Here is a 115,343-nt window from a genome sequence, read left to right on the forward strand (position 1 = left end):
CCATTACGGGTCTTGTTGTAGCGCTGTTCGCTCTGCTGGTTGCGTACAACATCTTTGCGAAGAAGAAATCTGCGGGCAATGGCGCGCAGGAGAATAACGGAGCCAAATTATGAATGTGCAAGAAGTGACTCACCTGGCGCGCGATATCCGCGTTGCCACGCTTAAATCGCTGACCAATCTGGGTTTCGGCCACTACGGCGGCAGCATGTCGGTCGTCGAAACGCTGGCGGTGCTGTACGGCGCGGTGATGAAAATCGACCCCGCCGACCCGGACTGGCTGGAGCGCGACTACTTTGTGCTGTCAAAAGGCCATGCCGGCCCGGCGCTCTACAGCACCTTAGCCATCAAGGGCTATTTCCCGATGGAAGAGCTCAGCACGCTTAACCATAACGGAACCCGTCTGCCGAGCCACCCGGATCGCCTGAAAACCCGGGGAGTGGATGCGACGACCGGTTCGCTGGGACAGGGGATTTCCATCGCCGGCGGCATGGCGCTCTCCCATAAGCTGGCCGGGCGTCCGAATCGGGTATTCTGCATTGTCGGCGACGGCGAGCTCAATGAGGGGCAGTGCTGGGAGGCGTTTCAGTTTATCGCCCACCATCGCCTGAATAACCTGACGGTGTTTGTTGACTGGAACAAGCTGCAGCTCGACGGCGCGCTCGACGAAATTATCCGCGCCTTCAACCTTGAGGAGAAGTTCCGCGCCTTTGGTTTTGACGCCATCACCGTGAAGGGAGACGACATCGTTGGACTACTGGCGGCGGTGCAGCCCGTTCCGGCCGCCGATGCGCGCCCGCGGGTGGTGATCCTCGACAGCATTAAGGGACAGGGCGTGCCGTATCTCGAGCAGCTCAGCAACTCCCATCACCTGCGCCTGACGGATGAGATGACGGCGGCGCTGAACGAGACGATTCGTCAACTGGAGGCCGCACATGATTAACGTCGCACCCGCAGGACAAAAAGACGCAGTGGAAATGCGTAAAGTGTACGCCGGATTTGTCGCCCGGCAGATTGAGGCCGGAAGCGATATTATCGCCCTCGAGGCCGATCTGATGAGTTCGATGGCAATGGACGGCGTGGCGCGGGATTATCCGCAGCACGTGATCAACTGCGGCATTATGGAGGCCAACGTCATCGGCACCGCCGCCGGCCTGTCGCTGACCGGACGTCGGCCGTTTGTTCACACCTTTACCGCTTTTGCCAGCCGCCGCTGCTTCGATCAGCTGTTTATGTCTCTGGATTATCAGCGTAACAACGTCAAGGTCATTGCTTCCGAGGCCGGCGTTACCGCCTGCCATAACGGCGGCACCCATATGTCGTTTGAAGATATGGGGATCGTTCGTGGCCTGGCGCACTCGGTAGTGCTGGAGGTCACTGATGCGGTGATGTTCGACGATATCCTGCGTCAACTGATGACGCTCAACGGTTTCTACTGGGTGCGCACCATCCGCAAGCAGGCGCCGAGCGTCTACGCGCCGGGCTCGACGTTTACCATCGGCAAGGGCAACGTGCTGCGCGAAGGCGAAGATATCACCCTGATTGCCAACGGTATCATGGTGGCGGAGGCGCTGGAGGCGGCGCGACAGGCTCGAGCAGGAAGGCGTCAGCGCGGCGGTAATTGATATGTTTACCCTCAAGCCTATCGACCGCATGCTGGTGAAAAATTATGCCGAGAAAACCGGGCGCATCGTGACCTGCGAAAACCACAGCATTCACAACGGCCTGGGATCGGCCGTGGCCGAGGTGCTGGTAGAAACCTGCCCGGTGCCGATGCGTCGCGTGGGGGTGAAGGAGCGCTACGGTCAGGTCGGAACCCAGGATTTCCTGCAGAAGGAGTATGGCCTGACGGCGCATGATATTGTTTCCAGCGCGCGAGAATTACTTTAAGCGCAGGCTCCCACAGTCAAACTGTGGGAGCTTTTTCTACTGTTTTTGCCACTACCCTGCCGCCAACAAGACCTTCCGCAACTCTTGAACCTCTGGGCCGATACACTCAGCCTGTTAAACCGATACACTCACTTCTGTTGCCATACACAGTATTAAACCATTTTTTAATGTATTGATAACTATATATATTTAAAGTTTGGCACGATAACTGCTTTATCCTGGAGGAAGGCTTTCTCATGATGTAAAAGTGGGAAAGGAGGAACTAACATAATTCGCCCATCGATCAAGAGGAATCGTTAGCCATGGAATGTTCCGTTATTGTTGTGACGCATGGCAACCTGGCGTGTGAACTGATTAATACTACCAATATGCTTATTGGTAGCCAGAAACATGTTTTGACCGTTGATTTTATGCCTGGAGAAAATCTTGAAAGTTTAATAAAAAAGCTTGCAGTAATTATTTCTGATATTTCATCGGATATTCCGCTGCTGCTCCTGGTGGATATCTATTCCGGAACGCCTTTTAATGCTTCAAGCTATTTTGTTAAACACCGACCGGATACCCGGCTAATCGCTGGAGTCAATATCCCGATGTTGGTTAATATTTTACTGGAGCGTCAGGATGTCTCTTCGCTAGAGGAACTGGTGACATTATCGGTAAACGTTGGCAAAAGTGCGATAAAGCCCCTGTAAAAAAGGAAATCACAATGTCTATGATATCGCTTTTACGAATTGATGACCGATTGATCCACGGCCAGGTAATGACAGGATGGGTTAAACATCTTAATGCCACGAAGATCATTATTGTTGATGATGAACTGGTCAATGATGAGTTTATGATTTCGGTACTGGAAATGGCGGTTCCTAATAACATGACGCTCAATATTTATGACGCTGAAACCGCTGCTGCGAAGCTTGGCGAAGTAAGTGCCGATAACAACAGCGACAATATTATTATCCTGGTGAAAAGCCCACTGACGGTGCTGAAGATGCTTAATGTTGGGGCTAAATTTCAGAATTTGACGGTGGGCGGTATGGGGGTAAATGAAAACCGTTCCCGCCTCTATCGTAATCTTGCCGCGTCCGATGCTGAACGCCGGGCCTTCAAAGAAATAGACCAAATGGGTATTCCGGTCCAAATTCAGGTGCTTCCTGGAGATACGCCGGCAAATTTGATGACCTATTTATGAAAAGTTGACAGCGGTGCACCGTTCATTCTGGCGTACCGTTACATAACCATGAAGAAGACGACTGATAGTGTGTTATGTCGCGTTATGTGGCAGGGGGATTATTACCCTAAGCATTGCAGTATGCAGACAGATAGCGTTATTCCTGCAAACTATATACTGGTGTTAAACCCGGCAAAATATAATAAGAGGACAAAGTACTATGTTACTTTCAGCTATTCTTGTTGCCCTGATCGCTACAATGAGTAACTGGTGGGTTAGCCACCTTATTACTCGAACCTGGCTCTACCCGATTATTTCCGGTTTTCTGGTGGCGTTAGCTCTCGGTGAACCGGTAGAAGGGATGAAAGCTGCCGCTTATATCAATCTTGCTTATCTTGGCTGGATGACGGTAGGCGGCACGATGCCCGGGAATTTACCGGTGGCTTCGGTATTCGGTACGGCGATGACCATCCTCAGCGGTGCGGAACCGTCGACAGCGGTAGTATTCGCGGTGCCGTTCTCGTTGCTGGGTATTTTGACTTTCCAGGCATCGATGAGTATTAACGCGCTGTGGGTGCATAAAGCTGAGGCGATGCTGGAGCGTGGCAATATTACCGGCATGCGTCTGATGAACTATGTGCCTTCATTCTTCGTTATCTTTATTCTTGTGGGATTGCCGGCATTTGCGATGGTCTATTTCGGCGCCGATTTTATGCGTGCAATGCTGGCAAAAATTCCGCAGGAACTGGTTAGCGCGTTCCAGGTAATTGGCGGTATTATGCCAGCGTTGGGTATTGCCATGCTGGTTTCGTTCCTGGGGAAAAAACATCTGATGCCGTTTTTCTTCCTCGGTTTTTTCCTTGTCGCATTTCTTAAGCTCGGAATTATGGCGATTGCGGTGTTTGCTATTATCGCCGCCGTTATTCTGAACGTTAATACGAAATTCTCCGTCGAGAAATAACGGGAAATAATAATCATGACCATAAATAATGAAACCGAAAAAACTGTTATGGGTGAAACGCTGACCCGTACCGAACTGTTAAAAACCTGGGCGTTAAATTACTCGTCAGAAACCTGTTATAACTACGAACGTTTACAGGCTTTAGGACAGGCCAGTGCGATGGTTCCGGTAGTACGCAAACTCTATCCGGGAGATAAAGCCCGTCAGGTGAAAGAACTGAAGAAGTATTTTAACTTCTTTAATACTGAACCGTCATTCTGTGGCCATGTGATTACTGGCGTATCGGTGGCGATGGAAGAACAGAGAGCAAAAGGTATGGATCTACCGCCGGAAGCGATAACCTCGCTACGTTCCGGATTGATGGGGCCGGTAGCCGGGATCGGCGACACTCTCCAGGCCATTGTTTACTCTATTCTTGCAGCTATCGCCTGTAATCTGGCGATTCAGGGAAATTTTGCCGGCCCCATACTCTTTGAACTGGGGTATAAGTTCATCATGATCTTCTGCAGTCTGAATATGTTCTTTTTGGGCTACCGCAGAGGTCGCACGGTGATCCTGGATATTTTGAAAAAAGGCCTGATGGATAAACTGACAGATGCTTTTGGGCTTATTGGGCTAATGGTGGTCGGAGGCATGGCGGCTTCGCGCGTTGATATTGTGACCCCATTAGTGATACATATTAAAGGCGCTAATATTGGCATTCAGGATATTTTAAATACATTATTGCCATCGTTAATTCCGCTGATAATTACACTCGGCATACTAAAAATGATTCGCCGAAAAATGAAACCCAATACGGTTATTGCGGTTATATTTATCGTCGGCATTATTACCTCCTGGCTTGGTATTCTGGCGGTTCCTGCACAATAACTTAAATTACATCCGGCTTGGCTCAGATTACAGGTCTTTGGCCTGTAATCTGGATGCACGCCTGAATTACAGAGGATAATTAAATGAAAGTATTATCATTGACGGAATTAGGTAAGTTTTCACTTGAGGAAAGACCCATTCCTGTACCTGCTGCCGGAGAGGTGTTAGTAAAAGTTCGCGCCGCAGGTATTTGTGGTTCCGATATTCCGCGCGCGTTTGTTAATGGCCCGTATCATTATCCCATTGTGCTTGGCCACGAATTTTCCGGCCAGATTGAAAAAGTTGCGGAGGACGTGGATTCGGGGCTAATTGGTCGCAAAGTGGCAATATTCCCGCTGATTCCCTGTAACAAATGTGCCTTTTGCCAGGAGCGTCACTTTGCGAAATGCATTCAGTACAGCTACTTCGGTTCTCGACAGGATGGTGGATTTAGTGAATATCTGACCGTCCCATTATTTAACCTTGTGTTCCTGAATGACGATGCGGATTTACGTGAAGCGGCGATGCTGGAACCTGCCGTTGTTGGACTGCACGTGATGCGTCGCGCTCGCCTGGATATGAACGATAACGTAGTGATTTATGGTGCCGGGCCGATTGGTATCATGATCGCTCGCTGGGCGGCGATTTATGGCGCGCGTAAAGTCATGCTGGTCGATGTTGACAGTAAGAAAATCGATTTCTGTCGTTCTCTGGGCTTTGAACTACTGTGCGACGCCAGTCAGGACGATCCGGTTGACTGGGTCATGCATCAGACCGAGGGCAACGGTGCAGATGTCTGTATTGAAGGCAGCGGTTCCTCCGGCGGACTCTCCAACTCTCTTCTTTCCTGCCGCGTGTTTGGCAAGGTACTGATGCTCGGGAACCCTCATGGGGATATGCATATTCCCCGCGGCGTCTACGACAAATTTATGCGTAAAGAAGCCGCCCTTCTTGGGGTCTTTAACTCCGTTTATAAGCAGCAGCCACATGACGAATGGCAGGATGCTGCAGCGGCCATCGGCAGCGGAAAACTCAAAGTTAGCGATTTAATCACCCATGAAGTGGGTATTGATGGACTCGCCGATCTCTTCGACCTGGTTCATGCGAATGACACCTTATTCTGTAAAGCAATGATGGTGATTTAAATGACGAATGCAAGTTATTCAGCAGCGGCGCAGGCGGTTACCAGTGAAATTGCATCGGTATTAAAGAGCATCGATGAGGCGCAGATTGCCGACTATATTGCGGCACTACGCCAGGCCAATAAGGTCTTTTTCGTTGGGGTTGGTCGTGTTGCGCTGGCGCTGGAAACCACGGTCAAACGCCTGAACCATATCGGCATTACCGCCTGTGAGGTCGGCGCTATTAATGAACCGCCTATTGCTCCTGGCGATGTGCTGGTTGTGGGCTCCGGATCGGGCGAGTCTATCTTTCCGAAACATATTGCCCAATGTGCGAAACGCTATGGCGCGACGGTGGTACACCTGACTTCCAGCCCGGCAAGCACCATTGCCCGTATGTCAGACGTGGTGGTGGATTTCCACTGCGGTTCTAAGTCCGGCAGCGGCACGCAAATGTCTATTCAACCGATGACTACCTTGTTTGAACAATCGCTGATGATTTTTGGCGATCTTATCTGTCTGCGCATTATGGATATGCAGGGTATGACCTTTGAACAGGTCCGCCTGAACCATGCGAACCTGGAATGATTTGCTAATGCGGGCAACCGCCATGTCCCGCAGGAGGATGACATGAAAGTTGTTGCACTACGCGCTGTGGGCGATCTGGCGCTGGAGGAGCGAGAATTACCGGTACCGAAAAGCGGAGAGGTCAGGGTCAAAGTGATGGCCTCCGGGGTCTGTGGATCGGATATTCCCAGAATATGGCGCACGGGAACGCCGTCATTTCCTCGGGTGATCGGCCACGAATTTTCCGGACGGATTGACGCCGTAGGGAGCGGGGGAGATGAAGCGCTCATCGGGCGACGGGTGGCGGTGTTTCCCATCAAACCCTGTCACGACTGCGTGTTCTGCCGGCATCATTACTACGCCCGATGTCTGAACTACAGCTCGTACGGCTCCCGCTGCGATGGCGGTTTTAGCGAATATCTTACGGTGCCGCTATTTAACCTGGTATTTTTTGCTGACGATGTTAGCTATCCGCAGGCGGCGATGCTGGAGCCCGCCACCATCGCGCTACACGTGGTGCGCCGGGCGGCGCTCGACCTCAACGACACGGTGGCCATTATTGGCGCGGGGCCGATCGGGCTGCTAACCGCCCGCTGGGCGCAGCTCCACGGAGCCGGAAAAATTGTGCTGCTGGATATCGATCCCGACAAAATCGCCTTCTGCAAGCAGCTCGGCTTTGAGTATGCGCTGCGTTGCGATGAGGCGGGCGCGCTGGATAGTCTTCGGCAGCTAACCGACGGAGGTGCCCACGTCGTCATTGAAGGCAGCGGTAGCGCTCCTGGGCTTTGCTTCGCGCTGGATGCCTGCCGTACCTTTGGCAGCGTGATGCTACTGGGCAATTGCCATGAGGAAATGGTTATTCCACGCCTTGCCTATGACCTGGCGATGCGTAAGGAGCTAACGCTGGCCGGCGTGTACAACTCAGTCTACAAGGGATATCCCCACGATGAATGGGCGGATGCGGCGCGGGCTATCAGCTCCGGCGCTCTATTGGTTAGCGATCTGATTTCCCATCAGGTCGGTATCGGACAGGCAATCGATCTCTTAAACGCCATTCATCAGCGTCAGCAATTTACCTGCAAATGCATGGTGACGGCAGAGGAGTAAGTTATGAAATTACCGGCTATTGCACCTTCACTTATGTGCATGGATCTGCTTGATTTTCGCAATCAGATTCTGTTTCTCAACGACAAGATTGCCTGGTTTCACGTGGACATTATGGATGGGCACTTTGTTCCGAATTTAACGCTTTCTCCTTGGTTTGTGTCAAACCTGAGTCCGCTGGCTAAAGCGCCGATCGACTGTCATCTGATGGTGACCGACCCGGAAAACTATGTTGAGGCCCTCGCGAAAGCCGGGGCGACAATGGTCAGCTTTCACGCAGAGGCGGTGAATGGCAAAGCCTTCCGTTTGATTGATGCTATTCGTCATACGGGAATGCAGTGCGGGCTGGTGCTCAACCCGGAAACTCAGCTGGAGGATGTGACGCTTTACCTGGCTCGTATTGATAAGGTTACCATTATGACCGTCGATCCTGGATTCGCCGGCCAGGCGTTTATTCCCGAAATGCTGGGAAAAATCAGAGCCTTTGCCGCCTGGCGTGAACAACATGGTCTGAACTACCTGATTGAGGTTGACGGCTCCTGTAACAAGAATACCTACGCCAGCCTGATGGCCGCAGGGGCCGATATTCTGATCGTGGGTTCAAGCGGGCTATTTAACCATGCGCCGGAAATTGCGGCGGCGTGGCAAATGATGCAATCCGAGCTGCAGGAAGCTTTAGCTCCTGTTTAAAGGGATGGGCGCGATGCTGACATCGCGCCGCTTTCTCTATTTCTCCTCCAGCATATCCATAATGTAGAGCAGTTCGTCGTCGCTTAGTTTTACCCCTGTTTTATTTTCCAGCGTATCGTTCGCCGTCTGATAAATCGTCATCACCGGGCTGGAAAGATACTCCTCCCGGTTCTGTTTGTTGTAGGTAATGGTTTCGTTACGTACTGAACGTTCGAGGGCCAGGCAAATATGTACGCAGATGTTAAGTAGTCCGCTGCCCTGGTCCTCCAGCCGCCGATGCTCCTTAATCATCTGAATAAATGACATTACAATGGGCACCGCCTTTTTGGGGTTGAGAAACACCAGGAAATCCTGCAGGTACTGTTCGCTCAATTTGGTTAGGGTGACGGGATTGTCGGCCCTGTTTTGGCTAACGTAGCTGCCGCCGATCGCCGTCTGAAACTTAAGCTCTCCCTGGCGGGAGAAAAACTCCGCCAGCGGAATATGTGGCAGATTAAACTCTGGATCGACTATCCCAACCGAGAGCAGTACCCGGTACTCGCTCAACAAACTCTGCCGTCGGCTGAACATTTCGTCGGCGGAAAGATTAATAATGTGAATATCGCTGCGGTTGATTTCATCCAGTACTGAACGCAACAGCGACTGCAGTTTTTTAGCTATCCCCTCGCCGGAAGAGCAGATGGCCAGAACCGCCAGTGGCTTATCAGGCACCGGCTGTTCCCGATGCTGATTCGCACCGTAGCCTTTGAAATGGAGCAGACTGAAATAGATATCGTCCAGTTCGGCATTGAGAATGGACGTGCGGCGCAGCGCCTCGATCACCAGCGGGGTGGAAACCATATCCAGGGTACGCATCGCGATCCGGCACTCCTGGGCGATAATATCCCCGGCATGCAGCAGCGATCCCATATCGACCAGCAGTAAAAATCCCCGGGCGTTAGGCGTTGCCAGAATCGTCTCTTTTATCTGCGCGATGGCCTGATTGGGACGAATATCCAGAGGCATATTAACCGCCGAAATGTTCTCTTCGGCGATCAGCGTACGGGCAATGTCTACCATATTACTGGCAATGAGATCCCCATGAGTGGCGACAATCACGTGAATCAATTTCTCTTTTTCACGGATTACCAGCGAGCTGAGTAAAATGGTCAGATAGGCTACTTCGTCTTCATTAATGTCGATACCGAATTCGTCTTGCAGCCGCTTTTTAATGGTTAAGGCGGAATCATATTCCGGGAGTTTGTTAACCCGGTAGCGGCGTGTCCAGCTATTTCCGGGGGAATGAGTGTGGTTCCGGGTGAGATTCGCCAGATGATACCCCAGTGAGAACAGAAAATTATCGCCGAACTCTTTTCCCATCTGTAGCTCAATTTCTGTTTTAAGAGACTGACAAAAAAGTAGCGTTTTCTTATCTAACCCGTGATCGAACCACTGGCGCGTGCGGGGAAGCTTAACGTCAATGTAGTTATTAATTTCCAAAGTGATAAAGCGGTTGATGTCGCTATCGGTAAAGTTCTGCTCGAGCATAAAATTAATTTTATTATCAATAAAATCATACATTCTCAGCGGGCTGTCGTTTTTGTTGATGCTGAGTGCCGGATGCGCGGGAATGGCGTCAGGTAAAATAGTCATAATATCGCCCAGACTATATTGTAGGCGGGCCAGATAATCATTATTACGCTTAAGATTGAAGATCCCCGTTTTAATATCCAGCGCAAGCTGCTCAAAGCGGATATCCAGCCTCTGTTGCTGCTGATTTTTTTCCATAAAAAAATGGGCGCAGACCGACTGAATCGTCGACTTAAGTTTACCCACATTGCCAGAAAAGGAGCTGCCAAGTATCGATTTGGCGCTGTCAGCATCAATGGTAATCGTGCAGCCAATGCGCGCCGCCTCGATTTTAAGTAAAAATTTAAGTAGCTCAATCTGCTCCTCGGGAAGCCGGCTGGCGAGCCCGGGCAAATTGATAGTGATGGGGATTCTTCGCAGGAAGGTGGAGAGCAGTGAGGAGCTGGGATCTTCGGTCGTGGCGCAGATGAGCAGGATCTCGGCGCGGTGATCGCGCTTTGTTTCACCCAGCTGGCCCCATGTTCCGGTATCGATAAAGTAGAAGATCATCTCTTGACCTTCCGGCGGCAGACGGTGTACTTCGTCGAGGAAAAGCATACCGCCGTCGGCTTCACTTAACAGACCGGGCTTGTCTTTATCGGCGCCGGTGAATGTTCCTTTGGAATGACCAAAAATATGAGAAACCAGCAGCTGTGGATTACTGGCGTAATCGGCACAGTTAAACACAATAAAAGGTGCATGTTCTTTCAGAAGCTGTCGGGCGATAGCGTAATTATACATCAGCCGGGCAAACAAACTTTTACCAGTACCGGTCTCACCGGTTAACAACGTATGTAGGCCACGCGGCGGGTAAATAATGGCAGCCTTCGCCTGACTAATTTGTTTTTGCAAACTGTCATGATAGCCAATCAGATAAGTGAAAGGATCGTCGATGTCCGGAGAACTTACTTTTTGGCTGGTTATTCCGTTGTTGACAAAATAATAAACCGGACGCGCGTTACTTTTAGCGATAATTCCCTCTTTAACCAGCAGGTTTAAATCACTACTGACGTTAGGGCGTGAAATTTTCAGCGTGTTGGATATTTGTTGAGTCGTTGCGCCGCCCGGTGTTTTTTTACATAAATCAGTCAGATAAGTAAGAATTCTTTTTTTACGGGTCATTTTGTCTTTTGATTATAATTTACAGGGTAGGGTAATTATATAAAGTCTGGCGGTTATTACTGTGAGCCAGCAACAAAAGATACAGAACCTGTATTTGGCGCTAAGTTGCTTACGAAGAGAGAGGAATTTATATGCAAACCCCCTCGTATCGAGGGGGGTTGGCTGGCGGCAATTACTGCTGTTGCTGAGACGACTGAATCGCGGTCAGCGCGATGGTGTAGACGATATCGTCAACCAGCGCGCCGCGGGACAGGTCGTTCACCGGCTTACGCATACCCTGCAGCATCGGCCCGATGGAGATCAGGTCGGCAGAACGCTGTACGGCTTTGTAAGTGGTGTTACCGGTGTTCAGATCCGGGAAGATGAACACGGTCGCGCGGCCGGCAACCGGAGAGTTCGGCGCCTTGGATTTTGCCACGTCAGCCATCACGGCGGCGTCGTACTGCAGCGGGCCGTCGATCATCAGGTCAGGACGTTTTTCCTGAGCCAGACGGGTTGCTTCACGCACTTTTTCGACGTCGCTACCGGCGCCGGAGGTGCCGGTGGAGTAGGAGAGCATCGCCACGCGCGGTTCAATGCCAAAGGCAATCGCGGAATCTGCGGACTGGATAGCGATCTCTGCCAGCTGTTCTGCGGTCGGATCCGGGTTGATCGCGCAGTCGCCGTACACGTAAACCTGTTCAGGCAGCAGCATGAAGAACACGGAAGAGACCAGCGAGCTGCCCGGAGCGGTTTTGATCAGCTGCAGCGGCGGACGGATGGTGTTGGCGGTGGTGTGTACCGCGCCGGACACCAGGCCGTCGACTTCGTCCTGTTCCAGCATCAGGGTGCCGAGAACCACGTTATCTTCCAGCTGCTCGCGGGCAACCGCTTCGGTCATCCCCTTGCTCTTACGCAGTTCGACCAGGCGAGCCACGTAGCTTTCGCGCACCACTTCCGGATCGACGATTTCGATACCAGAACCCAGCTCTACGCCCTGAGCGGCGGCAACGCGGTTGATCTCATCCGGGTTACCCAGCAGCACGCAGGTCGCGATACCGCGTTCTGCGCAGATTGCCGCGGCTTTAACGGTACGCGGCTCGTCGCCTTCCGGCAGAACGACGCGTTTGCCCGCTTTGCGCGCCAGCTCGGTGAGCTGGTAACGGAAGGCCGGCGGAGAGAGACGACGGCTGCGTTCGGAGGTCGCGGTCAGGGACTCGATCCAGTCGGCATTGATGTAGCTTGCCACGTACTCCTGAACCTTCTCGATACGCTCGTGATCGTCAACCGGCACTTCCAGGTTGAAGCTCTGCAGGCTCAGAGAGGTCTGCCAGGTGTTGGTGTTGACCATGAATACCGGCAGGCCGGTGGCGAACGCGCGTTCGCACAGCTTGCTCACACGGGCGTCCATTTCGTAGGCGCCGGTCAGCAGCAGGGCGCCGATTTCTACGCCGTTCATCGCCGCCAGGCAGGCGGCAACCAGCACGTCAGGACGGTCGGCGGAGGTCACCAGCAGGGAACCCGCGCGGAAGTGTTCCAGCATGTGCGGAATGCTGCGCGCGCAGAAGGTCACCGATTTCACGCGACGGGTGTTGATGTCACCTTCGTTGACGATGGTGGCATTCAGGTGGTGCGCCATGTCGATTGCGCGGGTGGCAATCAGATCGAAGCTCCACGGCACCGCGCCGAGAATCGGCAGTGCGCTGCCGGTCACCAGCTGAGCCGGGTCGATTTTGACTACTTTCGCTTTGGAAGAGTCATCGAAAATTTCAGACAGGTCGGGACGAGTACGTCCCTGCTCGTCAACCGGCGCGTTCAGCTTGTTGACGATAACACCGGTAATGTTGGTGTTCTTCGCGCCGCCGAAGCTGTTGCGGGTCAGTTCGATACGCTCGTTCAGCTGCTCCTGGGTGTCGGTACCCTGAGACATCACGAAGACGATTTCAGCGTTCAGCGTTTTGGCGATTTCGAAGTTCAGCGACTGGGCAAACTGATGTTTACGCGTCGGAACCAGGCCTTCTACCAGCACGACCTCGGCATCCTGAGTCGCGGCGTGGTAGTTAGCGATGATCTCTTCCATCAGCACGTCTTTCTGGTTGCTGGACAGCAGCGACTCAACGTGGCTCATCTTCAGCGGCTCTGCGGCCGGAAGGTTGGAATTAGCGCGAACGATAGTGGTGGTCTGGTCAGGCGCATCGCCGCCAGCGCGCGGCTGCGCGATAGGTTTAAAGACGCTCAGGCGAACGCCTTTACGTTCCATAGCACGGATAACACCGAGGCTGACGCTGGTCAGGCCTACGCTGGTTCCGGTAGGGATTAGCATGATTATACGGGACACGATATATCCTCTTTCGTTACCGCCGGTATCAGGCGGGATACAAAACTGCACCCCCAGCTTCCCCTCATACTTCAAGCTGCACGTGCGTTGGCTTTGCTGCTTGGCTCATCCATGAGCCTCGCCCTTAGGGGCCGCCGCGACGATGGATTTGCCGCTTACCCCGGTCACGTACTCTTTGCCGCTCCCGGGGATTCGCCGCGTCGCCGCCTTCCTGCAACTTGAATGATTCAGGCTTATCGCTGGCGATGTGAAATCAGGCGGTCAGACGGTTGGCGTCCTGCGCGATAACCAGACTCTTCGTTGGTCGGGATGACCAGAGCCGGGCGGGTGCCTTCTTTGTTGATGAAGCCGGACTTGCCGAAACGGGCCGCCAGGTTACGTTCATGATCAACATCGAAGCCCAGTACGCCCAGTTTGCCCAGAGACAGCTCACGAACCATCGCCGCGTTTTCACCGATACCGCCGGTGAAGATAACCGCGTCCAGACGACCGTCCATCAGCGCGGTGTAGGAACCGATGTACTTCGCCAGGCGGTGGCAGTAAACGTCCATCGCGCGCTTAGCGTCCGCTTTATCCGCGTAGTTGTCTTCAACATAGCGGCAGTCGCTGGTGACTTCGGTCAGACCGAGCAGGCCGGACTCTTTGGTCAGCATTTTGTTGATCGCATCAACGCTCATGCCCAGGGAGTCGTGCAGATGGAAGATGATTGCCGGGTCGATATCGCCGGAGCGGGTGCCCATGACCAGGCCTTCCAGCGGGGTCAGACCCATGGAGGTGTCAACGCACTGGCCGTTACGGATAGCGGAAACGGAACCACCGTTGCCCAGGTGGCAGGTGATGATGTTCAGCTCTTCAACCGGTTTGTTCAGAACTTTTGCCGCTTTCTGAGTTACGTAGAAGTGGCTGGTGCCGTGGGCGCCGTAGCGACGGACGCCATGCTCTTTATACAGGCTGTACGGCAGGGCGTAGAGGTAAGACTCTTCCGGCATGGTCTGATGGAACGCGGTGTCGAACACGGCAACGTTCTTCTCTTTCAGGTGCGGGAAGGATTTCAGCGCTTCGGCAATACCGATCAGATGCGCCGGGTTGTGCAGCGGAGCGAAAGAGGCGGAATCTTTGATGCCCTGAATGACGGAGTCGTCAATCACCACGGAGCTGGTGTATTTTTCACCACCGTGAACGATACGATGGCCAATTGCGGTCAGCTGAGCAGACAGTTCTGGTTTTTGTGCCAGAATAGTGTTAACGATAAAGTTAAGCGCTTCACTGTGAGCGGCGCCGGCGCCTAAATCTGCTTCTTGTTTGCTGCCATCCATTTTCCATTTGATACGCGCTTCAGGAAGGTGGAAACATTCGGCTAAACCGGACAGATATTCGTCACCGTTGAGAGCATCAAGGATTGCAAATTTCAGTGAGGAACTACCGCAGTTCAGAACCAGTACTAGCTTACTCGACATGGAAGTACCTTTTATGATACGTGGCTAAAAAAACGTCATAGAGTCACAAAGCGTAGCGCAGGATGACATCGACATTTATGATTAACATCATGCCTTGTTCTGTTTCCGGGCACGATGAGATAAGTACATTTGATTTTATGCCATTTTGGATAATTTTCAGACAATGGCAGAATATGCGATAATTTGACTAACCTGGTAAAAGGGTCTATCGCCCTTTCAGGTGGGCACAGGATACCTGATTGCCGCACCCATTGCCAAAATGTTTTGAACGTTGTCATGCACAGTTGGTGTTTTGCACGAATTTTTTAAGATTTATATGTAAAGTTGAGGTAAAGCCATGTCGACACCCGAGAATAGCCCCGTTAGCTTTTTCAGCTTGTTTCGCCGCGGGCAGCACTACACAAAGACCTGGCCTTTAGATAAACGCCTCGCCCCGGTTTTTGTTGAAAACCGCATTATTCGCGCCACCCGCTACGCGATTCGTATCATGCCGCCGGTCGCGGTCTTTACCCTGTGCTGGCAAATTGCCCTCGGCGGCCAGCTGGGTCCGGCGGTCGCCACGGCGCTGTTTGCTCTGAGTCTGCCAATGCAGGGTTTGTGGTGGTTGGGGAAACGTTCGGTAACGCCGCTGCCGCCGTCGGTTTTGAGCTGGTTTTATGAAGTGCGCGGCAAGCTGCAGGAGGCGGGACAGGCGCTGGCGCCGGTTGACGGTAAGCCGGATTATCAGGCTTTAGCTGACACGCTTAAGCGCGCCTTCAAACAACTGGATAAAACTTTCCTGGATGATTTGTAATTCCCTAAGGAAAACGCATATAAAAGAAGGCGCATAATTAATGCGCCTTCTTTTTTCACGCCGTAAAGTGCCACAGGAGTCAAAAAATGGAAATGACCAATGCGCAGCGCCTGATTTTATCAAATCAGTACAAGATGATGACGATGCTCGACCCGGACAACGCTGAGCGCTATCGCCGTCTGCAGACCATCATCGAGCGTGGATACGGGCTGCAGATGCGCGAACTGGACCGCGAGTTTGGTGAGCTGACCGAAGAAACCTGCCGTACCGTTATCGATGTCATGGAAATGTATCATGCGATGCACGTCTCCTGGACTAACCTCAAGGACGGCAGCGAAATCGACGAGCGTCGGGTGACCTTCCTGGGGTTCGACGTGGCCACCGAAGCGCGCTTCCTCGGCTACGTGCGCTTTATCGTCAACGTCGAGGGGCGCTACAGCCACTTTGACGCCGGCACCCACGGCTTCAATTCGCAGACGCCGATGTGGGAAAAATATCAGCGTATGCTGGCCGCCTGGCACTCATGCCCGCGCCAGTACCATTTGAGCAGCAACGAAATTAATCAAATTATCAACGCCTGATGGAGGTGTCCGTGCAGTGTAAAGGTTTCCTGTTCGATCTTGACGGGACGTTAGTTGATTCCTTGCCGGTGGTGGAACGCTCCTGGTGCACGTGGGCGGAGCGTTTCGGCATCGCGCATGATGAAGTGCTGAACTTTATCCACGGCAAGCAGGCGATAACCTCGTTACGCCATTTTTTACCCGGACGCAGCGAAGAGGCGATCCAGGCGGAGTTCACTTACCTGGAAACGGTGGAAGCAACGGATACCGACGGTATCACGGCGCTGCCGGGGGCGGTTGCGCTGCTGGCCACGCTCGATGAAGCCGGGATCCCGTGGGCCATCGTCACGTCGGGATCGCAGCCCGTTGCTCACGCCCGCCATCGCGCTGCGGGGCTGCCCGATGCTAAAATTTTCGTTACGGCGGAGCGGGTTAAGCACGGCAAACCGGCGCCGGATGCCTACCTGCTCGGAGCGGAACTGCTGGGGCTGGCGCCGCAGGATTGCGTGGTGGTGGAAGACGCGCCGGCGGGATTGCTGTCCGGGCTAAGCGCCGGATGCCGTACGATTGCCGTTAACATACCCGCCGACGCGCCGCGTCTCGATGAAGCAGACTTTGTGCTGACCAGCCTCGAAGAGCTGATGATTGTCCGGCAGCCAGACGGCAACGTTAGCGTCACGCTTAAAGCATAATCTCATGATTTAGCCCCGCGCTGTCGGGGCTTTTTTGTGCCACAATTTCGACTCCATCTTCGGACAAGGATAAGTTGTGAGCGGTGAACTGATTTGGGTGTTGTCTCTTCTTGCCGTTGCGGTCGTGCTTTTTGCCACCGGGAAAGTGCGCATGGATGCTATCGCGCTGCTGGTGATCGTGGCCTTCGTCCTCAGCGATACGCTGACCCTCAGCGAAGCGTTTTCCGGGTTTAGCGATCCGAACGTTATTCTTATCGCCGCGCTGTTTATCATCGGCGACGGCCTCGTGCGCACCGGCGTCGCAAGCAAAGTCGGCAGCTGGCTGGTGAAGGTGGCAGGCAGCAGCGAAACCAAAATGCTGATCTACCTGATGCTAACCGTCGCCGGGCTGGGCGCCTTTATGAGTTCCACCGGGGTGGTGGCGATCTTTATCCCGGTCGTGCTGAGCGTTTCTGCCCGTATGAATACCTCTCCCTCGCGCCTGATGATGCCGCTGAGCTTTGCCGGACTGATCAGCGGGATGATGACCCTGGTGGCAACCCCGCCCAACCTGGTGGTCAACAGCGAGCTGATACGCGAAGGGCTTCAGGGCCTTAGCTTCTTTAGCGTCACGCCAATTGGCCTGGTGGTTTTAGTGCTGGGCGTTTTCTACATGCTGGCGGTGCGCTTTATGCTAAAAGGCGATGAGAGCGAGCTGGCGCGCGATGGGCGCAAGAAGAGCACCTTTCGCGACTTGATCAAAGAGTACCATTTAACCGGCAGGGCGCGTCGCCTGGCGATCCGCCCCGGTTCGCCGATGATTGGCCAGCGGCTGGACGACCTTAAGCTACGCGAGCGCTACTGCGCTAACGTTATCGGCGTCGAGCGCTGGCGCCGTTTTCGGCGGGTGATTGTGAACGTTAACGGGGTATCCGAGTTCCGCGCCCGCGACGTCCTGCTGATTGACATGTCGGCATCGGACGTTGATTTGCGCCAGTTCTGCGGGGAGCAAATGCTTGAGCCGATGGTGCTGCGCGGGGAGTATTTCTCCGACCAGGCGCTGGATGTCGGCATGGCGGAGGTGACGCTGATCCCCGACTCGGAGCTTATCGGTAAAACGGTGCGTGAAATCGGCTTCCGCACCCGCTTTGGGCTCAATATCGTCGGCCTTAAGCGGGACGGTAAAGCCCTCGATGGCGCGGTGGTCGATGAGTCCCTACAGCTGGGCGATATCATGCTGGTGGTCGGCAACTGGCGGCAGATTGCCCTGCTGGCGAAGCGCGGGCGCGATTTTGTCGTGTTAAATATGCCGATCGAGGTGAACGATGCGTCACCGGCCCACAGCCAGGCGCCGCACGCTATTTTCTGCCTGGTGCTGATGGTGGCTCTGATGCTCACCGATGAAATTCCCAATCCCATCGCCGCCATTATCTCCTGCCTTTTGATGGGGAAGTTTCGCTGTATTAACGCCGAGAGCGCTTACAAAGCGATTCACTGGCCGAGCATCATTCTGATCGTCGGGATGATGCCTTTTGCGCTGGCGCTGCAGAAAACCGGCGGCGTAGATTTAGTGGTCCAGGGATTGATGGACGTTGCCGGCAGCAAAGGACCCTATTTAATGCTGGGATGCCTGTTTGTGATGTGCGCGGCCATTGGCCTGTTTATTTCAAATACCGCAACGGCGGTGCTGATGGCGCCGATTGCGCTAGCGGCGGCAAACTCAATGGGCGTGTCGCCTTATCCCTTCGCTATGGTGGTGGCGATGGCGGCTTCGGCGGCGTTTATGACCCCGGTATCTTCACCGGTTAACACCCTGGTGCTGGGGCCCGGTAAATACTCGTTCAGCGATTTTGTGAAGATCGGCGTGCCTTTTACCGTGCTGGTGATGGTGGTTTGCGTGCTGCTGATCCCGGTTCTGTTCCCGTTCTGAGCCCCGGTTGCCCATGGCCCGGCCGTTGGCCGGGCTGGCGTCGATTTACAGCGGGGAATCCTGGCTGATTTCATCCAGCGAAAGATGAAAGCTTGGGACAAACACCCGCATAAAATAGTCCATTTCATCGCTGCGGCGGGATTCCAGCGTTTTCTCAAGCCGGCCTTTGGCCAGTAAAAATTCGTTATTACCGGCCGACAGCTCCTCGAGGCATTTCAGATAGGCGCAGAGCGCATCGGCCTGCTTGACGATTGATTTTTCTTCTTCGCTGTAGCTGTGTTCATCAATCAGCGGCGCAAAAATATCGCGCAGCTCGTCGGGAACCATATCAATCAGCTTCTGCTGGGCGATTTTCTCGATGGCCTTATACTCCTGGGCGATCTGCGAGTTGAAATATTTTACCGGTGTCGGCAGATCGCCGGTTAATACCTCCGACGCATCATGATACATCGCCAGCAGCGCGATCCGCTCGGCGTTAACCTTGCCCGCAAACTTGCGATTCTTAATTGCCGCCAGCGCATGGGCGACCATGGCGACCTGCAGACTATGCTCGGATACGTTTTCGGTGCGCACGTTGCGCATTAGCGGCCAACGGTTAATCAGCTTCAGGCGGGAGAGGTGGGCAAAGAAATGACTCTGACTCATAAGGACCCTTAATCAGTGACGACATCGGGTTCCATTGTGCGCAGGGATTGCCGCCGGATGCAAATACCGGCGGCGGGTGCGACTTATCAGAGCTGGTGATAGCCGGAGAGGAAGCGGCCAAACCGCGAAATGGCCATTTCCAGATCGTCTTCGCGCGGCAGGGTGACGATACGCACGTGATCCGGCCACGGCCAGTTAAAGGCGGTACCCTGGACCAGCAGCACTTTCTCCTGCAGCAGGAAGTCGAGAACCATCTTCTGATCGTCGTGAATGTTAAAACGCTTAGCGTCTATTTTCGGGAACATATATAGCGCGCCTTTCGGCTTCATGCAGGAGACGCCGGGGATCTCGTTAATCAGCTCCCAGGCGCGGTTTCGCTGCTCATACAGGCGCCCGCCGGGAACAATAAACTCGCTGATGCTTTGATAGCCGCCAAGCGCGGTCTGAATGGCATGCTGCGCCGGAACGTTGGCGCACAGGCGCATAGAGGCCAGCATTTCCAGGCCTTCGATATAGCTCTTAGCGTGCTTTTTCGGTCCGTTTAACACCATCCAGCCCTGGCGGAAGCCGGCGACGCGGTAGGTTTTTGACAGGCCGTTAAAGGTAATCGTCAGCAGATCGGGTGCCAGCGCGGCGATCGAATGGTGCTGGGCTTCGTCGTACAGGATCTTGTCATAGATTTCATCAGCAAAGATGATCAGATTATGCTGACGAGCAATTTCGACGATCTCCAGCAGCAGCTCTTTTGAATAGACCGCGCCGGTTGGGTTGTTGGGGTTGATAATCACGATCCCGCGGGTGCGCGGGGTGATTTTGGCGCGAATATCGTCGAGATCCGGGAACCAGTCAGCGGACTCATCGCAGAGATAGTGCACTGCTTTACCGCTGGAGAGCGATACCGCCGCCGTCCACAGGGGATAATCCGGCGCCGGGACCAGCATTTCGTCGCCGCTGTTCAGCAGCGCCTGCATGGCCTGGACAATCAGTTCCGATACGCCGTTGCCGATGTAAATATCTTCAACCGTCACGTCGCGCATGCCGCGGGCCTGATAGTGTTGCATGATAGCCTTGCGCGCCGAGTAGAGGCCTTTGGAGTCACAGTATCCCTGCGCGGTCGGTAGATTACGAATGACGTCAACGAGGATTTCATCCGGGGCATCAAAGCCAAACGGTGCCGGGTTGCCGATGTTCAGCTTCAGGACTTTGTTGCCTTCTTCTTCAAGGCGCTTCGCTTCTTTCAGAACCGGGCCGCGGATGTCGTAACAGACGTTGTCTAACTTGCTGGATTTTTCGATAGGGGACATGAATCTTTGCCTTTTAGCTGTTATCGCCACTCCCTGCCGTGGAAGTCAGCTCGGAACAATGTACTCTTCATCCCCGCTGTTTTGAAGGGTTAACAGGAGAAGATTTTGCTAATACTCTTTTTTTAGGGTAATCGATTTATCTGTTGATTGGCTTTGGTATTTATAGAATATGCCTTTAAGTCATGCTTTATTAGTCATATGTTGTGGTTTTATCGTCATATCATGAGTGTTTATCTGGTTTGCGGCTGTCGGCAGGCCCCGCGCTGATACTTTTTTGCTCGCAAAAAAGCGCTATGCTTTTAACTGAAAGTGGGGAGACTGTAGCGGTAATGTTAAATATACTTAATAAAAACATCTAAGAGATTAATGACTCTTATTTTTTAACAATGAATAATCCTGGTTTTGTTAATTTAATTAAAGTCCTGAAAAAAAATTTAAAATTATCTTTAATAATACTGATTTGCCCTTATAAATAAGTCTGTTTTCGGTTAGGATGTCGTTGTTAATATCAAATAAACCTCTTATGTAATGAGGTTTTTATTATTAATATATTGTTATTGCAGGGTTTTTTTTGTCGTTTGGCAAGCGCTGATAGCGGCTGGCTGCGTATTGATGCGCAGGGGCTGCGCCACTGGCGACTTTTTTGAATCAGGTCACATAAAGCGGGTCGCCGTAAATTAGAAAAAGCGTAGGCGTACGAACAAAATATGACTCAGAAGTTCCGCGCAATTGACGCGGACGAGCACTTTCAAATGCAATAACGTTCTTCCAGCTGTCGTCCATTTCCTTTCTGCGGATGACACAAGGCTCAAGGAATAGCCGGAAACCTGGAGCACAGCATCAATAAGGCAGGTCAGCGATAGCTACCTGTGAGTGAAGCAACATGATAAATGCAAATCGCCCAATACTAAATCTCGACCTCGATCTGCTGAGAACGTTTGTTGCCGTCGCCGATCTGAGTACTTTTGCTGCCGCGGCTGCGGCGGTACGCCGTACCCAGTCTGCGGTGAGCCAACAGATGCAGCGGCTGGAGCAGCTGGTCGGAAAAGAGCTCTTTGCCCGCCACGGGCGGAATAAGCTGTTAACTGAGCAGGGCATTCAGTCTGCTCGGCTATGCGCGGAAAATTCTGCGCTTTAATGATGAAGCCTGCATGTCGTTAATGTTTAGCAGCCTGCAGGGTACTCTGACTATCGGCGCAACCGACGAAACGGCGGATACCATTTTGCCGTTTTTGCTTAATCGGATCGGCAGCCTCTACCCGAGTCTGACTCTGGAAATTAAGATTCTGCATCATGCCGAGGCGCTGGAAAGGCTGGCAAACGGCACAATAGATCTCGCATTAACCACCCATCAGTCGGACAGCGTTGAAGCGCTGACCCTGCGCACTTCACCAACCCTGTGGTACTGCGCGGCGGACTACGTGCTGCCCCATGAGTCGTCGGTGCCGCTGATCCTGCTTGAGGGGGCGGGACCCTTGCAGGATGATATTACTTCGGCGCTCAATAGCGCGCAGACGCCGTGGCATTTGGCTCACTCGGCATCCTCGCTCGCGGGCGTTAAAGCGGCGGTGAAAGCCGGGCTTGGCGTTACGGCGCGGCCGGTAGAGATGATGAGTTCTGAACTGCGGGTGGTTGGCAAGAGCGACGGCCTGCCGGAATTACCGGATACTTGCTACGTTTTGAGCTGCGATCCGCAGAGCGTAAGCGAGCTGGCGCAGGCCATTTTTCAGTCGCTGAGCCAGGATTATAGCCCCTCATCGGGCCCCCTTTTTACCCCAGAAGGGGGAGGGCATAAGCTCTTCTCGTGAGAGGGATTAAAGCCACATTGGTCACAAAAAGCTGGTAACAAAATGTAAATGTAAAAAGAAGCCGCTGAGGTTGGAATTGGACCTTGCGGTTCTTTTTTTCTTATTTTCCAGCGATTTTTAATGTATTGTTGTTTTATTGTTATTTATATCAGTTGCTTAGCGACGTTTCCACAGACGCTTCTCTACTTTTCCCTGCACTTTCAATAGTTCATGCTAATGTTAAAAAACCGGCAGGTTTGTTGCTGTTTTTTCGGTTTAATTAACAAAAGCGTGTCACAGATCAAGAAAATACCCCTCCTTAGGGGGAGGAATCGAGGCTAAATCCTGTCAAAATAGGCGGGTAATTACGATTTACAATGGAAACGGACACGATTCAACAACACTAAATCCAATTAGTATGCAAGGTTATTTCGCATAAAAGGGCATTTAATGTTAATGAAAAAAACCTAATGTAAATTAATGTTGTTAAAACTTTTGTTGAAGTTGACAAAAGGTTAAAGAAAGGGGTAAAAAGCCAGCGCATATGGCCTTCTACGATAAGTAGGGACGCTTTTTTGCAAGGTTGTTTTTTTTATTCCTCCCCGTGAAACGCTGTGGCGTTCATCTGCCAGTAAGAGCAGAGGGTTTAGCGCTACACTTTTTTGGTTAAGCAATGCGTATGTCAACATCCACTGAAGTCATCGCTCATCATTGGGCATTCGCTATATTTCTCATCATTGCCATCGGCCTGTGCTGCCTGATGCTTGTCGGGGGCTGGTACCTCGGCGGTCGCGCGCGCGCGCGTAGCAAAAACACGCCGTTTGAATCGGGGATCGACTCCGTTGGTTCGGCTCGCTTACGTCTTTCTGCGAAGTTTTATCTGGTTGCCATGTTCTTCGTTATCTTCGACGTGGAAGCCCTGTATCTCTACGCATGGTCGACCTCTATCCGTGAAAGCGGTTGGGTCGGCTTTGTGGAAGCCGCAATTTTCATTTTAGTGCTACTGGCTGGTCTGGTTTATCTCGTCCGTATTGGCGCACTGGACTGGACGCCTGCGCGTTCCCGTCGCACGCTGGTTAACTCAGAAACAGACAGTCCCACTAACCGTCATATGCAGTAAAAGCGAGGCAATAAGATGGATTATACGCTCACCCGCATAGATCCCAACGGTGAGAACGACCGTTACCCCCTGCAAAAACAGGAGATCGTAACTGACCCCCTGGAGCAAGAAGTTAACAAAAGCGTGTATATGGGGAAACTCGAACACGCGCTGCATGACATGGTGAACTGGGGCCGCAAGAACTCAATCTGGCCTTACAACTTCGGCCTGTCATGCTGCTATGTAGAAATGGTGACGTCATTCACTGCGGTGCATGACGTTGCGCGTTTTGGCGCCGAGGTACTGCGCGCCTCTCCTCGTCAGGCTGACCTGATGGTGGTCGCCGGCACCTGCTTCACCAAGATGGCCCCGGTTATTCAGCGCCTTTACGATCAGATGCTGGAGCCGAAATGGGTTATTTCTATGGGAGCATGTGCCAACTCCGGCGGTATGTACGATATTTACTCTGTCGTGCAGGGCGTAGATAAATTTATTCCGGTTGATGTTTACATCCCGGGCTGTCCGCCGCGTCCGGAAGCTTATATGCAGGCGCTGATGCTGCTGCAGGAATCTATTGGTAAAGAGCGCCGTCCTCTCTCGTGGGTGGTTGGCGATCAGGGCGTTTATCGCGCCAACATGCAGTCGGAACGTGAGCGTAAACGCGGCGAACGCATTGCAGTGACCAATCTGCGGACTCCGGACGAGATTTAATTTGCGCCTGCGGGCGGCGGCACAACACTTCGCAAATCAATCTACAACAGCGCGAAGCCTCGCCCGGCAGTCACCACGGACCTTTTGCAATGGTGAACAATATGACCGATTTAAACGCGCATGACGCCGCACCAGCCTGGCAAACCCGCGATCACCTTGATGACCCGGTGATCGGCGAACTGCGCAATCGCTTTGGCCCGGATGCCTTTACCGTTCAGCCAACCCGTACCGGCGTTCCGGTAGTTTGGGTTAAGCGCGAACAGCTGCTGGAGGTGGGTGATTTCCTGAAGAAATTACCGAAACCTTACGTGATGCTGTTCGACCTGCACGGCATGGACGAACGTCTGCGCACCCACCGTGACGGGCTACCCGCCGCGGATTTTTCCGTTTTCTATCACCTGATTTCCATTGAACGCAATCGCGACATCATGCTCAAGGTAGCATTGTCTGAAAACGATCTGCGCGTGCCGACATTCACCAAACTGTTCCCGAATGCCAACTGGTATGAGCGCGAAACGTGGGAAATGTTTGGCATTGATATTGAAGGCCACCCGCACCTGACGCGCATCATGATGCCGCCGACCTGGGAAGGCCACCCGCTGCGTAAAGACTACCCGGCGCGCGCCACCGAATTCGACCCGTTTGAGCTGACCAAAGCCAAGCAGGATCTGGAAATGGAGGCGCTAACCTTCAAGCCGGAAGCGTGGGGCATGAAGCGCGGGACCGAAAATGAGGACTTTATGTTCCTTAACCTCGGCCCGAACCATCCCTCCGCCCACGGCGCTTTCCGTATCGTTCTGCAGCTTGATGGCGAAGAGATCGTCGACTGCGTACCGGATATCGGCTACCACCACCGCGGCGCGGAAAAGATGGGCGAGCGCCAGTCGTGGCACAGCTATATTCCTTACACCGACCGTATTGAATATCTTGGCGGCTGCGTCAATGAGATGCCGTACGTGCTGGCGGTCGAAAAGCTGGCGGGGATCACCGTGCCGGATCGCGTCAACGTAATTCGCGTGATGCTCTCCGAGCTGTTCCGTATCAACAGCCACCTGCTGTACATCTCCACCTTTATTCAGGACGTCGGCGCCATGACGCCGGTATTCTTTGCTTTCACCGACCGACAGAAAATCTACGATCTGGTCGAAGCCATCACCGGTTTCCGTATGCACCCGGCGTGGTTCCGCATCGGCGGCGTAGCGCACGACCTGCCGCGCGGCTGGGATCGCCTGCTGCGCGAATTCCTCGAGTGGATGCCTAAGCGTCTGGACTCTTACGAGAAAGCCGCGCTGCGCAACACCATTCTGATAGGCCGTTCGAAAGGCGTTGCCGCCTATAACGCCAAAGAAGCGCTGGCGTGGGGTACCACCGGCGCCGGCCTGCGCGCCACCGGGATCGACTTCGACGTGCGTAAAGCGCGTCCGTACTCTGGCTATGAAAACTTTGACTTCGAAGTGCCGGTTGGCGGCGGCGTATCCGACTGCTACACCCGCGTAATGCTGAAAGTCGAAGAGCTGCGCCAGAGCCTGCGCATTCTTCAGCAGTGTCTCGATAATATGCCGGAAGGGCCGTTCAAGGCGGATCACCCGCTGACCACGCCGCCGCCGAAAGAGCGCACGCTGCAGCATATCGAAACCCTGATCACGCACTTCCTGCAGGTTTCCTGGGGCCCGGTGATGCCGGCCAATGAATCCTTCCAGATGATTGAAGCGACGAAGGGTATTAACAGTTACTACCTGACCAGCGATGGCAGCACCATGAGCTATCGCACCCGTATCCGTACGCCGAGCTATGCGCACCTGCAGCAGATCCCGGCGGCGATTCGCGGCAGCCTGGTATCCGATCTGATCGTATATCTGGGTAGTATCGATTTTGTTATGTCAGACGTGGACCGCTAATTATGCACGAGAATCAACAACCACAAACCGAGGCTTTTGAGCTGAGTGCGGCAGAGCGTGAGGCCATTGAGCACGAGAAGCACCACTACGAAGACCCGCGTGCGGCGTCCATTGAAGCGCTGAAGATCGTTCAGAAACAGCGCGGCTGGGTGCCGGATGGCGCGATCTATGCGATCGCCGACGTGCTGGGCATCCCGGCAAGCGACGTGGAAGGCGTAGCCACCTTCTATAGCCAGATCTTCCGCCAGCCGGTTGGCCGCCACGTGATCCGCTATTGCGACAGCGTGGTTTGCCATATTACCGGCTTCCAGGGCATTCAGTCGGCGATCGAGAAGAAGCTCGACATCAAACCGGGTCAAACCACCTTTGATGGCCGCTTTACTCTGCTGCCGACCTGCTGTCTGGGCAACTGCGACAAGGGACCGACGATGATGATTGATGAGGATACTCATAGTTATCTGACGCCGGAGGCGATTCCTGACCTGTTGGAGCGGTATAAATGAAGACAGTGATCCGCATTCCCGAAACGCATCCTTTAACCTGGCGTCTGCGCGATGACAAACAGCCGGTATGGCTGGATGAGTATCAGAGCAAAAACGGCTACGAGGGCGCCCGTAAAGCGCTGCTGGGCCTGGCGCCGGATGAGATCGTCAACCAGGTGAAAGACGCCGGCCTGAAAGGGCGCGGCGGCGCGGGCTTTTCCACCGGTCTGAAGTGGAGCCTGATGCCGAAAGACGAATCCATGAACATCCGTTACCTGCTGTGTAACGCTGATGAGATGGAGCCGGGCACCTATAAAGACCGCCTGCTGATGGAGCAGCTGCCGCACCTGCTGGTGGAAGGCATGCTGATCTCCGCGTTTGCGCTGAAAGCGTATCGCGGCTACATCTTCCTGCGCGGCGAATATATTGAAGCGGCGGTCCATTTACGTCGCGCCATTGCCGAAGCGACCGAAGCCGGCCTGCTGGGCAAAAACATTCTCGGCACCGGCTTTGATTTCGAACTGTTCGTGCACACCGGGGCAGGGCGCTACATCTGCGGCGAAGAGACCGCGCTGATTAACTCCCTCGAAGGCCGTCGCGCCAACCCGCGCTCCAAGCCGCCGTTCCCGGCGAGCTCCGGCGTCTGGGGCAAGCCGACCTGCGTCAACAACGTTGAGACCCTGTGTAACGTCCCGGCGATTCTGGCCAACGGCGTTGAGTGGTATCAGAACATTTCTACCAGCAAAGATGCCGGTACCAAGCTGATGGGCTTCTCTGGCCGGGTGAAAAATCCGGGCGTCTGGGAGCTGCCGTTTGGCACCACCGCGCGCGAAATCCTTGAAGATTATGCCGGCGGCATGCGCGACGGCCTGAAGTTCAAGGCCTGGCAGCCGGGCGGCGCGGGAACCGACTTCCTGACCGAAGCGCATCTCGACCTGCCGATGGAGTTCGAAAGTATTGGCAAGGCGGGCAGCCGTCTGGGGACGTCGCTGGCGATGGCCGTTGACCACGAGATCAATATGGTATCGCTGGTGCGCAACCTCGAAGAGTTCTTCGCCCGTGAGTCCTGCGGCTGGTGTACGCCGTGCCGCGATGGTCTGCCGTGGAGCGTGAAAATTCTGCGCGCTCTGGAGCGCGGCGAAGGCCAGCCGGGTGATATCGAGACACTTGAGCAACTGTGTCGATTCCTTGGGCCGGGCAAAACCTTCTGTGCGCATGCGCCGGGCGCGGTCGAACCGCTGCAAAGCGCCATTAAATATTTCCGCGACGAATTCGAAGCAGGCATTAAGCAGCAGTTCAGTAATACCCATGCTATCAACGGGATTCAGCCGAACCTGCTTAAGACGCGCTGGTGATTCCCACCGACTCATTCAGCTGCTTCAAGGCGGCAGCCGGGTGAGGAAGTGGTAACGATTTTTTTAATTTGGAAGCATGCTAATGGCTACGATTCATGTAGACGGCAAAGAATACGAGGTCAACGGAGCGGACAACCTGCTAGAGGCTTGTCTCTCTCTCGGTCTTGATATTCCATACTTTTGCTGGCATCCGGCGCTCGGCAGCGTCGGCGCTTGCCGCCAGTGTGCGGTGAAGCAATATCAAAACGCGGAAGACACGCGTGGTCGCCTGGTGATGTCCTGTATGACACCGGCATCGGATGGCACTTTTATTTCCATTGACGACGGCGAAGCGAAGCAGTTCCGCGAAAGCGTGGTTGAGTGGCTGATGACCAACCACCCGCACGACTGTCCGGTCTGCGAAGAGGGCGGTAACTGCCACCTGCAGGATATGACCGTAATGACCGGTCATAGCTTCCGTCGCTATCGCTTTACCAAGCGCACTCACCGCAATCAGGATCTGGGGCCGTTCATCTCGCACGAAATGAACCGCTGCATCGCCTGCTATCGCTGCGTACGCTACTACAAAGACTACGCTGACGGCACCGATCTGGGCGTTTACGGCGCGCACGACAACGTCTACTTCGGCCGCCCGGAAGACGGCGTGCTGGAGAGCGAATTCTCCGGCAACCTGGTTGAGGTCTGCCCAACCGGCGTATTCACCGATAAGACGCACTCCGAGCGCTATAACCGTAAATGGGACATGCAGTTTGCGCCCAGCATCTGCCAGCAGTGTTCCATCGGCTGTAACATCAGCCCGGGTGAACGCTACGGCGAACTGCGTCGTATCGAAAACCGCTACAACGGCACCGTAAACCGCTACTTCCTCTGCGACCGCGGTCGTTTCGGCTATGGCTACGTGAACCTGAAAGATCGTCCGCGTCAGCCGGTTCAGCGCCGCGGCGACGATCTGATCGCCCTTAACGCCGAGCAGGCGATGCAGGGCGCGGCGGATATTCTGCGCCAGTCGAAAAAAGCGATCGGTATCGGTTCCCCGCGCGCCAGCCTCGAAAGCAACTTTGCGCTGCGCGAACTGGTCGGCGCCGGGAACTTCTATACCGGCATCGCCAAAGCCGAGCAGGAACGTCTGCAGATGATGCTGAAGGTGCTGCGCGACGGCGGTATTCATACCCCGGCGCTGCGCGAAATCGAATCTTACGATGCGGTGCTGGTGCTGGGCGAAGATATTACCCAAACCGGCGCCCGCATTGCGCTGGCCGTACGTCAGGCGGTGAAAGGAAAAGCGCGTGAAATGGCCGCGGCGCAGAAAGTCGCCGACTGGCAGATTGCCGCGATCCTCAACATCGGCCAGCGTGCGAAGCATCCGCTGTTTGTCACCAATATCGATGACACCCGTCTGGACGACGTCGCCGCGTGGACCTATCGCGCGCCGGTTGAAGATCAGGCGCGTCTGGGCTTCGCCATTGCGCACGCGCTGGATGAAAGCGCACCGGCGGTGGAAGGCCTGAGCAAAGATCTGCAGGGCAAAATCGATGTGATCGTCCAGGCGCTGGCCGGGGCGAAGAAACCGCTGATTGTCTCCGGGACTAACGCCGGCAGCATTGAAATCATCCAGGCAGCGGCTAACGTGGCGAAAGCGCTGAAAGGCCGCGGTATTGACGTCGGCGTCACTATGGTGGCCCGGGCAGTGAACAGCGTTGGCCTTGGCATGATCGGCGGCGGCTCTCTGGAAGAGGCGCTGAGCGAGCTGGAAACCGGCGCCGCCGATGCGGTTATCGTGCTGGAAAACGATCTGCATCGTCATGCTTCCGCCGCGCGCGTAGACGCTGCGCTGGCTAAAGCGCCGCTGGTAATGGTCGTTGACCATCAGCGCACGGCGATCATGGACAAAGCGCACCTGGTGCTCTCGGCGGCAAGCTTCGCTGAAAGCGATGGTACGGTGGTCAACAACGAAGGCCGCGCCCAGCGTTTCTTCCAGGTCTATGACCCGTCCTACTACGATGCGAATACCGTGATGCTGGAGAGCTGGCGCTGGCTGCATTCGCTGCACAGCACCGTCGAAAACCGTCAGGTTGACTGGACGCAGCTGGACCACGTGATTGACGCGGTGGTGGCTAAGCTGCCGCAGCTGGCCGGCATCAAAGACGCCGCGCCGGATGCGACCTTCCGCATTCGCGGTCAGAAGCTGGCCCGTGAACCGCATCGTTATAGCGGCCGTACGGCGATGCGCGCCAATATCAGCGTGCATGAACCGCGCCAGCCGCAGGATAAAGACACCATGTTTGCCTTCTCGATGGAAGGGAACAACCAGCCGTCCGCGCCGCGCTCGCAGATTCCGTTTGCGTGGGCTCCGGGCTGGAACTCCCCGCAGGCGTGGAACAAATTCCAGGATGAAGTGGGCGGTAAACTGCGCCATGGCGATCCCGGCGTGCGCCTGATTGAGGCTTCCGCCGACGGTCTGGATTACTTCACCGCGGTGCCGGCAGGCTTCCAGGCGGAAGAGGGGAAATGGCGGATTGCGCCGTACTACCATCTGTTCGGCAGCGACGAGCTGTCGCAGCGCTCGCCGGTGTTCCAGAGCCGCATGCCGCAGCCGTATCTCAAGCTTAACCCGGAAGATGCCGCGAAGCTTGGCGTCAACGCGGGGGCGATGGTCTCCTTCAGCGTTGAAGGCCATATGCTAAGCCTGCCGCTGATTATCTCCGCGGGCCTGACGGCAGGGCAGGTCGGTCTCCCGATGGGCATGCCTGGCATCGCGCCGGTTCTGACCGGAGCGCGTATTGATACTCTGCAGGAGGCAAAAGCATGAGTTGGTTAACTCCGGATCTCATCGACATTCTGTTAAGCATCCTGAAGGCGGTAGTTATTCTGCTGGTGGTTGTCACCTGCGGCGCGTTCATGAGCTTCGGCGAACGTCGCCTGCTGGGGCTGTTCCAGAACCGCTATGGACCTAACCGCGTGGGCTGGGGCGGTTCGCTGCAGCTCGTTGCCGACATGATCAAAATGTTCTTTAAAGAGGACTGGGTTCCGCGTTTTACCGATCGCGTGATCTTTACTCTGGCGCCGGTTATCGCCTTTACCTCGCTGCTGTTGGCCTTCGCTATCGTGCCGGTCAGCCCGTCGTGGGTGGTGGCCGACCTGAACATCGGCATCCTGTTCTTCCTGATGATGGCAGGCCTGGCGGTCTACGCGGTGCTGTTTGCCGGCTGGTCGAGTAACAACAAATACTCTCTACTGGGTGCGATGCGCGCCTCCGCGCAGACCCTGAGCTACGAAGTGTTCCTCGGCCTCTCCCTGATGGGTGTGGTGGCGCAGGCGGGATCGTTCAATATGGGCGATATCGTTAACAACCAGGCGCATTTGTGGAACGTTATCCCGCAGTTCTTTGGTTTTGTTACCTTTGCGATTGCGGGCGTGGCCGTGTGTCACCGTCACCCCTTCGACCAACCGGAAGCCGAGCAGGAGCTGGCCGATGGCTACCACATCGAATATTCCGGCATGAAGTTCGGCCTGTTCTTCGTCGGTGAATATATCGGGATTGTCACCGTATCGGCGCTGATTGTGACGCTGTTCTTCGGCGGCTGGAATGGCCCATGGTTACCTCCGTTCATCTGGTTCGCGCTGAAAACCGCGTTCTTCATGATGATGTTCATTTTGATCCGCGCATCATTACCGCGTCCACGTTATGACCAGGTAATGTCCTTTGGCTGGAAGGTATGCCTGCCATTAACGCTGATCAACTTGTTGGTAACGGCGGCTGTCATTCTCTGGCAGGCGCAATAAGGGGTGAATTGACCATGACCTTAAAAGAATTATTGGTGGGGTTCGGCACCCAGGTCCGCAGTATCTGGATGATCGGGATGCACGCCTTCGCCAAACGTGAAACCCAGATGTACCCGGAAGAGCCGGTATATCTGCCGCCGCGCTATCGTGGCCGTATCGTGCTGACGCGCGACCCGGACGGCGAAGAGCGCTGCGTTGCCTGTAACCTGTGTGCGGTAGCGTGTCCGGTAGGCTGTATCTCTTTGCAGAAAGCAGAGACCAAAGACGGCCGCTGGTACCCGGAGTTTTTCCGCATCAACTTCTCGCGCTGCATTTTCTGCGGTCTGTGTGAAGAAGCGTGCCCAACCACGGCGATTCAGTTGACCCCGGACTTCGAACTGGGCGAATACAAGCGTCAGGATCTGGTGTACGAAAAAGAGGATCTGCTGATTTCCGGTCCGGGCAAATACCCGGAATATAACTTCTACCGGATGGCGGGTATGGCAATCGACGGCAAAGATAAGGGCGAAGCAGAGAACGAAGCTAAGCCTATCGACGTCAAGAGCCTGTTACCGTAAGGAGAGGGCAATGGAATTCGCTTTTTATATCTGTGGCCTTATCGCCATCCTCGCAACCCTGCGGGTGATCACCCACACCAATCCGGTGCACGCGCTGCTGTACCTGATTATTTCGCTGTTAGCGATTGCTGGCGTGTTCTTCTCGCTGGGCGCCTACTTCGCCGGGGCGCTGGAAATCATCGTTTACGCCGGGGCCATCATGGTGCTGTTCGTCTTCGTGGTGATGATGCTCAACCTGGGCGGTAGCGAAATTGAGCAGGAGCGTAAGTGGCTGCAGCCGGGGATTTGGATCGGCCCGGCCATCCTATCCGCAGTGCTGCTGGTGGTGATCGTTTATGCCATCCTCGGTCTTAACGATCAGGGAATTGAAGGCAACGCGATAAGCGCGAAAGAGGTCGGTATTGCGCTGTTTGGCCCGTACGTACTGGCGGTGGAGCTGGCTTCTATGCTGCTGCTGGCCGGTCTGGTTGTTGCCTTCCACATCGGTCGCGAAGAGCGCGCCGGTGAAGTGCTGAGCAACCGCCAGAACGATAGCGACAAAAGAAAAACGGAGGAGCACGCATGATCCCCTTAACACATGGACTGATCCTCGCCGCGATCCTGTTTGTTCTCGGTCTGACGGGTCTGGTGATTCGCCGCAATCTGCTGTTTATGCTGATTAGCCTGGAGATCATGATCAACGCCGCGGCGTTGGCCTTCGTGGTTGCCGGAAGCTACTGGGGTCAGGCCGATGGTCAGATAATGTATATTCTCGCCATCAGCCTTGCGGCTGCGGAAGCGAGTATCGGTCTGGCGCTGCTGCTGCAGCTCCATCGTCGCCGCCAGAACCTGAACATCGATTCAGTAAGTGAGTTGCGTGGATGAACATGCTTTCCTTAACCATTCTTTTGCCATTGATTGGCTTTGTGCTGCTGGCCTTTTCCCGCGGGCGCTGGTCGGAGAATCTCTCCGCCACCGTGGGAATGGGGTCGGTAGGTCTGGCCGCGCTGGTCACGGCCTTCGTCGGGATGGACTTCTTTGCTAACGGCAGGCAGGCGATCAGCGTTCCGCTGTGGACGTGGATGTCGGTGGGCGATTTCAACATCGGTTTTAACCTGGTGCTGGACGGTCTCTCCCTGACCATGCTTTCCGTGGTCACCGGCGTTGGCTTCCTGATCCACATGTTCGCTTCCTGGTACATGCGTGGGGAAGAGGGCTACTCCCGCTTCTTTGCCTACACCAACCTGTTTATCGCCAGCATGGTGGTTCTGGTACTCGCCGATAACCTGCTGCTGATGTACCTCGGCTGGGAAGGCGTGGGCCTGTGTTCCTATCTGCTGATCGGTTTCTACTATACCGATCCGAAGAACGGCGCTGCGGCGATGAAAGCGTTCGTGGTGACCCGCATCGGCGACGTGTTCCTCGCCTTCGCGCTGTTTATTCTCTATAACGAGCTGGGTACCCTGAACTTCCGCGAAATGGTGGAGCTGGCGCCAGCGCACTTCGCGGCCGGCAACAACATGCTGACGTGGGCGACGCTGATGCTGCTGGGCGGCGCGGTAGGTAAATCTGCCCAGCTGCCGCTGCAGACCTGGCTTGCGGACGCGATGGCCGGCCCGACGCCGGTCTCCGCGCTGATCCACGCCGCGACGATGGTTACCGCGGGCGTCTACCTGATCGCCCGTACCCACGGCCTGTTCCTGATGACGCCGGAAATTCTGCATCTGGTGGGGATCGTTGGCGCGGTGACGCTGGTGCTGGCAGGTTTCGCCGCGCTGGTGCAGACCGATATCAAACGCGTGCTGGCCTACTCGACGATGAGTCAGATTGGCTACATGTTCCTGGCGCTGGGCGTTCAGGCATGGGACGCGGCGATTTTCCATCTGATGACCCACGCGTTCTTTAAAGCGCTGCTGTTCCTGTCGTCTGGTTCGGTGATCCTCGCCTGCCATCACGAGCAGAACATCTTCAAAATGGGCGGTCTGCGTAAATCGATTCCTCTGGTGTACGTCTGCTTCCTGGTGGGGGGCGCGGCGCTGTCCGCACTGCCGCTCATCACCGCGGGCTTCTTCAGTAAGGATGAGATTCTGGCAGGCGCGATGGCTAACGGTCATATCAACCTGATGGTTGCCGGCCTGGTCGGCGCGTTTATGACCTCGCTGTATACCTTCCGCATGATCTTCATCGTGTTCCACGGTAAAGAGCAGATTCATGCTCACGCGGGCAAGGGGATTACCCATCACCTGCCGCTGATTGTTCTGCTGGTTCTGTCGACCTTTGTTGGCGCGCTGATTGTGCCGCCGCTGCAGGGCGTACTGCCGCAGACCACCGAGCTTGAGCACGGCCGCGTGATGACGCTGGAAATCACCTCCGGGATCGTGGCTATCGCCGGCATCCTGATCGCCGCATGGCTGTGGCTGGGCAAACGCACGCTGGTGACCTCTATCGCCAACAGCGCGCCTGGCCGCCTGCTCGGCACCTGGTGGTACAACGCCTGGGGCTTCGACTGGCTATACGACAAAGTGTTCGTGAAGCCGTTCCTCGGCGTGGCGTGGCTGCTGAAAAGCGATCCGTTGAACTCAATGATGAACATTCCGGCGATCCTCTCCCGCTTTGCAGGTAAAGGCCTGCTGCTAAGCGAGAACGGTTATTTACGCTGGTACGTCGCGTCAATGAGCATCGGTGCGGTTGTCGTGCTGGCGCTGCTGATGGTATTGCGTTGAGTTTGTTGGCCGGGTGAGCGATTGCCGGATGGCGCTGCGCTTATCCGGCCGACAAACACTAAAAGAATTTTAGAATTCGTTGAAAATCTGTTCCTGAGGTACAGGCGTCATCGGCGAAGTCAGACCGGAGACCGCCAGCGCAGAGCAACCGCAGCGTACTAAAGTACGTGAGGATTGCGAGCGCTGCCGGAATTCGGGCTGGCGAGCGAGATAGCCTGAGCAGGAGTAAATATAAGGGACATACTCAGCTATGTTATTACCCTGGTTAATACTAATCCCCTTTATCGGCGGGTTTCTGTGCTGGCAGACCGAACGCTTTGGCGTGAAGATGCCGCGCTGGATTGCGCTGATTACCATGGGACTGACGCTGGTTCTCTCGCTGCAGCTGTGGCTGCAGGGCGGCTATTCTCTGACACAGTCTGCGGGTATTCCCCAGTGGCAGTCTGAATTCGTCATGCCGTGGATCCCTCGCTTCGGTATTAGCATTCATCTGGCAATCGACGGTCTGTCGCTGCTGATGGTGGTGCTGACCGGCCTGCTCGGCGTACTGGCGGTACTCTGCTCATGGCGTGAGATCGAAAAGTATCAGGGCTTCTTCCACCTCAACCTGATGTGGATCCTGGGCGGCGTTATCGGCGTGTTCCTCGCCATCGACATGTTCCTGTTCTTCTTCTTCTGGGAAATGATGCTGGTGCCGATGTACTTCCTGATCGCGCTGTGGGGCCATAAGGCTTCCGACGGCAAAACGCGTATCACGGCGGCTACCAAATTCTTCATCTATACCCAGGCGAGCGGGCTGGTGATGCTGATTGCCATCCTCGCGCTGGCGTTCGTTCACTTCAACGCTACCGGCGTGTGGACCTTCAACTATGAAGATCTGCTGAAAACGCCGATGTCCCACGGCGTGGAATATGCGCTGATGCTGGGCTTCTTCATCGCCTTCGCGGTGAAAATGCCGGTTGTACCGCTGCACGGCTGGCTGCCGGACGCGCACTCCCAGGCGCCGACCGCCGGTTCCGTTGACCTCGCGGGGATCCTGCTGAAAACCGCGGCCTACGGCCTGCTGCGTTTCTCGCTGCCGCTGTTCCCGAACGCCTCCGCCGAATTTGCGCCCATCGCTATGTGGCTGGGCATCATCGGTATTTTCTACGGCGCGTGGATGGCCTTCTGCCAGTACGATATCAAACGCCTGATTGCCTACACCTCCGTTTCCCATATGGGCTTCGTGCTGATTGCCATCTATACCGGCAGCCAGCTGGCCTATCAGGGGGCGGTGATTCAGATGATTGCGCACGGTCTCTCCGCTGCCGGTCTGTTTATCCTTTGCGGCCAGCTGTATGAGCGCCTGCACACTCGCGACATGCGTCAGATGGGCGGCCTGTGGAGCAAAATTAAGTGGCTGCCGGCGCTGTCGATGTTCTTCGCCGTGGCGACCCTCGGGATGCCGGGTACCGGTAACTTTGTCGGCGAATTCATGATCCTGTTCGGCAGCTATAAAGTGGTGCCGGTAATTACCGTGATCTCCACCTTTGGTCTGGTGTTCGCTTCCGTCTACTCGCTGGCGATGCTGCATCGCGCCTACTTCGGTAAAGCGAAGAGCGAGATTGCGGCGAAAGAGCTGCCGGGAATGTCGCTGCGTGAGCTGTCGATTATCCTGCTGCTGGTGGTTCTGCTGGTGCTGCTGGGCTTCTTCCCGCAGCCGATTCTGGACACCTCACATGCTGCGATGAGCAACATTCAGCAGTGGTTTGTTAATTCTGTTTCTACTACAAGGCCGTAATTCGCCATGACAATAACTCCACAACAACTGATCGCACTGCTACCGCTGCTGATCGTCGGCTTGACGGTGGTGGTTGTGATGCTCTCCATTGCGTGGCGACGCAATCATTTCCTTAATGCCACGCTGTCGGTTCTCGGGCTTAACGCCGCGCTGATATCGCTTTGGTTTGTTGGTCAAAACGGCGCGATGGACGTCACGCCGCTGATCCGCGTTGACGGCTACTCCATGCTCTATACCGGGCTGGTGCTGCTGGCGAGCCTGGCGACCTGTACTTTTGCCTATCCGTGGCTTGAGGGTTACAAGGACAATAAAGAAGAGTTCTACCTGCTGGTGCTTATCGCCGCGCTGGGTGGCATTCTGCTGGCGGGCGCTAACCATCTGGCGGCGCTGTTCCTCGGTATCGAACTGATTTCGCTGCCGCTGTTCGGCCTCGTTGGCTACGCTTTCCGTCAGAAGCGCTCTCTGGAAGCCAGTATTAAATACACAATCCTCTCGGCCGCAGCCTCCTCTTTCCTGCTGTTCGGTATGGCGCTGGTGTACGCGAACTCCGGCAATCTCTCCTTCCTGGCCCTCGGTAAGAGCCTGGCGGATAACACCCTGCACGAGCCGCTGCTGCTGGCGGGTCTGGGCCTGATGATTGTCGGCCTGGGCTTCAAGCTGTCGCTGGTGCCGTTCCATCTGTGGACGCCGGACGTTTATCAGGGCGCGCCGGCGCCGGTATCAACCTTCCTGGCCACCGCCAGCAAGATTGCTATCTTCGGCGTGGTGATGCGTCTGTTCCTCTATATGCCGGTAGGCAATAGCGAAGCGGTGCGCATCGTGCTGGGTCTGATAGCCTTTGCGTCCATTATCTTCGGTAACCTGATGGCGCTGAGCCAGACCAACATCAAGCGCCTGCTCGGCTACTCCTCGATCTCGCATCTGGGCTATCTGCTGGTGGCGCTGATCGCTCTGCAGAGCGGCGAAATGTCGATGGAAGCGGTTGGCGTCTATCTGGCCGGCTACCTGTTCAGCAGCCTCGGCGCCTTCGGCGTGGTGAGCCTGATGTCCAGTCCGTATCGCGGCCCGGATGCCGACTCGCTGTACTCCTATCGCGGCCTGTTCTGGCACCGTCCGATTCTGTCGGCGGTGATGACGGTGATGATGCTGTCGCTGGCGGGTATCCCGATGACGCTGGGCTTTATCGGTAAGTTCTACGTACTGGCGGTCGGCGTGCACGCGCACCTGTGGTGGCTGGTTGCCGCCGTGGTGCTGGGTTCGGCTATCGGCCTTTACTACTACCTGCGCGTCGCGGTGAGCCTCTATCTGAGCGCGCCGGAGAAACTGAACCGCGATGCGCCGTCTAACTGGCAGTACAGCGCCGGCGGTATCGTGGTGCTGATCTCGGCCCTGCTGGTGCTGCTGCTCGGCGTCTGGCCGCAGCCGCTGATTAGCATCGTACAGCTGGCAACGCCGCTGATGTAAAGCGGCTACGGCTGCAAAAAAACCGCCGGTTTACGATCGGCGGTTTTTTTATGCGCGTCGGTTAGCCGGTTGCGGCGCCCGTTTAGCCGATGGGATGGATCATAAAATCCTCCGCCAGCAGGGTCTGCGGGAAGATCTCCCGGCACTCCGCCAGCAGGCGCTGACAGCCCTGCGGATCGTAGCGCGAGTTGAAGTGGGTGGCGATAAAGGTGCCGACGCCAGCATCGCGCGCCAGCGCTGCCGCCTGCTGGCTGGAGGAGTGCCCGCGGGCGTTCGCCTTCCCGGCCATCGCCTGCTCCAGGGTGGTCTCATGGACCATGACGTCGACGCCGCGCGCCAGCTCCAGCGCCGCCGCGCAGGGCGCGGTATCGCCGAAGATGGCCAGCTTTTTGCCCGGCGTCGTCGGGCCAAGATAGCGGCGGCCATCGACGATCCGCCCGTCGGCAAGCTCGACGCTTAGCCCCTGTTTTAGCCGCTGAAACAGCGGCCCGGAGGGGACGCCGTCGGCGATAAGGCGGGCCGCGTCGAGGGCGCCGGGCCTGTCGTGCTCCTCAATGCGATAGCCGTAGCACTCCACCGGATGGTTTAGCGGCCAGGCCGTGACCCGATATCCGGCTTCGTCAAAGATAAGCCCGGGGCCAACTTCGACAATATCCAGCGGATAATCGGTCCACGAGCCGCTGAGGCGCAGCGCCACCTCGACAAACTCCCGCAGGCCTTTTGGCCCGTACAGGGTCAGCGGCAGCGAGTTTCCCTGCATCGAGCGGCTGCACAGCAGGCCGGGGAGACCAAACAGATGGTCGCCGTGGAGATGGGTAATAAAAATTTTATTCAGCTTGCCGGGGTGCAGGGCGGTATGCAGAAACTGATGCTGGGTGCCTTCTCCGCAGTCGAACAGCCAGACCGCCGCCGCCGTTGGCTGTTGCAAATTCAACACGATAGACGTCATATTACGCGTACGGGTCGGCACGCCAGCGGATGTCCCCAAAAAAGTTAATTCCATCGTCCAGTGTCCTTAGGGCGCGGGTGAAAAAACTAAAGTATACAGGAGCAGTCAATGATTACATGGCAGGATCTCCACCACAGCGAGCTGACCGTCCCGCAGCTCTATGCGCTGCTCAAACTGCGCTGTGAAGTCTTTGTCGTCGAACAAAACTGTCCCTACCTGGATGTTGATGGCGACGATCTGATCGGCGAAAACCGCCATCTTCTCGGCTGGCGCGGCGATGAGCTGGTGGCCTATGCGCGGATCCTGAAAAGCGCAGAGGATTTCGAACCGGTGGTGATTGGCCGGGTTATCGTCAGCCCGGCGGTGCGGGGCGAGAAGCTCGGCTATCGGCTGATGGAAAATGCGCTCGCCAGCTGCTCCCGCTGCTGGCCACAGAAAGCTATCTACCTCGGCGCTCAGGCGCATCTACAGCGCTTCTACGCCAGCTTCGGCTTCCGGCCGGTGACCGAGGTTTACGACGAAGACGGGATCGCCCATATCGGTATGGCCCGCGAGGCCGCAGCGGACCCGCTCCCGCCCGAATAGCCGCAGTTTATCTATATACTGTCTGAAATGACGGGCGGGCAGCCAAAGGCCACTCCCTCATCGTGGGTACTGCTATTTCTCGCCAGGACCCCGTATAATGTGGGGTTTTTAGTCTGTGGAGGTTTGCGTGCTGTCTGTTTCCGCTGCGCTGGAAAGCTTACGCGGCTGCCTGAGCGATGAGTTCCCCGCATCGTCCGGCACGCGAATTTTCGATGCCTCGTTTCCTCTCCACGATGCGTTTGATCCCCTGCTGTGGTGCGGGCACCAGCCTCAGTGGCCGCAGTTTTACTGGCAGCAGCGCAGCGGCGACGAAGAGCTTGCCGCGCTCGGTGCGGTGAAAACGTTCTCTTCGCTGGCCGACGCGCAGCGTTTTTTACAGCATCAGCAGCATCAGGATCTGCGTATTTGCGGCCTGAATGCGTTCAGTCCGCAGGACGGGGCGCTGGTGCTGCCGAGGCTGGAGTGGCGTCGGGTAGGGGGAACGGCGCGGCTGCGGCTGCTGCTGTGCAGCGCGACGTCGCTACGCGAAGATGCCCGGGCGGCGCGCGAGTTTCTGCGGACATTAACGGCGGAACAGGCGCAGCCTGCGGCGATACCGGCCGTACTCAGCGAACGGCACTTCCCGGAGTATCCGCGCTGGCGTGAGCTTATCCTGCAGGCTACCCGGGCCATTGCGGCCGGAGAGATGGAAAAAGTGGTGCTGGCACGCGCCACGGACCTGCGTTTTGCCGCTCCCCTGGATGCCTGGTCGATTATGGCCGCCAGCCGCCGCAGCAACTTTAACTGCTTTCACTTCCTGATGGCCTTTAGCCCGCAGCAGGCGTTTTTCGGCTCAACGCCGGAGCGGCTGTGGCGTCGGCGCGGAGCGCTGCTGCGTACCGAGGCGCTGGCGGGTACCGTCGCCGGCCACCCTGACGATCGCCAGGCGCAGGCGCTGGCCGACTGGCTAATGCGCGATGATAAAAACCAGCGGGAAAACATGCTGGTGGTGGAGGATATTTGCCAGCGCATGCAGGGCGAGGCGCGGATGCTGGAGGTCCTGCCGCCGCAGGTGGTGCGCCTGCGCAACGTGCAGCATCTGCGGCGCTGCATCTGGACCGAGCTGAATTCATCCGACGACGCCCGCTGCCTGCGCCAGCTGCAGCCTACGGCGGCGGTTGCCGGGCTGCCGCGGCGGGCGGCGCTGGACTTTATCAGCCAACATGAACCCTTTACCCGCGAATGGTACGCCGGTTCCGCCGGCTATCTGTCGCTGGCGCAAAGCGAATTCTGCGTGGCGCTGCGCTCGGCGAAGGTGGAAAACGACACCCTCAGGCTGTATGCCGGCGCCGGGATTGTCAGCGGTTCCGATCCTGAACAAGAGTGGCAGGAAATTGAAAATAAAGCGGCGGGGCTGCGTTCGTTGCTGCTGAGAAAAATGTAGATAGACGATGCATATCAATACTCCATCACTTTGTATTACCTATACTTAGCCTCAATATTTGATATCGGACAATTTCATGTCAGTAAGTGCATTTAACCGACGCTGGGCGGCGGTGATCCTGGAAGCACTAACCCGCCACGGCGTGCAGCATATTTGCATTGCGCCGGGGTCGCGCTCGACGCCCTTAACGCTGGCAGCCGCGGAAAACCGCGCATTGATTCCCCATACTCATTTTGACGAACGCGGGCTTGGCCACCTGGCGCTGGGGCTGGCGAAGGCCAGTCGACAGCCGGTGGCGGTTATCGTTACCTCCGGTACCGCCACGGCCAATCTCTATCCGGCATTGATTGAGGCCGGGCTGACCGGCGAGAAACTGATTTTGCTCACCGCCGACCGGCCGCCGGAGCTGATCGACTGCGGCGCCAACCAGGCGATCCGCCAGCCGGGAATGTTCGCATCGCACCCGTCCGAAACCCTCTCTTTGCCGCGTCCGTCGCAGGATATTCCCGCGCGCTGGCTGGTTTCAACCATCGACCAGGCGCTTGGCGCGCTGCACTCCGGCGGCGTACATATTAACTGTCCGTTCGCCGAGCCGCTGTATGGCGATATGGACGATACCGGCGTGAGCTGGCAGCAGCAGCTTGGAGACTGGTGGCAGAGCGATACGCCCTGGCTGCGTCAGTCGCTGCATCTCGCAAGCGAAAAGCAGCGCGACTGGTTTTTCTGGCGGCAAAAGCGCGGCGTGATCATTGCCGGGCGCATGAGCGCCGCCGAAGGGGTACAAGCCGCCGGGTGGGCGAAAATGCTCGGCTGGCCGCTGATTGGCGATGTGCTTTCGCAAACCGGGCAGCCGCTGCCCTGCGCCGACCTGTGGCTGGGCAACGGCAAAGCGGTCAGCGAGCTGGAGCAGGCGCAAATCGTTATCCAGCTGGGCAGCAGCCTGACCGGAAAACGCCTCCTGCAGTGGCAGGCGAGCTGCGAGCCGGAGGAGTACTGGCTGGTCGATAATTTACCCGGGCGTTTAGATCCGGCCCAGCACCGCGGCCGCCGCCTGGTCTGCCCGGTGGGGGAGTGGCTTGAACTGCATCCGGCGGAAAAACGTCAGCCCTGGGCAACGACGCTGCCGGTTCTCGCGCAGCAGGCCTGGCAGGCGACGGCGGAAAGCAGCGAACGCTTCGGCGAGGCCCAGCTGGCCCACCGTATTCATCGCTATCTGCCGGAGCAGGGGCAGCTGTTTGTGGGCAATAGCCTGGTGGTGCGCTTAATTGATGCCCTGGGGCAGGCTGCCGGCAGGCTATCCGGTCTACAGCAACCGCGGCGCCAGCGGGATTGACGGTCTGCTGGCAACAGCCGCCGGCGTACAGCGGGCCAGCGCTCGCCCTCTGCTGGCGATCGTTGGCGATCTTTCCGCGCTCTACGATCTTAATTCGCTGGCGCTGCTGCGCCATGCCTCGGCGCCGCTGGTGCTGATTGTCGTCAACAATAACGGCGGGCAGATTTTCTCTCTGCTGCCGACGCCGCAGGACGAAAGGCGCCAGTTTTACCTGATGCCGCAGGACGTCAACTTCGGGCATGCCGCGGCGATGTTCGATCTCAACTACAGCCGCCCGGGCAGCTGGGACGAACTGGAGGCGGCGTTCTCCGGCGCGTGGCGGACCCCTGGCGCGACCGTGATTGAGCTGGTGGTGAACGAAACCGATGGCACCCGTACTTTGCAGCAGTTGCTGGCGCAGGTGAGTCATCTATGAGCCTGCACGCCGAGTGCGAACGCGGCCAGGGCAGTGAACCCTGGCTGATTTTTTTACACGGTTTTTCCGGCGACAGCCGCGAATGGCAGCCGGTCGGCGAGGCGTTTAGCGCCCGTTCGCGCCTCTATATCGACCTGCCGGGCCACGGAGGTTCCCGCGATATTCAGGTAACTGATTTTGCCGATGTCTGCCGGCTGCTGCAGGAGACCCTGGATAGTTACAGCATCCTCAACTACTGGCTGATTGGCTACTCCCTCGGCGGCCGCATTGCGATGGTCTTTGCCAGCCAGCCGCGCGACGGGCTGTGCGGGCTGGTCGTGGAGGGGGGGCATCCGGGACTGCGCGACGATAGCGAGCGCCTGCTGCGTCGGCGCAGCGATGCGGCCTGGGCCGATCGCTTTCGCCGCGAACCGCTGCCCCGGGTCTTCGCTGACTGGTACCAGCAGCCGGTTTTCGCCTCGCTGGATGCGCAGCAGCGGGCGGCCTTAATCGCCTTACGCAGCCGTAACCATGGCGAAAATCTGGCCGCCATGCTGGAGGCGACGTCGCTGGCGGTGCAGCCCGATCTGCGCCCGGCATTACGAGCCTGCCGTTTTCCTTTTCACTATCTTTGCGGCGCGCGCGATGACAAATTCCGCGCGCTGGCGGGCGATTTAGCCGCGACGATACACGTTATTCATCATGCCGGGCACAACGCGCATCGGGAAAATCCCGCGGCGGTAGCCGCTTGCCTGGCGCAGTTTTTAGCAAGTTAACTAAAGGACATTCTATGCTCTCTCTTGATGAAGCCATGCTCTACGCCCCCGTTGAATGGCACGATTGTTCCGAAGGCTATACCGACATTCGTTACCAAAAATCGACGGATGGTATTGCTAAAATCACCATTAACCGCCCACAGGTACGTAATGCATTCCGCCCGCTAACCGTCAAAGAGATGATTCAGGCGCTGGCGGATGCCCGCTATGACGACAATATCGGCGTCATTATCCTGACCGGCGAAGGGGGTCTGGCGTTCTGCGCCGGCGGCGACCAGAAGGTGCGCGGTGACTACGGCGGCTATCAGGACGATTCCGGCGTGCATCACCTGAACGTGCTCGATTTCCAGCGGCAGATCCGCACCTGTCCGAAACCGATCGTCGCGATGGTCGCCGGCTACTCCATCGGCGGCGGCCACGTGCTGCATATGATGTGCGACCTGACGATCGCCGCGGAAAATGCCATCTTTGGCCAGACGGGGCCGAAAGTGGGCTCCTTCGACGGCGGCTGGGGCGCGGCCTATATGGCCCGCATCGTCGGCCAGAAAAAAGCGCGCGAAATTTGGTTCCTGTGCCGCCAGTACGATGCGCAGCAGGCGCTGGATATGGGGCTGGTCAATACCGTCGTCCCGCTGGCAGAGCTGGAAAAAGAGACCGTTCGCTGGTGCCGCGAAATGCTGCAAAACAGCCCAATGGCTCTGCGCTGCCTGAAAGCGGCGCTGAACGCCGACTGCGATGGTCAGGCGGGTCTGCAGGAGCTGGCGGGTAATGCCACCATGCTGTTCTACATGACCGAAGAGGGCCAGGAAGGGCGCAACGCATTTAATCAGAAGCGTCAGCCGGACTTCAGCAAATTTAAACGGAATCCGTAATGCGCCGGGCGCAGGTTTACCGCTGGCAGATACCGATTGACGCGGGCGTGGTGCTGCGCGAACGGCGGTTAAAAACCCGTGACGGGCTGTTCGTCCATCTCCAGCACGGCGAGCGCGAAGGCTGGGGAGAAGTTTCTCCTCTGCCGGGATTTAGCGAAGAGACCCTGGAGGAGGCGCAGGCCGCGCTGCTGGCGTGGGCCACGGCCTGGCGTCAGGGGCAGGATCGCCCTTTGCCTGCGCAGCCCTGCGTGGCGTTCGGAGTCAGCTGCGCGCTGGCCGAGCTGAATGAGCAGTTGCCGCAGGCGGCAGATTATCGCGCCGCGCCGCTGTGCACCGGCGATCCGGATGAACTGTTTGCCAGACTCGCAGCGATGCCGGGCGAGAAGGTCGCCAAGGTCAAAGTGGGGCTGTATGAGGCGGTACGCGACGGGATGGTCGTAAATCTGCTGCTGGAGGCGATCCCGGAGCTGCATCTGCGTCTGGACGCCAACCGGGCGTGGACGCCGCTCAAAGCGCAGCAGTTCGCCAAATACGTGCAGCCGCAGTATCGGGATCGTATCGCTTTCCTCGAAGAACCGTGCAAAACCCGCGCTGATTCCCGCGCTTTCGCCAAACAAACCGGTATTACCATTGCCTGGGATGAGAGCCTGCGCGAAGACGATTTTTGCCTTCAGGCCGAGGAAGGGGTTGGGGCGGTGGTGATTAAGCCAACCCTGACCGGTAGCCTGCGGAAGGTGCAGGAGCAGGTTGCCGCCGCCCACGCGCTGGGGCTGACGGCGGTCATCAGCTCCTCGATTGAATCGAGCCTCGGGCTGACGCAGCTGGCGCGTATTGCGGCCTGGCTAACGCCGCAGACCATTCCGGGCCTTGATACGCTGGCGCTGATGCAGACTCAGCTGGTGCGCCCGTGGCCTGCAAGCGCGCTGCCGTGCCGGTCAACGGATGCGCTGGAGCCGCTGCTGTGATCTTTCGCGACTGGCCGTGGCGCCACTGGCGTCAGCGGCGGGGCGACGCGTTTGCCCTGCGGTTGAACGACGATAGCCTGACCTGGCAGCAGCTGTGCGAGCGGATCGATGCGCTGACGGTGGGGTTCGTGGCTCAGGGCGTAGGTGAAGGCGATGGCGTGATTCTGCGGGCTCACAATCAGCCGGCGGCGCTGCTGGCGTGGCTGGCGCTGCTGCAGTGCGGCGCCCGGGTGCTGCCGCTTAATCCGCAGCTGCCCTCGTCAATGCTGGCGCAGCTGCTACCGTCCCTCGATATCCATCATCTGCTGGCGCTTAGCGGCGACGATCTCGCCCTCGGCTATCCGCGGCTGGCTATGCGCGCCGATGCCGGAGAACGCAGCCTGGCCTGGAGCGAAGATCGCCTGGCGTCGATGACCCTGACCTCCGGTTCTACCGGGCTGCCGAAGGCCGCAGTGCATACTTTCCGCGCCCATCTTGCCAGCGCCCAGGGAGTGCTGGCGATGATCCCGCTGGCGGCGGACGACGACTGGCTGCTTTCCCTGCCGCTGTTTCACGTCTCGGGGCAGGGGATTCTCTGGCGCTGGCTGCTGGCCGGATCGCGCCTGACTGTGCGGGAAAAGCGGCCGTTAGAGCAGGCCCTGCAGGGCTGTAGCCATGCGTCGCTGGTGCCAACGCAGCTGTGGCGGCTGCTCAATGGCGATGCGCAGGTATCGCTGAAGGCCGTTCTTCTGGGCGGGGCGGCGATTCCCGTCGAACTCACCGAGCAGGCCCGGGCTAAAGGTATCCGCAGCTGGTGCGGCTACGGCCTGACCGAATTTGCCTCGACGGTGTGCGCCAAAGAGGCCGATGGCGAGGCGGATGTCGGGCAGCCCTTGCCCCTGCGGGATCTGAAAATTGTCGACGGCGAGGTTTGGCTGCGCGGGGCCAGCATGGCCGCGGGCTACTGGCGCAACGGAGAACTGGTGCCGCTGGTTAACGCGCAGGGCTGGTTTGCGACCCGCGATCGCGGCGAGCTGCGTAACGGTAAGCTGGCGATCCTTGGGCGTCTGGATAATCTCTTTTTCAGCGGCGGCGAGGGGATCCAGCCGGAAGAAGTTGAGCGGGTGATTATGGCTCATCCGCAGATCCGCCAGGCGTTCATCGTGCCCCTGGATGATGCCGAGTTTGGTCAGCGTCCGGTGGCGGTGGTAGAAGGCGACGCGGGCTGCGATATGGCGGAGTTAGCGGCCTGGGTAGAGGATAAGCTGGCGCGCTTTCAGCGGCCGGTACGTTGGCTGGCGCTGCCCGCAACGCTGAAAACCGGCGGCATCAAGATCTCGCGTTGGGCGCTGCGCGAGTGGGTCAACGCGCATCGGGATGAATGCGGTTAGACGTCGGTGGTTAAATTCCTGCTGGAGTAGCGCCAGATCGCCGCAGGTCCGGCGGCTGCTTTTCTGACCGCCGGGGAACGGTCAGAGCAGCCCTTTCAGCGATAACGTCTTTCGCGTCGCGACGTTCAGATCGTAGCGCGGTAAATCTTCGACGCTGACCCACGCGTAATCCTGAAACTCTTCGTTAATGGTGACTTCACGGTTGGCGCTGACGCAATCAAAAATCAGGTAGATCATATAGATCTCCTCCCGTCGGCCGTCGCTGTAGGTTTTGACCCGCACGTCGTCGCTGAAGGTCCAGGGCGTAATGCTCGTCAGCCGCAGCGCCTCGCCCAGCTCTTCGCGAATTTCGCGTCTCAGGGCCTCCTCAATGCGCTCGCCAGGCTCCACGCCGCCGCCGGAAAGCGCCCACTGGCCGGGAAAAACGCCGCGATCGTCGGCCATCCTGCAGAGCAGATAGCGTCCCTCATTTTGAATCAAGGGGCAGACAATAGTCCTTTGGCGCATGGTTATCTCCTTTCGGTGCACGTTAACAAAGCTTCTGCCTGCCAGTTTGCGAGCCGCCTCGGTAAACCGCAAGCGAAGACGCGCGCTCGGCGTTGGCGGTGGTAGGGTGGGTTGAAATGACGGACAGGAGGTCAGCATGAGCCGGGCGACAGCGAGCTTTCCGCATGATGCCGTGTTTAAGAGCCTGCTATCGGACCGGGCGACGGCGGCGGATTTTTTACTGATTCACCTGCCGGAAAGTTTACGCGAGCTGTGCGATCTGCAGACCCTGCATCTGGAATCAGGCAGCTTTATTGACGACGATTTACGGGCAAGCCACTCGGATATTCTCTATTCCGTGCAGACCCGCACTGGCGAAGGGTATATCTATCTGCTGATTGAGCATCAAAGTTCTGCGGATCGGCATATGGCCTTTCGTTTAATGCGCTACGCCGTGGCGGCGATGCAGCGCCATCTCGATAAAGGCCTGGAGCAGCTGCCGCTGGTGATCCCGCTGCTTTTCTATCACGGTAAGACTAGCCCCTGGCCGCACTCGATGCGCTGGCTGGATGATTTTTCGCAGCCGGATGTAGCCGAAAAGCTCTATAGCCAGCCCTTTCCGCTGGTGGATGTGACGACTATCCCGGATAGCGATCTGCTGCAGCATCGTCGCGTGGCGATGCTGGAACTGCTGCAAAAGCACATTCGGCAGCGGGATCTGATGGAACTTCAGGAGCAGGTAGTCAGCTTATTAGCGCTGGGATACACTAGCGAAAGACAGCTACAGACGCTGTTGCACTATCTACTCCAGGCGGGGAGTACCGCCGATCCCGTGGCATTTCTGCGTCAGCTGGCGCAAAGCGTGCCGCTACAGCCGCATAAGGAGGCGCTCATGAATATTGCTCAGTTCCTGGAGGACCGCGGTCGTCAGGAAGGGATGCTGCAGGGAAGGCAGCAGGGGCTTGAGGCCGGACTTGAAGCCGGAATCGAAAAAGGCCGTCAGGAAGGTGAACAAAAGGCCGCCGAGCGTATTGCCCTGGCGATGATCGACAGCGGACTTGAACTGCCTCTGGTCGCCGAGCTGACCGGCCTGTCCCTGCAGTACCTGGCGCAGCTCAGGCACTAGCGCCTTATTGTGCATAACGCGGCGGCCGGGCGGCTGCCGCGTTCTTACGTCTCTGCTTTTTTTGCCTAAGCCTGAGGCCGGCGATGCGCCGCGACGGCGCTCTGATCGCTCGTTTTGCATAGATATCTTCCCCTCTCCGCCGCCGATGGCGGCGCTGCGACCGCCCAAATCCGGCGTTCCGGTAGCAACTGGTTACAATCACAACAATAAAGGTCGTTTTAGGACATTGATTCCGCAGCATTCAGCAGTACAATTCTGCGGTTTTGGGGACTTCTTTGATTCTTGATTTCTGGATAGAGTAAAAAATGAAAAAATGCGTATTAATCGGCCTTGCCGGCATGGCGTTCGTCTCCACGGCGGCAAACGCTATCAGCGTCACCGGGCAGGCGGGTGAGCACTACACCAACCTTGGCGTCGGTTTTGGTACCGAATCAAGCGGACTGGCGGTAACCGGCAACTGGCTGCACAGCGATAACGACGGCGACGCAGCAGGTTTAGGTCTCGGTTTAAACATTCCGCTGGGGCCATTCCTCGCAACGGTAGGTGGCAAAGGCGTCTATACCAATCCGAAAAGCGGTGACGAAGGCTATGCGGCAGCGGCAGGCGGCGGCCTGCAGTGGAAAATTGGCGACAGCTTCCGCCTGTTTGGCGAATACTACTATTCGCCTGACTCCCTCTCCAGCGGCATCCAGAGCTATCAGGAAGCCAATGCCGGCGCGAGCTGGACGGTCATGCGCCCTCTGAGCATTGAGGCCGGCTATCGCTATCTGAACCTGGCGGGTAAAGACAGTAACAAAGATAATACCATTGCCGATGGCCCGTACGTCGGCGTCAGCGCCAGCTTCTGATCCCCGGGCGCGGTATCATGCCGCGCCGATTTCCTGTCTACCCAGCCAGCGCCTTTGCGTTATAGTAATTCCACTTATCAGGCTGGAGTTCACAATGTTAAACGTGGAAATGCTGTCCACCGGCGACGAAGTGCTGCATGGGCAAATTGTCGATACCAACGCCGCGTGGCTGGCGGATTTCTTTTTTAATCAGGGATTACCTTTAACGCGTCGCAACACCGTCGGTGACGATCTTGACTCTCTGATCGCGATTTTACGCGAGCGCAGCGAGCATGCGGACGTGCTGATTGTTAACGGCGGGCTGGGGCCAACCAGTGACGATCTCAGCGCGCTGGCCGCGGCAACCGCCAAAGGCGAGTCGTTAATTCTGCACGCCGGATGGCTGGAGACGATGACGCGTTTCTTTGCCGAACGCGGAAGACCGATGGCGGAAAGCAACCGCAAGCAGGCGGAAATTCCCGCCAGCGCGGAGATGATCGACAACCCGGTGGGCACGGCCTGCGGTTTTGCCGTTCAGCTTAATCGCTGCCTGATGTTTTTTACCCCCGGCGTGCCGTCGGAATTTAAGGTGATGGTTGAGCAGGAGATTTTACCGCGCCTGCGCGAACGCTTCCCGCTGTCTGCGCCGCCGCTGTGCCTGCGCCTGACCACCTTTGGCCGTTCAGAAAGCGACCTGGCGCAAAGCCTCAACCCGCTGCCGCTGCCGCCTGGCGTGGTAATGGGCTATCGCTCTTCGATGCCGATTATTGAGCTCAAGCTCACCGGGCCGGCTGAACAGCATGACGCGATGCTGGCGCTATGGCCAGAAGTGCAAAAAGTTGCCGGCGAGAACCTGATTTTCGAAGGCACCGAAGGGCTTCCTGCGCAGATTGCGCGCCGCCTGCAGGAGCGGCAGCTGAGTCTGACCCTCAGCGAGCAGTTTACCAGCGGCCTGCTGTCGCTCCAGCTCTCCCGCGCCAATGCTCCGCTGCTGGCAAGCGAAGTGGTCCCCGCGCAGGAGGAGACGCTGGCGCAGTCTGCCCGCTGGACGTCAGAGCGACGGGTGAAGCATTTTGCCGGCCTTGCGCTGGCGGTCTGCGGTCAGGAAGCCGATTACCTGAACTTCGTGCTCTCTACCCCGGAAGGCACCCACGCGCTGCGGGTTAAGCTCAGCGTCACCCGCTACAGCCTGCAGGTTCGTCAGGAGGTTTGCGCGATGATGGCCCTGAATATGCTGCGCCGCTGGCTGAATGGCCAGCCGGTGGCCGGCGATCACGGCTGGATTAACGTGGTCGAAGCGCTGTCGATATAAGCCGTCAATCCCGCCGGGAGCCTCTCCCGGCGCGATGTCAGTCCAGCCCACTGTACTTATTTTTAAATATTCTGTGCGCTATCCCTCATTTATATCCTTCGCAATGTCCACCTGGCTGGAATAACGCCGTGATTTGAGACCGCTCACAATTTTCCCCCCTGACAATCGCAACACTGATTCCAGTATTCAGGATTGGAGTCCAGTATGTTGGAATCAAGCAAAGTCCCGGCGCTGACCCGCGCCATCGATATTCTCAACTTAATCGCCCGCATTGGCCCCTGCGGCGCGGCGACGATTATCGACGAACTCGGTATTCCGAAAAGCACCACCTACCTGCTGCTCGGAGAGGCTGAGAAAGCAGCGTTTTCTCAGTATGGATAACCAGGATAACTACTGCCTGTGGACCAAGCTGGTGGAGCTGGCCGGGCACGCCGTGAGCAAAATGGATCTGCGGGAGCTGGCCCGCCCGCGTCTGACTCAGCTGATGGACGACTGCGGTCTGCTTTGCCATCTGGGCATCATCGATCAGGGTAACGCCTACTACATCCTGAAAGTCGAATCGCCGGCCACCATCAGCGTGCGCTCGCATGAGGGAAAAAGCCTCTCGCTTTATCGCTCCGGCATTGGCAAATGCCTGCTGGCCTGGCAGACAGCGCATATTCAGCGTGCCATCATCAGCGAACTTCGCTGGGAGCGGGCTACGCCGACCACCATTACCACTGCCCAGCGCCTTTACGATGAGCTGGAACTCATTCGCGCCCGAGGCTGGAGCTTTGATAACGGCGAGGATTACCTCGACGTCCGCTGCGTGGCCGCGCCGATCTTTAACGCCAATAACGATCTCACCGCCGCGATCTCGGTGGTAGGGACGCGTTTGCAAATCAACGAAGACAATCGTGATTACCTCGCCGGTAAGGCGATTGCCTGCGCCAAAGATATTTCCCGTCTGCTGGGATGGAAGAGTCCTTTCGAGCAACGAGCCTCATAACAAGGAGAACATCATGATCCTACCGAAAATTAAACATATCCGTGCGTGGTTTATCGGCGGTGCGACCGCGGAAAAAGGCGCCGGCGGCGGCGACTATCACGATCAGGGAGCCAACCACTGGATTGACGATCATATCGCGACGCCGATGAGCAAATATCCGCAGTATGAACAATCCCGCCAGTCGTTCGGCATTAACGTCCTGGGGACGCTGATTGTTGAAGTGGAGGCCGACAGCGGGCAGACCGGCTTCGCGGTGTCGACGGCGGGAGAGATGGGCTGCTTTATTGTCGAAAAGCACCTGAGCCGCTTTATCGAAGGGAAATGCGTCAGCGATATTAAACTGATCCACGATCAGATGCTCAATGCCACCCTGTACTACTCTGGCTCCGGCGGCCTGGTGCTGAATACGATTTCCTGTGTCGACCTGGCGCTGTGGGATCTGTTCGGCAAAGTGGTTGGCCTGCCGGTCTACAAGCTGCTGGGCGGCGCGGTTCGCGATGAAATCCGGTTCTATGCCACCGGGGCGCGTCCGGATCTGGCGCAGGATATGGGGTTTATCGGCGGCAAAATGCCGACGCACTGGGGCCCCCACGACGGCGACGCCGGGATCCGCAAGGACGCCGCGATGGTCGCGGAATACCGCGAGAAATGTGGCGCCGATTTTTGGCTGATGCTGGATTGCTGGATGAGCCAGGACGTGAACTACGCCACTAAACTGGCCCACGCCTGTGCGCCCTATAACCTCAAGTGGATTGAAGAGTGCCTGCCGCCGCAGCAGTACGAAGGCTATCGTGAACTCAAGCGCAATGCGCCTGCCGGGATGATGGTCACCAGCGGCGAGCACCACGGCACGCTGCAATCTTTCCGCACGCTGTCGGAAACCGGCGTCGATATTATGCAACCCGACGTCGGCTGGTGCGGCGGCCTCACCACCCTGGTAGAGATCGCGGCAATCGCTAAGGCGCGCGGTCAACTGGTGGTGCCGCACGGCTCGTCGGTCTATTCGCACCACGCGGTTATTACCTTCACCAATACTCCGTTTAGCGAGTTCCTGATGACCAGCCCGGATTGCGCCACGCTGCGCCCTCAGTTTGACCCGATCCTGCTGGGCGAGCCGGTGCCGGAGAACGGGCGGATCCATAAATCCGTGCTGGATAAACCGGGCTTTGGCGTTGAGCTCAACCGCGACTGTCATCTCAAACGTCCCTATAGCCACTGATCTCGTCGTGCCGCGCGGCGTCGCCGTGCGGCCAACTCCTGAGGATATTGCGATGGGTAATAATTTGCTGGAGAGCGTGGTGAAGAAAAACCGCGCCCGTTTGATTCCCTTTATGCTGGCGCTGTACGTGCTGGCGTTTCTCGACCGTTCGAATATTGGTTTTGCCAAAGAGACCTACCAGCTCGATACCGGGCTGAGCAACGAGGCTTACGCCCTTGGTGCCGGGATTTTTTTCGTGGTGTACGCCTTCCTTGGGGTTCCTGCGAATCTGCTGATGCGTAAATTTGGCGCGAGAAAATGGATTGGCTGTACCACCCTGCTATGGGGCGTGCTATCTGCGGCCATGGCATGGGCGGATAGCGAAGCAAAATTCCTGCTGGTGCGCACGCTGCTTGGCGCCGCCGAGGCGGGTTTCTTCCCGGGAATGATCTACCTGACTTCTCAATGGTTTCCCCAGCAAAACCGCGCCGGCATTATGGGACTGTTCTATATGGGCGCGCCGCTGGCGCTGACGCTCGGCTCGCCGCTGTCCGGCGCGCTGCTGGAGATGCACGGCTTTATGGGGCATCCCGGCTGGTTCTGGATGTTCGTGATTGAAGGGCTGCTGGCCGTCTGCGCAGGCTTTTTCACCTTCTTCTGGCTCGACGACACGCCGCAGAATGCGTGTTTTCTCACCGCCGCTGAAAAGCAGGCGCTGATAAGCCAACTGGCCAGCGAAGAGGAGAAAAAGGTCACCTCACGGCTCTCCGACGCGCTGCGCAACGGGCGGGTCTGGCAGGCTGGCGATTATCTATCTGACGATTCAGGTTGCCGTCTACGGCCTGATCTTCTTCCTGCCGACCCAGGTTGCCGCGCTGCTGGGCACCAAAGTGGGATTTGTGGCCTCGGTGGTGACGGCGATCCCGTGGATTGCGGCTCTGCTGGGGACCTGGTTTATTCCGCGCTACTCCGATCGTACCGGTGAACGACGGAATATTGCCGCGCTGACCCTACTGGCGGCAGCGATTGGCATCGGCGTCTCCGGGCTGGTTCCGCCGGTGCTGGCGATACTGGCGCTGTGCGTCGCGGCGGTCGGCGTGATCGCCGTCCAGCCGGTATTCTGGACGATACCGACGCAATTATTGTCCGGCACTGCGCTGGCCGCAGGCATTGGCTTTGTCAACCTGTTTGGCGCAATCGGCGGTTTTCTGGCGCCAATCGTTCGCGTTCGGGCGGAAACGATTTTCTCCAGCCAATCCGCCGGCCTGCTGACGCTCTCCTGCGTGGCGATAGTGGGCGTCATTATCATCTTTTCACTGAGCGTAACCCGCATGGTGCCGCAGTCCGGCAGCGTACCGCATTAATATTAAGGAAGAGTTATGAACGCGATTTTATCGAACCCGTTTAAAGCGGGATTATCCAGGGGAGAAACACAGATTGGCCTGTGGTTGAGCTCAACCTCTTCCTACGTGGCCGAGATTGCCGCCACGGCAGGCTACGACTGGCTGCTGATTGACGGCGAGCATGCGCCAAATACCATTCAGGATCTTTACCACCAGCTGCAGGCCATTGCCCCCTACGCCAGCCAGCCGGTTATACGCCCGGTGGAAGGGAGCCGCAGCCTGATTAAGCAGGTGCTGGATATCGGCGCCCGGACGCTGCTTATCCCAATGGTCGATACGGCCGCTCAGGCGCGGGATATCGTCGCGGCGACCCGCTATCCGCCCCTCGGAACGCGCGGAGTGGGCGCCGGCGTAGCGCGGGCGGCGCGTTGGGGACGGGTTGGGAACTATATGGCGCAGGCGAATGACGAGCTCTGTCTGCTGATCCAGGTCGAGAGCAAGACGGCGCTCGACAATCTGGATGAGATCCTTGAAGTGGACGGTATCGACGGCGTATTTATCGGCCCGGCCGATTTATCCGCCTCTCTCGGCTACCCGGATAACGCCGCTCATCCTGACGTGCAGCGGATTATTGAACAGAGCATTCGCCGCATTCGCGCAGCGGGCAAAGCGGCCGGATTCCTCGCCGTCGATCCGAAAATGGCGCAAAAAAGCCTCGAGTGGGGCGCCAGCTTTGTCGCGGTTGGCGTAGATACCCAGCTCTATACCGACGCGCTGGATAGCCGGCTGGCGATGTTTAAGCCTGGAGCGCGGCGGGAGGAGGCGAAGGGGGGCTACTGACCCTTCGTAATAATGGCGCAGAGGCTCAGGCCAGCGCCTGCGCCAGCAGGGTGATGGGATGTTCACAGCGCTTGCTGGTGGACATCTCAATCTGCCATTTGCAGGTTTCACAATCGGTCACCACCATATCGGCGCCGCTCTCCTCAATCTGGCGGAAGAGCGGCGCGCCGATGGCCTGCGAAGAGGCGTAGTTCTCCGATTTAAATCCGTAGGTGCCGGCGATGCCGCAGCATTGCGAATCAAGGACCTCCAACTGCAGCCCGGGGATTTGCCGCAGCAGTTCGAGGCTATACAGCGACCAGCCCATTTTTTCCATATGGCAAGGGGTGTGGTAGACCACCTTCAGCGGCAGCGGTTTTAGCGGCAGGGTTCGCCCGCCGTCAAGCTGGCGCCAGATCCAGCGCGTCGCCAGCTCAACGTTGTCGCGCACGTCGCTATTGTCAACATCCAGCACGTGCGGATACTCATCGCGTAGGGTGAAGGTGCAGGTGGAGGAGGTGGCGATGGTCGGTAGCGCGCTCTCGCGCATGGCGGCGACGTTGCTCAGCGCCTGCCTGCGGGCTTTGGCAAAAAAGCCGTTGGCAATCAGCGGCACGCCGCAGCATTTCTCTTTGGACAACAGCTGTACCCCTGTACCCATAACGTTCAGCACGCGGATAAGATCTTTACCCAGCTGCGGATGGTTGTAGTTGACGTAGCAGCCGTGGAAGAACGCCACCTGGTCGCTAAACTGCGCCTGCCGCGCGGCGAGCTGGCGGTATGCCCGGCGGAAAGTGCCGAAACCGTATTTTGGCAGCGTCCGGCGGTGATCTATCCTGAGCGCCGTATCGAGCAGCCGGCGCACCGGCTGTAGTCCAGTGACGGCGTTGACCAGCGGTGCAAGCGGCGTAGAAAGCGTGCCCATCAGATCCGTATGGCTCAGCAGCGCATCGCGTAGGCCAGGCTTCTGCTGGCCGTACTGCGCCCGCGCCCGCTGGATAATATCGCCGATTTTAACGTCGGAGGGGCAGGCCACCTCGCAGCGCTTGCAGTTAATGCAGTACTTCAGCGCTTCATCATACAGCGCGCCGTCTTTTAGCCGCAGCCGCTCGCCGTCGGGTCCCGCCTGTTTAGGGCCAGGGTAGCGCGGATTCACCCGGCTGACCGGGCAGGCGGTGGTGCAAACCGTGCATTTGATGCAGCTCTCAAAGCGGGTATCGTTCATCGTTCGCCTCCGGCAAGGTCGTTGATCTGTTTGGCGACGTGCAGGGCGGTGACGGCGCAAACGCCGCCGCCGCATCCCAGCTGAATGGCGTCAAAACCGCCGAGCAGAGAACCGGCGGCAAACAGGTTGCTGAGCGGCTGTCCCTGCAGCAGCGGACGCAGCATGGCGTCCGTTTTAAGGCCGAAGCGCTGCCAGGGCTGGGAGGCGAAGAAATCCCGCTGATACCAGCTCTCGCGCGGCAGGCTGTGCTGTAGATCGAGGCCAAGAATCGGCTCGCGCACGCCATCGCGCCCGGCAATCAGGCCATTGCTGAAGAAGCTGCCGCTGGCCAGGATGGTAAAGCGCGGACGCAGCGGGATATCGCCATGGTTGCGCGTCCATACCTTGTCGATCGTTCCATCCTGATGGCTGATTTTCGTCACCTCATCTCCGGCCAGCCACGTTCCTCCGCCGCGAATAAAGCGGCGCTGGAGCTGGCTATGCAGGCGCATTCCCGGTACCGAAGGGGGCAGAGTCGGCAGCAGGCGCAGCGGACAAGGCAGGCGCTCCTGTAGCCATAGATACAGGTGGTTATCGCTAAGGCCAAAGCAGGCGGGCAGGATCAGCAGATCGTGCTCGCGCGCCAGCGGAAGCAGCGCGGCCAGCAGTGCCGGCCAGTGGCGCTCGTCATCCAGCACTCTGGCGATATTGGCGGCGCGAAATTCGCTCGGACTTTCGCGCAGGACGTCCAGCAGCGGTAAGTCGATTTCCGCCGTGCTGGCGTTCATCCCGTGTTGATTCAGCGCCGCGGCGGCGAGGTGCGGCTGGAAGTCGGCAAAGCCGCCGATCCCGACCAGGCAGGGGCGCAGGGCGGTTAACGGATAAACCGGAACCTCCTGCGGGGAGAGCCACGCGGCGCGCAGGGTGCCGAGCGGCGTGATGCGCAGATGCGGTCGGGCGGCATCGCCCTGCAGCACAATGCCGCTGGCGGCCAGCAGCGCCTGGGTTTGCGCCGCGTAGCCCATCACGCGTTCTGCGCCCAGCTTCGCGTAGGGATGCTCCGGCGCCTGGGCCGCCAGCCGGGCGAGTCCCTGGGCGACGTCGGTAACTTTGTCGCCGTTGGGCAGCTCTGCGAGCAGATCCAGCGAGGCGGAGGAGAAATGCAGCGCGCTTTGACCGCGGCTGACGATTGCGCTGCGCAAACCATACTGATTCAGGCTCAGCCCGCAAAGTAGCCCGGCGAGCCCGCCGCCGATAATCACGCAATCAAATTTCATCCTGCTGCTCCTTTTGCAAACCGCACAGCCCGAGATAGACCCAGCGGGTGAATTCACTCTCGCGCAACGCATCGCCCCAGGCTACGGGCTGCACGCCTTGCCAGCGCTCGTTTAAAAACGCCGAAAGCTGGGCCAGCGATTGCGCCGGCGTGGCGACATTGAAGCGCTGCAGTAGCCCGGCGGCGCGGCAGGCGCAGAGCTCGCCCTGGCAGGTTCCCATGCCGATTCGGGTGCGACGGCGTAAATCGAGCAGGTTGTTGACCGCTAAATTTTCTACCGCGTACTGCACTTCCCCCGCCGTCACCGCTTCGCACTCGCAGACCAGGCTACGATGCTGGCGGCTATCGCCAAGCCAGGCGGGCGTGCGGTCGCCGTGGCGGTACACGGCCGATCCCCGCAGCGGCGCCGGTAGAGAGATGATTTTCTGCAGCGTTGTTGCGATCGGTTCGCGGGAGCCCGGCAAAGGCGTGTCGGCGGTGGCGCAGGGGACGGTGTTGCCGAGCTTGCGGCAGACGGCGTCCGTCGCCCATTCCGCCATCAGGCGGTAGGTCATCAGCTTGCCGCCGGTAATGGTGATAAACCCGTTCATCCCGTCGCGTTCGGCGTGATCTAACAGCACAATGCCGCGGCTGACGCTACGCCCGCTGGGGTCGTTATCGCTGGCGACCAGCGGCCGCACGCCGGAGTAGGCGCGCAGCACCCGGGTGCGGGCCATGGCGGGGGTTAGCTTCTCGCCTTCGCGCAGCAGGATATCGACTTCCGCAGCGGTGACCCGATTATCGTCAATTTCATCGTAGGGAATATGCACCGAGGTGGTGCCAATCAGGGAGATGGTATCCCCGGGTACCAGAATATCGGCATCGGCGGGTTTGCGGCAGCGGTTGATCACGTGCCGGTTGATGCGATGGTCGAGGATCAGCAGCGATCCCTTAGCCGGAAACATCGCAATGCGCAGGTCGGCATATTCCGCGATCCGCTGCCCCCAGATCCCGGCGGCGTTGACCACCACCCGGGCGCGCAGCGTGCGGTTCTCGCGGCGCTTATGATCATAGCAGCGCACGCCGTTGACCCGATCGCCACTGCGCAGCAGGCCGGTGATTTCGCAGCCGGTGAGGATGGTGGCGCCGTGTTCGCGGGCGTCCAGCATATTGGCCGCGCTCAGACGGAACGGATCGACCGTGCCGTCGGGCACCTGAACGGCGCCGAGCAGCGCGGGGTTGACGCCAGGCTCAATGCGCAGCGCCTCGGCGGGCGAGAGTCTGGTGGGCCCCAATTCCGGCCTGCTGACAGGCGTGAATAAAAGTCTGCTGCCAGGCGAGGTCGTCTTCGGGCAGGGTGATAAACAGCCCGTTAGTGGGTTCCACGCAGTGTCGGGCGATGCGGCGCAGGATCCGATTTTCGCTGATACATTCGCGCGCCGACTCGCCATCGGTCACCGCGTAGCGGGCGCCGCTGTGCAGCAGCCCGTGGTTGCGCCCGGTCGCCCCGGTGGCGATATCGTGGCGTTCCACCAGGGTTACGCGCAGCCCGCGGAGCGCGCAGTCGCGGGCGATCCCTGCTCCGGTTGCGCCGCCGCCAATGACAATGACATCACATTCACCGGTCTCGGCCATCTCTCTATTCCTCTACTTTCGTTTTACGCCATTTAGCCACACAAACAGTACGTATTGTTTGATTTCGAGCATATTCGAGCGTTTATCGAGCGTGAAGTGTGAGTTAATGCTCACAATGGAATATTTTGTCATATTTTTGTAACAAAGCGTGCGATGTTTCACAGTATCGTCGGCGAGGTTTCCCTACCATCGCGCCATGTCAGAAGTGGGTGATTAAATTAGGTTTTTTTTACCGGTACCCATACAAAGTAAATGGCAACGGAGGCTGCTATGTTAACTATTTTTAAACCTGCGCCACACAAAGCGCGTCTACCCGCGGCGGAAATTGACCCGCACTATCGTCGATTACGCTGGCAGATTTTTATCGGTATTTTCTTTGGCTATGCCGCCTACTATCTGGTGCGTAAGAACTTTGCTCTGGCCATGCCCTACCTGGTCGAACAGGGATTCTCCCGCGGCGATCTCGGCTTTGCGCTGTCCGGGATTTCCATCGCCTATGGTTTTTCAAAATTCATTATGGGCTCGGTATCCGATCGCTCGAATCCGCGCATTTTTCTGCCTGCGGGGCTGATTCTGGCGGCGCTGGTGATGCTGGTGATGGGTTTTGTGCCCTGGGCGACCTCCAGCATCATGATCATGTTTGTACTGCTGTTCCTCTGCGGCTGGTTCCAGGGGATGGGCTGGCCGCCGTGCGGGCGTACGATGGTGCACTGGTGGTCGCAGAAGGAGCGCGGGGGCATTGTTTCGGTATGGAACTGCGCGCACAACGTTGGCGGCGGGATCCCGCCGCTGCTGTTCCTGCTGGGGATGGCGTGGTTTAACGACTGGCACGCGGCGCTCTATATGCCGGCTTTCGGCGCGATCCTGCTGGCTATATTTGCCTTTGCCATGATGCGCGACACCCCGCAGTCCTGCGGCCTGCCGCCGATTGAAGAGTATAAGAACGATTATCCGGATGATTACAGCGAGCAGCATGAACAGGAGCTCACCGCCCGGCAGATTTTTCAGCAGTATATTCTGCCAAACCGGCTGCTGTGGTATATCGCCATCGCCAACGTCTTTGTCTATCTGCTGCGCTACGGCATTCTCGACTGGTCGCCAACCTACCTGAAAGAGGTGAAGCACTTTGCGCTGGATAAATCCTCCTGGGCCTATTTCCTCTACGAGTATGCGGGGGTCCCCGGGACGCTGATTTGCGGCTGGATGTCGGATAAGGTGTTCAAAGGCAACCGCGGCGCGACCGGAGTCTTCTTTATGACGCTGGTGACCATCGCGACCATCGTTTACTGGCTTAACCCGCCGGGTAATCCGGGCGTTGATATGGCCTGTATGATCGTTATCGGCTTCCTGATTTACGGTCCGGTGATGCTGATTGGCCTGCATGCTCTCGAGCTGGCGCCGAAAAAGGCCGCCGGTACCGCGGCGGGCTTTACCGGACTGTTTGGTTACCTCGGCGGTTCCGTTGCCGCCAGCGCGATCGTCGGCTACACCGTTGACTTCTTCGGCTGGGACGGCGGGTTTATGGTGATGATCGGCGGTAGCGTGCTGGCGGTGCTGCTGCTGGTTGTGGTGATGCTTGGTGAAAAACGTCATCACCAGCAGCTGAAACAGTCCTGAGGAGTGAGCATGAAAACGGCAATAACGACCTTGATGACCGGGATTTTGCTGACGGGCTCCACGCTGAGCTTCGCCGCTCAGGCAGGGGATAAGATAGTCATTGCCCACCGCGGGGCCAGCGGCTATCTGCCGGAGCATACGCTGCCGGCGAAAGCGATGGCCTATGCCCAGGGCGCCGATTATCTCGAGCAGGATCTGGTGATGACCAAAGACGATCGGCTGGTGGTGCTGCATGACCACTATCTCGATCGGGTTACCGATGTGGCGGAGAAATTCCCGCAGCGCGCGCGTCAGGACGGCCGCTTCTATGCGATCGACTTCACCCTGGCGGAGATAAAAACGCTGAAGTTCAGCGAGGGGTTTGAACCGAAAGACGGTAAGAACGTCCAGACCTTCCCGGGGCGCTTCCCGATGGGAAAAGCGGATTTCCGCATCCATACCTTTGAAGAGGAGATTGAGTTCGTTCAGGGACTGAACCACTCAACGGGGAAAAATATCGGTATCTACCCGGAAATTAAAGCGCCGTGGTTCCACCATCAGGAAGGTAAGGATATCGCCACCGCCGCCCTGCAGGTGCTGAAGAAGTACGGCTACACCAGCAAGCAGGATAAAGCGTATCTGCAATGTTTTGATGCCAACGAGCTTAAGCGCATTAAGAATGAGCTGGAGCCGAAGATGGGCATGAACCTGAATCTGGTGCAGCTGATCGCTTACACCGACTGGCACGAAACCCAGCAGCGCGAGGCGAATGGTAAATGGGTGAACTACAGCTATGACTGGATGTTTAAGCCCGGCGCGATGGGGCAGATTGCCCAATACGCCGACGGCATTGGTCCGGACTACCACATGCTGGTGGCGGCGAACGCCGGACCGGGGAAGGTGACGCTGACCGAGATGGTGAAAGAGGCGCATCGCCAGCAGCTGGTGGTCCATCCGTATACCGTCCGCGCTGACCAGCTGCCGGATTACGTCACCAACGTGAATCAGCTGTTCGACCTGCTGTATAACAAGGCCGGCGTCGATGGGCTGTTCAGCGACTTCCCGGATAAGGCGGTGCAGTTCCTGCAGCAAGAAGGGGAACGCCGCTAACCCGCGGCGTGAATGGCAAACCTGTCCGCGCCGGCCGGCGCGGATGGGATTTTGCCGGGCCGCTACATTTCGATTTCGATATCGCTTTTTGCCCGGCAGCAGCAGGGCAAAATCTCTCCCGGCTGAATAAACGCCAGCGGCTCGGTCAGCCAGTCAACCTGGCCGGACACCAGCCGCGTGCGGCAGGAGCCGCAATAACCTTCGCGGCACTGATACTCCACGTCGATATTATGCGATTCCAGGGCATCAAGCAGGCAGCGGTGTTCATCCTGACACTCGAGATGAGTGTCAGAAATTTTCAAAAAAATGCGTTTCATCAGAGCTGGAAGTTGCTCAGGTCGTCGGCATCGACTTCAGCATCGATCTGGCCAACCAGGTAGGAGTCTGACTTCCACTTCCTGCGGCGCAACCTGCACGTTATCGGATACCAGCCAGGTATTGATCCACGGGATGGGGTTGGAGCGGGTCTGGAACGGCAGATCGAGGCCGACCGCCTGCATGCGGATGTTGGTGATGTATTCGACGTACTGGCAGAGAATATCTTTGTTCAGACCGATCATCGAACCATCGCGGAACAGATAATCCGCCCACTCTTTCTCCTGCTGAGCCGCCAGCACGAACAGGTCGTAGCACTGCTGCCTGCACTCTTCGGCAATTTCGGCCATTTCCGGATCGTCGACGCCGGAGCGTAGCAGGTTCAGCATATGCTGGGTGCCGGTAAGGTGCAGCGCTTCGTCGCGGGCGATCAGACGGATGATTTTAGCGTTACCTTCCATCAGCTTACGCTCGGCGAAGGCGAAGGAGCAGGCGAAGCTGACGTAGAAGCGAATCGCTTCCAGCGCGTTTACGCTCATCAGGCACAGGTAGAGTTTCTTTTTCAGCTCGCGCAGGTTCACGGTGATGGTTTTACCGTTAACGCTATGGCTGCCTTCACCCAGCAGATGCCAGTAGCTGGTCATCTCGATAAGCTCATCGTAGTAGCTGGAGATGCCGTCCGCACGCTTCTGAATCTGCTCGTTGGTGACGATATCATCGAAGACCATCGCCGGATCGTTGACGATATTGCGGATGATATGGGTGTAGGAGCGCGAGTGGATGGTTTCAGAAAACGCCCATGTCTCCACCCAGGTTTCCAGCTCAGGAATCGAAATCAGCGGCAGCAGCGCAACGTTCGGGCTGCGGCCCTGGATGGAATCCAGCAGGGTCTGGTACTTCAGGTTGCTGATAAAAATATGCTTTTCATGGTCCGGCAGCGCCTGATAATCGATACGATCGCGGGAAACGTCAACTTCCTCCGGGCGCCAGAAGAAGGAGAGTCTGCTTTTCGATGAGCTTTTCGAAGATGTCATATTTTTGCTGATCGTAACGGGCAACGTTAACCGGCTGGCCAAAAAACATCGGCTCAAGCAGCTGATCGTTTTTGGTCTGTGAAAAGGTGGTATATGCCATTAAATGTGCGTCCTGTGATGTTATTGCCCCTCGCGCCGGCCCTGCAGAGAGGGCCGGGCTTTGATGTTCCCTCGCCCTGAGGCGAGGGGGGCGTTATCAGATCTTACAAGCGCCGCTTTCGCAGCCGTCGTCCTGGATGGATGGCGCCAAATCGTCCTGCGCATCTTCCGCGCCATCACGGGTGTTGTGATAGTACAGAGTTTTTACGCCAAATTTATAGGCATTGAGCAGGTCTTTGAGCAGCTGCTGCATCGGCACTTTACCGGACGGGAAGCGCGTCGGGTCGTAGTTGGTGTTCGCCGAGATCGACTGATCGACAAACTTCTGCATAATGCCGACCAGCTGCAGATAGCCATCGTTGCTCGGCATTTCCCACAGCAGCTCGTAGCCGTTCTGCAGCTTTTCGTAATCCGGAACCACCTGGCGCAGAATGCCGTCTTTCGAGGCCTTGATGCTCACGTGGCCGCGCGGCGGTTCAATACCGTTGGTGGCGTTAGAGATCTGCGAAGAGGTCTCTGAAGGCATCAGCGCGGAGAGGGTCGAGTTGCGCAGGCCGTGGGTTTTGATCGACTCGCGCAGCTGCTCCCAGTCGTAGTGCAGCGACTCGCTGACGATAGCGTCGAGATCCTTTTTATAGGTGTCGATCGGCAGAATGCCCTGGGCATAGGTGGTTTCGTTGAACCACGGGCAGGCGCCCTGTTCGATAGCCAGCTCGTTGGAGGCCTTCAGCAGGTAGTACTGAATGGCTTCGAACGTTTTGTGCGTCAGGTTGTTGGCGCTGCCGTCGGAGTAGCGTTTGCCGTGTTTTGCCAGGTAGTAGGCAAAGTTAATCACGCCGATACCGAGGGTACGGCGGCCCATCGCCCCGCGCTTAGCCGCCGGGATCGGATAGTCCTGGTAATCCAGCAGCGCATCCAGCGCGCGAACCGCCAGCACCGCCAGATCTTCCAGCTCGTCCAGGCTCTCAATCACGCCGAGGTTGAACGCCGACAGCGTACAGAGCGCGATTTCGCCGTTTTCATCGTTGACGTCGTCCAGCGGTTTAGTCGGCAGGGCGACTTCCAGGCACAGGTTAGACTGACGAACCGGCGCGACAACCGGATCGAACGGGCTGTGGGTGTTGCAGTGGTCAACGTTCTGGATGTAGATACGGCCGGTTGAGGCGCGCTCCTGCATCATCAGAGAGAACAGATCAACCGCTTTAATCCGCTGCTTGCGGATGCTGTCGTCTTTTTCGTATTGGGTGTACAGACGCTCGAACTCGTCCTGATCGGCGAAGAAGGCGTCATACAGGCCCGGGACGTCGGACGGACTGAACAGGGTGATATCTTCACCTTTCAGCAGGCGGGTGTACATCAGCTTGTTGATCTGTACGCCGTAGTCCATGTGACGAACGCGGTTTGCGTCGGTGCCGCGGTTGTTTTTCAGCACCAGCAGGGTTTCAACTTCCAGGTGCCACATCGGATAGAAGAGGGTGGCCGCGCCGCCGCGCACACCGCCCTGCGAACAGGACTTCACCGCGGTCTGGAAATGCTTATAGAACGGGATACAGCCGGTGTGGAAGGCTTCACCGCCGCGAATCGGGCTACCCAGCGCGCGGATGCGCCCGGCGTTAATACCGATACCGGCACGCTGGGAAACGTATTTCACAATTGCGCTGGAGGTGGCGTTGATGGAGTCCAGGCTGTCGCCGCACTCGATCAGCACGCAGGAGCTGAACTGGCGGGTCGGCGTACGCACCCCGGACATGATCGGCGTCGGCAGCGAAATCTTAAAGGTGGAGACCGCGTCATAGAAGCGCTTGACGTAGTCCAGACGGGTTTCGCGCGGATAGTTTGAGAACAGGCAGGCGGCGACCAGAATGTAGAGGAACTGGGCGCTTTCATAAATTTCGCCGGTCACGCGGTTCTGCACCAGATACTTACCTTCCAGCTGCTTAACTGCCGCGTAGGAGAAGCTCATATCACGATCGTGCACGATGAACGAATCCATCTGCTTGAACTCTTCTTCCGTGTAGTCTTCCAGCAGATGAGTATCGTATTTCCCCTTGTTGACCATCTTCGTGACGTGATCGAACAGCGCCGGCGGCTCGAACTGGCCGTAGGCCTTTTTACGCAGATGGAAAATCGCCAGGCGCGCGGCGAGATACTGGTAATCCGGGGCATCGCGGGAGATAAGATCCGCGGCCGCTTTGATGATAGTTTCGTGAATATCGGCGGTTTTGATGCCGTCGTAGAACTGAATATGGGAACGCAATTCTACCTGAGAAATCGAAACGTTATTCAGTCCTTCTGCCGCCCAATCCAGTACGCGATGGATTTTGTCGAGATTAATACGCTCGGTTGTACCGTCGCGCTTTGTCACCAGCAGACTCTGATTCATGTGGATTTTACCTGTCCGTGAAAGAAAATATCCCCCGCTTATCCACAGCTGGCCGTTGTGACTAACTCTGTGGATAAATACTACATATAGGGGGTTGTCGATAAAAAGAACGCTATATGGTGAGTATTTTAGTAAGGATTCTTTTGAGTACAAGAGTTGATTTTGACGTTAAATTGAGGTTGCACAAGCGTAATAATAGCCGGGCCCACGTCGTATAAGGCCTGGAGAAGATGTCAATAAACTCAAAAATAAAAATGAAAATTTGATCGAGTGCTGATTTCTTCAGCGCCAGGAAAAATTACGCGGCTTGATACCGCGCAATCATCATATGAAAAACAGCTGACGTTATGCGTTTTTCGCCGTTGTATGCAACATATAGTTAACATCTACGCCCGGCGCCAGCTTGAAGGTATTGGTTAGCGGATTGAAATGCAGGCCGGTAATATGCTGCTCTTTCAGATTTGTCCGATCTACCCAGCCGAGCAGCTCCGACGGCTTGATGAACTTCTTCACGTCATGGGTCCCCTTGGGCACCATTCTCAGCACGTATTCGGCGCCGACTACCGCCATCAGCCACGCTTTGCCGTTGCGGTTGATGGTTGAGAAGAAGACCTGGCCTCCGGGCTTCACCAGCCGCGCGCAGGCCTGGACGACGGACTGCGGGTCGGGAACGTGCTCCAGCATCTCCATACAGGTCACCACGTCGTACTGCTGCGCGTGCTTGAGCGCGTGCTCTTCGACGGTCTCCTGGACATACTCCACCTGAACGCCGCTTTCCAGCGCGTGCAGCTTCGCCACCTGCAGCGGTTCAAAGCCCATATCCAGCCCGGTGACCGTTGCGCCTTCCCGCGCCATGCTTTCGGCAAGAATGCCGCCGCCGCAGCCGACGTCGAGCACTTTTTTGCCGAACAGGCCGTCGGAGCGCTGCGCAATATAGCCCAGACGCAGCGGGTTGATGCGATGTAATGGTTTGAACTCGCCCTCTAAATCCCACCAGCGCGAGGCGACGGCTTCAAATTTAGCGATTTCATTATGATCAACGTTGTGGGCCACCGGCGGTTTTTCGGCATTCATGAGCGCTTTTACTCCTTTTCAGTTCAGACCTGCGAGTATATCAGCAGAGCGCCATGAATAAACCGTCTATACCCGTCGCCTTTCGCACCGCCTCTTCGTTGGCCTCACGCACTCACCCGAATCACTCACTACGGTGAGCTCATCGGGACTCCTGCGTTTGCCGCCTTGATGCGGCACGAAATTCATTGGGTATACCCGTCGCCTTTCGCATCGCCTCTTCGTTGGCCTTACGCACTCACCCGAATCACTCACCACGGTGAGCTCATCGGGACTCCTGCGTTTGCCGCCTTGATGCGGTACGAAATTCATTGGGTATAGGTTTACCGGTATCACCGCGGCTGTGTTATAATTTGCGACCTTTGAATCCGGGATACAGTAGAGGGATAGCGGTTAGATGAGCGACCTTGCGAGAGAAATTACACCGGTCAACATTGAGGAAGAGCTGAAGAGCTCGTATCTGGATTATGCGATGTCGGTCATTGTTGGCCGTGCGCTGCCGGATGTCCGAGATGGACTGAAACCGGTACACCGTCGCGTACTTTACGCCATGAACGTATTGGGCAATGACTGGAACAAAGCCTATAAAAAATCCGCCCGTGTCGTTGGTGACGTAATCGGTAAATATCACCCTCACGGTGATACCGCAGTTTATGACACCATTGTCCGTATGGCGCAGCCATTCTCCTTGCGTTATATGCTGGTCGATGGCCAGGGTAACTTCGGTTCTGTCGACGGCGACTCCGCCGCAGCGATGCGTTATACGGAAATCCGTATGTCGAAAATCGCTCACGAGCTGATGGCCGACCTCGAAAAAGAGACGGTTGATTTCGTTGATAACTATGACGGCACGGAGCGCATCCCTGACGTCATGCCAACAAAAATCCCCAACCTGCTGGTAAACGGTTCGTCCGGTATTGCCGTCGGGATGGCGACCAATATTCCGCCGCACAACCTGACGGAAGTGATTAACGGCTGTCTGGCCTATATCGACGATGAGGACATCTCCGTCGAAGGCCTGATGGAACACATCCCGGGTCCGGACTTCCCGACCGCCGCCATTATTAATGGCCGTCGCGGCATTGAGGAGGCTTACCGTACCGGCCGCGGCAAAATTTATATTCGCGCCCGCGCGGAAGTGGAAGCCGACGCGAAAACCGGTCGTGAAACCATCATCGTGCATGAAATTCCGTATCAGGTGAACAAAGCTCGCCTGATCGAGAAAATCGCCGAGCTGGTGAAAGATAAACGCGTGGAAGGGATCAGCGCGCTGCGTGACGAGTCTGATAAAGACGGTATGCGCATCGTGATTGAAATCAAACGTGACGCGGTGGGGGAAGTGGTTCTTAACAACCTTTACTCCCAGACCCAACTGCAGGTTTCCTTCGGCATCAACATGGTTGCGCTGCACCACGGTCAGCCGAAGATCATGAACCTGAAAGACATTCTTTCCGCGTTCGTGCGCCACCGCCGTGAAGTGGTCACCCGTCGTACTATTTTCGAGCTGCGTAAAGCCCGCGATCGTGCGCATATCCTTGAAGCGCTGGCGATTGCGCTGGCCAACATCGACCCGATCATCGAGCTTATCCGCCGCGCGCCGACGCCTGCTGAAGCCAAGGCCGGGCTGGTTGCCAGGTCCTGGGATCTGGGCAACGTGTCGGCGATGCTGGAACGTGCCGGTGATGATGCCGCGCGTCCGGAGTGGCTGGAGCCGGAGTTCGGCGTGCGTGACGGTCAATACTATCTGACCGAACAGCAGGCCCAGGCGATTCTGGATCTGCGTCTGCAGAAGCTGACCGGCCTTGAGCATGAAAAACTGCTCGACGAATACAAAGAGCTGCTCGAACAGATCGCTGAACTGCTGCATATCCTCGGCAGCGCCGACCGTCTGATGGAAGTGATTCGTGAAGAACTGGAAGCGATGCGCGAACAGTTCGGCGACCCGCGTCGCACCGAAATCACCGCCAACAGCGCGGACATCAACATCGAAGACCTGATTAACCAGGAAGACGTTGTGGTGACGCTGTCTCACCAGGGCTACGTGAAATACCAGCCGCTGACCGACTACGAGGCGCAGCGTCGCGGCGGCAAAGGCAAATCGGCCGCGCGTATTAAAGAAGAAGACTTTATCGACCGCCTGCTGGTGGCCAACACCCACGATACGATCCTGCTGTTCTCCAGCCGCGGCCGTCTCTACTGGATGAAGGTTTATCAGCTGCCGGAAGCCAGCCGTGGCGCCCGCGGGCGTCCAATCGTCAACCTGCTGCCGCTGGAAGCCAATGAACGTATCACCGCCATTCTGCCGGTACGCGAGTACGAAGAGGGCGTCAACGTCTTTATGGCAACCGCCAGCGGTACCGTGAAGAAAACGGCGCTGACCGAGTTTAGTCGTCCGCGTTCAGCCGGCATCATTGCCGTGAATCTGAACGAAGGCGACGAGCTGATTGGCGTTGACCTGACCAACGGCAACGACGAAGCGATGCTGTTCTCTGCCGCCGGTAAAGTGGTGCGCTTTAAAGAGAGCGCGGTCCGCGCCATGGGCCGTACCGCCACCGGCGTGCGCGGTATCAAGCTGGCGGGTGAAGATAAAGTGGTCTCCCTGATCATTCCGCGCGGTGAAGGCGCGATCCTGACCGTTACGCAGAACGGCTACGGCAAGCGTACGGCGGCGGAAGAGTATCCGACCAAGTCCCGCGCCACTCAGGGCGTTATCTCGATCAAAGTGACCGAGCGTAACGGCGCCGTGGTGGGGGCGGTACAGGTGGATGATTGCGATCAGATCATGATGATCACCGATGCGGGCACCCTGGTGCGTACTCGCGTATCGGAAGTGAGCATCGTGGGTCGTAACACTCAGGGCGTCATTCTGATCCGCACAGCGGAAGATGAAAACGTGGTCGGCCTGCAGCGCGTTGCTGAACCGGTCGATGACGAAGAGCTGGATGCCATCGACGGCAGCGTGGCGGAAGGCGATGACGATATCGCGCCGGAAACCGATGCTGACGCTGATGATGACATCGCCGAAGATGATGAATAATCTGCGGTAATGGTGCGAAAAAGGCCGGGAATACCCCGGCCTTTTTATTTGCCCGGCGCGGGTAATCCAGAGAGTATAACGTTGCGACAAAACCTGTTTACCGCTACCTTAACCCCATTCTGTTGAGTCCCTGACGGCCGAGCATCGCCACATTGAAATATCTTGCTTCTTTTCATACCACGCTAAAAGTTTCACGCTACCTGTTCCGGGCGCTGGCGGTCCTGCTGTGGATGCTGATTGCTTTCGTGTCGGTGTTTTATATTGTTAACGCGCTGCATGACCGGGAGTCGGAGATTCGTCAGGAGTTTAACCTCAACGCCGATCAGGCGCAGCGCTATATCCAGCGCACGGCCGACGTTATTAAAGAGCTGAAGTACGTTGCCGGCAATCGGAGCGGCGGCCGTGAAGGCGACGCGTCGCCGGTGCCAAATGGCGACATCGCGGTTCCGGATTTCGAACCGCTCTATCCGGATTCAGATTGCGGAGCAATGAGCGGCACCTGGCGCAATTCGCTGCAGTCGCTGGCGTGGTTTATGCGCTACTGGCGCGATAATTTCTCCGCGGCTTACGATCTCAACCGTATCTTCTTAATTGGCAGCGATAACCTGTGCATGGCGAACTTCGGCCTGCGCGAGATGCCGCTGGAGCGGGATCAGGCGCTGAAAGTGCTGTATCAGCGTATCGAGCAGTATCGCGACGCCCCGCAAAACGAACGCGGCAGCAATCTGTTCTGGATTAGCCAGGGCGTGCGTCCCGGCATCGGCTATTTCTATGCCCTGACGCCGGTGTACATGGCCAACCGCCTGCAGGCGATGCTCGGCGTCGAACAAACCCTGCGCATGGAGAGTTTCTTCACGCCGGGAAGCCTGCCGATGAACGTCACGATCCTTGACGATAACGGCCAGCCGCTCATCTCCCTCGCCGGCCCGGAGGCGAAAATCAAGGGCGAGGCCCGCTGGATGCAGGAGCGGATCTGGTTCGGCTATACCTCCGGCTTCCGCGAGCTGGCCATGAAGAAGAGCCTGCCGCCATCCTCCCTGAGCATCGTCTACTCGGTATCGGTCGATCAGGTTCTCGAGCGTATCCGGATGCTGATCCTCAATGCGATAGTCCTCAATATCCTGACCGGGGTGCTGCTTTTCGCCCTCGCGCGAATGTACGAGCGGCGGATCTTTATCCCGGCGGAAAATGACGCCCAGCGCCTCGAGGAGCACGAGCAGTTTAACCGTAAGATTGTCGCCTCGGCGCCGGTGGGGATCTGTATTCTACGCACTCTCGACGGCACCAATATTCTGAGTAACGAGCTGGCGCATAACTACCTCAATATGCTGACCCATGAGGACCGGCAGAGGCTGACGCAGATTATCTGCGGCCAGCAGGTCAATTTCGTCGATGTCCTGACCAGCAATAATACTAACCTGCAAATCAGCTTCGTTCACTCGCGCTACCGCAACGAAAACGTGGCCATCTGCGTGCTGGTGGACGTCAGCGCCCGCGTCAAAATGGAAGAGTCGCTGCAGGAGATGGCGCAGGCCGCTGAGCAGGCCAGCCAGTCGAAATCGATGTTCCTTGCGACGGTGAGCCACGAGCTGCGCACGCCGCTGTATGGAATTATCGGCAACCTCGACCTGCTGCAGACCAAAGAGCTGCCGAAAGGCGTCGATCGTCTGGTAACGGCGATGAACAACTCCTCCAGCCTGCTGCTGAAGATCATCAGCGATATTCTGGATTTCTCGAAAATTGAGTCCGAACAACTGAAAATCGAGCCGAGCGAGTTCTCGCCACGGGAGGTGATGAACCATATCTCGGCGAACTATCTGCCGCTGGTGGTGCGCAAGCAGCTCGGGCTGTACTGCTTTATTGAACCCGACGTTCCGCAGGTGATGTCCGGCGATCCGATGCGTCTGCAGCAGGTCATTTCTAACCTGTTGAGCAACGCCATCAAATTTACCGATACCGGCTGCATCATCCTGCACGTTCAGTGCGCCGGCGATTATCTGCAAATCAGCGTGCGCGATACCGGGGAGGGGATCCCGGCAAAAGAAGTGGTGCGCCTGTTTGACCCGTTCTTCCAGGTCGGCACCGGCGTTCAGCGCAATTTCCAGGGAACGGGCCTTGGGCTGGCGATTTGCGAGAAGCTCATCAGCATGATGGATGGCGATATTGCCGTAGAAACCGAGCCCGGTATGGGCAGCCGCTTTACCATCCGTATTCCGCTGTACGGCGTGCAAAATGGTGCGCCGTTGATTGCCGATGGCCTGACGGAAAAATGCTGCTGGCTCGCCGTTCACAACACCGCCCTGATGATGTTTATCACCTCGCTGCTCAATCACCACGGGGTTAAGGTGAAAAACTATGCCGGCGAGGCGCCGGGAGCCGACGATATTTTGCTCACCGATGATGAGTCCTGCACCGGCTGGCCAGGGGCAGCGGCTATTATTTTCTGCCGTCGACATATCGGCATTCCGCTGGAGCGCGCGCCGGGAGAGTGGCTGCATAGCGTCACGACGCCGCACGAGCTGCTGCCGCTGCTGGGACGGATCCTGCGAATTGAGGTGGCGAGCGCCGAGCACGGTCCGGCGCTATCCGCGCCGGAAGCGCAGACGGTCAACCACGACGACATGATGATTTTGGTGGTAGACGATCATCCGATCAACCGCCGGCTGCTGGCCGACCAGCTCGGATCGTTGGGCTATCAGTGCGTGACGGCGAACGATGGGGTTGATGCGCTGGCCGTTCTGAGCAAGCAGCATATTGATATCGTACTGAGCGACGTCAACATGCCGAATATGGACGGCTATCGCCTGACGCAGCGTATTCGCGAGCTGGGTATGACGCTGCCGGTTATCGGAGTTACCGCCAACGCGCTGGCGGAAGAGAAGCAGCGCTGCCTCGAATCGGGTATGGATAGCTGTCTTTCCAAACCTGTGACGCTGGATATTATCAAGCAAACCCTGGCGCTGTACGCCGCGCGGGTGCGTAAGAGCAGGGAATAGGGCGAGGACTTTTCGCGGACGCGGCCCGTTCAGAGCGGGTCGTTGCCCCGGATATGGCGCATGACGGCCGCGCCGTATCCGGGAAGCCGAACGTTACTCTTTGTCGGTGGCGCTCAGCGAAACGGAAGAGAGGTAGTTCAGCAGGGCGATATCGTTTTCTACGCCGAGCTTCATCATGGCCGATTTTTTCTGGCTACTGATGGTTTTAATGCTGCGATTGAGCTTTCTGGCAATCTCGGTTACCAGGAAACCTTCGGCAAACAGGCGGAGAACTTCGCTCTCTTTCGGCGACAGGCGCTTATCGCCATAGCCGCTGGCGCTGATTTTTTCCAGCAGGCGCGAAACGCTTTCCGGCGTGAATTTTTTGCCTTTCTGCAGCGCCGCCAGCGCCTTCGGCAGATCGGTCGGCGCGCCCTGTTTCAGTACGATCCCTTCGATATCCAGATCCAGTACCGCGCTGAGGATCGCCGGGTTGTTGTTCATGGTAAGAACAATGATCGACAGATCCGGGAAATGGCGCTTGATGTACTTGATCAGCGTGATCCCGTCGCCGTATTTATTGCCAGGCATGGACAGGTCGGTAATCAACACATGGGCGTCTAATTTCGGCAGATTATTGATAAGTGCAGTGGAGTCTTCAAACTCGCCGACAACGTTTACCCACTCAATTTGCTCGAGTGACTTACGAATACCGAACAGTACGATCGGATGGTCATCGGCAATAATTACGTTCATAGTATTCATGTATTAGGCTACCTTGCTACAGCAAGCTCTTGACGTAAACGTCAATGTCGCTGATGTATTTTTCTATGCTTTGCGCATCTTTTTCGCGAATCAGATGCTCAAGCGTTTCACATAACTGTTTGCCGGGTACCAGGTTAAGCATAGCAAACGCCCCTTTGAGGCGGTGCGCAGTCTGGGCCAGCGCAGCTAAATCGCTTGTTGCCAGCTCAGTATACAGTCTCTTAACATCATCCGGAACCGTATCGGCAAACAGCGCGTAATAGCCGCTGGCGTGCAGTTCGGCGTTGCTCCCGCTTCCCGGAGGGGCAGGTTGAACGTTTTCTTCCGCCAGCTGCTGTTCAATCAGTTGCAGAATCGCTTCCTGCATGGCCGCGCTGATATTGAAATTGACGCACAGTTGGCCTGGACCTATTTTTCGTATCCCGACCTCATCATCGCTTAAAAGCAAGCCCGAAGCAGTAAGATTAGACGGATTATCCGTTAAAAAGAGATCGTATTCCTGGCTGGTCAGCCTCTCATCCGGCGTAATGCAGCTCGCTCCCCAGCTTTCGAGCTGGCGGGTGACGATCTTTCGGACCTCGTTAGCGGTAATATCAAGTAGTACCACCACGTCGTCCAGCAGATGTTCGCCGGTGTCGCTCTCTTCTTCACTGGCCGGCATTTTGAGATGTAGGGAGTAGCGGGTGCCCAGAGATTCGCGCGCTTTGATATTCATCTGGCCGCCGAGCTTGCGCGTCAGCCGATCGCAGAGCCAGAAGGTGAGCGCATTGGCCTTACCGTAGAGATCGGCCTGGGTATCGTTCAGGAACGGGAAGTGCATGTTATCGATTTCGTTTGCCGATACGCCGTTGCCGGTATCGAGAATGCGGAAGGTCAGGCGATCGTCCGCGGATTCGTCCTTGCTCACCTCGAGGGTGATTTTACCGATCTGCGTGGTGGTCACCGAGTACTGAATGAGCAGCAGCAGGGTGCGGCGCAGCGCGTCGCGGTCGCCGTAGCGCTGCTCGTTTGCCGGTAAGGCGTTGTTAATCAGCAGCTGCAGGCCTTTGCGCTTCGTCACGGGCAGCACTTCTGGCACCACTTCATCGATCAGTCCCTGAATCGAGAACCGGTCCGGCGTGCTCTTCCAGCTATCGCTTTCCAGCAGGTTTGCCAGCTGAATTTCGTCAACCAGCTGCACCAGCTCATCCGCGTGCTGCGCCAGCCTGCGGCTTTCGGCGATGCCGAGCGCGGCGGCTTCTTCCGCCAGGCTGCGGGCGGGCTGCTTCAGCGCGGCGCCGATATGCTGCATGAACGCGGTGCGGCCCTGCTGGTTTTTTTCATACAGGCGCTGGGCCTGCTTGAGCTTTTTACTTACCAGCACTTCCCGATCCTGATCGCGGATGATGAAGATTTGCGTTCGCGGCGCGACCTGGCTGCGGTACTGGCGAATCTCATACAGTTCGTTGTTCACCGTCGCCTGAATCACGCCCTGATGCTGATCCGCCATATTGGTAATATTTTGCAGGTTCAGATGCGGCAGCAGATGATCGGCGATGGGGTTGCTGATAATCGTGCGGTTAGCTTCCAGATCGTGAACCAGCAGCCCCAGCGGCAGCAGCGAGACGATCTCTTCGTTTATTGCCCGCAGCGTACGATGCTCGCCGCTGGCTGCGACGACGCTCGTCCCGGTCTGACGGCTACGGCCGCTGTAGTGGCGAAAGGTCGTGAAGCCAAACAGGGTCAATGCCAGCAGGCCGATAATCAGCAGCAGAGGCAGCAGGACGTTCTGCAGCGACTCGATCATCAGAGTGCCGAATGGCACCACCCAAACGAGACGCATCCCGGTGGTATTAATGGCGGTGGTAATTTCAATCCGCGTGCCGTTGAAGTTGATGCTGACGTTATCAGACTCTTCTTTATCCGGATTACCGGTCGCGCTCTGCGAAGGGTCAGGCTCAAGGCGGAAGCTGTCCAGGGTCATGCCGGGCGGGATCAGATCGTTAATTGGCAGATCAAAGGCGACCACGGTGGCCAGGTGGCCCGGCTGGTTGAAGGTGGTCCGCAAGGTGAAATAGTGGCCGTTTTGCCATGAAAGCTGGCGCAGCGACGAGAAGGTTTCGCGTTCGTCGAGCGTATTTGCCTGCAGCAGCATTTCCGCGCGGCGGGACTCCACCACGCTGCTGATCGTCGACTCTTTAAAACTGGAAGAGAGGTCTTTGAGCGGCAGGGTCGAAACCAGAATCAGGCTGTTATCCAGCCCGTTGAGATAGTACATCGACCACGGAATGGTCTCCGCGCCCCACAGAATATCGAGGTAGTTGGAAATTTTTTGCGTCATTTCCAGGGTTGAGCTGTCATGAGAGCCGAAAATCAGCGCCTCGGTTTTACGCCGCGGCTTTTCCAGATAATAGACATCCTGCTTTAATCGCGTCTCCTGTAGACCTTCGCCGGCGGCGCCGGAGGAGGTGGCGGCAATATTGTCGTAAATTTGCCAGGTGGCATAGCGCCACGCATCGATACGCTTATGCAGCGCATGGCTCACGTCGACAACCTGATAGCTTTTCTCTTTTAACCAGGCGTTGACCGCGCTTTGCAGCGTCACGCTCATCGTCGCCAGCAGGACGATGACCATTAAAATGAAGAAACGGGTGATGCTGCCAGGCATCAGGGTGAATTTTTTCTGGGTCATCGTGTAGCAGTGCGACTCATCAATGTTTGTAAGCAGGATGTTGCACCAAGGTAGCTGGTAGCAGAGTGAATTCGCTAAGCAGTATAAAGGCTAATTTATCAAATCCATACTACAGAATGGCCTTCCGCGCTTTTTAGCTTTGGGATTTATCTTAAAGGAGAGGTAACAATAAAAAATGTACAGCGGGATTGATTCTGTACAGGTATTTTCCGATTAGCTTCAGGGAATAGCACGAAATAACAAGAAATTACCCGGATAAGCACTTTCTTATGAGCGGAGTGATTGATTAATAACCGTTATTTTTATCGCGGCTGGCACAGGTATAATTAAAGTTATGTAAAAAAGGGTAAAAAAAACCGGATGCGAAGCATCCGGTTGAAATAGGGGTAAACAGACATTCAGAACTGAATGACGGTAATAAATAAAGTTAATGATGATAGCGAGAGTTATTCTAGTCGCAGGTGACGATTTTGTTTTGTCATTCAGTGCTATACCTGAGTGGTGGTGTAACCATATGATTATAAATTAAAAAAATTATTTTCTTGATTATTGGTGCTTATTTTTCGATTTTTCATTGTGGCGAAAAGTTCCCTTTGGTTTACAAATTGAAACATCTTGTGCGCATTTTGAAACACCTTAGAAGTTTTCGTATCATATTCTTGTTGGATTATTCTGCATTTTACAGCACAATGAATATAGCCGACTGATTAGAAGGGTAATCAGTAAGCAGTGGCATAATAAAAGGCATATAACAAACAGAGGGTTAATAACATGAAAGTTAAAGTACTGTCCCTCCTGGTACCGGCTCTGCTGGTAGCAGGCGCAGCAAATGCGGCTGAAATTTATAACAAAGATGGCAACAAATTAGACCTGTACGGTAAAATCGACGGCCTGCACTATTTCTCTGACGACAAGAGCGCTGACGGCGACCAGACCTACATGCGTATCGGCGTGAAAGGCGAAACCCAGATCAACGACCAGCTGACCGGTTACGGCCAGTGGGAATACAACGTTCAGGCGAACAACACTGAAAGCTCCAGCGATCAGGCGTGGACTCGTCTGGCATTCGCCGGTCTGAAATTCGGCGACGCGGGCTCTTTCGACTACGGTCGTAACTACGGCGTTGTTTACGACGTAACTTCCTGGACCGACGTTCTGCCGGAATTCGGCGGCGACACCTACGGTTCTGACAACTTCCTGCAGTCCCGTGCTAACGGCGTTGCAACCTACCGTAACTCTGACTTCTTCGGTCTGGTTGATGGCCTGAACTTTGCTCTGCAGTATCAGGGTAAAAACGGCAGCGTCAGCGGCGAAGGCCAGACCAACAACGGTCGTAGCTGGAACAAACAGAACGGCGACGGTTTCGGCACCTCCGTTACTTATGATATCTGGGATGGCATCAGCGCTGGTTTCGCATACGGTCACTCTAAACGTACCGACGATCAGAACGCAGCTGGCGTGCTGGGCGACGGCAAATATGCTGAAACCTACACCGGCGGTCTGAAATACGATGCGAACAACATCTACCTGGCAACTCAGTACACTCAGACCTACAACGCAACCCGCGCTGGCAGCCTGGGCTTTGCTAACAAAGCGCAGAACTTCGAAGTTGCTGCACAGTACCAGTTCGATTTCGGTCTGCGTCCGTCCGTTGCTTACCTGCAGTCTAAAGGTAAGGATCTGGAAGGCTACGGCGACCAGGATATCCTGAAATATGTTGACGTGGGCGCGACCTACTACTTCAACAAAAACATGTCCACCTATGTTGACTACAAAATCAACCTGCTGGACGACAACAGCTTCACTCGTAACGCCGGTATCTCTACCGACGATATCGTCGCTCTGGGCCTGGTTTACCAGTTCTAAGCACGCTGAAGTCTCGAAAAAGGCGCCTTATGGCGCCTTTTTTTATGCCTCGTTTAAGCAGGCTGGTGTACTCTTGCTGCCTTAGCAAGAGGAACCTATTTTATGGATATCACTTTTTTCCGCGCCGCGCTGCTCGGCGTTTGCGTACTTCTTTCCGGCTGTGATTCAGCCACTTCTCCTGCGACACCCAAGAGCGCCGCGACCGTGCTGGATGGCAAAACGATGGGCACATTCTGGCGGGTCAGCGTCATTGACGTGGATGAAACTAAGGCCCAGGCGCTGCGCCAGAAGGTACAGGTCCAGTTGGACGCCGACGACCGCCTGCTTTCCACCTGGAAAAACGATTCGGCGCTGATGCAATTTAACCACGCCACCACCACTGAACCGTGGCCGGTCAGCGAAGCGATGGCCGATATCGTCACCATGTCGCTGCGCATTGGCGCGAAAACGCACGGCGCGATGGATATTACCGTCGGGCCGCTGGTCAATCTGTGGGGTTTTGGCCCGGATAAGCAGCCGGTAAAAACGCCGGATCCTCAGCAGATCGCGGCGGCAAAAGCGCGGACGGGCTTGCAGCATCTGACGGTGATTAACCGTGCGGATCGTCAGTATCTGCAGAAGGATATCGCGGATCTGTTTGTCGATCTGTCGACCGTAGGCGAGGGCTATGCCGCCGATCGTCTGGCGCGTCTGATGGAGCAGGAGGGCATTTCTCGCTATCTGGTTTCCGTCGGCGGCGCGCTGGTCAGCCGGGGGATGAACGCCGACGGGCAGCCGTGGCGGGTGGCGATCCAAAAGCCGACCGATCGCGAAAATGCCGTCCAGGCCATAGTCGATATCAACGGCCACGGTATCAGCACCTCCGGCAGCTACCGCAACTATTACGAGCTGGATGGCAAACGGATCTCGCACGTGATCGATCCGCAAACCGGAAGGCCGATCGACCATAAGCTGGTCTCGGTGACGGTGATTGCGCCGACGGCGCTGGAAGCCGACGGTTGGGATACCGGGCTGATGGTGCTCGGTACGGAGAAGGCGCAGGAGGTGGTGAAAGAGCAGGGGCTGGCGGTCTATATGATTGTCAAAGAGGGGGAGGGGTTTAAAACCTGGATGTCGCCGCAGTTCCGCACCTTCCTGGTTGGCGAAAAGAATTAAACAGCAAGATTTCGGGTTTTATTCGGCGGGCGATAAAGCAGACTGGCTATACACTTAAAGCAGGAGCCGATGATGAAACCGATTATTGCTGATACCGATGACCGCCGCTGGCAGGCGGTATGCGATCGTGATGCCCGCGCCGATGGTCAGTTTGTGTTTGCCGTGCTGACCACCGGCGTGTGCTGTCGCCCCTCCTGCCGCTCGCGGCGGGCGCTGCGGGAAAACGTCCGTTTTTACCCTGATGTGGCTGGCGCCGTCGCCGACGGATTTCGCCCCTGCAAGCGCTGCCAGCCGGACAAAAGCGACCCGCAGCGGCAGAAGGTCGAGAAAGTCGCCAGGGCCTGCCGCCTGCTTGAGCAGGAAGCGCCGATAACCCTCGAAGCGCTGGCCCGCGAGCTGGCGCTCAGCCCGTACCACTTCCACCGTTTATTTAAATCCGTCACCGGCATGACGCCGAAGGCCTGGCAGCAGGCGTGGCGCGCGCGGCGTTTACGGGATGCGCTGGCGCAAGGGGAAAAGGTCACCCCGGCGGTGCTGGCCGCGGGTTTTCCCGACGGCAGCAGCTATTACCGGCAGGCCGATGCCGTGCTTGGCATGACCGCCAGCCAGTTTCGCCGCGGCGGGGATGATACCGATATCGTCTATACGTTCGGCGACTGCGCGATTGGCCGCTGCCTGGTGGCGCAAAGCGAGCGCGGAATATGCGCCGTCCTGCCCGGCGAGGGCGACGCGCCGCTGGACGAGCTGCGCCGCCTGTTTCCTCACGCCCGGCTTCTGCCCGGCGACGCGCAGTTTTTCGCGCGGGTAGCGCAGATTTTTGCCCATATTGACGATAGCCGCCAGGCGCTCGACCTGCCGCTGGATATTCGCGGCACCGCCTTTCAGCAGAGGGTCTGGCAGGCTCTGCGTCAGATCCCGGCGGGCGAAACGCGCAGCTATCGCCAGGTTGCGCAAAGCATCGGTCAGCCGCGCGCCGTCCGGGCGGTGGCGGGAGCCTGCGCCGCCAATCGGCTGGCTATCGTTATTCCGTGCCACCGGGTGGTCCGTGAAGGCGGGGCGCTGTCCGGCTATCGCTGGGGAACCGCCCGCAAAGCGCAGTCTGCTGGCCCGGGAAGCACAAACCGAGGAGTCGTGATGCTCGATCTTTTTGCCGATACGCCCCCGTGGCAGGAACTGCTGGCGCCCGGGGCGGTTATTCTGCGGCGCTTCGCCCGCCAGCGCGCCCCGGCCCTGCTGCAGGCGCTCCTGCGCGTTGCCGACGTTTCGCCGTTTCGCCAGATGATTACGCCCGGCGGCTATACCATGTCGGTGGCGATGACCAACTGCGGGCCGCTGGGCTGGACGACCAATATGCACGGCTATCTGTATGCTCCCGGCGATCCGCTCACGGGGCGCGACTGGCCGCCGATGCCGCCGATCTTCGCTCAGCTGGCCGCGGAGGCGGCGCTCGCCTGCGGCTACGCGGGCTTTGCGCCTGACGCCTGCTTGATCAACCGCTATCAGCTCGGGGCGAAGCTCTCCCTGCATCAGGATAAGGACGAACGCGATCTGCGCGCGCCGATCGTTTCCGTCTCGCTGGGGCTGCCGGCGGTATTTCAGTTCGGCGGCCTGCAGCGTAGCGATCCGCTGCGCAGAGTGCTGCTGGAACATGGGGACGTGGTGGTCTGGGGCGGCGAGTCGCGGCTGTTCTATCACGGCGTTCAGCCGCTGAAAGAGGGTGACCATCCGGACACCGGCGCCTGTCGCTACAACCTCACCTTCCGGCTGGCAGGCGATAAAGAATAAAAATAAGAATTATTCTTGATGTCATCGGCGAGCAGTTTACACTGCTGGCTGTTTTGCTTGCCCGGATTGCCTGTTATGGAACTTTTGCTTCTCGTTTGGCGCCAGTATCGCTGGCCGTTTATTTCCGTCATTGCCTTGAGCCTGCTCAGCGCGGCGCTGGGGATCGGGCTTATTGCCTTCATCAACCTGCGGCTGATGACCATTGTTGATACCTCGCTGATGGTGCTGCCGGAGTTTCTCGGCCTGCTGCTACTGCTGATGGCGGTGACGCTGGGATCGCAGCTGGCGCTGACGACCCTTGGGCACCATTTTGTTTTCCGCCTGCGCGGGGAGTTCATTAAGCGCATCCTCGACACCCCAATCGAGAAAGTTGAGAAGATCGGCAGCGCCTCGCTGCTTGCCGGCCTAACCAGCGACGTACGCAACATTACCATTGCCTTTGTGCGCCTGCCCGAGCTGGTGCAGGGCATTATCCTGACCTTCGGCTCCGCCGCCTATCTGGCGTGGCTGTCGGGAAAAATGATGCTGGTGACCGCCCTGTGGATGGCGATCACCATCTGGGGCGGATTTGTGCTGGTGGCGCGCGTTTATAAGCATATGGCGACGCTGCGGGAAACCGAAGACAAGCTGTACCATGACTACCAGACTGTGCTGGAAGGGCGCAAGGAACTGACGCTCAACCGCGAGCGCGCCGAATACGTGTTCAACCAGCTCTATCTGCCGGACGCACGCGAGTATCGGCACCATATTATCCGCGCCGACACCTTCCACCTCAGCGCGGTGAACTGGTCGAATATTATGATGCTTGGCGCCATCGGCCTGGTGTTCTGGATGGCCAACGGCCTGGGCTGGGCGGATACCGCGGTGGCGGCGACCTACTCTCTGACCCTGCTGTTCCTGCGCACGCCGCTGCTTTCGGCCGTTGGCGCACTGCCGACGCTGCTCAGCGCCCAGGTGGCCTTCAATAAGCTGCACAAATTCTCCCTGGCGCCGTATCGTGCCGAATTCCCGCGGCCGCAGGCGCATCCGCACTGGCAAACGCTGGAGCTGCGCGACGTCAGCTTCCATTATCCGGACAACAGCTTCGCCGTCGGGCCCATTAATATGACCCTGAAACGCGGCGAGCTGGTGTTCCTGATTGGCGGCAACGGCAGCGGCAAGTCGACGCTGGCGATGCTGCTGACCGGGCTGTATCAGCCCGCCTCCGGCGAAATCCTGCTGGACGGCGAGGCGCTAGCGGTAGACCGGCCGGAAGATTATCGTAAGCTGTTCTCGGCGGTATTTACCGATGTCTGGCTGTTTGACCAGCTGCTGGGGCCGGAGGGGAAAGAGGCCGATCCCGCGCGGGTGAACCAGTGGATGGCGCACCTGAAAATGACCCACAAGCTGCGGCTGGATAACGGCAAGATCCTCGATTTGAAGCTATCGAAGGGGCAGAAAAAGCGCGTGGCGCTGCTGCTGGCCCTGGCCGAAGACCGCGATATCATCCTGCTTGACGAGTGGGCGGCGGATCAGGACCCGCACTTCCGCCGCGAGTTTTATCAGGTGCTGCTGCCGCTGATGCAGCAGATGGGCAAAACCATTTTCGCCATCAGCCACGACGATCACTATTTCCAGCATGCCGACCGCCTGCTGGAGATGCGCGCCGGCCAGCTGGCGGAACTAACGGGCGAAGAGCGCGAGTCTGGCGACCCGCGATGCGGTCTCCCGTACCGCCTGAAATCCGCGCCTGCCGGCCAGCGGCGGGCGCTATTGCTGATTTTTCCGCCGGACGAACCTGCCGGCGGTTATTATTTCCCCCTCCTCGCGCTATGCTTATGGCACCTGGCCTGCTGGTCGGCCAACTATTCTCACAAGGATTGCCTGACCGATGTCCGTTTTGCATAAAAAAAGCGCCAGATTGCGCGACGAAGAGCGCGCTCGCCTCATTTGGCTGCTGAGCACCGATAAAGCCGTTACCTCCTCATTGTTGGGCAAATTAACGCTGGCCGAACGCTATGACGACGGCACCCTTGCCGACGATCTGGCGGAAGTGGAAGTGCTGGTTTCCCACCTGCCGCCGCCGGACCTTGCGGATGCGCTGGAAGCGCTGCCTTACGACGCGCGTAACGCGCTGTGGCGGCTGGTTGCCGATGATAAGCGCGGCGAAGTGCTGCTTGAGGCGTCGGAAAGCGTCTGGGGCGATCTCATCGATAAGATGAGCGATCATGAACTGCTTTTCGCCCTGCAGAACCTGGATATTGATGAGCAGGTCTATCTCCTGCAACACCTGCCGCGCGACCTGACCGGACGCCTGCTGGCGACGCTGCCGGCGGATAAGCGCGCGCGTATTCGCCAGATGATGCGCTACGCCGACAATACCGTCGGCGCAATCATGGAATTCGAGATTATCACCGTCCGTCCGGAGGCCACGCTCGCCGCGGTGCAGCGCTACCTGCGACGGTTAGGCAAAATGCCGGAAAACACCGATAAGCTGTTTGTTACCACCCGCAATAAGCTGCTGCTTGGCGAGCTGGAGCTGCAAACTATTCTGCTCAACGATGCGCAGAAGCGGGTAGGGGAAGTGATGGAAGGCGATCCGGTGACCTTCCAGCCGCATGAAGATGCGGAAAAGGTCGCGCGCACCTTCGAACGCGATGACTTACTCAGCGCCGCGGTGATTGATGCCGACGGCAAGCTGATGGGGCGTCTGACCATCGATGAAATCGTGGACGTGGTCTACGAAGAGACCGATAACGATTTACGCCGGATGGGGGGCCTGAGCAACGATGACGACGTCTTCGCCCCGGTAAGTAAAGCGGTGAAAACGCGCTGGGCCTGGCTGGCGGTCAATCTGTGCACCGCGTTTATCGCCTCGCGGGTAATCGACGGCTTTGAGCACACCATTTCGCAGTTGGTGGCGCTGGCGTCGCTGATGCCGATCGTCGCCGGGATCGGCGGTAACACCGGCAATCAAACCATCACCATGATCGTACGCGCGATGGCGCTGCAGCATATTCAGCCGGGAAGCTTCTCGTTCCTGATCCTGCGCGAAATGGGGGTTGCGGTGATTAACGGCCTGGTGTGGGGCGGGATTATGGGCGCCGTGACCTGGTGGCTCTACAGCGACCCGCAGCTCGGCGCCGTGATGACGCTGGCGATGATGCTGAACCTGCTGATGGCGGCGATGATGGGAGTGATTATCCCGATGGTGATGGTGAAGCTGGGACGCGATCCGGCCGTCGGCTCCAGCGTGATGATCACCGCCATCACCGATACCGGCGGCTTCTTTATTTTTCTCGGTCTGGCGACGATTTTCCTGATGTAGCCGGCGCTCCGCTGCGCAGCCTGCGTGGGATTAGCGCCATCGCCACCAGGCCTGCCAGCACGCCAATTGCCAGATTGCTGGTGCCCACCGTTGCGCCGACGGTCACCAGCATAATCAGCGTTTCCGGCCACGGATTACGCTTTAGCTCGGCCGGGCGCAGGCTGTGCCAGCTGAAGGTTTTTGCCGCCACAATGACCATCACTCCGGCCAGTACCGCCATCGGAATTTTTGCCATCACGTCGCTCAGCACGGTAACCAGCAGCAGCAGCACCGCGCCGGCGGCGAGGGTAGAGACGCGGCTGCGGCCTTTCCCCATTTCAACGTTAACAATGGTCTGACCAATCATCGCGCAGCCGGCGATCCCGCCGTAGAACCCAGCGAGGATATTGGCGATTCCCAGCCCGGCGCTCTCGCGCGCTTTGCTGGACGGCGTGTGGGTCAGATCATCGACCAGTTTGGCGGTCAGCAGCGACTCCATCAAGCCGACAAAGGCAATGCTCAGGGCGCAGGGCCAGATAATTTGCAGGGTGTCGAGATTGAGCGGCACCAGCAGGGCGGTGAAGCCCGGCAGCCCGCCGCTCATCGAGCCTTCATCGCCCACGGTAGGCAGCAGCTGCCCGGTGGTGGCGGTAAACAGGGTTAATACCACAATGGCAATCAGCGGCGCGGGGATCGCTTTAATATAGCGCGGCGCCCAGAGGACAATCAGCAGCGTCAGCACGAACAGGCCGAGGATCAGCGGCTGCCTGCTCCAGAAATGGGGGACCTGGGCGAAGAAGATCAAAATCCCCAGCGCGTTGACGAAGCCGGTCATTACCGCCTGCGGAATAAAGCGCATCAGTCGTGCCATGCCGGCCAAACCAAACAAAATTTGAATAATACCGGCCAAAATGACGGCGGGCAGTATGTAGCCGACGCCGTATTGATGCACCATCGGCCCAATCACCAGCGCCACCGACCCGGCGGCGGCGGTAACCATCGCCGGCCTGCCGCCGAGTACCGACATCGCAAGGCACAGCACAACGGAAGCCATCAGGCTGACCTTGGGGTCAACGCCGGCAATCACCGAGAAGGAGATCACCTCCGGAATCAGAGCCAGAGCGGTCAGAACGCCAGCCAGGGCCTCTCGGGTGAGCAGCGACGGCGAACGGAGTACGTGGCGAATAGCGCCTGTTGCAGCGGGCGTAGCGTGGTCTGAAGCCTGAGACATAGATAGGAAGTTCGCAGGTTAGTTTAAGCCGGGACGAGTCTTGCGTGCGGTCTGTCACAAAACGAGGGATGATAGCGCGGCCGCGCCGCTTATACCAGTACAAAATGTGATTTATGGTACACATTTATTAAACATTTTTATAACAGATCTCAAAACTCAACTTAAATTTTAAACAATATTTAATTTTTTTATCTTCAGTGTTACTTTGATTCCTGATAATCGTGTCACCTGCGCTAAATAAAAAAGCGAGTAAAGTAAGGCTCAAATTCGATGAAGAAAAAGATGGCCGTACCCAGCTCACCGGCGGTTGGTTCAAGTACACCTCGGACCAACACCCGCCATGAGCAAGAGACGGATGTACTGTTGATTGGCGGCGGCATCATGAGCGCCACGTTGGGAACCTGGCTGCAGGAACTGGAGCCGGATTGGTCTATTACCATGGTCGAGCAGATGTTCAGCGTTGCGGAGGAGAGCTCGAACGGCTGGAATAATGCGGGTACCGGGCATGCGGCGCTGATGGAGCTGAACTATACGCCCCAGACCGCCAGCGGGATCAACATCGACAAAGCGGTCGATATCAACGAATCCTTCCATATCTCTCGTCAATTTTGGGCCCACCAGGTCACGCGCGGCATCCTGAGTAAGCCGAAATCGTTTATCAACAGCGTACCGCACATGAGCTTTGTGTGGGGCGAAGATAACGTCAACTTCCTGCGCGCGCGCTACGCCGCTTTGCAGCAGAGCGAACTGTTCCGCGGTATCCGCTATTCCGAAGATCATCAGCAGATTAAAGAGTGGGCGCCGCTGGTAATGGAAGGGCGCGACCCGCTGCAAAAGGTTGCCGCGACCCGTACCGAGGTCGGCACCGACGTCAACTACGGCGAAATTACCCGTCAGCTGATTGCCGGTCTGCAGACCCACGCGAATTTTTCCTTACAGCTGGGCACCGTTGTGCGCCGCTTCAAGCGCAACGCCGACAAGAGCTGGACGGTTACGCTGGCGGATGCCAACAACCGCCGCCAGAAGCGGGTTATTAAAGCCAAATTTATCTTTATCGGCGCCGGCGGCGCGGCGCTGACGCTGCTGCAGGAAACCGGTATTCCCCAGGCGAAAGAGTATGCGGGCTTCCCGGTTGGCGGCCAGTTCCTGGTATGTGAAAACCCGGAGGTGGTTAACCACCATCTGGCAAAAGTTTACGGCCAGGCCGAGGTGGGGGCGCCGCCGATGTCGGTGCCGCATATCGATACGCGTATTATTGACGGCAAGCGAGTGGTGCTGTTCGGGCCGTTTGCCACCTTCTCCACCCGCTTCCTGAAAAACGGCTCTTTGTGGGATCTGCTGGCATCGACCAACACGTCAAATATTCTGCCGATGCTCAACGTCGGTCTGGATAATTTCGATCTGGTGAAATACCTGATTGGTCAGGTGATGCAGAAAGATAAAGATCGTCACGAGGCGCTGCGCGAATACTATCCGGAAGCGAATAAAGGCGACTGGCGCCTGTGGCAGGCCGGCCAGCGCGTGCAGATCATTAAGCGCAACGGTAAGAAGGGCGTACTGCGTCTGGGAACCGAAGTGGTCAGCGATGATGAGGGTACCGTTGCGGCGCTGCTGGGCGCCTCTCCCGGCGCCTCGACCGCCGCGCCGATTATGCTGCAACTGATGGAAAAGGTGTTTAAGGATAAGGTGCATTCAGCCGCCTGGCAGGCGAAGCTGAAAGAGATTATTCCCTCTTATGGTCTGCGTCTTGACGGCAACTCCGCGGCGATTGAGCAGGCGCTGGCGTGGACCAGCGAGGTCCTGCAGGCTGCGCTATGAGCCGGCCTCAGCGGCGGATAAGGCTCCTCAGGCGGAGCTGAAGCCGCTGACGGATAGCAAGCCGATCGCGGATATCGCGCTGTAGAAAGCAAAACCGGCGGCCCTGGCCGCCGGTTTCTTGTCGCCCGCGATTAGCGTACGACGGCGCTACTGACCGTTTCGTCTGCGCGCCAGATACGGTACTTCACTTCTACGTTATCCGGCGTGTAAACCACGACCGGCAGCCTGCTGTTGTAACGCAGCATGCCGGCATCACCCAGTCCTGCGGTAACAAACTTCTGCACTTTCTTCCCGTCCGGGCAGGCCATCATGGTCGAAACCGGCGACGTCACTTTATCGAAAACGTAATAGTCGTAGCCCCAACCCTCGAGGGTTCTGCTCTCCAGCTGACCGCCGAGGCGGTGGTGGTTGCAGTCGACCTCCAGCGTCTGGCCAATCAGCAGCTCAACTTTATAGGCCGATTCGTCCTGCTGCGGCGGCAGCTGGATCACCTGACGTTTCATGCCTTTCTCCGCTTTGGGGTAGGGCGCAATCTTTTCCAGAGGCTGTTCGGCGGCCAGTGCGCTGGCGGAGACGCAGGCAACGGTCAGCAGGGAAACAGCAAACGTAGCGATTTTGTTCACGATCGATCATCCTTTGTTATCGTTTTTCAACGCTAAAAGACTATCACTGTTTTCTTTATTGGTAAGAGTTATTTACCAATACTTTCATATAAAATGGCGTTATATTCCGACCTATTGTCATGATGCATGGATAATTACCTGGAATAATCTTAATTCAAGATTTATTCTCTTTTTGGGCAAAATTGCTTACTCATCGCGGTTCAGCTTGCCTTCCTCGATAAACTCTTCGTCAATTTCATCGGTATTGCCGGCGTGTTCGCGCCCCGAGAGCAGATTCCAGCAGGCGATAAACAGCGCAGCGATCAGCGGGCCGATCACAAAGCCGTTAATGCCGTAAATCTCCATCCCCCCGAGGGTGGCTATCAGAATCATGTAGTCCGGCATTTTGGTATCTTTACCCACCAGCAGCGGACGCAGAATGTTGTCCACCAGCCCGATAACAATCACGAAGAAACCGACGACAAACGCCCCTTGCCATAGCTGATCGGTGGCGAAGAGGAAAATGGCCGCGGGAACCCAGACGATGGCTGAACCTACCGCCGGGATCAGCGACAGAAACGCCATGATCGCGCCCCACAAAATGCTGCCGTCAATCCCGACGACGTAGAAGGCTATTCCGCCCAGGATGCCCTGGACCAGGGCGACGGCGACGGTGCCTTTGACGGTGGCCCTGGCGACGGCGGCAAATTTAGCAAACAGGTGCTGCTTAACGTAATTAGACAGCGGCAGGGACTCCAGGATCAGCATCACCAGATACGGACCATCTTTGAGCAGGAAAAACAGCAGATACAGCATGACGCCAAAGCTAATGGTAAAGCCGAACGTCCCCTTGCCAATCAGAAATGCGCTGCCGGCGAGGTACTGGCCGCCTTTTAGCGCCGCGTCTGAGAGCTGCTTCTGAATCTGATCGGCGCTGTCGAGATTATGCTCCGAGAGGAAGCTTCTGACCCACTCCGGAAGATGGGCAAACAGGCTCGCCACTACCGCCGGAAACTGGGTGTCATTATGCTCGAGTCTGGTGTAAACCATGTTTAGCTCGAGCGCCAGCGAGGAGAAAATAATTGCCAGCGGGGTGAAGACAATCAGGCAGATAATCACCACGGTCAGCAGCGAGGCCAGACCATTGCGTTCACCAAGCCTGCCGCGGATCTTGTTCTTCACCGGATTGAAGATCACGGCCAGAATCGCCGCCCACAGAATGGCTGAGTAATAGGGAGAAAGGACGTCAAAAAAGGCAAGACTGACTATCAGTAAAATCAGGATAAAAAATCCCTTAGTAATTCCGTTAACTCTCATATTTATCTTCCTGGCGTATGACTGATACAGTCGAATGATAGAAGCTATTCCCCGATTTACAATCAGCGGTATCGCAGTTTATTTTGCTGCGTGGCTCAAGAGCGGCGCAGCGGGCGGCTTCGCGTCAGCTTTCGGGCACACGAAACGAATCGACAATGGGATATTTTATAGCTTCTGCTACGCAGGAATAGCGACGAAGTATGGGGTTATTGTCCGGGCTCACCCCATTAACTCCCCCGTATGAAAAACAGGCATAAAAAAACCAGCCATAAGAGGCTGGTTTTTCAGAGTGATTTGGTCGGCACGAGAGGATTTGAACCTCCGACCCCCGACACCCCATGACGGTGCGCTACCAGGCTGCGCTACGTGCCGACGCATGGCGGTAATATTACCCGTTCCCCAGGCGAATGCAAGCGGGGGAACGACCGATTGATTCATAATTAATCAATTAGTTAGCGATAAAGCGCTTTTCATCCGTCAGGATCTGCAGCAGCAGGCTGAGCTGCGGTTTGCGATTGTCGATCTTCTTACCGTCGCTATTCCAGGTGCTGTAGGTTCCGTTGTGGTTCAACACCACGGTGGCTTCCGGCGAGGTGACCGCCAGCGTATCGCCGTTCGCCGCGGTGACCCAGCTGCGGCGACGCGCGGGGCTAAACAGGTCTTCACCCTGCGAATACTCGTTCGCCGGGGTGGAGACGTGCAGCAGTCGCTGCATCAGCGTGGTCATCACATCTTTGTTATCGGTCAGCGTCGCGATAGTTTGCGCCGGAACGCCCGGCCAATGAATCACCAGCGGAACCTGCAGCCGATCTCTCGACCAGTCAAACTTGCCGTGCTGAGGATTAAGCGGCATGCCGTGACCAGCGGTGATGATAACCACCGTGTTATCCAGCTTGCCCGCTTCGCGCAGGGCGCTGAGCACCCGGCCGATTTGCGTATCGACCTCGCCCGCCGCGCGGTTATAGCGGCGCAGAAAGTTCTGCTGCTGGCCGTCGTCAAGCGAGGTGCCGTTGAGCGAAATCCACGAGAACCAGCGGTTTTCATCCTGAGCGTAGCGATTCAGCCAGCCAATCCACTGGTTTGCCGTCTGCTCGTCGCTTTGCGTTTTAGCGACCGGCAGCGAGAAGTCGGACAGCAGCGCCTGGCGATAGAGCGGGCTGCTGAAGCCATCGGAAGAGAACAGGCCCAGCTGATAGCCCTGCTGGTTGAGCGCGGTAATCAGCGCCGCCGGAATACGGGCCGACAGCACGCCATCCATATAGCCCGGTGAAATACCGTAGAACAGGCCAAAAATACCGCTGTCGGTGCTGTTGCCCGAACTCATATGCTGGGTAAAGTTGACGCTGCCCTGCGCGAAGCCGGCAAGCTCCGGCATATTCTTCTCGAAACGCGAGTAGTTCAGGTTATCAACGGTAATCAGCAGCACGTTATAGCCGGCGCCGAGATCGCGATAGCGCAGATCGCTCAGCGGATACTGTACGGAGACGGCTTCCGGAGCGCCTTGTTCCACCAGCCGACGCTGGTAATCCTGGGCGTCCAGCAGGCCGTGTTTCTCAAGGAAGCGCCGCGCCGTCATCGGATAGGAGAGCGGCAGGTTCGCCCGCTGCATGGTAATCGGACGATAGAAATTCGCATCGGCCCAGATATAGATCAGGTGGCTGCTGATAAAAGAGATAAAGAAAAACCAGGCGACGGGGCGCGCGTAGCGGCGGCGACGCGTCAGGCTGCGCAGCTTCTGCCAGCTCCAGGTCGCAAAGAGCATTTCCAGCAGGAAGATAATCGGCACGCTGATAAACATCAGCTGCCAGTCACGCGCCATCTCGTTCTGATCCGGGTTGATAACCAGTTCCCAGACGATAGGGTTGAGATGCAGGTGGAAGCGGGTGAAAACTTCGCTATCAATCAGCAGCAGCGTCATTCCTGCGGTAGCCAAAATGACCGACAGGAAGCGCATCAGCCGCTGTGATATCACGACAAAGGTCAGCGGAAAGAGGATCAGTACGTAGCTGGTAAAGATCAGAAAACTGAAGTGACCAACGAGGCTGACGTACGAAAAAATGCGTCCCCCCAGCGTCGTTGGCCAGTCGGCGACAAAAAGATAGCGGCTACCGAGCACCATAGCCAACAACATGTTGAACAGGGCGAACCAGTGCCCCCAGCTGACCATCTGGGAGACTTTTTCTCGGTAGGGCTGACGAAGAGTCACCATATAAAGTTGTTGGTTATCCTTAGTGCGCCGGATCGTCGTTGATTGAGGACTGCAGAGCCTGGGCAAAAGAACGGGCGATCGCCTGACGCTGCGCCGGCGCGACGCTACTATTGATCAGGTTGGTCACCATATTGCCTAGCACCATCAGTGAAAGGTCAACGGGGGCTTTGTGTGTTTCCAGCACGTTGGTCAGCTCGCTGAGCAGCCGTTCGACGTGTTCATCACTATAGCGGGATAATTGCGGCATAAAAGTCAAAATCTGTTTGTTCGTGAAAGGGCAACATATTACCGTAGCAGCAGCTTTTTTTCCGCATTTTTTCGCCACGGCGCAAAAGCGCGCAGGATCGCGAGTCTCCGCTAGCCGAAGAGTCACGCGCCGGTTGCGTCGCCGTCCCGGCGGTGGTTGAATACCGCCCGGTCTAAAAGGAGAGTTTAACATGAGTCTGGATATCGACCAGATTGCCCTGCATCAGTTAATTAAACGTGATGAACAAAACCTCGAGCTGGTGCTGCGCGATTCGCTGCTCGAGCCTAATGCCACGGTCGTGGAGATGATGGCCGAACTGCATCGCGTCTATAGCGCGAAAAACAAGGCCTATGGCCTGTTTAATGAAGAGAGCGAGCTGGCGCAGGCGCTGCGCCTGCAGCGCAAAGGTGAAGAGGATTTTCTGCCGTTCAGCCGCGCGGCCACCGGCCGCCTGCGCGACGAGCTGGCGAAATATCCCTTTGCCGAAGGCGGGATCGTCCTGTTTTGCCAGTATCGCTATCTGGCGGTTGAGTATCTGCTGGTGGCGGTGCTCAACAACCTGAGCAGCATGCGGGTCAACGAAGAGCTGGATATCCGCTCCACCCACTACCTGGACATCAATCATGCCGATATCGTGGCGCGCATTGATTTAACCGAGTGGGAGACGAACCCGGAATCGACCCGCTATCTGACCTTCCTGAAAGGCCGGGTAGGGCGCAAGGTCGCCGATTTCTTTATGGATTTCCTCGGTGCCAGCGAAGGGCTGAACGCCAAAGCGCAGAACCGCGGCCTGCTGCAGGCGGTGGATGATTTTGCCGCCGACGCGCAGCTGGATAAATCCGAGCGGCAGAACGTGCGGCAGCAGGTTTACGCCTACTGCAGCGAGCAGCTGCAGTCCGGAGAAGAGATCGAGCTCGAATCGCTCTCTAAAGAGCTGGCGGGGGTGAGCGAGAAGAGTTTCCAGGAGTTTACCGCCGAACAGGGGTATGAGCTGGAAGAGAGCTTCCCGGCGGATCGCAGCACTCTGCGGCAGTTAACTAAGTTTGCCGGCAGCGGCGGCGGGTTGACGATCAACTTTGATGCCATGCTGCTCGGCGAGCGCGTATTCTGGGACCCGGCGACGGATACGCTAACCATCAAAGGCACGCCGCCGAATCTGCGCGATCAGCTGCAGCGCCGGACTTCCGGCGGAAGCTGAAACTCAACGCTCCCGGCCGCGGGCCGCGGGCGTTTCCCTTCCTTAACCACGTGGTTTCAACGCCGCACCGTGCCAGCCGCGACGGTGAGATCGTGGATGGCAAAACCATCATGCTGCTGCAGCGCCTGGCGCTCAATTCAGCGTCGCTCTTTGCCGCAGAACGGGCAAAGAGCGATACGGTTTAGCGCAGCTGGCGGGCGATCGCGCTATACATCAGCGCGGCCTCCAGCGGCTGAGCGTTAAACGAAGGCTCCGCCTGCGGCCAGGTTGACCACTGGACGATAACCAGATGTTCGGCGCGATTGACCATAATCACCTGGCCGTAGATGCCGAGCGCCCACAGGGAATCCTTCAGCCCCTGCTGAGCCGTAGGTTCGACGTTTTTAGCATTGGCCGGAATCGCGTTATTCCACCACTGGAACCCGTAAATTCCGTCCGGGTGCGCCGCGGAGAGCGAGTTCTGCGCCTGAGTCCAGTCGGCGGCCATATCGAACCAGCCGTCAGGCACCAGCGATTCGCCGTTGGCCAGACGCCCGTCCCGGGCAACGAATTCACCGAAACGTCCCCAGTCTTCAAGCGTGGCGTTGAAGCCGTGGGCGCCGACGTCGTGCTTCCCTTGCTGATAGGCGTGCCACACGCCATCGTGGGCCATGCCGCCGGGCTGCCACAGCGACTGTTCCAGCCAGGCGGCAAGGGACATGCCGGTTGCCCGCTCCACGATATCCCCCAGCAGCCACGCGCCGCCGGAGGAGTAGGACCACTGCTCTCCGGCCGGATGCGCGCGCTTCAGGGAGGCGACGATCTGACGTACGCAGTCGTAGGCGCCCGGATGCGCTTCGCACTGGGTCAGCCGGGCGAAGTGGGACTGCGGGTTGGTGTAGTCCTCATTCCACTCGACGCCGGAGGTGTGCTGAATCAGCTGACGAAGCGTCACGCCGTCCCAGGCCGTCCCTTTAAGGTCGGGTTCATAATCGGTCACCAGGTCATCTAAAGAGTGGATTTTCCCCTGCTGGATGGCGATACCGACCAGCGTGGAGACCACCGCTTTGCCGACCGATCGTGAGGTCCACAGGGTCGTATCAGTGTTGCCGGCGCCAAGGTATTTGTAGGCAATTTTGCCCTCTTTCAGTACCAGGAAGCCGGTAACGTTCTGGCGCTGCAGGTAGTCCGACAGGTTCCAGGTGTGGCCGTTTAGGGTATAGCTGACGTCGGTCAGCTGCCTGTCCGCCTGCTGCAGCGCAACGGCGGCTCCGTGGTGAAAGACGTCGCCGGCATAGTTACGATAGTCGTTACGAAAACCAATCACCCGATCGGCCTGATCCCAACTGAGCATCTCTTTGGCCGCCGGCAGCGTTTTATCAAACGGCGTCGGGCAGGTATCGAGCAGCACGCCGCCGCACGACTGCTGCGGCTGAGCCTGAGCCAGCGCGACGCCGGGCAGGGCGGTTAGCATCAGCGCCAGAGCCAGCGGTTTGAGCGTTTTCATGTTTGTCATCAGAAATTCCTTGTTAGCCATTACAACCCGACGCGCAGTATATGAATCATCGGCCGCAGGCTAAAATCAGCCGATGGGGGATTTTCCCCCGCAAGGATGGGAAGGTATGAAGACGCTGCAGTACTCTTTTGCGCAAATTGAAGCATTCGCCACCGTCGCCGAAACGGGCTCGCTTTCGCGGGCGGCAATTCGTCTCGGCAAAGATCGCACCACGCTGCGCGATCTGTTGGATTATCTGGAAGACGCGCTGGGCTATGCGCTATTTCTGCGCCAGGGGCGGAGCCTGGCGTTAACCGCGGAGGGGGAGCAGCTTTTTCGCCAGGCGCATCTGCTGCTGCGCCAGGCGCAGGCTTTTGAGTCCTTTGCCCGGACGCTGCCGGGCACGGCGTGGCAGGAGCTGAGGGTGGCGTACGATCCCTTTGTGCCGCGCGGCTTTCTCTGCGCCCTGGCCGACGATCTTGCGCAGCGCCAGCTGCGAATGAGCTGCTGGAGCGCATCGCGTCGCGAGGCTGAACAGGCGCTGGCCGACGGCCATGCCGATCTGGCGATATGCTAGGCCAATAACCGCACCCTTGGCAGCGAGATGGAGTGGCGCGCGCTGGGGACCGTTGAGCTGGGATTTTATGCCGCAGAGCGGCTGTTTACCGGCTACGCGAGGCCGCTGACGCTGCTGAACCTGGCGCTGGTGCCGCAGCTGGTGATGCATCGCCGCTCTGACGATCAGATAGCCCGCCGGCTGCAAATCTCCGGCCATACGCAGTATATGAATGAAATCACGCTGCTGCGCCACGCCATGCAGCAGGGGCAGGGGTGGGGATTTTTGGCCGATCATTTTCAGGCGCAGCGCTGGGACGGGGTGAGTAAAATTGAAACCGAGGTCGGCAGTCAGGGGCTGAACGTCACGATGGTGATGCTCTGGCAGCCGGGAATGAACAAGCACCAGGCCCTGAAGACGGTTATCGATTTAGCGCCGGCGCTGTGGACGCAAAGCACATAACAAAACGCCCCGGACCTTGCGGACCGGGGCGTTTGCCATTCAACTGACTTTCGGCGATTAAGCGCGAACGAAGTCGATATGAGCCAGTTTCGGCTTGAACGGGTGACGCTGAACAGCCTGAACCTTAACTTTTTCTTCTTTACCAGCGATAACGATGGTCAGAACTTCGCTGTAGAACTCAGCTTTATCCTGAATGTTCCACACTTTGTCCTGGTCCAGCTCAATTGCTACCGGAGTAGCTTCGCCGCCATAAATGATGGCCGGGAATTTATTAGCTGCACGCAGGCGGCGGCTCGCACCCTTACCCTGCTCTTTACGTACTTCTGCGTCGATAGTAAACATTGATGTCTCTCTATATTTAAATCCTGCTACAGGCGACCCAGCAGCAGGCAGATGATCTGCTTTGCGAATGCAAAAGCGGGCGGCATTATAGCCGCATGAGGTTTTTACAGCAATCAAAACCTCAGCCTTAACGCTGATTAGCGCAGTTCGTTGGCCCGGCGAAAGCGTCCCTGATAGTCGAACATTTTCTCCCGCACCTGCCAGTATTGCCCCTTCATGCGGGCGACGACAAAGTCCGGATGGCGCAGCAGCGCCCGCTGGGCAAGGATATCGGCAGCGGTTATCCAGCGCAGCGGCACGCCGGGCGTGCGGGTGTGCGGGCGAATAAACAGCTGTTCAAACGCGGTGCGCTGGGCGGGAGTCTGCAGGCGGAAGCGCTCGCTGACGTCGGCGCCGTCTTCATCGTAGTAGGTGATTTTCAGCCACGGGCCTTTGTCGTCGGCGCCGTGCTGCAGATCCATGCCGCTACAGCGCAGCACCAGCGCATCTTTAAGCTTCAGCGCCGCCTTCAGCATATCATCCGGGTCGACGAGGATCGTATCGCACTCGCGGCAGCGGCGGGCGGCGATATCGTTTTCCGCATTACACTGCGGGCAGTTCTTAAAGCGAAAGCGAAAGTCGCACTGCTCGCGATGGCCCTCATCATCTTCAAACCAGCCCTGGCAGCGGCGGCCAAAATGTTCGATCAGCGTCCCGTCGGCGGTGGTTTTGCCCCAGAAGGTATTGGCGAAACCGCAGGCCGGACAGAATACCTGCACCGGCACGTTGTCGCTTTTACCTTTCGGCGTCCCGACCTCAGGCGCGTAGAGATCGTGCGGGTTGCCGGCATAGTCGAGGATCAGGCAGTCGGTTTTCCCCGGCGCCAGGCGCAGGCCGCGGCCGACGATCTGCTGATAGAGGCTGACCGATTCGGTGGGGCGCAGAATGGCGATAAGATCGACATGCGGGGCGTCAAAGCCGGTGGTCAGAACCGCCACGTTGACCAGATAGCGGTAGCGCTGCGCTTTAAACGATTCAATCATGCGGTCGCGCTGCGGCCCCGGCGTTTCGCCGGTAATCAGCTCGGCCTCGCCTGCGGGCAGCAGGCCGGTGATCTCCCGCGCATGCTCCACCGTCGCGGCGAAAATCATCACCCCTTTTCGCGTTTGGGCAAACTCAACGATCTGGCTGACGATATGCGGCGTAATGCGCCGCTGTTTTTTCAGTTCATGGTTGAGGTCGGCCTCGCTGAACAGGCCGTTGCTCTGCGCCTGCAGGCGGCTGAAATCGTACTGCACCACCGGCATGTCGAGCCGCTCCGGCGGCGTCAGATAGCCATTTTTAATCATGTAGCGCAGGGGCAGTTCATAAATGCAGTCGCGAAACAGCGCCTTCTCGTCGCCGCGCACCATGCCATGATAATGGAACTGATAGATCCACCCCTTGCCGAGGCGAAACGGCGTGGCGGTGAGCCCGAGCAGACGCAGCTGCGGATTGACCCGCCGCAGGTGGGCGATAATTTGCTGGTACTGACTATCGTCGTCATCGCCGATGCGGTGGCACTCATCGACGATCAGCAGCGAAAACTCCCCCTGGAACTGCTCAAGATTGCGGACAACCGACTGCACGCTGCCGAAAACCACCTTTCCTTGGCTCTCTTTACGCTTCAGCCCGGCGGCGAAAATATCGGCTTCCAGCCCAAGGGCAAGATACTTCGCGTGGTTTTGCGCCACCAGCTCCTTGACGTGCGCCAGCACCAGCACGCGGCCGCGGGCCAGGCGCGCCAGCTCGGCAATGACCAGGCTTTTGCCGGCCCCGGTCGGCAGGACGATGGCGGCGGGCTCATAGTGGCGACGAAACCAGGCTAAGGTGGCATCGACCGCCTCCTTTTGGTAGGGGCGTAAGGTAAAATTCATGGCTTCACAGGCGTTAATTAACTCGCAAATAGTATGCCATGAATCTTTTCCCTTGAGTGGCGTTAAGAGCCCGTTATACTAGCCAATGAATTTCTTCTTTTTCGGGCGCTTGCCCGCTCCAGCATTATTACAGGCTAAAAAAATCTCATGCGACTTGATAAGTTTATCGCTCAGCAACTTGGCGTCAGCAGGGCTATTGCCGGACGTGAAATCCGCAGCAGCCGCGTTCTTGTGGATGGTGAAATCGTGAAAGACGCTTCGTTCAAGCTCCTGCCGGAGCATGACGTTGAGTATGACGGCAATACGCTGACCCAGCAGAACGGCCCGCGCTACTTTATGCTTAACAAGCCGCAGGGTTACGTTTGCTCGACCGACGATCCGGATCACCCGACGGTGCTCTATTTTCTTGACGTCCCGGTGGCGCACAAGCTGCATGCCGCAGGGCGTCTGGATATCGATACTACCGGCTTGGTGCTGATGACCGACGACGGCCAGTGGTCGCACCGTATTACCTCTCCGCGCCATCACTGCGAAAAGACCTATCTGGTGAGCCTGGAAAACCCGGTCGATGAAAGCACCGCGGAGCAGTTTGCCCGGGGCGTTCAGCTGCATAATGAAAAGGAGCTGACCCGGCCAGCGGTTCTTGAAGTGGTGACCCCGACGGAGGTTCGGCTGACCATCAGCGAAGGGCGCTACCATCAGGTTAAGCGGATGTTTGCCGCCGTGGGCAACCACGTTGTCGGCCTGCATCGTGAACGAATCGGCGCTATCGCGCTGGACGACTCTCTGGAGCCCGGCGAGTATCGCCCGCTGACGGAAGAAGAGATTGCCAGCGTCGGCGTTCAGCATGCGCGGAGCAAAACGTGACCGCAAAACAGAATTCTTCCCTGGGGATTGTGTTTATTCTTGGCCTGCTGGCCATGCTTATGCCGCTGTCGATTGATATGTATCTCCCGGCTCTGCCGGTGATCTCGGCGCAGTTTAACGTGCCGGACGGCAGCGCGCAGATGACGCTTAGCACCTATATTCTGGGCTTTGCCTTAGGCCAGCTGCTGTACGGCCCGATGGCCGACAGCCTGGGCCGCAAGCCGGTGATCCTCGGGGGAACCCTGGTTTTTGCCGCCGCCGCGGTGGCCTGCGCGCTGTCGCAGACCATCGAAATGCTGATTACCATGCGCTTCTTCCACGGCCTCGCGGCGGCAGCGGCGAGCGTGGTGATTAACGCCCTGATGCGCGATATTTATCCGAAAGAAGAGTTCTCGCGGATGATGTCCTTCGTGATGCTGGTGACCACCATCGCCCCGCTGGTCGCGCCGATGGTGGGCGGGGCGGTGCTGGTATGGTTCAGCTGGCACGCGATATTCTGGATCCTTGCGGTGGCGGCGCTGCTGGCCTCGGCGATGATCGCATTCTTCATTAGCGAAACCCTGCCCCCGGAGCGGCGGCAGAAGTTTCATGTGCGCACCACGCTCGGCAACTTTGCCACCCTGTTCCGCCATAAGCGCGTGCTGAGCTATATGCTGGCGAGCGGCTTCAGCTTCGCCGGGATGTTCTCATTTCTCAGCGCCGGCCCGTTTGTTTACATCAATATTAACCACGTTTCTCCGCAGCACTTTGGCTACTATTTTGCGCTCAACGTGGCCTTCCTGTTCGTCATGACCATGATTAACAGCCGCTTCGTCCGGCGGATTGGGGCGCTGAATATGTTCCGCGCCGGGCTGTGGATCCAGTTCGCAATGGCCGTGTGGATGGTGGTCTGCGCGCTGTTTGATGTCGGCTTCTGGGCGCTGGTGTTCGGCGTGGCGGCGTTTATCGGCTGCGTGTCGATGGTGTCCTCGAACGCGATGGCGGTCATTCTTGATGAGTTCCCGCATATGGCCGGAACGGCCTCTTCGCTGGCGGGAACCTTCCGCTTCGGCATCGGCGCGATTGTCGGCGCGCTGCTGTCGATGGCGACCTTCACCACCGCCTGGCCGATGCTGATCTCTATCGCTTTCTGCGCCAGCAGCTCCATTCTCTTCTACCTCTACGCCAGCCGGCGGCGAAAGGTTGCGCTTTGAATCGCATTTAAGGGGGCTATTTCAGCCCCTTTTTTGATGCATATCAACCGCAGCGGGCTTCGTTATTCTGCTATTTGTTTCTTTTATGTAAAATCAATTCGTGTAAAAAGTCGCAATGTTGCGATAAAAAAGTTGTTTTGGATCACAGAAACGGGTACATATAGCCCCGAACGGTTCAGCAGCGAAACTATAAAGTTCTGGATAATAAGCGGTTAACCCCGGCGCCGCGCCGGTGTAAACGTTTTCCACGCTGAGACAGGACTATTTGTCAACAATGTGTTAATATTGATGTAAATTTATTGTGAAGCATTTTGCTTCCGGGGAAAACCAGGTGAATACACAGCAACTCTCTATCGTACACCGACTGCCGCAAAGCTATCGCTGGCTGGCCGGTTTTGCGGGTTCAAGAGTTGAACCGATTCCGCAAAACGGCGCGCAGAGCGAAAATAGCCTCGTGGCGCTGAAGTTACTCAGCCCGGACGGCGAGAATGCGTGGTCGGTTATGCATAAGCTTAGCCAGGCGCTCAGCGACATCGAAGTCGACTGCTCAATCGTGGAATGTGAAGGGGAGCCGTGCCTGTTTGTCAGCATGCAGGACGAGTTTGCCGCCACCTGTCGTTTGAAAAACTTCGGCGTAGCCATTGCCGAACCCTTCTCCGGCAACAACCCGTTCTAACCGTCAGCCCAGCGCCAGCAGCTGGCGGGTATACTCCTGCTGCGGAGCGGTAAATACGCGATCGCACTCTCCCTGCTCAACCACCTCTCCTTGCCGTAGCACTATCACCTGATGGCATAGCGTCCGCACGACGCGCAGATCGTGGCTGATAAAAATATAGGCCAGCCGATGCTTTTGCTGTAACGTCTTCAGCAGGGCGAGGATTTGCGCCTGTACGGTCTTATCCAGCGACGAGGTGGGTTCATCCAGCACGATAAGCTGCGGTTTGACAATCAGCGCCCGGGCGATAGCGATACGCTGCCGCTGGCCGCCGGAAAACTCGGCCGGGTAGCGCAGGCGCGTTTGCGGGTCCAGCCCCACTTCCTGCATCACCTGAATAACCGCCCGCTCACGCTCGGCGGAGGTCAGCGTCGGCTGGTGGACGCGCAGCCCTTCCTCAATAATCTGTAAAACGTTTAGCCGCGGGTTCAGCGATGAGTTCGGATCCTGAAACACGACCTGCATCCGACGGCGCAGCGGCAGCATCTGCCGGCGATTGCGCCCCTGCAGCGTCTGACCATCAAAGACAATTCCCCCCTCAGAGGCAATCAGGCGCAGCAGCGCCAGCCCGGTGGTGCTTTTGCCGGAACCGGACTCGCCCACCAGGCCCAGGGTTTCGCCGGCGCGCAGCTGAAAGCTCAGGCCGTTAACCACCCTATTATGCTCAACCACCCGGCGCAGAAGGCCCCGACGAACGGGAAAGGCGACGCTGAGCCCGCTTGCTTCGAGCAGCAGCGGCGCATCGAGCGCCAGCGGCACCGGCAGCCCCGCCGGTTCGCTATCCAGCAGGCGGCGGGTGTAGGGATGTTGAGGGGCGGAAAAAAGGGCACGGCGGTCGTTTTGCTCGACGCAGCGCCCGTTTTGCATCACCGCCACCCGGTCGGCGAGCTGGCGGACGATGCTCAGATTATGAGTGATAAACAGCAGCCCCATGTTCAGCTCTTGCTTCAGTTCGCGCAGCAGCTGCAGAATTTGCGCCTGTACCGAAACGTCCAGCGCGGTGGTCGGTTCGTCGGCAATCAGCAGCTCCGGGCGGGTGAGCAGGGCCATGGCGATCATCACCCGCTGGCGCTCGCCGCCGGAGAGCTGATGCGGATAGTCCGCCAGCCGGCGAGGGGCCTGGCGAATGCCGACGCGCTCCAGGCAGTCGAGAATCTCTCCCCGGGCGGCTTCTTTGCGCATTCCGCGATGCAGAGAGAGCACTTCATAGAGCTGCTTTTCCAGGGTATGCAGCGGATTGAGCGACACCATCGGCTCCTGAAAAATCATGGCGATACGGTTGCCGCGCACCCCGCGCAGAGTTCGCTCGTCGGCATGCAGCAGCGACTGGCCGTGAAAGCGGATATCGCCGCTGGGGTAGCTTACCGGCGGCGAGGGGAGCAGGCGCAGCACCGACAGCGCGGAAACGCTCTTCCCGGAGCCGGATTCGCCCACCAGCGCCAGGGTTTCCCCCGCCGCAATGTGCAGCGACAGTTCGCTGACGACGGTCCGGGTTTCACCCTGCTGGCGAAAGGCGATGGAGAGATTGTCGATTTCTAACAGAGGCTGCGCCATCTTATACCGCCTTACTGGGGTCGAAGGCGTCGCGAACCGCTTCACCAATGAAAATTAAAAGCGTTAACAGCACCGCGACGGACAAAAAGGCGGCGATCCCCAGCCACGGCGCCTGCAGGTTATTTTTCCCCTGCAGCAGCAGCTCGCCCAGCGAAGGCGAGCCCAGGGGCAGACCGAAGCCAAGAAAATCCAGCGAAGTCAGGGTGGTAATCGAGCTGCAGAGAATAAACGGCAGGAAGGTGAGGGTGGCGACCATCGCGTTGGGCAGCATATGGCGCAGGATGATGCTGCGGTCGTTCACCCCCAGCGCCTGCGCCGCGCGGATATAGTCGTAGTTACGGGTGCGCAGAAACTCGGCGCGCACCACGCCCACCAGCGTCATCCAGCCGAACAGGACGGTAATTGCCAGCAGCCACCAGAAGCCGGGCTGCACGACGCTGGAGAGGAGAATAATTAAAAACAGCGTCGGCATTCCCGACCACACTTCAATAAAGCGTTGCCCCCAGAGGTCGATTTTGCCTCCGTAGTAGCCCTGGATGGCGCCCGCCAGCACGCCGAGGACGCTGGAAAAGAGCGTCAGCAGCAGGCCGAACAGGATTGAGATCCGCGTTCCGTACAGGATTCGCGCCAGCACGTCGCCGCCGTTGGCGTCGGTGCCGAGCCAGTTCTGCGACGACGGCGGTGAGGGGAAGGGGGACTGGGTGGCAAAGTTGATGCTCGTCGCCCCGAAGCGCACCGGCGCCCACAGCACCCAGCCGTGAGCGTCGAGCTGCTTCTGCAGCCACGGATCCTGATAGTCGGCGGCGGTGGCGAAGTCGCCGCCGAAGGTCTTCTCGCTATACTCTTTTAATAGCGGAACGTACAGGCTGCCGCGGTACTGCACCAGCAGCGGACGGTCGTTGGCAATCAGCTCCGCGCCGAGGCTGCAGACGAAGAGGATCAAAAACAGCCACAGCGACCAGTAGCCGCGGCGGTTGTGGCGAAAGCGCGCCCAGCGGGCCTGGTTGACGGGACTCAAAAAAGACATCAGCGGCCCTCAAAATCGATACGCGGATCGACCAGCGTGTAGCAAATATCGCTGACGATATTAAGCAGCAGGCCAATCAGCGTAAAAATATACAACGTGCCAAACATCACCGGATAGTCGCGCGAAACCGTCGCCTCATAGCCCAGCAGCCCCAGGCCGTTGAGGGAGAACATCACTTCGATCAGCAGCGAACCGGTAAAGAACATGCTGATAAACATCGCCGGAAAACCGGCTATAACCAGCAGCATGGCGTTGCGGAACACGTGGCGCCACAAAATCTGCTTTTCACTCACCCCTTTGGCGCGGGCGGTGACCACGTACTGCTTGCGGATCTCATCCAGAAAGCTGTTTTTGGTCAGCATGGTGAGCGCCGCAAAGCCGCCGATCACCGTCGCCAGCACCGGCAGCGTGATGTGCCAGAGGTAGTCGAGGATCTTCTGATACCACGGCAGGCTGGCGAAATTAGCCGAGACCAGCCCGCGCAGCGGGAACAGGTCGAAATAGCTGCCGCCGGCGAAAATAACGATCAGCAAAATCGCGAACAGGAATGCCGGGATCGCGTAGCCGATAATAATCAGCGTGCTGCTCCAGATATCAAAATGGCTGCCGTTGCTGACGGCTTTACGGATGCCGAGCGGGATCGACACCAGGTAGATAATCAGCGTACTCCACAGGCCAAGAGTAATGGAGACCGGCATGCTGTTTTTGATCAGCTGCAGCACCGAGGCGCTGCGAAACAGGCTGTCGCCGAAATCAAAGCGCAGGTAGTCGCCGAGCATTTTCAGGTAGCGCTCGTGGATGGGCTTATCAAAGCCGTAGCGATGGGTTATCTCGGCGATAATCTCCGGGTCGAGGCCGCGCCCGCCGCGGTAGTGGCCCTCGCTGACGTTGCTAACCCCGGTACGCGCGTGGCTGGCGGCCATTCCGCTGTCGCCCGCGCCCGGCATCCCGCTATGATTGCCGAACTCAACGGCGGCGATGGCCTGATCGACCGGGCCGCCGGGGGCAATCTGAACAATAAAAAAGTTGATCGTGATGATCGCCCACAGGGTCGGGATAATCAGCAGCAGTCGGCGGATCAGGTATGCGCCCATCGTCGTTCCTTAGCGTCTGTCCGCGGGCAATTTTGCCGCTTTGTTAACGTCATACCACCAGCTGTCAAAGCCGGAGGAGTACATCGGCCGCGTAGGCGGGAACGAGAACTTATCCCACCAGGCCGTTCTGTCCTGCGCCATATACCACATCGGCAGCATGTAGTAGTTCCAGGTGAGCACCCGATCCAGCGCGCGGCCTAAGGGCAGCAGCTTCTGCTTATTGCCCTGCCAGCGAATAATCTGCGCGATGAGGCGATCCACGACCGGGCTTTGCACTCCCGGCGCGTTGTAGCTGGAGTGAATATAGGCCGAGTCCCAGGAGATCTGCAGGTCGGTGCCGGGCCACGGCGTCGCCCGCCAGACCACCGGCATCATATCGTAATCCCGGCTGCGGCGGCGATTGCTGTACTGGGAATTATCAACCTGGCGAATATCCATGGTGATGCCGAGACGCCGCAGGTTGTGCTGAAAGGGCAGAACCCAGCGATCGTTCCCGCCTGCGGGCAGCAGCAGCTCAAAACGCAGCGGCTTCCCGGTTTTCCCGTTCACCCGGCGCTGGTTTTTCAACACCCAGCCGGCCCGGTTGAGCAGGTCGTCCGCCTTCAGCAGATTCGCCCGATCGAAACCGCCGCCGTCGGATCGCGGCGGCTGATACAGACCGGTGAAGACCTCGGGCGGGAGATCGTTTTTCATCGGCGTCAGCAGGGCGAGCTCATCGGCATCGGGCGCCGCGCGGGCCGCGTACTCGGTATTCTGGAAGTAGCTGTTGGCGCGGCTGTAGGCGTTGTAAAACAGCGCCTTGTTCATCCATTCAAAATCGAAGGCGAGGGTGATGGCTTCGCGTACCTGACGATCGGCAAACACCGGGCGCTGAATGTTGAATGCCAGCCACTGGGTATCCTGTGCCGAGGTATTCTGATACTCATCCTTCACGATGTAGCCGCGCGTAAAGTTGCGTCCCACGTAGCGGGTGGCCCAGTTTTTGGCCATCGTCTCCTCCCGCCGGTCTACCGCCCCCGCCTTAAAGGCCTCGAAGGCGACGTTATCGTCGAGATAGTAGTCGTAGCGCAGCGTATCGAAGTTCCAGCGCCCGCGGTTGACCGCAAGATTGGCCGCCCAGTAGGTTTTAACGCGCGAGTAAACGATGTACTGCCCCATCCGCCAGTCGGTAATGCGATAGGGGCCGCTGGCCAGCGGCGGGGTGGAGAGCGGATCGCTGAGCTTATGGTCGCGCCAGAATTTTTCCGGCATCACCGGCAGGGTGAACAGGCCGAGCATGTTCTCTTTGCCCGCCTCGCCGAGCTCAATGCGCACGGTGAGCGGGGCAATAACCTTGACGCTGGTGCCTTTATAGTACAGGCGAAACTGCGGGACGCCTTCGGTCATAAATTTCTGGAAGGTAAAGGCGACGTCGCTGGCGCGGATCGGCGTGCCGTCATGAAAGCGGGCCTGCGGATTGATGGTGACCTCTGCCCACGAAAAGTCATCGGCGTAGCGCGCCCCGTTGGCGATCAGCGGATAGTAGCTGCCCGCTTCGTCGTCAGAGGTGGTGAATAAAGTATCGTACAGGGCATCGGTACGCACGCCGGGATTGCCGCGCAGCGCATAGCGGTTGAAGTTGTCGAAGGTGCCAATGGTGGCGAGCGTGATGCCGCCGCCTTTTGGCGCCGTCGGGTTGGCGTAGGCGAAATGGCTAAAGCCGTCAGGATATTTCGGCTCGCCGATAATGGCGAAGCTGTGGCTCTCTTTCACGGTCTGCGCCTGACCGTTAAGGCTAATGAAGGTAATTAATATCAGGCAGATACGCGCAAACATGGCCAGGTTATCATCCTCTGTCGGCGGCGCCAGAGCGGGCCCGTCCGTAGATTAAATCATTATCAGCGCCCGGCGGGGCGAAGTATTTCGCCGGTTCGTCATGCGCGGCGAGCAGCGTTTCCAGCGGCAGCGGCCGGCTTATCCAGTAGCCCTGCAGATACTGAACGCCGTGCTGGCGCAGCCACTCTGCCTGCTCAGGCGTTTCAACCCCTTCGGCAACGGTCAGAAGCTGCAGGCGGCGGCTCAGCGTCAGCACGGCATCAAGCACCGGCGAGGTGACGGTTTCGGTCCCGATAGCCTGCACGAAGCCGCGATCGATTTTCAGATAGTCGAAGTTGTAGCGTTCAAGATAGATCAGCGCGCTGTGGCCGGTGCCAAAATCATCAATCGCGATTTCAAAGCCCTGCTCGTGCAGCCAGTCAAAGATGGCCAGCGATCGGTGCTTATCGATCATCGCGCGTTCGGTTATCTCCAGCACCACGCTAAAGTGGCTGGCCGGCAGGGCGGCGGCGAAGCGCCGTAGATCCGGCTTAAAGCTGTCGGCGTGCAGGTGAGCCGGGGAGATATTCAGGCCGAGCTTGCTTCCCGCCGGCAGGATCTTTTGCAGCGTTGGCGCGTCGCGCGCGATCAGCGCCAGCAGATGGTGGGTCAGCGGGACGATCATCTGCTGGGTTTCGGCCAGGTTGATAAAGACGTCCGGAGGGATTTCGCCGGCGACCGGATGCCGCCAGCGCATCAGCACCTCAACGCCGCTAATGCGCAGCGTATCGGCTTTAACGACCGGCTGATAGACGATATAAAACTGGTCGTTCTTTATTCCCACCATGATCGCTTTTCGCGGATCGGACTTGATCGTTAGTACGTAATAGCCCAGCAGCCCCGCCAGCAGGCCGCATACCACGCCTAACAGCAGGGCGTACTGGGTGTTTTCAGCCAGCCAGCTGTTGGCGTAGAGATAAACCTTGAGCGGCAGCCCCTCGATCTGCGCTTCGCGACTCGGCGTGGCGGGGATCGCGTCGGGGTTAAGCAGCCGGCTGCTGAAGGCCGAAATGGCGCGGTTGTTGACCACCAGCGCCAGCCCGCTGAAGTCATTCTGGCGGGCAGAATAGAGAATATAGGGCGTCAGGTTGGTATTGATTGATACGAAAACGCCGTCGTTGCCGCCGTGCGGGCTGCGTACCCATAGCGCCAGCGCCGAGCTTTTGGGCATCATCGGCGTACCCGGCAGAATGGCCATAGCGACAGGTTTACTGATATCGAGCTGGGGAATGAGCCGCGCCAGGGGGCTGTTCATTGGCCCGGTAGCCGAAGAGCAAAACGCCTGGCCATTTTTGACCAGCAGAAAGGCCCGCACGTTCGGGCTAAACGCGGCGTGCGCGGTCAGGCCAGAGGCGATATTCTCGCAATTCTGGTCGACCAGCGGCTGCAGTTCGGCAATGGTCTGATTAAGCTCGTGGAAGTATTTATTCAGGTAAACGTTGACGTTTTTGATGATGGAGTCAAAGCGTTCTGCACGGTTGTGATAGATAACCATAAATTGGATGCTACTGGCCAGCAGGGCGACGAAAATCCCAATCAGGGTGCTGGTCAGCCAGATTTTTCGTCGGGGTGAGAAGTAGCGGGTAAGCATAGGCTATAGTCAGTCCGTGTTTATGAGGCGCGCCAATGGGGGTGACAGAAAAACGATTTCACCGTTTCCATTTAAAGACATAGCTTATATTGCGGCTTTGCGGGGCAATGAGCAAAAAAAACACTGCCTCGGCAGTGTTTTTAATTTTCGTTCGTCAGCCAAGGGAAAACTGACGACCGAAGAGATTACGAACGGCTCAGCACGCGACGCGCTTCGTTATAGCGCTTTTTCCAGTACGGCTCGTTCATGCTGGAGATGGTCACTCCGCTGCTGGTGGAAGCATGAACAAACTGGCTGTTGCCAATGTAGATCCCCACATGGCGGCCGGTGGAACCCGCTCTGAACAGGACTAAATCACCCGTACGCAGCCTGGGACCGTGAAATCGACTTGCCGGAATCCTGCTGCTCTGAAGTGGAGCGCGGCAGTTCCAGGCCAAACTGTTCGCGGAAGGTACGCTGCACGAATGCCGAACAGTCGATGCCTTTCCGGGTGCTGCCGCCAAGGCGGTAACGCACGCCTTTCCAGCTGGCATACTGGTCCATCAGGCGGGACTTGACGTCCAGATTGCTGACCATTGTTTCAAATTCATCCTGAGAGGCTTGCAGTGATGATAAATCGCCACTACCCACAGCAAGCGTCTCAGAATGCATATTCTTTGCGGTACTACTGGTCGAACTACAGGCAGAGAGCAAAACTGCCACTGCAACTGCGGGAACGACCCGCAGGATATATCTCAAAATCGGCTGAGATTTGACCATGTTGTTTGTTTTCCCTTGTTGTCCTTAACGACAATGTCGTTATAAAAAATGCCAAACGTGTTAGAGCCTAAATACCTGGCAGCAATGAGACAATTCCTGAAACCCAAATTTGTGCGGTAACGCACAATTTAATTCTGGTGCCGGTTTTACGTTGCTGGAAAGGCAAAACGAGAACGAGATTACCCTATCAACAGTGGGATGGCGAGCGGTTTTGCGCGATTTCTTATAAGAATTTTTGCGACAAAAAGTGAATCATCGGGAAAGGACAAAATAGCGGCAAAGATGGGTAAAAAATACGCAATTACCTCATTTTTAAGACGATCAATGTGACAGGAAGATGATGGCGGGGATAAAAAGGGCGCAACATAAAAAAAGGGACCGAGAACGATCCCTTATGGATATTTAATAATATGCGACGGGAATGTTAATTTTTATGCATTCCGCCGGGCAGGGTTCGATCGAACCAGGCAATCAGTTTGTCGCTCAACGGGGTCAACAGAACCCAGGGAGCGCCGATCAGCAGCGCGGTTAATGAACCGACGGCAATATCGGTAAACCAGTGGGCGCCAATCATCACCCGCGGGAAGGCAAACACAACGAAAATGGCGAGGGAAATAGCAAACGCCCGACGGCCAAAATAGCGCCACATGAAGGTGGCGAAAATCAGCAGCATCATCCCGTGATCGCCCGGGAAGCTATCCTTCGAGCCATCTTTCGTCGGGAATGAGACCACGTCGCTGACCTTGACGATACCGCTAAACGAGAGCGACGGGCTGGCGCGCTTAACCGGCATCAGGTGCTGCGCCAGCTGGTTTATCACCACCGCGGAGAGCAGCATCACCAGGCCGATAATCACGATTCGGCGGCGGCCGGCGCTTTGCTCTTTCAGCCAGAAGCTCAGCATCAAGCTGCCCATTGCCAGCAAAGAGCAGGCGTCGAAAGCGCGGTTGTTGATAATCGCCAGCAGCCAGGTATAGCCGCGGTTGATGCCCACGTTATGGTTAAAGAAGTGGAAAATGGCGGAATCCAGCGGCAACCACAGCCCGTGGTTGACGGGCAGATACCATGATAAAAAAAGCGCAACGCCCGCGGCGTTAAGCAGCAGGATTAGGGGGATTCGGGTTTTATTCATAACGGTCGCATATTAGGTAAACGAGGGCAAACATAGCCGCCTTAACTTAAACGTAGCCTCAACAGAGTGGCTTGTAGCGCATTCCAGTCCGCTTCGCCGTCGCAGATCGAGCTCAATGCGGCTGTCCGGCGGGGCAACGTTCTGCGTTTCAATATTGAGGTCCAGCCCCTGACGGTTAATCCGCACCAGGCCTTCGGCAATACGCATCACGCCCTTCACCCGGCCCACCGGGGCCAGGCGCGCCCACTCCAGCAGGCCAACGGTATCAAAGGTGGTATCCGCATCAAAAATCCAGCCGCAGGCCTGGTAGCCCTGACCGCCGTTCAGGCTGCGGCGCCAGCGCTGGTGGCCGGGGAGACTCAGCGCCGCCAGTCCTTTTTTCTGTCCATGGGCGTGGGCGTGTTCCGCGCTTTCCGGCAGCGGGCGAAGATTGAGGCGCGGCAGATCCAGCAGCGCCGGGTCAATGCTCCCCTGGGTGGCGCTGACCTGCAGGCGTCTGCCGGCATACTCCTGCCACCAGGTGCTGAAGGCGCGCTCGCTTTCAGCGGTCATCCGGTCGGTTTTATTGCTGATAATGACGTCGGCGGCGGCCAGCTGGTCGCGGAAGTTTTCGTTGGCTACGACCTTCGGATCCAGAAGCTGACGGGGATCGAGGACGCACAGCGTCGCGCGCAGGTCGATCCACGGCTCGTAGACCGCGGCGGTGAGAATATCGAGGATCTGCTTTGGGTGACCGAGCCCGGTGGGCTCAATCAGCAGGCGGTCCGGCTTCCCCTGGCGCAGCAGCGTATTTAGCCCGACCTGCATTGGCAGGCCGTTGACGCAGCACATGCAGCCGCCGGGGATCTCTTTAAGCAGCGCGCCGCTATCGGCCAGCAGAGCGCCGTCGATGCCAACTTCGCCAAATTCATTGACCAGTACGGCCCATTTTTCATCCGCAGGCTTATGGGCCAGCAGATGAAGAATCGAGGTCGTTTTACCGCTGCCGAGAAACCCCGTGATCAAGTTTGTTTTGGTCACCTTTTCTCCAGGATACAAATGTAATGTTGTAACAGTTGAGACTATCCTGACGAAAAAAAGGGGAAAAGAGAAGGGTTGGGGCGGACAGAAAATATTTCTGTCCGTTAAACCGCAGAAATTGTTAAGAATCCAGCGCGGCGGCGATAGCGTTGCGCGCACCCAGCGATGAGAGCTGGCGCCAGGCTGACGTCACGTTGGCCACGAATTCCGCGCTGCGCGGGAGGTCGCTGGCAAAAATCTCTTCGAGGGAGAGCAGGGCGCTGACCCGCTCTTGTTCCCGGCTGCTGGCGACCAGGGCCTGGATTTTCTCCGCCAGCGGATCGCGCACGTCGATCGGCTGACCGGCATCGTCCACGCCGCTGACGTAGCGCATCCAGCCCGCGACGCCGAGCGCCAGCAGCGGCCAGCGGCTGCCGCGCGCGAGGTGCAGCCGAATACCGTCAAGCATGCGCTGCGGGAGCTTCTGGCTACCGTCCATGGCGATCTGCCAGGTGCGATGCTTTAACGCCGGGTTGCTGAAGCGCTCGAGAAGGCCGTCGGCGTAGCTCGTTAGATCGACGCCTTCAATAGAGAGCGTTGGCGCCTGCTCAGCGAGCATCAGCCGTCGCGCGGCGGCGCGCAGCACCTCATCCTGCATACAGTCGCTGATATGCGCATTGCCCGCCAGGTAGCCGAGCCAGGCGAGGAAAGAGTGGCTACCGTTGAGCATCCGCAGCTTCATCTGCTCCCACGGCAGCACGTTGTCGGTCATCTGCACACCGGCGGTTTCCCACGCCGGGCGGCCGGCGACGAAGTTATCTTCAACCACCCACTGAATAAACGGCTCGCAGCTGATGGCGCAGGGATCTTCGACGCCCAGCGCGGCGCTGATTTCCGCCAGCGACTCGTCGGTGGCGGCGGGAACGATGCGGTCAACCATCGTACCCGGGAAGCTGACCTGTTCGGCAATCCACTGCGCCAGCTGCGGACAGCGTTTCTCCGCCATGCCCAGCACGGCGTTTTTCACCACGTGGCCATTGTCCGGAATATTATCGCAGGAGAGCACGGTAAACGGCGGCAGGTTGCGCTCGCGGCGGCGGGCGAGCGCCTCGACCAGAATGCCCGGAACCGACTGCGGCTGCGTCGGGTTGTCCAGATCGTGCACGATGCGCGGCTGCCTGATATCCAGCAGGCCGCTGGCCGGATCGATGCAGTAGCCTTTTTCCGTAATCGTCAGGGAGACGATGGCGACCTGCGGTTCGCAAAACTTCTCTATTATCGCCGGGAGAGAATCGAGTTTGGCGTTCAGGCACTCGTGGACCGCGCCGACCACGATAGCCCTGTTGCCCTGCGCCCCTTTCTCCAGCACGGTAAACAGGTGATCCTGCTGACGGAGCTGGCTCATCAGCCGATCGCCGCTGAACAGACTTATTTCGCAGATCCCCCAGTCGCCGCCGCTGGCGTTGAGCACCCGGTCGGTGAGCAGCGCCTGGTGCGCGCGATGAAAGGCGCCAAACCCAAAGTGCACAATACGCGAGCGCAGACTGACTGCGATCGTAGCGGGGAAGCTGCACCTCTTCCGGTAGCGTAGCTGTAGCAATAGTTGTCATTCTTTACACACCTGATTAACCAATGATTAACACAATCAGTCTAAAGTTATATGACAACAAATTAAATTGGTGAGCCGTGTTTATACGCTTAGTGTGAGCTGGATCAATCAATTTAGCGGGATAAATTGATCCTTCACGAGAAGCCTGTATGGTAGTCGTCATTGATTTTCGCGTTATTGGTATAACAACTTTAAAGGGGTATAGCGATGGAGCAAACCTGGCGTTGGTACGGACCGAACGATCCGGTATCGCTTGATGATGTACGACAGGCCGGCGCGACGGGCGTGGTTACCGCGTTGCACCATATTCCGAACGGGCAGGTCTGGCCCGTTGCAGAGATTAAGCAGCGCCAGGCGCTGCTGGCGGAAAAAGGGCTGACGTGGTCGGTCGTCGAAAGCATCCCGGTGCATGAAGAGATCAAAACCCACAGCGGGGAGTATGCGACCTGGATTGCCAACTATCAGCAGAGCATCCGCAACCTGGCGGCCTGCGGGATCGATACCGTGTGCTACAACTTCATGCCGATCCTCGACTGGACGCGCACCGATCTGGAGTATCAGCTAGCGGACGGATCTAAGGCGCTGCGTTTTGATCAAATCGCTTTTGCCGCCTTTGAGCTGCATATTCTGCAGCGCGCCGGCGCGGAGGCCGACTACAGCGAAGAGGAGCAGCGCCAGGCGCAGGCCTACTTCGGGATGATGAGCGCGGCGGAAGTCGAAAAGCTGACCCGCAATATTATTGCCGGCCTGCCGGGAGCCGAAGAGGGCTACACCCTCGAGCAGTTCCGCGCGCGCCTGGCGGAATATGACCATATTAATAAAGCGCAGCTGCGCGAAAATATGGCGGTCTTCCTGCGCGCCATCGTGCCGGTATGCGAAGAGGTGGGGGTTCGTCTGGCGGTTCACCCGGACGATCCGCCGCGTCCGATCCTCGGCCTGCCGCGCATCGTGTCGACCATCGAAGATATGCAGTGGCTGAAAGAGGTGGTTGATAGCATTCACAACGGCTTTACCATGTGCACCGGCTCCTACGGCGTACGCGCCGACAACGACCTGGTGAAAATGATTGAAACCTTCGGCGATCGTATTCACTTCACTCATCTGCGCTCGACCTGCCGCGAAGAGAATCCGAAAACCTTCCACGAGGCGGCGCACCTGAACGGCGACGTGAATATGGTGGCGGTGGTGAATGCGATTCTGAGCGAAGAGCTGCGCCGCCGGCGCGCCGGCGATCTGCGTCCGATCCCGTTCCGTCCGGATCACGGCCACCAGATGCTGGACGATCTGCGTAAGAAAACCAACCCGGGTTATTCGGCGATCGGTCGCCTGAAGGGGATGGCGGAAGTGCGCGGCGTTGAGCTGGCGCTGAAGATGACGAAGTATCCGGAACTGCTGTAGTTCACGGCACGTCGGATAAAAAAATGCCCGCCAGCATCGCCACTGACGGGCATTTTTGCATTGACGACCCGCCGTTCGATTAGTCGGCGCGGCCCATATAGCGGCTTTCTTCGATATGGATACGAATGCGTTCGCCCGCGCTCAGATACTCAGGAACCTGCACCACGAGGCCGGTGCTCAGGGTTGCCGGTTTGTTGCGCGCGCTGGCGGAAGCGCCCTTGATGCCCGGAGCGGTTTCAACAATTTCCAGATCGACGGTCTGCGGCAGCTCCAGCGCCAGCAGCTGGCCGTCCCAGGTCAGAACCTGCATGTCCGGCATGCCGCCTTCCGGAATAAACAGCAGCTCTTCTTCAATCTGCTCTTTGGTGAAGATGTACGGGGTGTAATCTTCTTTATCCATAAATACGTATTCGTTGCCGTCGACGTAGGAGAAGTCAACGTAGCGGCGGGTCAGGGTCACGGTGTCGACAATATCGTCGCCCTTAAAGCGTTCTTCAACCTTCAGGCCGGTACGGACGTCGGCGAAACGCATTTTGTACAGCGTTGCTGCGCCGCGGGCGCTTGGCGACTGAATATCAATATTTTTCACAATCAGCAGCTTGCCGTTGTAATTCAGCACCATACCTTTTTTAATTTCATTCGCTCTTGGCATTGCGGTAATCCTGTAACGTAAAGGGTCAAATATCGCGTCAAACTACTCGCGCCGGGCCTTTCAGGCAAGCGGAATTCGCGCGTTTTGCTATCTTCGGATAAAACGTTTAGGCTGAGGCTGAAAAAGCACCGTTAAGAGAACCATCTATGGAATGTCGTACTGACTGCGGTGCCTGCTGTATCGCCCCCTCCATCTCATCCCCGATCCCCGGCATGCCGAACGGCAAGCCCGCGAATACGCGCTGTGTCCAGCCTCTCGGCGAGCAACCTGTGCAATATCTTTGGCTCGCCGTTGCGCCCGAAAGTTTGCGGCAGCCTGCAGCCGGAACGCGAGATGTGCGGCACCCGGCGCGATGAGGCAATGGCGTACCTTATTCACCTCGAACGGCTCACCGCCGGCTAGCGGCGCGCCGTATTCGCTCTACGCTCTAAATGTCCCTGATGCGCCACAGGCACAGCTGGGCGATGGCCCCCATGCCAGGCGCAATCCAGAATACCGCGTGATAGCTCCAGATTTCAGCGACCACGCCGGCCAGCGATCCGGCAATAATCCAGCCGACGCGGATGGTATTGGCATACAGCGTGGTTGCCGCTCCCGCCTGGCCCGGCATTAAATCCTGAAAATAGAGCATGCCAATTCCCGCGAGGATGCCAATAAAAATGGCGTTCAGCAGCTGTAAAGCCAGCAGCAGCCCTGGCGTATGGACCAGCAGCATGCCGACGTAAAACAGCAGCCCGGCGACGGCCGCCGCGCGCATCAGAAAACGCTTGCCGAAGCGGCGGGCGTAATAGCCGGCGATCAGCATCGTTGGAATTTCAAGCCCGGCGGCGGCGCCCATCATTAAGCCGGCCAGTTTCTCCGGCAGGTGCAGCTCATTAATGATATAGAGCGGCATATTAATGATGTAGAGGCTGTTGATGCCCCACATTAGCGTGCAGACGCTGAACAGCAGCAGCGCGTCGCGGCGATGGGTGCGCGGAGCTTCCAGCTGACCCGAGGCCGCCTGTGGCGCTTTGCGCATGCTGGGCAGAAAGAACCAGACTATCGCGCCGCAGAAGACAAAGGCGACGGCGGCGCAGAGGTACATCACGGTAAAGCCGAACCCCATCGCCAGCGCGTAGGCCAGCGGCGGGCCGATAACCCATGCCAGCGACACCTGGGCGCGCAG

78 protein-coding genes, 1 tRNA gene and 18 pseudogenes (2 of these 97 cut by a window edge) are annotated in these 115,343 nt (G+C 57.5%); 61 read left to right on the plus strand and 36 right to left on the minus strand.

Features of this window, described 5'->3' with window-relative positions:
• The 11 genes and pseudogenes from ABOC21_RS07025 to alsE form a co-directional block, all read left to right on the plus strand.
• Positions 1–113: the end of a PTS ascorbate transporter subunit IIC gene (locus ABOC21_RS07025; RefSeq protein ID WP_426814044.1), read on the plus strand. Its footprint begins 1,279 nt before the window's first position; only the last 113 of its 1,392 coding nucleotides appear in the window; its start codon lies beyond the left edge, outside the window; the stop codon is at positions 111–113.
• Positions 110–940, plus strand: coding sequence for a transketolase (locus ABOC21_RS07030; protein ID WP_426814045.1), 831 nt, complete (start codon positions 110–112; stop codon positions 938–940). The genes ABOC21_RS07025 and ABOC21_RS07030 overlap by 4 nt, the downstream gene beginning before the upstream one ends.
• Positions 933–1,887, plus strand: a pseudogene (locus tag ABOC21_RS07035) (transketolase family protein). The gene ABOC21_RS07030 and the pseudogene ABOC21_RS07035 overlap by 8 nt, the downstream one beginning before the upstream one ends.
• Before the next feature lie 302 nt (positions 1,888–2,189).
• On the plus strand, positions 2,190–2,579 hold the full coding sequence (locus ABOC21_RS07040) for a mannose/fructose/sorbose PTS transporter subunit IIA (protein WP_426814046.1): 390 nt from the start codon (positions 2,190–2,192) through the stop codon (positions 2,577–2,579).
• 14 nt (positions 2,580–2,593) lie between these two features.
• Complete coding sequence (locus ABOC21_RS07045) at positions 2,594–3,076, plus strand: PTS system mannose/fructose/N-acetylgalactosamine-transporter subunit IIB (protein ID WP_426814047.1); 483 nt, start codon at positions 2,594–2,596, stop codon at positions 3,074–3,076.
• 238 nt (positions 3,077–3,314) lie between these two features.
• The gene (locus tag ABOC21_RS07050; protein WP_426814048.1) at positions 3,315–4,016 is read left to right on the plus strand and encodes a PTS mannose/fructose/sorbose/N-acetylgalactosamine transporter subunit IIC; all 702 of its coding nucleotides are present in this window, start codon (positions 3,315–3,317) and stop codon (positions 4,014–4,016) included.
• A 15-nt stretch (positions 4,017–4,031) separates the two neighbouring features.
• A complete protein-coding gene (locus ABOC21_RS07055) occupies positions 4,032–4,886 on the plus strand; it encodes a PTS system mannose/fructose/sorbose family transporter subunit IID (protein WP_426814049.1) in 855 nt (284 codons plus the stop codon).
• 83 nt (positions 4,887–4,969) lie between these two features.
• On the plus strand, positions 4,970–6,010 hold the full coding sequence (locus ABOC21_RS07060; RefSeq protein ID WP_426814050.1) for a galactitol-1-phosphate 5-dehydrogenase: 1,041 nt from the start codon (positions 4,970–4,972) through the stop codon (positions 6,008–6,010).
• On the plus strand, positions 6,011–6,574 hold the full coding sequence (locus ABOC21_RS07065) for an SIS domain-containing protein (RefSeq protein ID WP_426814051.1): 564 nt from the start codon (positions 6,011–6,013) through the stop codon (positions 6,572–6,574).
• A 42-nt stretch (positions 6,575–6,616) separates the two neighbouring features.
• Entirely contained in the window at positions 6,617–7,660 is a 1,044-nt protein-coding gene (locus tag ABOC21_RS07070) for a galactitol-1-phosphate 5-dehydrogenase (protein ID WP_426814052.1), read from the plus strand.
• 3 nt (positions 7,661–7,663) lie between these two features.
• Positions 7,664–8,347 carry a D-allulose 6-phosphate 3-epimerase gene (alsE, locus tag ABOC21_RS07075; RefSeq protein ID WP_426814053.1) on the plus strand — a complete coding sequence of 228 codons (684 nt, stop codon included), beginning with the start codon at positions 7,664–7,666 and terminating at the stop codon, positions 8,345–8,347.
• Between the two features lie 36 nt (positions 8,348–8,383).
• On the opposite strand, the gene ABOC21_RS07080 is transcribed toward alsE, so the two are convergent.
• From ABOC21_RS07080 to ackA, 3 genes and pseudogenes are all read right to left on the minus strand, one after another.
• Positions 8,384–11,077, minus strand: coding sequence for a sigma 54-interacting transcriptional regulator (locus ABOC21_RS07080; RefSeq protein WP_426814054.1), 2,694 nt, complete (start codon positions 11,075–11,077; stop codon positions 8,384–8,386).
• Between the two features lie 172 nt (positions 11,078–11,249).
• Positions 11,250–13,394: a phosphate acetyltransferase gene (gene pta, locus ABOC21_RS07085; RefSeq protein ID WP_426814055.1), complete on the minus strand. Its 2,145-nt coding sequence runs from the start codon at positions 13,392–13,394 to the stop codon at positions 11,250–11,252.
• Between the two features lie 253 nt (positions 13,395–13,647).
• Positions 13,648–14,851: pseudogene (ackA, locus tag ABOC21_RS07090) on the minus strand (acetate kinase).
• Positions 14,852–15,188: 337 nt separating this feature from the next.
• On the opposite strand from ackA, the gene yfbV reads away from it, so the two are divergent.
• The 4 genes from yfbV (at position 15,189) to ABOC21_RS07110 (ending at position 18,805) form a co-directional block, all read left to right on the plus strand.
• The gene (yfbV, locus tag ABOC21_RS07095; protein ID WP_426814056.1) at positions 15,189–15,644 is read left to right on the plus strand and encodes a terminus macrodomain insulation protein YfbV; all 456 of its coding nucleotides are present in this window, start codon (positions 15,189–15,191) and stop codon (positions 15,642–15,644) included.
• A gap of 86 nt (positions 15,645–15,730) precedes the next feature.
• Positions 15,731–16,225 (plus strand): YfbU family protein, encoded by a 495-nt coding sequence (locus ABOC21_RS07100; RefSeq protein WP_426814057.1) that lies wholly within the window; start codon positions 15,731–15,733, stop codon positions 16,223–16,225.
• An 11-nt stretch (positions 16,226–16,236) separates the two neighbouring features.
• Complete coding sequence (locus tag ABOC21_RS07105) at positions 16,237–16,896, plus strand: sugar phosphatase (protein ID WP_426814058.1); 660 nt, start codon at positions 16,237–16,239, stop codon at positions 16,894–16,896.
• Positions 16,897–16,972: 76 nt separating this feature from the next.
• On the plus strand, positions 16,973–18,805 hold the full coding sequence (locus tag ABOC21_RS07110) for an SLC13 family permease (protein ID WP_426814059.1): 1,833 nt from the start codon (positions 16,973–16,975) through the stop codon (positions 18,803–18,805).
• 45 nt (positions 18,806–18,850) lie between these two features.
• Here ABOC21_RS07110 and yfbR read toward each other — a convergent pair whose 3' ends face one another.
• Together yfbR and alaA are read right to left on the minus strand one after the other, a co-directional pair.
• Positions 18,851–19,450: a 5'-deoxynucleotidase gene (yfbR, locus tag ABOC21_RS07115; RefSeq protein WP_426814060.1), complete on the minus strand. Its 600-nt coding sequence runs from the start codon at positions 19,448–19,450 to the stop codon at positions 18,851–18,853.
• Positions 19,451–19,536: 86 nt separating this feature from the next.
• Positions 19,537–20,754 (minus strand): alanine transaminase AlaA, encoded by a 1,218-nt coding sequence (gene alaA, locus ABOC21_RS07120; RefSeq protein WP_426814061.1) that lies wholly within the window; start codon positions 20,752–20,754, stop codon positions 19,537–19,539.
• 883 nt (positions 20,755–21,637) lie between these two features.
• On the opposite strand from alaA, the pseudogene ABOC21_RS07125 reads away from it, so the two are divergent.
• The 14 genes and pseudogenes from ABOC21_RS07125 to nuoN all read left to right on the plus strand — a co-directional run bounded on the left by ABOC21_RS07125 (position 21,638) and on the right by nuoN (position 38,372).
• A pseudogene (locus ABOC21_RS07125) lies at positions 21,638–22,562 on the plus strand (LysR substrate-binding domain-containing protein).
• A 652-nt stretch (positions 22,563–23,214) separates the two neighbouring features.
• Positions 23,215–23,661, plus strand: coding sequence for an NADH-quinone oxidoreductase subunit NuoA (gene nuoA / locus ABOC21_RS07130; RefSeq protein WP_004865103.1), 447 nt, complete (start codon positions 23,215–23,217; stop codon positions 23,659–23,661).
• 15 nt (positions 23,662–23,676) lie between these two features.
• Positions 23,677–24,351: an NADH-quinone oxidoreductase subunit NuoB gene (gene nuoB / locus ABOC21_RS07135; protein WP_002913178.1), complete on the plus strand. Its 675-nt coding sequence runs from the start codon at positions 23,677–23,679 to the stop codon at positions 24,349–24,351.
• A gap of 89 nt (positions 24,352–24,440) precedes the next feature.
• Positions 24,441–26,249, plus strand: coding sequence for an NADH-quinone oxidoreductase subunit C/D (nuoC, locus tag ABOC21_RS07140; protein WP_426814062.1), 1,809 nt, complete (start codon positions 24,441–24,443; stop codon positions 26,247–26,249).
• 2 nt (positions 26,250–26,251) lie between these two features.
• Positions 26,252–26,752 carry an NADH-quinone oxidoreductase subunit NuoE gene (gene nuoE, locus ABOC21_RS07145; protein ID WP_004104075.1) on the plus strand — a complete coding sequence of 167 codons (501 nt, stop codon included), beginning with the start codon at positions 26,252–26,254 and terminating at the stop codon, positions 26,750–26,752.
• The gene (nuoF, locus tag ABOC21_RS07150) at positions 26,749–28,086 is read left to right on the plus strand and encodes an NADH-quinone oxidoreductase subunit NuoF (RefSeq protein ID WP_426814063.1); all 1,338 of its coding nucleotides are present in this window, start codon (positions 26,749–26,751) and stop codon (positions 28,084–28,086) included. The genes nuoE and nuoF overlap by 4 nt, the downstream gene beginning before the upstream one ends.
• 82 nt (positions 28,087–28,168) lie before the next feature.
• Positions 28,169–30,895, plus strand: a complete 2,727-nt coding sequence (gene nuoG / locus ABOC21_RS07155) for an NADH-quinone oxidoreductase subunit NuoG (protein ID WP_426814064.1) — start codon at positions 28,169–28,171, stop codon at positions 30,893–30,895.
• Positions 30,892–31,869, plus strand: a complete 978-nt coding sequence (gene nuoH, locus ABOC21_RS07160; RefSeq protein ID WP_076945791.1) for an NADH-quinone oxidoreductase subunit NuoH — start codon at positions 30,892–30,894, stop codon at positions 31,867–31,869. The genes nuoG and nuoH overlap by 4 nt, the downstream gene beginning before the upstream one ends.
• 14 nt (positions 31,870–31,883) lie before the next feature.
• Positions 31,884–32,426, plus strand: a complete 543-nt coding sequence (gene nuoI / locus ABOC21_RS07165) for an NADH-quinone oxidoreductase subunit NuoI (protein WP_004865092.1) — start codon at positions 31,884–31,886, stop codon at positions 32,424–32,426.
• A 10-nt stretch (positions 32,427–32,436) separates the two neighbouring features.
• Complete coding sequence (gene nuoJ, locus ABOC21_RS07170; RefSeq protein WP_426814065.1) at positions 32,437–32,991, plus strand: NADH-quinone oxidoreductase subunit J; 555 nt, start codon at positions 32,437–32,439, stop codon at positions 32,989–32,991.
• The gene (gene nuoK, locus ABOC21_RS07175) at positions 32,988–33,290 is read left to right on the plus strand and encodes an NADH-quinone oxidoreductase subunit NuoK (protein WP_002913148.1); all 303 of its coding nucleotides are present in this window, start codon (positions 32,988–32,990) and stop codon (positions 33,288–33,290) included. The genes nuoJ and nuoK overlap by 4 nt, the downstream gene beginning before the upstream one ends.
• Complete coding sequence (gene nuoL / locus ABOC21_RS07180) at positions 33,287–35,128, plus strand: NADH-quinone oxidoreductase subunit L (RefSeq protein WP_426814066.1); 1,842 nt, start codon at positions 33,287–33,289, stop codon at positions 35,126–35,128. Before nuoK ends, nuoL begins: the two co-directional genes overlap by 4 nt.
• Positions 35,129–35,378: 250 nt before the next feature.
• Entirely contained in the window at positions 35,379–36,908 is a 1,530-nt protein-coding gene (gene nuoM, locus ABOC21_RS07185; protein ID WP_426814067.1) for an NADH-quinone oxidoreductase subunit M, read from the plus strand.
• 6 nt (positions 36,909–36,914) lie between these two features.
• Entirely contained in the window at positions 36,915–38,372 is a 1,458-nt protein-coding gene (nuoN, locus tag ABOC21_RS07190) for an NADH-quinone oxidoreductase subunit NuoN (RefSeq protein ID WP_426814068.1), read from the plus strand.
• An 82-nt stretch (positions 38,373–38,454) separates the two neighbouring features.
• Here nuoN and rnz read toward each other — a convergent pair whose 3' ends face one another.
• Entirely contained in the window at positions 38,455–39,375 is a 921-nt protein-coding gene (gene rnz, locus ABOC21_RS07195; RefSeq protein ID WP_426814069.1) for a ribonuclease Z, read from the minus strand.
• 54 nt (positions 39,376–39,429) lie between these two features.
• On the opposite strand from rnz, the gene ABOC21_RS07200 reads away from it, so the two are divergent.
• The 7 genes and pseudogenes from ABOC21_RS07200 to menE all read left to right on the plus strand — a co-directional run bounded on the left by ABOC21_RS07200 (position 39,430) and on the right by menE (position 47,039).
• Positions 39,430–39,906 carry a GNAT family N-acetyltransferase gene (locus tag ABOC21_RS07200; protein WP_426814070.1) on the plus strand — a complete coding sequence of 159 codons (477 nt, stop codon included), beginning with the start codon at positions 39,430–39,432 and terminating at the stop codon, positions 39,904–39,906.
• A 127-nt stretch (positions 39,907–40,033) separates the two neighbouring features.
• Entirely contained in the window at positions 40,034–41,329 is a 1,296-nt protein-coding gene (menF, locus tag ABOC21_RS07205) for an isochorismate synthase MenF (RefSeq protein WP_426814071.1), read from the plus strand.
• 76 nt (positions 41,330–41,405) lie between these two features.
• Positions 41,406–43,077: pseudogene (gene menD, locus ABOC21_RS07210) on the plus strand (2-succinyl-5-enolpyruvyl-6-hydroxy-3-cyclohexene-1-carboxylic-acid synthase).
• Positions 43,074–43,832 (plus strand): 2-succinyl-6-hydroxy-2,4-cyclohexadiene-1-carboxylate synthase, encoded by a 759-nt coding sequence (menH, locus tag ABOC21_RS07215; RefSeq protein WP_426814072.1) that lies wholly within the window; start codon positions 43,074–43,076, stop codon positions 43,830–43,832. Before menD ends, menH begins: the two are co-directional and overlap by 4 nt.
• A 14-nt stretch (positions 43,833–43,846) precedes the next feature.
• Positions 43,847–44,704 carry a 1,4-dihydroxy-2-naphthoyl-CoA synthase gene (gene menB / locus ABOC21_RS07220; RefSeq protein WP_426814073.1) on the plus strand — a complete coding sequence of 286 codons (858 nt, stop codon included), beginning with the start codon at positions 43,847–43,849 and terminating at the stop codon, positions 44,702–44,704.
• Positions 44,704–45,669 (plus strand): o-succinylbenzoate synthase, encoded by a 966-nt coding sequence (gene menC / locus ABOC21_RS07225; protein ID WP_426814074.1) that lies wholly within the window; start codon positions 44,704–44,706, stop codon positions 45,667–45,669. The genes menB and menC overlap by 1 nt, the downstream gene beginning before the upstream one ends.
• Complete coding sequence (gene menE, locus ABOC21_RS07230; protein WP_426814075.1) at positions 45,666–47,039, plus strand: o-succinylbenzoate--CoA ligase; 1,374 nt, start codon at positions 45,666–45,668, stop codon at positions 47,037–47,039. Before menC ends, menE begins: the two co-directional genes overlap by 4 nt.
• 81 nt (positions 47,040–47,120) lie before the next feature.
• Here the strand turns inward: menE and nudI are convergent, their stop codons facing one another.
• The gene (nudI, locus tag ABOC21_RS07235; protein WP_426814076.1) at positions 47,121–47,546 is read right to left on the minus strand and encodes a nucleoside triphosphatase NudI; all 426 of its coding nucleotides are present in this window, start codon (positions 47,544–47,546) and stop codon (positions 47,121–47,123) included.
• A 136-nt stretch (positions 47,547–47,682) separates the two neighbouring features.
• Here nudI and ABOC21_RS07240 point away from each other — a divergent pair, with 136 nt between their 5' ends.
• From ABOC21_RS07240 to yfaU, 7 genes and pseudogenes are all read left to right on the plus strand, one after another.
• Complete coding sequence (locus ABOC21_RS07240) at positions 47,683–48,651, plus strand: Rpn family recombination-promoting nuclease/putative transposase (protein ID WP_426814077.1); 969 nt, start codon at positions 47,683–47,685, stop codon at positions 48,649–48,651.
• Positions 48,652–48,956: 305 nt separating this feature from the next.
• Positions 48,957–49,499, plus strand: a complete 543-nt coding sequence (locus tag ABOC21_RS07245; RefSeq protein ID WP_426814078.1) for a YfaZ family outer membrane protein — start codon at positions 48,957–48,959, stop codon at positions 49,497–49,499.
• A 94-nt stretch (positions 49,500–49,593) separates the two neighbouring features.
• Positions 49,594–50,790 carry a nicotinamide mononucleotide deamidase-related protein YfaY gene (locus ABOC21_RS07250; protein ID WP_426814079.1) on the plus strand — a complete coding sequence of 399 codons (1,197 nt, stop codon included), beginning with the start codon at positions 49,594–49,596 and terminating at the stop codon, positions 50,788–50,790.
• A gap of 204 nt (positions 50,791–50,994) precedes the next feature.
• Positions 50,995–51,778: pseudogene (locus ABOC21_RS07255) on the plus strand (IclR family transcriptional regulator).
• Positions 51,779–51,791: 13 nt separating this feature from the next.
• Positions 51,792–52,997: an L-rhamnonate dehydratase gene (rhmD, locus tag ABOC21_RS07260; protein ID WP_426814080.1), complete on the plus strand. Its 1,206-nt coding sequence runs from the start codon at positions 51,792–51,794 to the stop codon at positions 52,995–52,997.
• A gap of 52 nt (positions 52,998–53,049) precedes the next feature.
• Positions 53,050–54,340 (plus strand): annotated as a pseudogene (locus ABOC21_RS07265) (MFS transporter).
• Between the two features lie 15 nt (positions 54,341–54,355).
• Positions 54,356–55,159: a 2-keto-3-deoxy-L-rhamnonate aldolase gene (gene yfaU / locus ABOC21_RS07270; RefSeq protein ID WP_426814081.1), complete on the plus strand. Its 804-nt coding sequence runs from the start codon at positions 54,356–54,358 to the stop codon at positions 55,157–55,159.
• A 25-nt stretch (positions 55,160–55,184) separates the two neighbouring features.
• On the opposite strand, the gene glpC is transcribed toward yfaU, so the two are convergent.
• The 3 genes and pseudogenes from glpC to glpA all read right to left on the minus strand — a co-directional run bounded on the left by glpC (position 55,185) and on the right by glpA (position 59,232).
• On the minus strand, positions 55,185–56,363 hold the full coding sequence (gene glpC, locus ABOC21_RS07275; protein ID WP_426814082.1) for an anaerobic glycerol-3-phosphate dehydrogenase subunit GlpC: 1,179 nt from the start codon (positions 56,361–56,363) through the stop codon (positions 55,185–55,187).
• Positions 56,360–57,619, minus strand: coding sequence for a glycerol-3-phosphate dehydrogenase subunit GlpB (glpB, locus tag ABOC21_RS07280; protein ID WP_426814083.1), 1,260 nt, complete (start codon positions 57,617–57,619; stop codon positions 56,360–56,362). The genes glpC and glpB overlap by 4 nt, the downstream gene beginning before the upstream one ends.
• Positions 57,609–59,232: pseudogene (glpA, locus tag ABOC21_RS07285) on the minus strand (anaerobic glycerol-3-phosphate dehydrogenase subunit A). The gene glpB and the pseudogene glpA overlap by 11 nt, the downstream one beginning before the upstream one ends.
• A gap of 270 nt (positions 59,233–59,502) precedes the next feature.
• Here glpA and glpT point away from each other — a divergent pair.
• Together glpT and glpQ are read left to right on the plus strand one after the other, a co-directional pair.
• Positions 59,503–60,849, plus strand: coding sequence for a glycerol-3-phosphate transporter (gene glpT / locus ABOC21_RS07290; protein ID WP_426814084.1), 1,347 nt, complete (start codon positions 59,503–59,505; stop codon positions 60,847–60,849).
• Positions 60,850–60,858: 9 nt separating this feature from the next.
• Complete coding sequence (gene glpQ, locus ABOC21_RS07295) at positions 60,859–61,938, plus strand: glycerophosphodiester phosphodiesterase (RefSeq protein WP_426814085.1); 1,080 nt, start codon at positions 60,859–60,861, stop codon at positions 61,936–61,938.
• 62 nt (positions 61,939–62,000) lie between these two features.
• Here the strand turns inward: glpQ and yfaE are convergent, their stop codons facing one another.
• The 4 genes and pseudogenes from yfaE to ubiG form a co-directional block, all read right to left on the minus strand.
• On the minus strand, positions 62,001–62,255 hold the full coding sequence (gene yfaE, locus ABOC21_RS07300; RefSeq protein WP_045855971.1) for a class I ribonucleotide reductase maintenance protein YfaE: 255 nt from the start codon (positions 62,253–62,255) through the stop codon (positions 62,001–62,003).
• A pseudogene (nrdB, locus tag ABOC21_RS07305) lies at positions 62,255–63,387 on the minus strand (class Ia ribonucleoside-diphosphate reductase subunit beta). The gene yfaE and the pseudogene nrdB overlap by 1 nt, the downstream one beginning before the upstream one ends.
• 96 nt (positions 63,388–63,483) lie before the next feature.
• Positions 63,484–65,769 (minus strand): class 1a ribonucleoside-diphosphate reductase subunit alpha, encoded by a 2,286-nt coding sequence (nrdA, locus tag ABOC21_RS07310; RefSeq protein ID WP_426814086.1) that lies wholly within the window; start codon positions 65,767–65,769, stop codon positions 63,484–63,486.
• Positions 65,770–66,114: 345 nt separating this feature from the next.
• Positions 66,115–66,843: a bifunctional 2-polyprenyl-6-hydroxyphenol methylase/3-demethylubiquinol 3-O-methyltransferase UbiG gene (gene ubiG / locus ABOC21_RS07315; protein ID WP_426814087.1), complete on the minus strand. Its 729-nt coding sequence runs from the start codon at positions 66,841–66,843 to the stop codon at positions 66,115–66,117.
• Positions 66,844–67,237: 394 nt separating this feature from the next.
• On the opposite strand from ubiG, the gene gyrA reads away from it, so the two are divergent.
• Both gyrA and rcsC read left to right on the plus strand, forming a co-directional pair.
• On the plus strand, positions 67,238–69,877 hold the full coding sequence (gene gyrA / locus ABOC21_RS07320) for a DNA topoisomerase (ATP-hydrolyzing) subunit A (protein ID WP_426814088.1): 2,640 nt from the start codon (positions 67,238–67,240) through the stop codon (positions 69,875–69,877).
• 152 nt (positions 69,878–70,029) lie between these two features.
• Positions 70,030–72,873 (plus strand): two-component system sensor histidine kinase RcsC, encoded by a 2,844-nt coding sequence (rcsC, locus tag ABOC21_RS07325; protein ID WP_426814089.1) that lies wholly within the window; start codon positions 70,030–70,032, stop codon positions 72,871–72,873.
• A gap of 93 nt (positions 72,874–72,966) precedes the next feature.
• Here the strand turns inward: rcsC and rcsB are convergent, their stop codons facing one another.
• On the minus strand, positions 72,967–73,617 hold the full coding sequence (gene rcsB / locus ABOC21_RS07330; protein ID WP_426814090.1) for a response regulator transcription factor RcsB: 651 nt from the start codon (positions 73,615–73,617) through the stop codon (positions 72,967–72,969).
• 16 nt (positions 73,618–73,633) lie between these two features.
• Positions 73,634–76,288, minus strand: coding sequence for a phosphotransferase RcsD (rcsD, locus tag ABOC21_RS07335; protein ID WP_426814091.1), 2,655 nt, complete (start codon positions 76,286–76,288; stop codon positions 73,634–73,636).
• A gap of 771 nt (positions 76,289–77,059) precedes the next feature.
• On the opposite strand from rcsD, the gene ABOC21_RS07340 reads away from it, so the two are divergent.
• The 6 genes and pseudogenes from ABOC21_RS07340 to mgtE all read left to right on the plus strand — a co-directional run bounded on the left by ABOC21_RS07340 (position 77,060) and on the right by mgtE (position 84,401).
• Entirely contained in the window at positions 77,060–78,154 is a 1,095-nt protein-coding gene (locus ABOC21_RS07340; RefSeq protein WP_426814092.1) for a porin OmpC, read from the plus strand.
• 102 nt (positions 78,155–78,256) lie between these two features.
• On the plus strand, positions 78,257–79,309 hold the full coding sequence (gene apbE / locus ABOC21_RS07345; RefSeq protein ID WP_426814093.1) for an FAD:protein FMN transferase ApbE: 1,053 nt from the start codon (positions 78,257–78,259) through the stop codon (positions 79,307–79,309).
• Between the two features lie 72 nt (positions 79,310–79,381).
• Positions 79,382–80,444: pseudogene (gene ada / locus ABOC21_RS07350) on the plus strand (bifunctional DNA-binding transcriptional regulator/O6-methylguanine-DNA methyltransferase Ada).
• Positions 80,444–81,094, plus strand: coding sequence for a DNA oxidative demethylase AlkB (gene alkB, locus ABOC21_RS07355; RefSeq protein ID WP_426814094.1), 651 nt, complete (start codon positions 80,444–80,446; stop codon positions 81,092–81,094). The pseudogene ada and the gene alkB overlap by 1 nt, the downstream one beginning before the upstream one ends.
• A gap of 75 nt (positions 81,095–81,169) precedes the next feature.
• A pseudogene (locus ABOC21_RS07360) lies at positions 81,170–82,814 on the plus strand (multidrug ABC transporter permease/ATP-binding protein).
• Between the two features lie 150 nt (positions 82,815–82,964).
• The gene (gene mgtE, locus ABOC21_RS07365) at positions 82,965–84,401 is read left to right on the plus strand and encodes a magnesium transporter (RefSeq protein ID WP_426814095.1); all 1,437 of its coding nucleotides are present in this window, start codon (positions 82,965–82,967) and stop codon (positions 84,399–84,401) included.
• Here the strand turns inward: mgtE and ABOC21_RS07370 are convergent.
• Entirely contained in the window at positions 84,364–85,611 is a 1,248-nt protein-coding gene (locus ABOC21_RS07370) for a SulP family inorganic anion transporter (protein ID WP_426814096.1), read from the minus strand. The two genes, mgtE and ABOC21_RS07370, sit on opposite strands and share 38 nt — an antisense overlap.
• A 270-nt stretch (positions 85,612–85,881) precedes the next feature.
• On the opposite strand from ABOC21_RS07370, the pseudogene mqo reads away from it, so the two are divergent.
• A pseudogene (gene mqo / locus ABOC21_RS07375) lies at positions 85,882–87,514 on the plus strand (malate dehydrogenase (quinone)).
• Between the two features lie 46 nt (positions 87,515–87,560).
• Here the strand turns inward: mqo and eco are convergent.
• From eco to ABOC21_RS07400, 5 genes are all read right to left on the minus strand, one after another.
• Positions 87,561–88,052 carry a serine protease inhibitor ecotin gene (gene eco, locus ABOC21_RS07380; RefSeq protein ID WP_426814097.1) on the minus strand — a complete coding sequence of 164 codons (492 nt, stop codon included), beginning with the start codon at positions 88,050–88,052 and terminating at the stop codon, positions 87,561–87,563.
• Positions 88,053–88,238: 186 nt separating this feature from the next.
• Positions 88,239–89,348: an AI-2E family transporter gene (locus ABOC21_RS07385; RefSeq protein ID WP_426814098.1), complete on the minus strand. Its 1,110-nt coding sequence runs from the start codon at positions 89,346–89,348 to the stop codon at positions 88,239–88,241.
• A gap of 295 nt (positions 89,349–89,643) precedes the next feature.
• Positions 89,644–89,720 (minus strand) — tRNA-Pro (locus ABOC21_RS07390).
• A 76-nt stretch (positions 89,721–89,796) separates the two neighbouring features.
• Positions 89,797–91,557: an LPS biosynthesis-modulating metalloenzyme YejM gene (gene yejM, locus ABOC21_RS07395; RefSeq protein WP_426814099.1), complete on the minus strand. Its 1,761-nt coding sequence runs from the start codon at positions 91,555–91,557 to the stop codon at positions 89,797–89,799.
• A gap of 19 nt (positions 91,558–91,576) precedes the next feature.
• Entirely contained in the window at positions 91,577–91,804 is a 228-nt protein-coding gene (locus ABOC21_RS07400; RefSeq protein WP_426814100.1) for a YejL family protein, read from the minus strand.
• 190 nt (positions 91,805–91,994) lie between these two features.
• Here ABOC21_RS07400 and yejK point away from each other — a divergent pair, with 190 nt between their 5' ends.
• The gene (gene yejK / locus ABOC21_RS07405) at positions 91,995–93,002 is read left to right on the plus strand and encodes a nucleoid-associated protein YejK (RefSeq protein ID WP_095100661.1); all 1,008 of its coding nucleotides are present in this window, start codon (positions 91,995–91,997) and stop codon (positions 93,000–93,002) included.
• Positions 93,003–93,183: 181 nt separating this feature from the next.
• Here yejK and ABOC21_RS07410 read toward each other — a convergent pair whose 3' ends face one another.
• Positions 93,184–94,488: a serine hydrolase domain-containing protein gene (locus tag ABOC21_RS07410; RefSeq protein WP_426815595.1), complete on the minus strand. Its 1,305-nt coding sequence runs from the start codon at positions 94,486–94,488 to the stop codon at positions 93,184–93,186.
• Between the two features lie 115 nt (positions 94,489–94,603).
• Here ABOC21_RS07410 and ABOC21_RS07415 point away from each other — a divergent pair.
• Positions 94,604–95,494: pseudogene (locus ABOC21_RS07415) on the plus strand (LysR family transcriptional regulator).
• 57 nt (positions 95,495–95,551) lie between these two features.
• On the opposite strand, the gene rplY reads toward ABOC21_RS07415, so the two are convergent.
• Complete coding sequence (rplY, locus tag ABOC21_RS07420) at positions 95,552–95,836, minus strand: 50S ribosomal protein L25 (protein ID WP_426815596.1); 285 nt, start codon at positions 95,834–95,836, stop codon at positions 95,552–95,554.
• A gap of 137 nt (positions 95,837–95,973) precedes the next feature.
• Positions 95,974–97,731 carry a DEAD/DEAH box helicase gene (locus ABOC21_RS07425; RefSeq protein ID WP_426814101.1) on the minus strand — a complete coding sequence of 586 codons (1,758 nt, stop codon included), beginning with the start codon at positions 97,729–97,731 and terminating at the stop codon, positions 95,974–95,976.
• 147 nt (positions 97,732–97,878) lie between these two features.
• Here ABOC21_RS07425 and rsuA point away from each other — a divergent pair, with 147 nt between their 5' ends.
• The 3 genes from rsuA to ABOC21_RS07440 all read left to right on the plus strand — a co-directional run bounded on the left by rsuA (position 97,879) and on the right by ABOC21_RS07440 (position 100,467).
• The gene (rsuA, locus tag ABOC21_RS07430) at positions 97,879–98,598 is read left to right on the plus strand and encodes a 16S rRNA pseudouridine(516) synthase RsuA (protein WP_426814102.1); all 720 of its coding nucleotides are present in this window, start codon (positions 97,879–97,881) and stop codon (positions 98,596–98,598) included.
• Positions 98,595–99,791: a Bcr/CflA family multidrug efflux MFS transporter gene (locus tag ABOC21_RS07435; protein ID WP_426814103.1), complete on the plus strand. Its 1,197-nt coding sequence runs from the start codon at positions 98,595–98,597 to the stop codon at positions 99,789–99,791. The genes rsuA and ABOC21_RS07435 overlap by 4 nt, the downstream gene beginning before the upstream one ends.
• A 331-nt stretch (positions 99,792–100,122) precedes the next feature.
• Complete coding sequence (locus ABOC21_RS07440) at positions 100,123–100,467, plus strand: YejG family protein (RefSeq protein WP_426814104.1); 345 nt, start codon at positions 100,123–100,125, stop codon at positions 100,465–100,467.
• Positions 100,468–100,470: 3 nt separating this feature from the next.
• On the opposite strand, the gene yejF is transcribed toward ABOC21_RS07440, so the two are convergent.
• The 9 genes and pseudogenes from yejF to ABOC21_RS07485 form a co-directional block, all read right to left on the minus strand.
• Positions 100,471–102,060: a microcin C ABC transporter ATP-binding protein YejF gene (gene yejF, locus ABOC21_RS07445; RefSeq protein WP_426814105.1), complete on the minus strand. Its 1,590-nt coding sequence runs from the start codon at positions 102,058–102,060 to the stop codon at positions 100,471–100,473.
• Between the two features lies 1 nt (position 102,061).
• Positions 102,062–103,087 carry a microcin C ABC transporter permease gene (locus ABOC21_RS07450; RefSeq protein ID WP_426814106.1) on the minus strand — a complete coding sequence of 342 codons (1,026 nt, stop codon included), beginning with the start codon at positions 103,085–103,087 and terminating at the stop codon, positions 102,062–102,064.
• Entirely contained in the window at positions 103,087–104,181 is a 1,095-nt protein-coding gene (locus ABOC21_RS07455; RefSeq protein ID WP_426814107.1) for a microcin C ABC transporter permease YejB, read from the minus strand. Before ABOC21_RS07455 ends, ABOC21_RS07450 begins: the two co-directional genes overlap by 1 nt.
• 9 nt (positions 104,182–104,190) lie before the next feature.
• Positions 104,191–105,996, minus strand: a complete 1,806-nt coding sequence (locus tag ABOC21_RS07460; protein ID WP_426814108.1) for an extracellular solute-binding protein — start codon at positions 105,994–105,996, stop codon at positions 104,191–104,193.
• 79 nt (positions 105,997–106,075) lie between these two features.
• Positions 106,076–107,626: pseudogene (locus ABOC21_RS07465) on the minus strand (cyclic di-GMP phosphodiesterase); the annotation flags it as partial.
• 185 nt (positions 107,627–107,811) lie between these two features.
• Positions 107,812–108,385: pseudogene (gene mepS, locus ABOC21_RS07470) on the minus strand (bifunctional murein DD-endopeptidase/murein LD-carboxypeptidase).
• A 424-nt stretch (positions 108,386–108,809) separates the two neighbouring features.
• Complete coding sequence (locus ABOC21_RS07475) at positions 108,810–109,517, minus strand: phosphatase PAP2 family protein (RefSeq protein WP_426814109.1); 708 nt, start codon at positions 109,515–109,517, stop codon at positions 108,810–108,812.
• A 41-nt stretch (positions 109,518–109,558) separates the two neighbouring features.
• Positions 109,559–110,537 (minus strand): annotated as a pseudogene (locus ABOC21_RS07480) (CobW family GTP-binding protein).
• Positions 110,538–110,658: 121 nt separating this feature from the next.
• Positions 110,659–112,126, minus strand: a pseudogene (locus ABOC21_RS07485) (mannitol dehydrogenase family protein).
• A gap of 206 nt (positions 112,127–112,332) precedes the next feature.
• Between ABOC21_RS07485 and uxuA the strand changes: the two are divergent.
• Complete coding sequence (uxuA, locus tag ABOC21_RS07490; protein ID WP_426814110.1) at positions 112,333–113,523, plus strand: mannonate dehydratase; 1,191 nt, start codon at positions 112,333–112,335, stop codon at positions 113,521–113,523.
• A gap of 79 nt (positions 113,524–113,602) precedes the next feature.
• On the opposite strand, the gene yeiP is transcribed toward uxuA, so the two are convergent.
• On the minus strand, positions 113,603–114,175 hold the full coding sequence (gene yeiP, locus ABOC21_RS07495; RefSeq protein ID WP_076945747.1) for an elongation factor P-like protein YeiP: 573 nt from the start codon (positions 114,173–114,175) through the stop codon (positions 113,603–113,605).
• A gap of 146 nt (positions 114,176–114,321) precedes the next feature.
• Here yeiP and ABOC21_RS07500 point away from each other — a divergent pair.
• A pseudogene (locus ABOC21_RS07500) lies at positions 114,322–114,577 on the plus strand (YkgJ family cysteine cluster protein).
• 25 nt (positions 114,578–114,602) lie between these two features.
• On the opposite strand, the pseudogene setB reads toward ABOC21_RS07500, so the two are convergent.
• Positions 114,603–115,343 (minus strand): annotated as a pseudogene (gene setB / locus ABOC21_RS07505) (sugar efflux transporter SetB); it runs 442 nt beyond the window's last position.

The sequence above is a fragment of the Klebsiella sp. WOUb02 genome (assembly GCF_050058015.1).
Taxonomy (GTDB): Bacteria; Pseudomonadota; Gammaproteobacteria; order Enterobacterales; family Enterobacteriaceae; genus Klebsiella.

Bases quoted from the DNA above. Each gene is read 5' to 3' on its own strand.
- yfaU (WP_426814081.1), top strand. From the start codon at position 54,356: ATGAACGCGATTTTATCGAACCCGTTTAAAGCGGGATTATCCAGGGGA.
- menB (WP_426814073.1), top strand. From the start codon at position 43,847: ATGCTCTCTCTTGATGAAGCCATGCTCTACGCCCCCGTTGAATGGCAC.
- ABOC21_RS07455 (WP_426814107.1), bottom strand. From the start codon at position 104,181: ATGGGCGCATACCTGATCCGCCGACTGCTGCTGATTATCCCGACCCTG.
- ABOC21_RS07475 (WP_426814109.1), bottom strand. From the start codon at position 109,517: ATGAATAAAACCCGAATCCCCCTAATCCTGCTGCTTAACGCCGCGGGC.
- rplY (WP_426815596.1), bottom strand. From the start codon at position 95,836: ATGTTTACTATCGACGCAGAAGTACGTAAAGAGCAGGGTAAGGGTGCG.
- menC (WP_426814074.1), top strand. From the start codon at position 44,704: ATGCGCCGGGCGCAGGTTTACCGCTGGCAGATACCGATTGACGCGGGC.
- ABOC21_RS07250 (WP_426814079.1), top strand. From the start codon at position 49,594: ATGTTAAACGTGGAAATGCTGTCCACCGGCGACGAAGTGCTGCATGGG.
- nuoN (WP_426814068.1), top strand. From the start codon at position 36,915: ATGACAATAACTCCACAACAACTGATCGCACTGCTACCGCTGCTGATC.
- nuoH (WP_076945791.1), top strand. From the start codon at position 30,892: ATGAGTTGGTTAACTCCGGATCTCATCGACATTCTGTTAAGCATCCTG.
- yfbV (WP_426814056.1), top strand. From the start codon at position 15,189: ATGTCGACACCCGAGAATAGCCCCGTTAGCTTTTTCAGCTTGTTTCGC.
- ABOC21_RS07370 (WP_426814096.1), bottom strand. From the start codon at position 85,611: ATGTCTCAGGCTTCAGACCACGCTACGCCCGCTGCAACAGGCGCTATT.
- ABOC21_RS07200 (WP_426814070.1), top strand. From the start codon at position 39,430: ATGATTACATGGCAGGATCTCCACCACAGCGAGCTGACCGTCCCGCAG.
- ABOC21_RS07450 (WP_426814106.1), bottom strand. From the start codon at position 103,087: ATGTCTTTTTTGAGTCCCGTCAACCAGGCCCGCTGGGCGCGCTTTCGC.
- glpC (WP_426814082.1), bottom strand. From the start codon at position 56,363: ATGAACGATACCCGCTTTGAGAGCTGCATCAAATGCACGGTTTGCACC.
- mgtE (WP_426814095.1), top strand. From the start codon at position 82,965: ATGTCCGTTTTGCATAAAAAAAGCGCCAGATTGCGCGACGAAGAGCGC.
- ABOC21_RS07460 (WP_426814108.1), bottom strand. From the start codon at position 105,996: ATGTTTGCGCGTATCTGCCTGATATTAATTACCTTCATTAGCCTTAAC.
- nrdA (WP_426814086.1), bottom strand. From the start codon at position 65,769: ATGAATCAGAGTCTGCTGGTGACAAAGCGCGACGGTACAACCGAGCGT.
- yeiP (WP_076945747.1), bottom strand. From the start codon at position 114,175: ATGCCAAGAGCGAATGAAATTAAAAAAGGTATGGTGCTGAATTACAAC.
- nuoK (WP_002913148.1), top strand. From the start codon at position 32,988: ATGATCCCCTTAACACATGGACTGATCCTCGCCGCGATCCTGTTTGTT.
- nuoG (WP_426814064.1), top strand. From the start codon at position 28,169: ATGGCTACGATTCATGTAGACGGCAAAGAATACGAGGTCAACGGAGCG.
- ubiG (WP_426814087.1), bottom strand. From the start codon at position 66,843: ATGAATGCCGAAAAACCGCCGGTGGCCCACAACGTTGATCATAATGAA.
- ABOC21_RS07245 (WP_426814078.1), top strand. From the start codon at position 48,957: ATGAAAAAATGCGTATTAATCGGCCTTGCCGGCATGGCGTTCGTCTCC.
- alsE (WP_426814053.1), top strand. From the start codon at position 7,664: ATGAAATTACCGGCTATTGCACCTTCACTTATGTGCATGGATCTGCTT.
- apbE (WP_426814093.1), top strand. From the start codon at position 78,257: ATGGATATCACTTTTTTCCGCGCCGCGCTGCTCGGCGTTTGCGTACTT.
- nuoB (WP_002913178.1), top strand. From the start codon at position 23,677: ATGGATTATACGCTCACCCGCATAGATCCCAACGGTGAGAACGACCGT.
- rcsD (WP_426814091.1), bottom strand. From the start codon at position 76,288: ATGACCCAGAAAAAATTCACCCTGATGCCTGGCAGCATCACCCGTTTC.
- glpB (WP_426814083.1), bottom strand. From the start codon at position 57,619: ATGAAATTTGATTGCGTGATTATCGGCGGCGGGCTCGCCGGGCTACTT.
- nuoL (WP_426814066.1), top strand. From the start codon at position 33,287: ATGAACATGCTTTCCTTAACCATTCTTTTGCCATTGATTGGCTTTGTG.
- rnz (WP_426814069.1), bottom strand. From the start codon at position 39,375: ATGGAATTAACTTTTTTGGGGACATCCGCTGGCGTGCCGACCCGTACG.
- ABOC21_RS07030 (WP_426814045.1), top strand. From the start codon at position 110: ATGAATGTGCAAGAAGTGACTCACCTGGCGCGCGATATCCGCGTTGCC.
- yfbR (WP_426814060.1), bottom strand. From the start codon at position 19,450: ATGAGTCAGAGTCATTTCTTTGCCCACCTCTCCCGCCTGAAGCTGATT.
- nuoC (WP_426814062.1), top strand. From the start codon at position 24,441: ATGGTGAACAATATGACCGATTTAAACGCGCATGACGCCGCACCAGCC.
- ABOC21_RS07425 (WP_426814101.1), bottom strand. From the start codon at position 97,731: ATGAATTTTACCTTACGCCCCTACCAAAAGGAGGCGGTCGATGCCACC.
- alkB (WP_426814094.1), top strand. From the start codon at position 80,444: ATGCTCGATCTTTTTGCCGATACGCCCCCGTGGCAGGAACTGCTGGCG.
- ABOC21_RS07065 (WP_426814051.1), top strand. From the start codon at position 6,011: ATGACGAATGCAAGTTATTCAGCAGCGGCGCAGGCGGTTACCAGTGAA.
- ABOC21_RS07400 (WP_426814100.1), bottom strand. From the start codon at position 91,804: ATGCCGCAATTATCCCGCTATAGTGATGAACACGTCGAACGGCTGCTC.
- rcsB (WP_426814090.1), bottom strand. From the start codon at position 73,617: ATGAATACTATGAACGTAATTATTGCCGATGACCATCCGATCGTACTG.
- menH (WP_426814072.1), top strand. From the start codon at position 43,074: ATGAGCCTGCACGCCGAGTGCGAACGCGGCCAGGGCAGTGAACCCTGG.
- yejF (WP_426814105.1), bottom strand. From the start codon at position 102,060: ATGGCGCAGCCTCTGTTAGAAATCGACAATCTCTCCATCGCCTTTCGC.
- ABOC21_RS07055 (WP_426814049.1), top strand. From the start codon at position 4,032: ATGACCATAAATAATGAAACCGAAAAAACTGTTATGGGTGAAACGCTG.
- yejM (WP_426814099.1), bottom strand. From the start codon at position 91,557: ATGGTGACTCTTCGTCAGCCCTACCGAGAAAAAGTCTCCCAGATGGTC.
- nuoE (WP_004104075.1), top strand. From the start codon at position 26,252: ATGCACGAGAATCAACAACCACAAACCGAGGCTTTTGAGCTGAGTGCG.
- ABOC21_RS07050 (WP_426814048.1), top strand. From the start codon at position 3,315: ATGAGTAACTGGTGGGTTAGCCACCTTATTACTCGAACCTGGCTCTAC.
- nudI (WP_426814076.1), bottom strand. From the start codon at position 47,546: ATGCGCCAAAGGACTATTGTCTGCCCCTTGATTCAAAATGAGGGACGC.
- uxuA (WP_426814110.1), top strand. From the start codon at position 112,333: ATGGAGCAAACCTGGCGTTGGTACGGACCGAACGATCCGGTATCGCTT.
- nuoF (WP_426814063.1), top strand. From the start codon at position 26,749: ATGAAGACAGTGATCCGCATTCCCGAAACGCATCCTTTAACCTGGCGT.
- nuoA (WP_004865103.1), top strand. From the start codon at position 23,215: ATGCGTATGTCAACATCCACTGAAGTCATCGCTCATCATTGGGCATTC.
- glpT (WP_426814084.1), top strand. From the start codon at position 59,503: ATGTTAACTATTTTTAAACCTGCGCCACACAAAGCGCGTCTACCCGCG.
- ABOC21_RS07100 (WP_426814057.1), top strand. From the start codon at position 15,731: ATGGAAATGACCAATGCGCAGCGCCTGATTTTATCAAATCAGTACAAG.
- nuoJ (WP_426814065.1), top strand. From the start codon at position 32,437: ATGGAATTCGCTTTTTATATCTGTGGCCTTATCGCCATCCTCGCAACC.
- rsuA (WP_426814102.1), top strand. From the start codon at position 97,879: ATGCGACTTGATAAGTTTATCGCTCAGCAACTTGGCGTCAGCAGGGCT.
- ABOC21_RS07410 (WP_426815595.1), bottom strand. From the start codon at position 94,488: ATGAAAACGCTCAAACCGCTGGCTCTGGCGCTGATGCTAACCGCCCTG.
- rhmD (WP_426814080.1), top strand. From the start codon at position 51,792: ATGATCCTACCGAAAATTAAACATATCCGTGCGTGGTTTATCGGCGGT.
- yejK (WP_095100661.1), top strand. From the start codon at position 91,995: ATGAGTCTGGATATCGACCAGATTGCCCTGCATCAGTTAATTAAACGT.
- ABOC21_RS07385 (WP_426814098.1), bottom strand. From the start codon at position 89,348: ATGAGAGTTAACGGAATTACTAAGGGATTTTTTATCCTGATTTTACTG.
- glpQ (WP_426814085.1), top strand. From the start codon at position 60,859: ATGAAAACGGCAATAACGACCTTGATGACCGGGATTTTGCTGACGGGC.
- nuoI (WP_004865092.1), top strand. From the start codon at position 31,884: ATGACCTTAAAAGAATTATTGGTGGGGTTCGGCACCCAGGTCCGCAGT.
- ABOC21_RS07060 (WP_426814050.1), top strand. From the start codon at position 4,970: ATGAAAGTATTATCATTGACGGAATTAGGTAAGTTTTCACTTGAGGAA.
- alaA (WP_426814061.1), bottom strand. From the start codon at position 20,754: ATGTCCCCTATCGAAAAATCCAGCAAGTTAGACAACGTCTGTTACGAC.
- yfaE (WP_045855971.1), bottom strand. From the start codon at position 62,255: ATGAAACGCATTTTTTTGAAAATTTCTGACACTCATCTCGAGTGTCAG.
- nuoM (WP_426814067.1), top strand. From the start codon at position 35,379: ATGTTATTACCCTGGTTAATACTAATCCCCTTTATCGGCGGGTTTCTG.
- ABOC21_RS07340 (WP_426814092.1), top strand. From the start codon at position 77,060: ATGAAAGTTAAAGTACTGTCCCTCCTGGTACCGGCTCTGCTGGTAGCA.
- ABOC21_RS07045 (WP_426814047.1), top strand. From the start codon at position 2,594: ATGTCTATGATATCGCTTTTACGAATTGATGACCGATTGATCCACGGC.
- gyrA (WP_426814088.1), top strand. From the start codon at position 67,238: ATGAGCGACCTTGCGAGAGAAATTACACCGGTCAACATTGAGGAAGAG.
- ABOC21_RS07240 (WP_426814077.1), top strand. From the start codon at position 47,683: ATGAGCCGGGCGACAGCGAGCTTTCCGCATGATGCCGTGTTTAAGAGC.
- ABOC21_RS07070 (WP_426814052.1), top strand. From the start codon at position 6,617: ATGAAAGTTGTTGCACTACGCGCTGTGGGCGATCTGGCGCTGGAGGAG.
- ABOC21_RS07080 (WP_426814054.1), bottom strand. From the start codon at position 11,077: ATGACCCGTAAAAAAAGAATTCTTACTTATCTGACTGATTTATGTAAA.
- ABOC21_RS07040 (WP_426814046.1), top strand. From the start codon at position 2,190: ATGGAATGTTCCGTTATTGTTGTGACGCATGGCAACCTGGCGTGTGAA.